The following is a 113,123-nucleotide window of genomic DNA, read 5'->3' on the forward strand; positions in this document are numbered from 1 at the left end:
CCGGCCGGCGGCTTCGCGGCCGCGGCGGCCATCGACAGGTGCGCCGCCTCGAGCAGCACGAGCGCGCGCTGGTCGGCGGTGCCGAGCAGGTCGATCCGCGGGACGAGCGCGCGGTAGATCGCGATCGCCTCGTCGCGCTTGCCGGTGCGGGCGAGCGACCGGGCGAGATCGTGCAGCGTGTGCGGGTCCTCGACGCTGCGCGGGTCGATGCTCCGCGCGCGGTCGAAGGCGCGCGCGGCGTCCGCCGGCGAGCCGAGGGCGAGGGCGGCGCGCGCGAGCAGGACCTGCGGCGCGGCGCGTCCCGGCAGGATCTGGTCGGCGAGGCGCGCCGCCTCGCGCGCCGCCTCGGCGTCGCCGCCGAGCTGCGCCTGGCCGCGCGCGAGGAGGTCGCAGTAGCGCGGGAGCTCCGGAGCGCGCGCGCTCTCCCAGATGGTGGGTCCACGTGCGATAGCCCGGCGGGTCCGCGCCGAGCACTCGGGCGGCCGCCCTGCCGCCGCGGCGGCGGCGACGAGATCGCCGCTGCCCTGTCCGCCGTGCGCGGCGAGCGGGAGGGCTAGCAGGGCCGGGAGCAGCAGCGAACCGAGGTGCACGGCGGGGAGTGTACCAGCGACCCGCTCCGGAGGCCCACGCCGGACCGGAGGCGGCGGGCTGGGATCCGGTTGATCGGGCGGGCGATGGTCCGTTATGGTGCCCGAGGTGACAGCGCCACGGGGGGCGTTCGCGGGTCGTGTTTCGCCGGACTCCGCAGCCTTGGTGCCTCGTGAGGCCAGAGGAGGATCGACATCATGGGCGAGGTGATTCGCAAGGATGCGCCAGCGGACGACATCATCGGTGACGTGCGCGCGGCGCTCCAGAGCGCTTCGGCGAAGGGCGGGTCCCTCCGGGAGCTCGCCGAGCAGCGGCTCGTGCCCGTGCTGACGCTCTTCGACGGGGTGGAGGCCCAGCGCAACGCCGCGCGGTCCGAGGCGGAGCCGCTGCTCGCCAAGGTGGAGGCCGAGTCCGCGCGCGCCGACGACGCGCTCGGCAAGGTCGCCGACGACGTGTGGAACGCCGTGGGGCGCCCCTCCGCAGATCCTGCGCTGTCGATCCTGTTCCCCGGCGGCGTGGCCTATTTCGCCGACCACGAGGACGGCGACATCACCGGGCAGCCGGATCGGCTGGAGGTGCTGGCGCAGCTGCTCGGCTCCGGGATTCACCCGAAGCTCAGCCTGGACAAGGCGCAGGCGGCGGCGGCCGAGGTGAAGTCGGCCGCCGCGGCGCTGCGCTCGACGGTCGAGGCGACCCGGCTCCCGCTGGAGCGGCTGAGCGTGCTCGATCGCATCCGCGCCGCGGTGGCGAAGAGCGCGCACATCGAGCTCGTGCACCTGAAGCGCCTCTACAAGGCCGCCGGCTTTAGCGAGCCGGAGATCCACGGCGTGATCCCGGATCGCGGCCGGGCGCGGCGCCGGCTGTAGCCCCTCGTCGCTCACGCTCGTCCCTGGATCCGGGAGAGGGCAGGCCCGAGGAGCCCGTTCTCTGTGGTGCGGCGCGGCGAGGGCGCGCCGGATCGACGGCTCGGCCGCGCCGCGGCTCGTCAGACAGCGCCCGGCGCGGGCGTGCGCGGCGTTCGCTCCCTGCTGGCCAGGCTCACGGGCGATGGCCGGAATAAGGGGGATACGGGCTGGGCGCGCCGGAGCCGAGCGACGTGCTGCGCCCGTAAGGCCCGTAGGGCGTGCGTGTGGACGAGTAAGGCGAGTTGCCGCCATAGTAAGGCGAGTTGCCGCCATAATAAGGCGAGTTGCCGCCATAGTAAGGCGAGTTGCCGCCATAGTAAGGCGAGTTGCCGCCGTAATAAGGCGAGTTGCCGCCGTAATACGGCGCGCGAGGCGAATTGCCGTGCTCCGAGACGTACGGGGTACCGAGGAGCGGGAGGAGCGACATCGCGAACGTGAGGTGCCGCGACGTGGCGCTCCGGATATCGGGGACGAGGTGAGAGATCCCCGGGTGCAGCTCGGGTCCGACGACGACGATCTGCTCCTTGAGATGGGCGAGGAACTCCTCGTGTCGACGGATCTGGAGGTTGACGTACGTCCAGTCGAACTGGCCCCCTGTGAGCCCTTCGAGGAACTGTTGATCCGCCGTGCCCTGCTCGATGACCGCCCGGCTGATCGAGTTGTCCTGCGGCACCACGCCGGTCTGTCCGAGCGCGGCCAGCAGCTGCTGGTTCGCGGCGGTGTGGTGCTCGATCAGCTCCTGGGCGAGCTCGATGACGTACGCGTCCGTCGCGTGGATCAGGGCGGTCTGCGCCTCCGCGATCTGGATCGCATCGAAGGCGGCGATCACCGCGGCGAGCTCCGGGACCGAGAGCGTGAAGGCCTGCGAGGCGGACTCGACCGCCTCTTCCGCGCGATCCTCGTCCGCCGCTGCGAGGTGACTGTCTTCCACCGCGACGGAGCAGGCGCTGGCTCCTCCGAGCGCGAGGCCTGCGATCCATGCAAAACGAAGAGAATCGATTCGAATGCTCATACTTCCCCCATGTCATTGACGGAAGCGGTGCCGGCGCTGGAGCGCTTGGCGGTGATGCCTGGCCCGCCCCGTCATGTATCTTGAGCTGCTCTGGGGATATGCAAGCGCGAACTCATCAAATCGATGATTCTCACCAGCGCACAGGATCGGTTGAACCCTCCGCACCGCGCGACGAACCGGCGCGCAGGTGCCACTTCTTGAGGTCGCTGAACGGACGCCGTCGCTGCGGGGCGGCGGCGACGGCGTCGTCACGGGAGGGCTGGCAGGGGCCGGGGAGCGGCGCTGTCGGGGGATCGGCGTGATGCCGTGCCCGATCTCGACGGAGGCGGCAGGATGGACATCAACGCTTTTCCTGGAGGAAGGGTCCGAGCTCGGGCTCCCGGCGATCCGGGCGCGAGCGGGACGTCAGTCCGCGGACCTGGCCGGTTTGCGCGCCACGACGCCGACGGCGCCGTAGTAGATGCCCCACGCCGCCGGGTCGGCCGCGAACCGGGCGTAGCCGGCGAGATCTTCCTCGCTGATCCGCCCGGTGGCGAGGTACTTGTCCTGGAGCTGGGCGGCCGAGAGGCTCATGATCTCGGACAGCGGGTGGCCGCCCGGGCACAGCGGCACCTCGTTCTCGACGGCCTCGATGGCGAGCCCTCGCGACGTCAGGATCGCGGGCAGGCGCAGGCCGAGCCCCGGGTCCTTGCCGTCCGCCTGGTACATCGCGAGGATCGCCTGATTGACCCGATCGAAGGCCTCGATATCCGGGCCCGACGCGCCCCTGGCCGCGGTGAAGTCGGGCTCCTCGAGCACGAGGCGGCCGCCGGGCTTCAGCGCCGCGAGCATGGCGTCGAGGAGATCCTGGAAATCGGCGTTGTGGATGAGCACGTAGCGGGCGTGCACAAGATCGAAGCGGGCTGCGTGGAAGTTGAGCTGGCGGATATCGCCCTCGATGATCCGGACGCCCGGCAGCCGAGAAGCATCCATGAACCCGACATCGAGGTCGACCGCGACCACCTCGCCCTCGTGGCCGACGCGCTCGGTCATCCAGGAGGCGATCGATCCGGCGCCGGCTCCCACCTCGAGGCAGCTCCAGCCGGGGCCCATCCCGGACGCCTTGAGCAGGCGCCAGCTGCCGGGGTCGAAGAACCCCTCGATCCGCCGCAGGCGCTCCAGCTCTCGCGCACGCTCCGAACCCGCAAACACGTAGCTGCTCTCGGCCATAGGAATGGACATAATAGTCGATTCCGTGAAGGAAGAAGCGAACTTCTCCCGGCGTGCCTCGTCCGGGTACCCCTTCCGGTCGGCGCGCCGTGCCCGTGCGCCCGCTGCACACGACGGCGTCGTCGCTGTCCGGTCGGCCGCGCTCGCCGGCGCCCGGGGCCGCGAGCGCCTGGTGACGAAGTCGCCCGTCGAGCACCCGTCCTGCGGGCATCGCGCTTGCGAGCCGCCTGCGTGATCGGCTGGCTCATGATCCCGGACCAACCCTCCGTTCCTGACACGATCGGCCCGCGCAATCCCTGCGATGCGGGTCGGCTGCCGGGCGGGGTAGCCCGGCGAGCGCTCGTGATCGGCGGAGGCGTCGCCGGGCTGTCGGCCGCGCTGGAGCTCGCCGAGCGTGGGTATCAGGTGACGCTGAAAGAGGCCGCGGCTGTCCTGGGCGGCCGGCTGCACACGCGCGATGAGCGGCTGCGCACGGGGACGTTCCGCGTGGAGCACGGACTCCACATGTGGTTCTGGCAGTATTACAATTCCTTCGACATCATCCGGCGCCTCGGTCGCGAGCGCTATTTCCGTCCGCTCGTGGAGGTCTACTACGAGTTCAAGACGTACAAGCCGGAGGTCGTCCGCAGCGTCGGGCCGTATCCCTTCAACGTCATCAATGTCGTGAGGGAATCGCCGAACCTGAGCGTCCTCGACGTGGCCGGCGCGCGGGGCGCGCTCGGCGAGCTGGTCGGGTACAACCACGACCTGAACTACCGCCGGTTCGATGACGAGACGTTTGACGCGTGGGGGAGGCGCACCCGGGTGAACCGCAGGTTCTGGGACATCGTCATGGGCCCTGTCGCGTCCGTGACGCTGAACGACCCGGCGAGGGTCAGCGCGGCCGAGATGCTGCTCTACATGCACCTCTTCTTCCTCGGCCATCCGAAGGCGTTCCGGCGTTCGGTCGCGACCGTCGACCACGGCACGGCGCTCATCGATCCGTGGGTCGCGCGGCTCCGCTCGCTGGGAGCGATCGTGGAGGTGAGCGCTCCCGTGGCCGGGCTACGCCTCGAAGCGGGCCGCGCTGTCGGCGAGGTCGGCTCGCCGGGGCGCTACGACGCGGTCGTGCTCGCGTCCGACGTCGGAGGCCTCCACCGGATCCTCGCCGGGTCCGTGCCCTTCGACGCTGCGAGCGCGGCGGCGCTCGCCGCCCTCCGCGCCCGCCTTGACCGGCTCGCCGTCGCGCCCGCGTACCACGTGCTCCGCGGCTGGTTCGACAGGCCCATTCGCCGGCGTCAGGTCGAGGCCGTGATCGAGACGCCGCAGCACCGCCCCATCAACCTGATCGCGATCTTCAGCATGCTGGAGGAGCAATCGGCCGCGTGGGCCCGCGAGCGAGGCGGCTCTGTCGTCGAGCTCCACCTCTACAACACGCCATGGCTCGGCGGCCTCGGCGCCGATGTCATTTACGAGTCCATCCGCGGCGAGGTGGAGGATGTCCTCCCCGAGCTCCGCGGGGCGCGCGCGCTCGACTTCTCGCTGGGCGCGTTCCAGAACTTCACCTCGCTCGAGGTGGGGCAGGGAAAGCAGCGTCCGACCAGCGATTTTGCGCTCCTCGCCGGCGTGCGAAACCTCGCGCTCGCCGGCGACTGGGTTCACACGAGGTACCCGTCCGCCCTCCTGGAGAGGGCTGTATCGACGGGGCGTGAAGCAGCGAATCACATCCTGTTCGCCGATCGCGTCCGGGAGGCGCCGCTCGCGACTGCCAGGAAGCACGGCCCTGGCCTCTTCCCGCGATTCGGATGAGCCAGGCCATTCGACGGTAGGCCGACGGTAGGCTCCCGGAGAGGGCGTTCGTCGGACAGCCCGGAGCCCCGCCCTCACGTCACGGGAGCACCCGGCGCAGCGCGAACACCGCCAGCCCGCCCATCGCGAGCGTGGCGGCGCCGCTCAGGATCTTCCGCGCCCTGGAAGGCGCCGGCAGGAACGCCGTGGCGCCGAGCGCCGCGAGCGGGGGCGACGTGCGCGCCGGCGACGACTCGGCGGCCAGCGGCGACGCCGCGGCGTGGATCGGCGCGGTCTCGGCGAACAGATCGAGCATCTCGCGCACGAACGCGGGCAGATCCTGCGGCCCGCGGCTCGACAGCCAGTTGCCGTCGCGCACCACCTCCTCGTCGCGCCAGACGCCGCCCGCGTGCACGATGTCGTCGCGGATGCCGGGCCAGGACGCGAGCTGCCGTCCGCTCACGAGCTCCGCCGACGCGAGCACCCAGGGGCCATGGCAGATCGTCGCGATCGGCTTCCGGAGGTTGTCGAACGCGCGCACGAACAGGCGCGCCTCCTCGCTCTGCCGGAGGAGATCCGGGTTGATGAACCCTCCCGGCAGGAGCAGGCCGTCGTACTCGGCCGGATCGGCCTCGGCGAGCGTCCGGTCCACGTGCACCCTCGCGCCGAGCTCGTGGAGGTTCATCCCGCGGATCTTGCCGTGACGGAGCGAGACGACGTCCACCGTCGCGCCCGCGGCGCGGAGCGCCTTCATCGGCACGGTCAGCTCGATCTGCTCGAACCCGTCCGCCACGAGCGCCGCGATTCGTTTGCCTGCAAGCTTCTTTCGTTCCTTCATGCTGCCCTCAACGATTGGTCGATTTGTGTCGTTGTGTCGCTGTGTCGTTCGGATTGCGCCAGGAGGTGCCTGTTCGTACTGCCCTGTTCGTTCCTCGGACATGTCTCCTCCGACGCACCCTAGAGCCGGCGCCCCGCTCCGCAACCGAGGCCGGCGCCGATTTCGTGGCCTGTGCGAGCCCGGCTGCGGGTGTCGCCCGCGGCCGACCCCGCGAGTGTGTCGTTTTGCGACAGGCGGCTCATGGCGCCAGGGGGCGGGAGCGCGCCGTCACCTCGACAGGATCAGCCTCGGGCGGAGCCACAAGAGGCCCAGCACGGCGGGCACGAGGGCCGCGAGGCCGACGACCGCGGCGCGCAGGAGCCGCTTCTTCCCGCGCGGCTTCCATCCGCCGCTCACGGTGGTCCCTTCCGGCAGCGGCGTGAACAGGTTGCCGTTCGTCGCGTAGGCCGCGCGGTCGTGCTTCAGGTGCAGCCGGTCGACGCTCCGCGCGAGCTGGCGCTCGGCGAGGCCCGGCGCCACGAGGGACAGCAAGGCCAGCTGCCGGGCCGTGCTGCCCACGAAGACCTCCCGCCGGGGTGTCCGTGCCGTACGCACGATGGCGCGCGCCACGCGCTCCGGTGGGTACACCGGGGGCATGGCTACCGGCGTGCGCCCCGTGTAGTTGCCCGCGTGCTGGAAGAACGGCGTGTCGATGGTCGCGGGCAGGACGGTGGAGACGTGGATATCGCGGGCACGGAGCACCTCGAGCTCCTGCCTCAGGCTCTGGGAGAGGCCGCGGATCGCGTGCTTCGAGGCGACGTAGGCGCTGACGTAAGGCTCGGAGAGCCTCGACACCATCGAGCCGACGTTGATGAGCACGCCGCTGCCCTGCCGCCGGAACTGGGCCAGGGCGGCGCGGGCGCCGTGGATGGTGCCGAACAGGTTGGTCTCGATGACGCGGCGGTAGGGCTCGGAGGGCGTCTGTTCGAACAGCCCGAAGAGCGTCACCGCCGCGTTGTTGACCCACACGTCGATCCGGCCGAACGCCTCGGTGGTGCGCCGCGCGATCTCCAGGACGGCGGCCTCGCTCGTCACGTCGGCGACCACGACGAGGGCCTTGCCCCCGGCCCGCTCGCACTCGGCGGCGAGCTCGCGCAGTGGCTGCTCCCGCCTGGCGGCCAGCGTCACCGCGGCTCCGCGCCTGGCGAACTCCAGCGCTGTTGCGCGGCCGATGCCGCTCGAGGCGCCCGTGATCACGACGACCGTATTCCGGAACTTTTCGCGCATGCCTCACCCCCTCCTCTGCGCCGCGTTGCGACGCTGCGCCGCGCGGCGAGCGGCCGCGCGCGGGCGCGGCGTGCTTTGCGGTCACAGGTGGTCCTGGCTTCATGCAAGCGCCGGGCAAGCCGCGTCCAGCCGTGAGGGTGGTTTGCGCCGCGCGGGGATCGACTCGCCCGCTCCGTTCGGTGCGCGGGCGCGCGCCTGCCGTCGAGCGCGCCCGCTCGCGCCGGGCGGCGTCAGGAGGCCAGTCTGCGTCTCGAGCCCGCGGCGGTGCTCGATCGGGCGTGGCCCGATGCGCCGTTCCGGCCGTGTCTCGATCCCGACGGCTGGATCCGGCTCCAGCATGTCGAGCGTGGGACGCTACGCGGCCGGGCCCTTGGTGGGCCCTCGCGCGCATGGACGCGTCCGCATCGACGGCGGCTCGGCACGGGCCGCAAACGCAGACGACCTGGGGGACACATCATGCGAAGCATGTTTCTGGTAGTCATGGCCGCGCTGCCGCTCATGGCCTGCGGAGGCAGCCAAGGCGGCGGACAATCGACCTCGCCTGGGGCCGGGCAGACGGGCGGAGAGACGCCCGGCGGCACCGAAGGAACGGGAGCACCCGAGAGCGAAGCTCCCGGCACGGGGACGACGCCTGGAGGAGAGATGGGAGCGCCGGAGGGAGGCGCCCGGGGCGGGTCAGGCACCCAGGGCGGCACGCAGGAGTGGGGCAGCGGAACCGGCACGCCGGGCGGGACGACCGGAGGCACGCCGGGCGGAACCGGCGCCACGCCGGGCGGGACGACCGGAGGCACGCCGGGCGGAGCCGGAGGCACGCCGGGCGGCTCGGGCACCCAGGGCGGCGGCTCTTTCACGCCACCGAGCGGCGGAACCGGCACGCCGGGCGGCTCGGGCACCCAGGGCGGCGGCTCCCGTACACCGGGCAGCGGCACCCAGGACGGCGGCACCCGCACACCCGGTAGCGGCACCCAGGGCGGTAGCCGCACGCCGGGCGGCGGATAACGTCGGTGAGCCGGCGCGCCCGTTCGCCTTAGCCCGCGATCCGCCGCGCCTGTCCCGGACCGAGATGCCGTAGCGCTCTGCTACGTGAACGCATTGCGCCATCGTCCGGGATCGAATCGGCCACGCCTCTGTGGCCCGTTCCCGGGATAGCAAACGTGGTGCGACCGCTCGTCGTCCATGAGCCCCCGACGGTGTTGTCTAATGTTCCGACGCCCGATCGCGATCTCTGGTGGGAGCTTGCGTGTACGGGTTCCGTGGACGACTACGAGACGTCAGACCGTTCACCGGGGACGTCTGCCAAAGCCGTAAACAGTCGTCGGGCGGGTGCTCCCTCCCCAGCGGCGGGGCGCCCTCCCCGGCGACGGCGCCCTCACCCGCCCGCTCCCCTCAGGCGAACGCGTTGCGCCGCACGATGGTCGCCTCGCGGTCCGCGCCGACCGACACCACGTCGACCGGCACCCCCGTCTCCCTCTCGACCAGCTCCACGTACTGCCGCGCCGCCGCCGGCAGCTCGGTCATCGACCGCGCGCCGTCGATCGACTCGCTCCACTCGGTCACCGGCTCGAGCACCGGCTTCGCCGTCGCGATGTCGTCGATCGGGAACTCCCGCGTCCGCCCCGACGGCGTGTCGTAAGCGACGCACACCTTGAGCTCCGGCATGCCCGTCAGCACATCCAGCTTCGTGAGCGCGATCCCGTCCAGGCCGTTCACGCGCGCCGCGTAGCGCAGCGCCGGCAGGTCGAGCCAGCCGGTCCGCCGCGGGCGGCCGGTCACCGAGCCGTACTCCCCGCCGACCGACCGCAGCCGCTCGCCCAGCGCGCCGCCGAGCTCCGTCGGGAACGGGCCCTCGCCCACGCGCGTGCAGTACGCCTTCGCCAGGCCGAGCACCCGGCGGATGCGCGTCGGGCCAACCCCGGCGCCCACGCACGCGCCCCCGGCGATCGCCGACGACGACGTGACGAACGGGAACGTGCCGTGATCGATGTCGAGCAGCGTCCCCTGCGCCCCCTCCAGCAGCACCCGCTCGCCGCGGCGGAGCGCCCCGTCGATGAGCTGCGACGTGTCGGCGAGCAGCGGCGTGATGCGCTTCGCCAGCGGCGTGAGCTCCTCGAGGATCGCGTCGAGCGACGGCGGCTCGCCGCCGAGCGCGCGCAAGGTCGGCGTCCACGCCTCGATCGAGCGCGAGACGAGCTGCGCGAGGCGCTTCATGTCGCGCAGGTCGCCGAGCCGCGCCCCGCGCCGGGACGCCTTGTCCTCGTAGCACGGGCCGATGCCGCGCTTCGTCGTCCCGAGCCGCGTCCCGTCCTCCGCGGCCGCCTCGCGGAGCGAGTCGACAAGCGGGTGGTACGGCAGGATCAGGTGCGCGCGATCCGAGACGAACAGCCGCCCCTGCGTCGAGCAGCCCCGCGCCTCGACCGCGTCGATCTCGGCGACCAGCACTCCCGGGTCGACCACCATGCCCTGCGCCATCACGCACCGGGCGTTCGCGCGCAGGATGCCGCTCGGGATGAGCCGAACGATCAGCTTCTCCCCGCCCACCACCAGCGTGTGTCCGGCGTTGGGCCCGCCGGCGTAGCGCACCACGAGGTCGGCGCTCTCCGTGTAAAGGTCGACGACTTTGCCCTTGCCCTCGTCGCCCCACTGCGCGCCGACGATCACGATCGCGGTCATTCCGAAGCTCCTCCCGGATCACCTGGCCCGGCCTCGGCCCGCTCGTACCTCCGAGCGGCTCCGTCCGGGTCCACGTCCGCCTTTACCCCAGGCTCGCTTGCCGAGCGAGCGTCTACTTGCCGCCCCGACGCGGCGCCCCCGTCTTCAGCACGATCGCCCGGGCCGCCGCGGCGTCGTCGAGGCCCGCCGGGACCACGCCCGCCTCGGACGCCCCGCCGCCGGGCGCCGCCTCGACAACGAGCGCCCCGTCCCGCTCGCGCACGAGGTGGGAGAACCGCCAGGACAGCGCATACCCCTCCGGATCCTGGTCCGCAGCGTGCGCCACGACCGGGACGGAGAGCCCCCGCAGCGCCGCCGCGAGCGGCTCGGCGCGCTCCGGCGGCACCGAAAGGAGCACCCGCAGCGCCGGCTCGTCCGCCGCGCCCGCGACGTCGCGCGCCCAGGCCACCGCGTCGAGGTTCAAGGCGAAGCCGACCGCCGGCATCGGCAGGCCGAACCGGGAGAGCAGCATGTCGTAGCGACCGCCCGCCGCGATCGGCTCCCCGGGGCCGTCGGCGAGCACGTGGAAAATTGCGCCCGTGTAGTAGGCGAGGCCGCGGAGCTCGCCGAGGTCGACCCGGAGCGACGGGCCGAGCTCGGGGCTCTTCCTCGCCGCGTCCCAGAGCGCGCGCAGCTCGGCGAGCGGCGCCTCGGCGGGCGTGCCGGCGAGCAGGCCCGCGGCCCGGTGGAAGACCACGGCGCCGTCCGGGTCGGCCTCGCCGCCGCCCGCGAGGTCCGGGAGCGCGGCGATCGCCGCGACGATGCGGCGCGGAACGTCGGTCGCCCGCTGGCTGGCGAGCACGGCGGCGAGGCGCGACGCGTCCTTCAGCTCGAGCACCTCCGAGAGCTCGGCGGCGAGCCCCACCGGGACCGCGTCGAGCAGCGCGCGCGCGATCATCGCGTGCCCGAGGTCCACAACGAAGTGATCGAGGCCGGCCTCCCGCACCGCGGAGGCGGCCAGGCGGAGGATCTCCAGGTCGCCGCCGAGCGTGCCCACCCCGTACAGCTCGACGCCGGCCTGCGGGATCTGCCGGTGGCGCCGCGCCCGGCCCTGGCGTCGCCGCAGGACGGTGCCCTCGTAACAGAGGCGGATCGGGCGGGGCGCGTCGGCGAGCCGCGTGGCCACGAGCCGGGCGATCTGCGGCGTCATGTCCGGGCGGAGCGCGGCGACCTCGCCCGACTCGGGCTCGATGAAGCGCAGCATGTCCGCGGCCTCGAGGGTGCCGAGCCCGCGCTCGAGCACCTCGGCGAACTCGAACGCCGGCAGCGAGACCGGCTCGTAGCCGTGCAGGACGAAGTGATCGAGCACGCGCCTGGCGAGCGCGCGGCGGCGCTGCGCCTCCTCCGGGAGCAGATCGCGCATGCCGGCGGGCAGCGGGTGCGCGAGCGCGCGCGGCGGCGCGGAGACGGACGGCGCTGGCCGGTCCACTTCGGGCGTCGGAGCGTGGCGGCCTTCCCCCTCGGGGGCTTCCCATCGCGGAGCGTCGCTGGACATCGTGGCCCCGCTTATACCGGCTGAGCACGCGGTGCGCACGCGGCGCGCACGTCCGTTGAGCTTGCCGTGGCAAGCCGTTTGCTGATCGGAGCGCACCACCGGGCCCGTGGGCCGGAAGCGCACGCGGCGCCCTCGACGGAGAGATGGCTCATGGCTCTGACCGCCGTTCCGACCGATGTTCCGAGCGCCAGCACGAGGCCCGAGACTCCTCTGGCGCCGTGCGGTCTCACCCCGTCCGGCGCGGTCGGGCCGCGCCCGGCGTCCCGGGCCGCGAGCGCGGGCCCGCTGGCCGAGGCGATCTGCCGGGCGAAGGAGGGAGACCGGGAGTCGCTCGACGAGCTCACGCGGCTCATCCGCCCGCACGTGGAGCGGCAGCTCGCGCGCTACCCCGTGTCCGACGAGGACCGGCTCGACCTCGTGCAGTCGACGCTGCTGCAGGTGGTGCGGACGATCCGCTCCTTCCGCGGCGACTCGAGCTTCACGACGTGGCTGTTCCGGGTGACGGCCAACGAGGCGCTCATGCTGATGCGGTCGCAGCGGCGGCAGCGCGCGCGCATCGTCGAGGGGCTCGACTTCGAGGAGCTCGGCCTGCTCCCGACGATGCGCAGCACGATCGGCGAGGACGACGCCGCGTCGGCGGCGGAGCGGGAGGCGTGCGTCCGCGAGGCGCTGTGCGAGCTGCCGGAGGACTACCGCGACGTGGTGCTCGCGCACTACCACGAGGATCTCGGCCTGCAGGAGATCGCGCAGAAGCTCGCGGTGAGCGAGAGCGCGGTGCGCTCGCGGCTCCACCGGGCGCGCGTGCGGCTGCGCGCGATCCTCAACGCGACCGCGTTCGGCCGGGAGATCGCCGAGGGCGTCGCGGCCTGAGGGCGGGCGCGGGCGCGGGCCGGCCGTGTGCGAAGGCTGACTGTGCGAAGCTGACTGTGCGAAGGCTGACTGTGCGAAGGTTGACCGCTTCGAGGCCTGACCGCTGCGAGGCCTGAGCGCGTGCGAAGGCGGACCGTGCGCCCGGGTGTGTGGGGGCTGACCGCGCGCCGCCCGCGCGCGCGACGCTAGCGGACGGCGGAGAGCCTCGCGGTCGCCTGGCGCCAGCGGCGGAGGACGTCCCAGAGCTCGTCCAGGGTGCGGAGGAGCACGTCCGGACCGGCGTTGAGGATCTCCTGCTCCGAGGCGAAGCCGCCGAGGACGGCGATCGACCGCGCGCCTGCGCGGCGCGCGCACTCGATGTCCTGGGGGCCGTCGCCGACCATCACCAACCTGCGCGGCTGGATGCCGAGGAGCTGTGCGAGGTAGAGCAGCGGCGCGGGCGACGGCTTCTTGTCGGCGACGTCGCCGCCGGCGACCACGGCGTGGAAGCGCGCGCCGACCCCGAGCGCGGCGAGCACCGCGTCGGTGGTCGAGCGCGGCTTGTTCGTGCAGACGCAGATCGACAGATCGCCCACGTCCGCGAGCCTCTCGATGATGTCCTGCGCGCCCGGCATCCAGCGGGTGAAGTCGAGCGGGTGCTGCTCGTAGTACGTGAGAAAGTGCCGGAGGAGCTCCTCCACGTCCTCGGACGACTCGGGGAGCTTGGCGGCGCGCGCGCACAGCGCGCGGGCGCCGTCGCCCACGTACCGGACGATCACCTGCGCCGGCAGCGGGGACCGCCCGGTCGCCTCCAGCGCATGGTTCACAGCCGCCACGATGTCGCCGCGGCTGTCGATCAGCGTGCCGTCGAGATCGAACACGACCGCCGTGGGAGCAACCATCGTCCCAGAGCCTACGCCGGCGCCCTCGCTGACGGAAGGTGTGGCGAGCACCGACGTCGCAGGTTGTAGGAATGAAATGTGGCGGGACGATTCGGGCGTCGCTGCCGCCGACGGCTGAGCCCGCGAGGCGATCGCGCGGCCAGGCCTGGGCCGGCTCCCACGTCAGGGCGTAGGATGCCGGGCACCATGGACGGTGCGGCACGCATGCTCGCGTGGTTTGACCAGGCCCTCGCGCGTCATAAGCCGGACGACGCGCTCTCGTTCACCGAAGCGCAGGCGAGCTTCACCTCGGTGCTGACGGGCCTCATCGCGGTCGAGCGCGGCGGCGGCATGCTGTTCGGCATGGTCCTCTCCGGCGAGCACGTCGACGCGCTCGTGCGCGCGGCGCTCCCGGCGCTCTCGGAGGCGGCCCAGGCCTGGCGCGCGCACTTCGAGCGGCGCTACGGCGCGCGCGGCCGCCAGGAGGTCGCCCGCATCGCCGCCGCGCTCCGCTACGCGCCGTTCCTCGACCGCGGCCCCCTCCGCGCCGACCCGGCCGTCGACGAGGCGCTCGCGCAGCTCATCGACGCTTGCCTCGACCCGCGCCGCGCCGCGCCGTCCGCGGACGACGGGCTCGGCGACACGCTCCGCAGCGCCCTGGCGCGGGGGAGCGCCGCCTCCTCCGCGCCGCGCGCCGGCTGGTCCGTCGCGGTGAAGACCCCCTCTGCGGATCGCCGGCGCGAGGTGGCCGAGGTCGAGGCGCTGCACGGGGCGCTTCACCCGCAGATCGAGGCGCTCTATGCCTCCCTCGACGGCCTCGCCCTGGTCGACCGGGCCTCTGCGCCTTCCCGCGTGCCGTGGCCCGCTGTGTTCCCGCCGGCGGCGATCGTCCTCGTGTCGCCGCTCGACGCGGTGATCGTCATCCGCAAATCGAGCTCGTCGAGCCCGATGGGAGAGATGCAGCTCCTCACGCTCGCCCGGTTGCCAGGGCACATCCTGTGCACGGAGTCCGACCGCGGCGTGAAGGTCGAGTGGACCGTGGCCATGTATCTCGCGGTTCGCGTGGGAACCGCGGAGATCTACCTGTCCGACGGTGACTACAGCTCTCCAACGCGCTTGCTCGCGCCCGATCTGGTGAGCCTCCTGCGCGCGCTCCGCGGCGCGGCGCCGCGGCTGGACGGCGTCCTCGCGGCCCTGGTGGAGGTGCTCGGCGGCGGGGTGTCGAACGCCGGCTGAGCCGCCGGCCGCGCCGACCTCGCCGCCCACCGCGCGGAGGACCGCCAGACGGGGCGCCGGCAGATCCGTTATGCTGCGGGGGCGCCATGACGATCGACGCCACCCCCGACGTGCCGATCCCGTCGGTGCTGTCGAAGCTCGACGAGATCCGGCAGCGCATGGCTGCCCACACCGACCGGGAGGACGAGCGGCGGATCCTGGAGATCCTCGCCGGCGCGACCGCCGTCGAGCTCGACCAGCTGCTCCTCCTGCTGGATCTGCGCGCGTTGCTCGGCGACGTCGACGATCGCCTCATCGGCCCCGACAACCGCACGGCGCTGCTCGATCTGCTGACCGCGGAGCGCCTCGGCGACCTCGGCATCCCGGCGCGCGCGGCGCTCGCCTCGGCGCTGCAGCGCGGCCGCACGGGCCGCCGCGACGAGCAGGCGCTGCGCCGCCTCTGGCTCGGAACGCGCGGCGCCGACGTCACGCGGCTCAAGAACGCGGTCGACGGCCGGGGCGGCTACCGCGACCTTCACCAGCTCTTCTATCACGATATCGACGACGACGCCCTGCGCGAGGAGCTCCTCGCGCATCTCGCGCGCGAGGCCGCCGCGGTCACGACGCGCGATATGAAGATCCTCTCCGATATCGACGATACCTTCTATGCGAACTGGAAGGACGCGCGGTATCCGAAGAAGACCGTCTATCCAGGCGTCCTACAGTTCTACGCGGAGCTCGACCGCGGGCCGGGCCCGGAGCCCGCGCGTCTTGGCGACCTGACCTTCGTCACGGCCCGCCCCGGCGATCGCCTCGGCCTCGTCGAGGACGCGACGCTCAGGGCGCTCGCCGAGCGCGGCCAGCTCGCCGCGACCGTCCTCGCGGGCTCGTTCACCCGCCTCATCGGCAACCGCACGATCGCGGAGAAGAAGCTCGAAAACTTCCTCGAGTACCGGCGGCTGTATCCGGAGTACGGCTTCGTCTTCGTCGGCGACAGCGGGCAGGGCGACGTCCACTTCGGCCAGCGCATGCTCGAGCTCGCGCCGGAGTCGGTCCACGCGATCTTCATTCACGACGTCGTCGCGACGCCCGAGCGCGCGCGGCAGGAGCTCGCTGTCAGCGGGGTGCACCTGTTCGACACGTACATCGGCGCGGCCACCACGGCGATCGAGCGCGGCCTCCTCGGCCTCGAGGGCGCGGCGCGCGTGGCCGAGGCCGCGCTCGCGGCGTTCGCCGCGATCCCGTTCCCGTCGCACGAGGGCCGCGCGCCGCGCCGCCTCGAGCTGCTGCGCGACGCCGCGCGGCTGAACGAGCTCCTGCCGCCGTCGCTGCGCCTCGACGGGGCCCTGTAACGCGCCTCGACATCGTCAGGCCGCGGCGAGCGCGGCGACGAAGCGGTCGATCTCGGCCTCGTCGTTGTAATAGTGGACCGAGGCGCGCACCAGATCGGGAATCCCGCGCGCCTCGAAGTCGAGCAGCGTCCCCGAGGCGGTCGACACGCTGACGTGGATCGCCTGGGCGCCGAGCCGGGCCTTGACGGCCGCGGCGTCCTCGCCGTCCCGGGTGAAGGTCACGATGCCGCAGCGCTGCTCCCCGAGGTCGCGCACGGCGACGCCGGGCAGCTCGGCCAGCCGCGCGCGCAGGCGCTCGGCCAGCAGAGAGACCCTGTCGCGGATCGCGGGCAGGCCCAGCCGGAGCGCGTACTCGGCGGCTGCGCCGAGCCCGAGCCGGCCGGCGACGTAGCTCTCCCAGTTCTCGAAGCGCCGGGCGTCGGGCCGCAGCTCGTAGCGGTCCGGCGCGGTCCAGCGGGCCGCGTGGAGGTCGAGGAACGGCGGCTCGAGCCGGTCCAGCAGCGCGCGCCGGACATAGAGAAAGCCGGTGCCGCGCGGCCCGCGCAGGTACTTGCGCCCCGTCGCCGACAGGAGATCGCAGCCGAGCGCCTCGACGTCGATCGGCAGCTGCCCCACCGACTGGCATGCATCGAGCAGGAACGGCACGCCCGCCGCCCTGGCGCGGCGGCCGATCGCCTCCGCCGGGTTGACCAGCCCGCCGTTCGTGGGGACGTGGGTGATCGCGATCAGCTTGACCCGCTCGTCGAGCAGGCGATCGAGCGCCGACAGCGAGACGGCGCCGCGCTCGTCGCTCGGGATCGGGACGATCTCCGCGCCCGTGCGCTGCGCGACCTGCAAGAACGCGATGTAGTTCGAGGCGTACTCGGCCCGCGCGGTCAGGATGCGATCGCCCGGGCGGAAGCGGAGGGAGTAGAACGCCATGTCCCAGGCGCGCGTGGCGTTCTCGACAAGCGCGATCTCGTCCGGCGCCGCGCCGATGAGCCGCGCGATCGCGCCGTAGACCGCCTCGATCCGCTCGCCCGCCTCCGCCTCCGCCTCGTAGCCGCCGATCGCCGCCTCGCGCCGCAGGTGCTCGACCACCGTGTCGACAACGACCGCCGGAGGCAGCGACGACCCCGCGTTGTTGAAGTGCAGCACGCCGGCGCAGCCCGGGGTGTCGCGGCGCAGCGCGGCGATATCCATCGTCATCACGTCATCTCCTCGGCAGGCCGACACGCTGCCGGCTGGCCGGCACCACGTCAATCGCGGCGATCGCCGGCGGCGGCAGCGGCTGCTGGCCGGCGCCGCGCGGGCGCCGGTTACTCCATCAGCCCGCTGCGCAGCTCGGTCGGGGAGTAGCCGAGCATGCGGCGGCAGGTCCGCGAGAAGTGCGCCAGATCGGCGAACCCTGCCGTGTGGGCGGCGCCCGTGGCGTCGAGGCGCGCGAACGCCGCCAGCGCGACGAGGAGCCGGCGCCAGAGCTGGAACGTGCGGATCGGCAGCCCCACGTCGCGCACGAACAGCGCCTGCAGGTGCGCCTCGGAGATCCCGGCGCGCGCGATCGCGAGCCGGCGGTCCGCCCCCGGAGCGCGTAGCGCCTCGAGGACGCGGGCGACGCGCCGGTCCGGGGCGCGCGGCGGCGATTCGCGCGCGAGCCAGGCCGCGACCTCCCGCGCGAGGCCGTCGAGGACCTCGGGGCGCGACAGCGACGCGCGGTGGGCCGCCACGGCCGCCTCGACGCGCGCGAGGAGGCGGCCCTCGAGCGGGCAGGCCCCGCCGCGCAGGCGCGCGTAGCTCGCCACGCGCGGCATCTCCTCGGGATCGACCAGGAGCCCGATCGTGGGACCGGGGCTCGAGGCGGCGTGCCACCGATCCGGGGGCACCACGACCACGCGCCCGCGCACGACCGCGCCGCCCGGCTCGGGCACGATCACCGTCACGTCGCTCTCCAGCCCGATCAGGACCGCCGCGCCGTGCTCGGCGTGGAGCGTCGACGCCATCGCCGTCGAGGCGCGCACCGCGAAGGCCTCCGCGATCACGGCGCCGATCCGGGTTTCGTTCAAGCGGCCCACGGCCCGGAATCCTACCCTGGCGCGCGAAGGAGGTCGTGAGCGATGAACCTGTTCTCGGACGAGATGCGCCGAAACCCTTACCCCCTGTACGACCAGCTCCGGAGCGGCTCTCCGGTGCTCCACTATCCACCTTCCGATGCGTGGATGATCTTCGACTACGACGGGGTGAAGCGGGCGCTCCACGATCATGAAGCGTTCAGCTCCGTCGTGTCGCCGCCGGGCAACAGGACCTCCGAGTGGCTCATCTTCTCGGACCCGCCGCGCCACACGAAGCTGCGCGCGATCCTCCAGCGGGCCTTCACCCCGAGGGCCGTGGCGGGGCTCGAGCCGCGTATCCGCCAGCTGTCGCGCGAGCTCCTGGACCGCTCGATCGAGCGTGGCGAGATGGACCTTGTCGAGGACTACACGGTCCCGCTCCCCCTGCTCGTCATCGCCGAGATGCTCGGCGCGCCGATCGAGGACCAGCCGCGGTTCAAGCGCTGGAGCGACGTGATCCTGGACCTCAGCACCACGGTCTCGGGCAGCGAGGAGGCGGCCCGGGCGATCGCCGAGTTCACCGCGGTGACCGCCGAGATGCAGGCCACCCTGAGGGGCCTCCTTGCGCAGCGGCGGGCGGCGCCGCAGGATGATCTCCTGACCCGGCTCGTCGACGCCGAGGTGGACGGAGAGCGGCTGAACGAGGACGAGATCCTGGGCTTCTTCCAGCTGCTCCTCGTGGCCGGCCACGAGACGACCACGAACCTGCTCAGCAATGCCATCCTGTGCTTCCTCGAGCACAGGACCGAGCTCGCCCGCCTCCGGGCCGAGCCCGATCTCCTGCCCTCCGCGATCGAGGAGGTCCTGCGCTACCGCTCGCCGGTCCAGGCGATGTTCCGCGTGACGAAGCGCGATGTCCCGATGCACGGCCAGGTGATCCCGGCCGGCAAGCCGGTGCTGGCGATGATCGGCTCGGCCAACCGAGATCCAGAGCATTTTCGCGATCCTGGCCGCTTCGAGCTCGCGCGCGATCCCAACCCGCACATCGCGTTCGGGCACGGGATCCACTTCTGCCTCGGGGCGCCGCTCTCGCGCCTCGAGGCCAGGATCGCGCTGTCGGATCTCGTCGCGCGGCTCACGGACCTCGAGCTCGCCGGCGACGCGCCGTGGGAGCCGCGCCGGGCGATCCACGTGCTCGGCCCGACCCGTCTGCCGATCCGCTTCGCGCCGGGGACGCGCCTCGCCCCATCCGAGGCGTGAGCGCGCGCGCGTCGCTCGACGCGCGGCTCGTCCGGCTCTCCTGATGCCCGCCGGTCTGATGCCACCCGGCCGCACCGCTCCGCTGCGCGATCCGGCCGGAGCGGCCGTGCCTCCATCGCCGTCGGGACCGCGGCGCCGCTCGACCGGGCCAGGCCGCGCGGCGCGGGCGCCGGCGAGGCCTGGCCCGTCGAGGGCGCGATCGCGCGGTCTTCGCCGCGTCTCCCACCGCTGGCACCGCCATTGCTGATGCAGAGCCCGTGCAATCGAGCGGCCGACAGGATGGGCAGGCGTGGAGAGCTCGATGAAAGAGCAGACCTTCATCGAGGTCGTTGTTCCGCGCGAGATGACGCCGGATGAAAAGCAGAGCCTCCTCGACGACCTTTACGGCCTCCGCCGCCGGATCTTCGAGGGCTCGCAGCGGAAGCGGAGCTTCGCCAGCCACGTCATCGAGGCCGGTACGGAGCACGGCGCGGTCGTGCTCCGCCGGAGCGCGGGCGGACAGATCGTCGGCTATTTCGCGATGGAGATCCTCGAGCGAGAGTCCTCCGGCGTGCGGATAGCGATCTTCCGCGGCGAGTCCGGCGCGCTCGGCGAGCGCCCCGGCGGCGATGTCGCCCTGCGCCTCGTCCTGGAGCGCCTGATCCGGTACATGCTCGCCCACGCGGGTCGACCCGTCTATTGCCTGTGCTCGCTGGCGCACCCGTCGAGCTACGCCCTGTTCTCGCGGTTCGTCGACATCACGCACACGAGCCCGGCCGAGAGCCGGGTGGCGGGCGCCGACGCGCTCATGTCCGGGCTCGCCGCCTCGTTCGATCTCGGGGCGAGCGAGCAGGGCAGCCCGTTCGACTTCGAGGCCGGGCAGCGGGCGAGCGAGCCGGCCGACGGCTGCGACTTTCTGCACCTCTACGAGAACCCGTCGGTCCGTTGCTTCGTGTCGGCGCACCCCGGCCCGGCGGAGGGGCGCGGGCTGATCGCGCTCGTGCCGCTGAGCCTCGGCGGCATGGTGCGCGCGGCGGCGCGCTATGCAGGGCCGGAGGCGAAGCGCTGGTAGAGCCGTGGGGCTCTCGACCGCGGTCGAGCCGGTGGCCAGGGTGATCCCGCGCCCGGGCGGTGCGCGCGCGGGGTCAGCTCGCCAGCACGTCCGACAGGCTGTCGAGGAAGCGCTGGTTCTCGCGCTCGGTGCCGATGGTGACGCGCAGGCTGGTCGGCAGGTTGCCGAACGGCCGCACGATGACGCCCTTCCGGAGCAGGGCGTCGTAGACGGCGCGCGCCGGCCGCCCGACGTCGACGAGCACGAAGTTCGCCTGGCTCGGCGCCACCGACAGCCCGAGCCGGGTGAGCTCGCGCGTGAGCCGTTCGCGCTCGCGGAGGTTGAGGGCGCGGCTCTTCTCGACGTGCTCGGTGTCGTCGAGCGCCGCGAGGGCGGCGGCCTGCGCGATCGCGCTGACGTTGAACGGCGCGCGCACCCGGTTCAGGTAGTCGATGAGCTGGGCCGGGCCGACGGCGTAGCCGACGCGGAGGCCTGCGAGGCCGTAGATCTTCGAGAAGGTGCGCGTGACGATGAGCCGCTCGCGGAGCCCGCGGAGGCGGATGGAGTCCGGGAAATCCGCGGCGTCGGCGTACTCGATGTACGCCTCGTCCATGACGATGATGACCTCGGGCGGCACCTCCCTGAGCAGGCGCTCGACCGCGCTGCGGCCCACGTGCGTGCCGGTCGGGTTGTTCGGGTTCGCGACGAACAGGAGCCGTGTCTGCGGCGTGACGGCCGCGGCCATGGCCTCGAGGTCGTGCCGCAGGTCCCGCAGCGGCACGGCCGTGAACGGGACGCCGTAGGCGAGCGCGGCGAGCTTGTAGACGATGAAGGCCGGGTCGGCGAAGACGATGTGCGACCCCGGCGTCGCGAAGGCGTGCACGATGAGGTCGAGCAGCTCGTTGGAGCCGTTGCCCTGGAGGATCTCGCCCATGGTGACGCCGTGGACCGCCGCGAGCCGCTCGCGGAGCCGGTAGGCCGCCCCGTCCGGGTAGAGGTGCATGTTCGCGAGCTCCCGGCGCACGGCCTCGACGGCGCGCGGGCTCGGGCCGAGCGCGTTCTCGTTCGAGGCGAGCTTCACGGCGTCGGTCACGCCGAGCTCACGCGCGAGCTCATCGAGCGGCTTTCCTCCTTCGTACGGTACGAGCGTCTCGACGGTAGGCAGAACAAGCGCTGACATGGGGCGCACCCTATCACACGTCCGCCACGCCATGCGAGCGTGCGGCGCCATGTTGAACGCCATGGCGCAAGGCGCAGAGGCGCAAGAAAAAGAGGGGAGATTCAACGCCAAGGCGCAAAGGCGCCAAGGCGCAAGAATAGAGAGGGGAGATTCAACGCCAAGGCGCGAGAAAGAGAGGGGAGATTTAACGCCAAGGCGCAAAGGCGCCAAGGCGCAAAAAAGAGAGAATGGGGGGGTTGCCAGAGGGCTCGCCGGCCCTAGCAGCGATGATCCCGCCGCATCCACGATGACCATGGCTATCCTGAGGGATCCCCTCAAATCTTTCGGAAAATTCACAGGGAGGCGGGGAGGCGGGGAGTAAAATCTCGGAAAGAAACTCCCCGCCTCCCCGCCTCCCTGTTCAATTTCTCGCTGTATACGGGCACAAAATGAGGGGATTCCCCAGGTGGCTATCTCGTCCTCGCCCATCCCATCCCCGTCTTTTTGCGTCTTTGCGCCTTTGCGCCTTTGCGTTGAATCTCTCCTTCACGACCCTCTCAGCGACCCGGCAGCACGCTCTGCGCGAGACCGAGAGACCCCCCAGCTCGCGCGACAGACCCCCTCGAGCCGCCCCCGCAACACATCGGGGTCGCTGCGCACCCCGAGCCGTGTGCACCGGTGGTCACATAGTGTCATTTCGCAGGGTCTCCTGTAAACGTTCGGACACACGTAGTGTCATTTCGCAGGGTCTCCTGTAAACGTTCGGACACACGTAGTGTCATTTCGCAGGGTCTCCTGTAAACGTTCGGACACACGTCGTGTCATTTCGGAGCCCTTCGTCGGAACCTCGGGACACACGGGGTGCCACCCCCCGCAGCCCGGCGGCTGTCCTCCCACCTCCCCACGGCTCCACCGCCCCCTGCTCCCCGCGGAGCCCGCGCGGCGAGGCCGCCGGCGCCCCCCGCCGCGCGACCGACCGCCGGGATCTGGCCTCTGCGTCCGCCCTCCGTGTGATACTCGCCGTCCCGATGAAACCCGGGGACATCGTCGCCGACCGCTTTCTGATCGAGCGCCTCGCCGGGTCGGGCGGGATGGGCTCCGTCTACCGTGCCCTCGACCGGCTCACCGGCGAGACCGCCGCGCTCAAGGTCATGTCGGGCCGCGGCCTCGAGCACGGCGAGCGCTTCGCCCGCGAGGCGCAGGTCCTGGCCGAGCTGCGGCACCCGGGCATCGTCCGGTACATCGCGCAGGGCGCCACCGAGAGCGGGGAGCCGTGGCTCGCGCTGGAGTGGCTCGAGGGCGAGAGCCTCGCCGACCGGCTGCGCCGGCGCGGGCTCACCGTCAGCGAGAGCGTCACGCTCGGCCTCCGGATCGCCGAGGCCCTCGCCGAGGCCCACCGCAACAACATCGTCCACCGCGACCTCAAGCCGAGCAACCTCTACCTCGTCGGCAAGGCCGTCGAGCAGGTCAAGCTCCTCGACTTCGGCATCGCTCGCCTCACGTCGCTCGCGCCCCTCACCATGACCGGCGTCGTCATGGGCACGCCGTTCTACATGGCGCCCGAGCAGGCGCGCGGCGAGCGCGCCGTCGGGACCCCGGCCGACGTGTTCGCCCTCGGCTGCGTCCTGTTCCACTGCCTCACCGGACGCCCGCCGTTCGTCGGAGACGACATCCACGCCGCCCTCCTCCGCGTCGTGCTCGACGAGGCGCCCCGCCTCCGCGACATGCGCGCCGACATCCCCGAGAGCGTCGACGCCGCCGTGGCCCACATGCTCACCAAGGATCCGCACCAGAGGCCCGCGAACGGCGCCGCCGTCGCCCTCGAGCTGCTCCGCGTGGGCGAGATCCAGAGCACCCCCCCGGCGCCCGTGAGCCGGCGCGCGAGCGCGCTCACCACCGGCGAGCGGCGGACGCTCTGCCTGATGCTCGCCCGCATGGGCCCGCCGGAAACTCCGTCGTGGCAAGGGCCCACCCTGCCGATGACCCTCCCGATGACCATGACCCTCGCGCGCGCCGTCCCGGAGGACGAGGTGAAGCGCGTGGCCGCGCGGTTCGGCGGGACCCTCCAGACGCTGGCGGATGGGCTCCTGCTCATCACGCTCGAGGGGCGCGGCCTCATCACCGACCAGGCGGCGCGCGCGGCGCGGTGCGCGATCGAGGTGCGAGACCTCCTGCCCGGCGTGCAGATGGCCCTCGTCGCAGGCCGCGGCTCCGCGGACGACCGGCTCCCGATGGGGCCCACCATCGACCGCGCCGTGCGGCTGCTCGATCGCGCCGACGGCGGTTCCATCCGCCTCGACGAGGTGATGGCCGGCCTGCTCGACGCGCGCTTCGATGTGGACGGCGACGCGACAGGCCTCGTGCTCCGCGCCGAGCGCGACCTCGTCGAGGCGGCGCGCACGCTGCTCGGGCGGACGACGCCGTTCGTGGGGCGCGACCACGAGCTCGCCATCCTCGACGCCGTGCTCGACGAGTGCGTCTCCGAGCCGACCGCGCGCGCCGTGGTGATCACCGCGCCCCCGGGCCTCGGCAAGAGCCGGCTGCGCTACGAGTTCCTCCGCCGCGTCGAGGAGCGCGAGGAGCGCGTGCAGGTCTGGCTCGGCCACGCCGATCCGATGAGCGCCGGATCGCCGTTCGGGATGCTGCGCCAGATGCTCCGCCGCGAGGCCGGGCTCTCCGGCGGCGAGCCGCAGGAGGTCCAGGAGCAGCGCCTGCGCGCCCGCGTCGGCCGCACCCTCAGCGGCGGCGACCTCGCCCGCGTGACCGAGTTCCTCGGCGAGGTGGCGCGGATCCGCTTCTCCGACGAGGGGCGGGTCGAGCTGCGCGCCGCGCGGAGCGACCCGATGCTCATGGGCGACCAGATCCGCCGCGCCTGGGAGGACTTCGTGCTCGCCGAGTGCCGCGCCGAGCCGGTGCTCCTCGTGCTCGAGGACCTGCAGTGGGGCGACGTGCCCACCGTGAAGCTCATCGACGCGGCGCTCGCGCTCCGGGACCAGCCGCTCATGGTGCTCGCGCTCGCGCGGCCGGAGGTCGAGACCGTCTTCCCGAAGGTGTGGGTCTCGCGCGGCGTGCAGGAGATCCGGCTGCGCGAGATCGGGCGCCGGGGGAGCGAGCGCCTCGTGCGCGAGGTGCTCGGCGACGCCGTGACGCCCGAGCTCTGCGCGCGGCTCTGCGAGCGCGCCGGGGGCAACGCGTTCTACCTGGAAGAGCTCATCCGCGCCGCGGCGTCGGGGCGCACCGAGGCGCTGCCCGAGACCGTGCTGTCCATGGTGCAGGCCCGCCTGGAGTCGCTCGACGTCGAGGCGCGGCGGGTCCTCCGGGCGGCGAGCGTCTTCGGCCAGAAGTTCTGGCGCGGGGGGCTGATGGCGCTGCTCGGCGGCGAGCGCCGGGCCCCGCAGGTGGACGGGTGGCTCGCCGTGCTCGTCGATCGCGAGCTCATCGCGCGGCGGGGCGAGGGGAAGTTCCGGGGCGAGGACGAGTACACGTTCCGGCACGCGCTCGTGCGCGAGGCGGCGTACGTGACGCTGACGGACGGCGACCGCGCGCTCGGCCACCTGCTCGCCGGCGAGTGGCTGGAGGCCGCGGACGAGCGCGACGCGGCGCTCCTGGCCGACCACTTCGAGCGCGGCGGCGACGCCGAGCGGGCGGTCATCTGGTTCCGGCGCGCGGCGGAGCAGGCGCTCGGGGCGAACGACTTCCGCGCCGCCATCCAGCGCGCCGAGCAGGGCGTCGCGAGCGCCGACGCGGACGGGGAGCTCTTCGCGGCGCTGCGCCTCGTCCAGGCCGAGGCGCACAAGTGGCTCGGCGAGGCCGCCGAGGCCGAGCGGTGCGCCGTCATGGCGATGAAGGACTTCCCCAGGAAGAGCGCGCTCTGGTACGCGGCGGCCGCGGAGGCGGCGTCGATGCGCGTGCGCCTCGGCATGGGCGAGCGGCTCGCGGATCTCGTCGAGGAGCTCCGGGGCGGCAGGCCGAGCGGCGGGGAGCGCGGCGGCGCGCCGGACCTGCTCGACGAGGCGACCGGCGCCTCGGTGAGCGCGCTGGCGCGCATCGCCGGGTCGCTCCTGCACGGGGGCCAGTACGCCGCGGCGGAGGAGATCGTGCAGGAGCTCGCGCGGGTGGCGATGCCGCTCGCCGAGCGCGACGCGGCGGTGGCCGCGCGCATCCACGCGCTCCGGGCGTCGCGGGCGCTCTGCTACGGCGATCCGGCGGCGTCGCTCGAGTGCACCGAGCAGAGCATCCCGGCGTACCTCCAGACCGGGGACATCAGGAACGCGTGCCTGAGCCGGGTGAACGCGGCGCACTGCCTCGTGCAGCTCGGGGCGTACAGCCGCGCCGAGGCGGAGCTGCGCGACGCGCTCGCCGAGGCGGAGCGGCTGGGGCTCTACAACGTGGCGGCGTTCGCGAAGCAGAACCTGGGGCTGCTCTGGATCCAGCAGGGCGACCTCGGCGCGGCGCGCGCGGTCACGGCCGAGGCGGTGGAGGCGTTCGCGGCCCAGGCGAACCGGCGGCAGGAGGCGCGGTCGCGCGCGTACCTCGCGGCGATCCTGACCCGGCTCGGCCACCTCGAGGCGGCGGACAACGAGGCGGGCGCGGCCGTGGCGATGCTGGCGCACGTGCCGACCCTCCAGGCGCTCGCGCTCTCGGTGCGCGCGCGGGTGCTGCTCGAGCAGGGCCGCGCCCACGAGGCGCTGGAGGCGGCGCGGCGCGGGCTCGGGCTGCTGGTGTCGGTCGGCGGGACCGAGGAGGGCGAGGCGCAGATCCGGCTCGTGTACGCCGAGTCGCTCCGGGCCTCCGGCCACGACGAGGCGGCGCGCGAGGCGATCGCGGTGGCGATGCAGCGGCTCGTCGCGCGGGCGCAGCGGATCCTCGACCCGGCGCGGCGGCAGAGCTTCTGCCAGGCCGTGCCGGAGAACGCCAAGACGTTCGCGCTGGCGGCGCTCTGGCAGCAAGAGGTGGAGCCTACGTTGCAATGAACTGAAGGCGACGGAAGGCGACTGAGGGCGAGTGAAGGCGACGGAAGGGGAGTGAAGGCGACCGAAGGCGAAGGCGCCGAGTCGCGGCCCGCGCGCGGCGCCGCGGCACGACGAGCTCGCTCGTGCGCCTCGCGCTGTGGCCGGACGGAGCGCCGCGCGCAGCGGTCGTGTCCGCTGGCCGCCTGCGCTGGAACCGCCGTGATGTGGAGTTCCTTCACGACATCTCCGTTGCCGTCCGCGGGCGCGCGCACGACTGCGACGGCAATCCCGGCCGCCGCAGCTTGACTGTTTGTCGTAGGTCCGAAAGAATCTTCAGTCGGGTTATGTATTCAATGCTCTTCCGGAATGTGCTCTTTCCTTTTTACGAGACGAAACTCCGAAGGAGGGCGACGCTGACGTATTTCGAGGAGCTGCAGCGGTCCCAGTGGCGGCCGGAGGGCGAGCTGCGGGAGCTCAACTGGCGGAAGATGCTGGCGACCCTCCGCTTCGCCGAGCAGAACGTGCCCTTTTACCGGCGGCGCTTCGCCGAGCACGGGGTACGGGTCAAGGACGTCCATGCGCCCGAGGATCTCGTGCGCTTTCCGGTCCTGACCAAGGCGGATCTCCGCGCGCACGGCAACGAGCTCATCGCCGAAGGGTGGAACGGCAAGCTCTTCCGGAGCGGTACGGGCGGATCTACCGGGGAGCCGGCACGGTTCTTTTACGATCACACGACCTACGAGTGTCGTCAGGCCGCCGCCCTGCGCGCCGACGCGTGGGCCGGCGGTCGGATCGGGGACAAGGAGCTGTACATCTGGGGCATTCCGACCCACGAGCCCCGCTGGAAGAAGGTGAAGCGCACGCTGCACGAGGCGTTCCTCCGGAAGAAGACGGTCAGCGCGTGGAACCTGGCGGAGGCGCAGCTCTCGGGCGTCGTGGACGAGATCCTCCGCTACCAGCCCAACCTCGTTGTCGGGTACACGAGCCCGCTCTATTACACGGCGCGCTACGCGCTCGAGACGGGGCGCAGGCTGCCCACGCCGAAGGGGATCATCGCGACGGCGGAGCGGCTCTTCCCTCACCAGCGCGAGGTCATCGAGAAGGCGTTCCAGGCGCCGGTCTACGATCGCTACGGCTGCAGGGAGATGATGCTGATCGGCGCGGAGTGCGAGCGCCGCGAGGGCAAGCACATCAACATCGAGAACATCTTCCTCGAGATTCAGTGCGGCGACCGGCTCGCGCGGCCCGGCGAGCCGGGCGAGGTGATCCTGACCGACCTCCTGTGCCGGTCGATGCCGCTCATCCGCTACAAGAACGAGGACGTGGTGATCGCGGCGGACAGGTCCTGCTCGTGCGGCCGCGGGCTGCCGCTGCTCGCCTCGGTCGAGGGGCGGGTGCTCGACATGATCGTCGGGCCGGACGGCCAGCTCCTGTCGGCCGTGTTCTTCCCCTACTTCTTCAAGGACAACCCGACGGTGGAGCGGTATCAGGTCCACCAGGACAAGTCGCGGGCGATCACGATCCGGATCGTCCCCGGCGAGAGCTACCGGGCGGAGACGTCGGAGGCGATCCAGCGCGATCTGCGCCAGTTCCTGGGCGAGCGGGCGGACATCCGGGTCCTGCTCGTCGACGAGATCCCGGTCACCTCGGGCGGGAAGTTCCGCTTCACCGTGTCCGAGGTGCCGATCGAGTTCGGCAGCGGGGCCGCGGCGTGAACGGTGTGCCCGAGGTCCGGCCGGCGCGGGGCGTGGGGCCGCGCGCCGCGCCGGGTCAGCCCGCGAAGGTCGCCCACGTCGTGCTGTCGCTCAACGTGGGCGGGCTCGAGCGGGTGGTGCTGCGGCTGCTCGAGCGGACGGCGCGCGACCGGTTCGCGCCGGTCGTGTGCGCGCTCCACGAGCCCGGCGCGCTGGCCGAGGAGCTCGCGCGGCTCGACGTGCCGCTCGTGGTGCTCGCGCGCAGGCCGGGCCTCGACCCGGGGCTGCCGGTGCGGCTGTCGGCGTGGCTGCGGCGCGAGGGGATCCGGCTCGTCCACACGCACAACCCGGGGCCGCACCTCTACGGCGCGCTGGCGGCGGGGCTCGCGCGGGCCGCGAGCTTGCCGGGCGGCGGCGGGCCGCGGGTCATCCACACGAAGCACGGGCGCAACTACCCGAAGCAGAGGCGGAAGGTGCTGGTGAACCGGCTGGCCGCGGCGCTGACGGACCGGGTGGTGGCGGTGAGCGACGACGCCCGCGCGGTCGCGCTCGAGGTGGAGCGGGTCGCTCCGGCCAAGGTGGTGACGATCCTGAACGGCGTGGACACGGACGTGTTCCGGCCGGGCGACGCGGGCGCGGCGCGGGCGCGGCTCGGGGTGCCGGCGTCGGGCTACCACGTGGGGTGCGTCGCGCGGCTGTCGCCCGAGAAGGACCACGCGACGCTGCTCGCGGCGTTCGCGCGGCTCCGCGAGATGCGGCCGGACGCGCACCTCTCGCTGATCGGCGACGGCCCGCTGCGGCCGGCGCTCGAGCAGCAGGCGGCGCGGCTCGGGCTCGGCGGTGCGGTCACGTTCACGGGGACGCGCGGCGACGTGGCGGAGCTGCTGCCGGCCTTCGACGTGTTCGCGCTCGCGTCGCTGACCGAGGGGATCTCGCTGACGCTGATCGAGGCGGCGGCGGCGGGGGTGCCGATCGTCGCGACGCGGGTGGGGGGCAACCCGGAGATCCTCGAGGAGGGCGAGACGGGGCTGCTCGTGGCGCCGGGCGCGCCGGAGACGCTGGCGGCGGCGCTCGAGGCGGTGGCGGTGCGGGAAGACCGCGCCGCGATGGGGATGCGCGGGCGGGCGCGGGTGGTCGAGCGGTTCGGGGTGGACCGGATGGTCCGCGCGTACGAGGACCTCTATGCCGAGGTGCTCGGGGGGTAGAGAGCCTGCTCGTCGGGAGAGGTCTTGCTGAGCTGCCCGGCCCGAGGAGACCCTGTTCGTCGCGCGGCGCGGGGGCCCCGCCGGACTCGCCTGAGCCATCTCTCCTCCGGCAGAGCCGGAGGAGAGATGGCAAGTGGGCTCAGACATCGGCCCTCCCCGCGCCGCGCGACGAACAGGGTCTCCTCGGGCCTACCGTCCACGGGACCAGGGACGAACCTGGAGACGAGATACCAGCGCTGCGCGCCGATGAGACTGCGTGTCAGCGCGCCGATGAGACTGCGTGTCAGCGCGCCGATGAGACTGCGTGTCAGCGCGCCGGTAAGACTGCGTGTCAGCGCGCCGGCGTCACCGGGGCTCTCCGGTGGGCGAATCGAGCTGCACGGAGGCGGTCCACGCGCCGCCCTTCCCCTCGTCTCGCACGGTCACCCGCCCCGTGGCGACGTCGAGATCGAACGCCGGATCGCCGCCGTTCTGGGTCGTGTTCCCGTCGTGGACGCGGACGATCTGGTCCCCCTCCACCGTGCACTCCGAGACCCCGGTCGTGCCCGCGCCGTAGAGCATGCGGCCGGCGCACGCGAGGCGCGTGAGGCACTTGCCGCCTCGCGGGAGCGGCGAGACCTGCAGCGCGCACCTCGCGCCCGCCTTCACCGGGCTCGGTCCCGTGGACTCGGCGACGAACGCGGATCGGCGCAGCGCCATCCGGGTGACGTCGAGGAGCGGCTCCCCCGCGACGGGCGGGCTCTGGTAAGCCAGCATGAGCTCGACGCGGTACGCGGGCGCCGAGTCGCGCCAGACGGCGCCGGCCTTGCGGGTGCTGTCGAGCGAGACCTCGGCCCGCTCCCCGGTGCGCGAGCCCTTGTCCTCGTACGAGAGGGCATAAACATGGGTGCCAGGCTCCGCGCCGGCGTCCTCCTCCACGCCGCTGCTGAACATCGACATGCCGTTGAGCGGATCGCGCGATCGATAGATCGGCTTCCCGCCGCACACGACCTCGAGCGAGGGCACGCGGATGTCGTCGCCCGAGCTCGTGAGCTCCGCCTTGACGGTGCACGGCGCGCCCGCCGAGAGGGGGAGCCCCGTGGCGCGCGTGACGGCCGCGTTCCAGGTCGCGATCGCGCGCCGCAACGGCTTCTCGGGGGCCGGCGCGGCGGGCTCCGGCGGCGCGGGCGCCGGAGGCACGGGGGCAGGCTCGGCCGGCACGGCGGGGACCGGCCGCGGAACGTCGACCATCGCGTCGGGCGCCGGCCGCATCAGCGCATAGCCGGCGACCATGGCGCAGAGCCCCAGGCCCGCGAGCAGCGCGAGGATCGGCACGGCCAGCGAGCGCCTCGGCCCGCCGCGCACCGCGTCGAGCTCGCGGCCGAGCTGGTCGAGCACGCGACGGGCCTCCGCCATCTGCCGCTCGATCTGCTCGACGCGCGCCGCCCGATCGTCGTCCCGGTGATCCTCGAGCTCCTTTTTGGCCGCCGCGAGCTGCTCCTCGAGGCTGTCCACGCGCCCGCGCAGCGCGTCCCGTTCGTCGCGGTACTGCATCGCACCACGATAGCACCGAGCAGCTCGCCCGATGCGCGGGCCGCCGGAGAGCCTCGCGCTCGCGCCGCGGGGAGTCAGCCGCCGGGGCGCAGGCGGCGCGTGGGCTCGCCATGTCCGCAGTCTGACGGTTCGCGCCGGATTCCGCGGCAGAACACCAGAGTTCTCGCCCGGGGGGCCGGTGCAGCGTGTACGCTGTGGGGGTCCACAGAAGTCTTGGGGAGGGCGACCAGGTCGTGGAGCAGGAGGCCGTCGGAAATGGGACAGGGTCGCCAGGGCAGTGGGGTACCGTTGCCGGAGCAGTGGGGCGAGCTGCCCGGCCCCGCGGGGCGGCAGGCCAGCGGAAAGGCCGGCGTCCCCGGCCCCGCGGCGCGCCAGGCCGAGAGCCCGCGCGGGGCGGCCAGCCCTCGCACCATCGGCGTCGTCGCCCCCTTCCTCTCGGGCGCGTTCTGGGGCCCTGTCATGATAGGCATTCATGCGTCGGCCCAGCAGCGCGGCCATCGCACGCTGGTGCTGCGCGGCACGCCGTCCGAGGTCCAGGCGCCCTCGCTCGCCAGGGAGCAGGTGGACGGGTGGATCGTCATCATCGAGTACGGGGGCCTCGAGGAGCTCGCGCGCGCGGGGGTCCCGTTCATCACCCTCGGCGCCCGCCCCGCCGACATCGCCTGTCCTGCCGTGCTCCCGGACAACCACGGCGGCGTCCGGAGCGCGGTGCTCCACCTGATCGAGCACGGGCACCGGCGCATCGCGTTCGTCGGCCACTTCGACGCGTACGACGTGCGCGAGCGCCGCGACGCCTACAAGGACACGCTCGCCGAGGCGGGGATCCCCCTGGATCCCGATCTGGTCATCCCGTGCGATAACAACATGTACAGCGGAGGCCGCGCCGCCGCGCCGGCGCTCCTCGCGCAGCTGCCCGCGTGCACGGCGGCGGTCTTCGGGACCGACAAGAACGCGCTCGGGATGATGTCCGAGCTCAAGGCAGCCGGCGTCCGCATCCCCGAGGATTTCGCGATCATCGGCTTCGACGACGTCGTGGAGGCGCAGAGCGCCGACCCGCCGCTGACCACCGTGCGCCAGCGGTTCGAGATGATGGGGAGCGCCGCGTGCGATCTCATCGCGTCGATGATCGGCGGCGAGGCCTTCCCGGCCGAGGGCGTGCGCACGGCGAACGCGCTGATCCTGCGGAGCTCGTGCGGATGCAATGTGATCCAGAACTTCCTCGACGTGGAGGACGCGGCGCCCGAGGAGGACGCCGGCAGGGTCGTGGCCCGCCAGATGGTCGAGCTGCTGATGCTGCCCCGGCCGCTCCCGCCCGAGCTGCCGCCGGCGGCGGTATGGCCGGCGGTCACGCGGGTGGTCGACATGTATTTCTCGGTGCTCCGCGGCGCCGCGCCGGCGCCGGCCGCCGAGCTCGAGCGGGCCTATCGGCAGGCCGTCGACATCACGCCCGATCTGGGGGCGCTGCTGGCGACGGCGCGACTGCTGGGCCAGCTCCCCGAGCGGCGCCGCGCGCCCCTGGACGCGGCGGCCAGGCGGCGGGTGGACGACTTCCTGGAGCTCACGCGCCTCGCGATCGCGCGGGCCCGGCTCGAGGCCGAGACCCGGTATCTCCACCAGCTCGGGGTGCTCGCGAGGACCAATTACGAGGTGAGCTTTGCCCTGCTCGGCGGCACCGAGCAGGAATACAGGTCGCTGTCGTGGCTCGAGACGACCACGGTGGTCTGGGGCTGCCTCGCCCTGTGGGAGGACCCGGCGGCGCGCACGGACCTCGTCGTCGCCGGCGCCTACAGCCGCGACGGCAGCCCGGTCCCGCCGGACGGGAGCCGCTGTCGGCTGGAGGCGTTTCCGCCGGCCGAGATGCTGCCGCCGTCGGCCAACGACGGCACGCACATGGTGATGCTGCTGCCGATACGCTCCGCCCGGCGCGACTGGGGGATCCTCGCGCTCGTCGGCTCGACCATCGTCGCGATGACCGGGGACGAGGGCACGGTGGCGATCTGGGGGACGCTGCTCGGCGCGGCGCTGGAGCGCGACGCGCTGCTTGAATCGCTGTCGGCGCAGCACGCGGATCTGCAGAAGGCGTACGGGATCGAGCGCGCGCTGTCGGAGACGGTGCGGGAGCTGGGCTGTCCGGTCATCCCGCTGCTGCCCGGCGTGCTGCTCGTGCCGCTGGTCGGGATGATCGACGGCGACCGCGCCCGGCAGGTGCTCGAGAAGGTGTCCGAGGGGGTGAGCCGACACGGGGCGTTCTGCGTGCTGCTCGACCTCACGGGCGTCCCGTTCGTGGATGCCCAGGTCGCCCACACCCTGGGGATGATCAGCCGGGCGGCCGCGCTGCTCGGGGCGCGGGTCTACGCGGTCGGTGTGCGCCCCGACATCGCGATGAGCCTCGTCGACGTCGACCTCGGCGCGCTGGCCACGTTCTCGTCGCTGTCGGCGGCGCTCCGCGAGCTGGCGCCGGCGGGCGGGCGCGCGCGCAAGGCGAGGTGGGGCGCGCGTTAAGAACCTCGTCGCGTTCCACACCGCGCTCCCGAGATCGGCTAGGGATCGATCTGGCCTCCGGACGAGGAGGCTCGGCTGGGCGTGGACAAGCCCGTCCGGGAGGGAGCACGAGGATGGGTCAGGGGGGCCGGGACAGCGGCGTCGTGGTGCCGGAGCAGTGGGGCGAGCGTCCCGGCGCCCAGGGACGAGGGGCCGGCTCCTCGCTGCCCCCGGCGCGGCGCACCGACGCCCCGGGGCCGGGGGAGGGCCCGGGACGAGGGGCCGGCTCCTCGCTGCCCCCGGCGCGGCGCACCGACGCCCCGGGGCCGGGGGAGGATCCGGGACGAGGGGCCGGCTCCTCGCTGCCTCCGGCGCGGCGCACCGACGCCCCGCCGCTCCACGGCACGGCGATCGGCGCGGCGCTCCGCCCTCGCACCGTCGGCGTCATCTCCCCCTTTCTCGACGGCACATTCTGGAGCCCTGTCCTTCAGGGCATCCATGCGTCGGCCCAGCAGCGCGGGTTCCGCACGCTGGTGCTGCGCGGCACGCCGTTCGAGGTCCATGCGCCGTCGCTCGCCGGGGAGCAGGTGGACGGGTGGATGGTCCTGATCGAGCTGCACGGCCTCGAGGCGCTCGCGCGCGCGCGGGTCCCGTTCATCACCGTCGGCACCCGCGCCGCCGAGGTCGCCTGTCCTGCCGTGCTCCCGGACAACCGCAGCGGCATGCGGAGCGCCGTGCGCCACCTGATCGAGCACGGGCACCGGCGCATCGCGTTCGTCGGCCACTTCGACGCGTACGACGTGCGCGAGCGCTTCGCGTCCTACAAGGACACGCTCGCCGAGGCGGGGATCCCGTTCGATCCCGAGCTGGTCGTCCGGAGCGACAACAACTGGTACAGCGGCGGCCAGGGCGCCGCGCCGGCGCTCCTCGCGCAGCTGCCCGCGTGCACGGCGGCGGTCTTCGGGACCGACAAGAACGCGCTCGGGATGATGCCCCTGCTGAAGGCGGCGGGCGTCCGCATCCCCGAGGATCTCGCCATCGTCGGCTTCGACGACGTCGTGGAGGCGGAGGGCGTCGATCCGCCGCTGACCACCGTGCGCCAGCGGTTCGAGATGATGGGGAGCGCCGCGTGCGATCTCATGGCGTCGATGATCGACGGCGAGGCCTTCCCGGCCGAGGGCGTGCACACGGCGAACGTGCTCGTCGTGCGGAGCTCGTGCGGGTGCAACACGGTCCAGGAGTTCCTCGACACGGAGGACGCGGCGCCCGAGGAGGACGCCGGCGTCCTCGCCCGGCGGATGGTCGAGCTCTTGCTCCTGCCCCGGTCGCTCCCGCCCGACACCCCGCCCACCGACGTATGGCCGGCGGTCACGTCGGTGATCGACGGCTATTTCGCGGCGCTCCGGGGCGCCGCGCTGCCCTCGGCGGCCGAGCTCGCGTGTGCCTGCCGGCAGGCGGTCGGCATCACGCCCGATGTGGGCACCTTGCTGGCGGCGGTCCGCCTGCTGGGCCAGCTCCACGAGCGGCGCGGCGCGCCCCTGGACGCCGCGGCCAGGCGGCGGGTGGAGGCGTTCCTGGAGCTCGCGCGCCTCGCGATCGCGCGGGCCCGGGTCGAGGCCGAGACGCAGTACGTCCAGCAGCTCGGGGTGCTCGCGAGGACCAACCACGACGTGAGCTTTGCCCTGCTCGGCGGCACCCAGCAGGCGTCGCGGTCGCTGTCGTGGCTCGAGACGACCACGGCGGTCTGGAGCTGCCTCGCCCTGTGGGAGGACCCGGCGGCGCGCACGGACCTCGTCGTCGCCGGCGCCTACAGCCGCGACGGCAGCCCGACCCCGCCGATCGGCAGCCGCTGTCGGCTGGAGGCGTTTCCGCCGGCGGAGATGCTGCCGCCGTCGGCCAACGACGGCACGCACATGGTGCTGCTGCTGCCGATACGCTCCGCCCGGCGCGCCTGGGGGATCCTTGTGCTCATCGGCCCGACCCCCGTCGACATGGCCGGGGACGAGGGCACGGTGGCGATCTGGGGGACGCTGCTCGGCGCGGCGCTGGAGCGCGACGCGCTGCTTGAATCGCTGTCGGCGCAGCACGCCGATCTGCAGAAGGCGTACGGGATCGAGCGCGCGCTGTCGGAGACGGTGCGGGAGCTGGGCTGTCCGCTCATCCCGCTGCTGCCCGGCGTGCTGCTCGTGCCGCTGATCGGGATGATCGACGGCGACCGCGCGCGGCAGGTGCTCGAGAAGGTGTCCGAGGGGGTGAGCCGACACAGGGCGTTCTGCGTGCTGCTCGACCTCACGGGCGTCCCGTTCGTGGATGCCCAGGTCGCGGATACGCTGGGCATGACCAGCCGGGCGGCCGCGCTGCTCGGGGCGCGGGTCTATCTGGTCGGCGTGCGGCCCGAGATCGCGATGAGCCTCGTCGGCGTCGACCTCGGCGTTCTGGCCACGTTCTCGTCGCTGTCGGCGGCGCTCCGCGAGCTGGCGCCGGCGGGGAGGCGCGCGCGCAAGGCGAAGCGGGGCGCGCGGTAGGGGGTGCTGTCATCTGCCCAGAGCGGTATCCCATGAAGTCGGGAAGCTATTAAAATCATTGGGGTTTCCTTCCCGCCTTACCGCCTTCATGTGAATCACTCCGGGGCGAATCAGGCACCACCGCGCGGCGAGGCGCCTTGACGTGCCGCGACGCGGCTGGCGTAGAATCGGCCGATGCTCGCCGTGCACTGCCCGCGCTGCGGGCGACCTGCGCCGGTATCGCTCGCCAGCCCGGATCTCATGGCGTGCGCCGCGTGCCCCTACCGCGGCCCGCCGCCCGGGGAGGCGGCGCAGGGCCTGCGCGCCGCGGCGCACGTCGTCTTCCAGACCGATGTTCGCCGGCGCCAGCTCTCGGACGCGCTGCGCCGGATGCTTGTCACGGCGTCGCAGCGGCACGCGCGGCTCCTCGTGGTGTTCGCGCTCGCGTCGGTGCCGATCACGGCGTTTGCGGCGCTCCTCCTGCTGGGGCTCTGGGTCAGCCCCGACACCGAGGGGAACCTCGTGACCGGCGGCATGGTGGTGGCGTCGTGGCTCGGCACGGTCGGGGCGGGCGCGGCCGTGCTCGTGCTCATGCGCCGCAGGCAGCGGCGGATCGAGGAGGCGTGCGCGGCGCGTCCGCCGGCGGTCCCGGGCGAGCCGGCGGCGTGCCACGTGTGCGGCGCGCCGCTCGGCGGGGGCGACGGCGCGATCGCGCGCTGCGGCTTCTGCGCCGCCGACAACCTCGTCGCGCCGGCCGTCCTCGAGCGCGTGCGCGCGCGGCAGGTCGTGATCTTGCAATCGTTCGAGCAGGCCGTGAGCGCCGAGCTCGCCTCGTTCGGCCGGGCGACGTCCGGCGCCGCCGCGGCGGTCGTGGCGACCGCGCTCGTCGTCCCGGTCGCCGCGTTCGTCCTCGCCGTCGCCGCCGTCCTGGTGGGCGAATCGCGGCGGCTGCCGATCGACGCGACCGTGCGCTACGTCGTCGTCAGCACGCCGGTGGGACAGTGTGTCGGGAAAATTGTATCAAAAACGGAGGGTGGGTCGGCGGTGCGGTTCGGGGGGTTCCGGCGCGCGGAGCTGCCCGAGGAGCAGGCGATCGCGCCGGGAGCGCCGGTCGAGGCCGTGTCGCCGAGGTCTCTCGTTGGCCGCTTCGTGACGGCGAAGAACGGGGCGGGGGTCGTCGAGGAGGTGTTCTCGTCGCCGCTCACGGGCAACACCGCCGAGGTCCAGCGCGAGGACGGGACCTCGTTCACGAGCAGCGTCGCCGGGCTTTGCCTGAGCGGCGTGCTGCCGAGGTAATGTCGCCGGGCTTTGCCTGGGCGGCGTGCTGCCGAGGTAATCCGCTTCCGTTTCGTGCGCTTCCGTTTCGTGCGGTCCTGATTCGTGCAGTGCCGTTTCGTGCAGTGCCGTTTCGTGGCCGTGTCCCGCAATGGACCTCGAACGGTCGATTGCCGTTCATCGAGAAGCGCCATGCGCCATCTGTCGTGACGGCGCTCGTCGCAATGCCGGCGAAGCTTTCGGCGGCCGATCCTGCGCGGCGGTGCGGGTGCGCACGGGGCGCTCGCCGCGTTGCGGTTGCCAGAAGTTAGTTGTTCCGTGCCGGCGCTCTCCACGTATAGTGGCGGTGGTTGGGTTGGGCGTAGTTGGAATTCACACCCGGTGGAGACAAGATGAGCCAAGGTGGCTGGGGCGGATCAGGGGGCGGTCAGGGCGGCGGTGGTTACGGCCAGCCGCCGGGTGGCGGCGGTTACGGTCCGCCGCCGGGGCAGCCGCCGGGCGGCGGGGGTTACGGCCAGCCGCCGGGGCAGCCGCCGGGCGGCGGGGGTTACGGCCAGCCGCCGGGGCAGCCGGGTGGCGGAGGTTACGGCCAGCCGCCGGGGCAGCCGGGCGGGGGTTACGGCCAGCCGCCGGGGCAGCCGGGCGGGGGTTACGGCCCGCCGCCGGGGCAGCCGCCGGGCGGCGGAGGTTACGGTCCGCCGCCGGGGCAGCCGCCGGGCGGCGGAGGTTACGGTCCGCCGCCGGGGCAGCCGCCGGGCGGTGGTTATGGCCAGCCGCCGGGGCAGCCGGGCGGCAGCTACGGTCAGCCTCCGGGGCAGCCGCCGGGCGGCGGTGGTTACGGCCAGCCTCCGGGGCAGCCGCCGGGCGGCGGTGGTTACGGTCAGCCTCCGGGGCAGCCGCCGGGCGGCGGTGGTTACGGCCAGCCTCCGGGGCAGCCGCCGGGTGGCGGTGGTTACGGCCCGCCGCCGGGGCAGCCTCCGGGCGGCGGCGGCTGGGGTCAGCCTCCCGGCGGCGGCGGCTGGGGCCAGCCTCCGGGGGGCGGAGCGTTCGGCGCGCCTCCTGGCGGCGGAGGGGGCTACGGTCCGCCACCGGGCGGCGGCCCTTACGGTGCGCCCCCTGGCATGGGCAACACGACGTCGTGGGGAGCGGGAGATGCGGCGTCGTTCGGCTGGGAGCGCGTGAAGCGCGACCCGGCGGTCATCATCGGCGCCGTGGCCGTCGTCGGGTTCGCGGCGAACCTCCCCAACTTCATTGGCGGCGGCATCCAGGCGGCGCTCGCGAGCGACGCGCCCGCCGTGGGGTCGGGCATCCAGGGCATGATGCAGCTTCTCGGCCTCGTGGTGGGCAGCTACTTCGCCGGAGGCCTGTCCAGTCTCCTCCTGAAGGTGGCGCGTGGACAGCCGTACTCGTTCAACGACATCCTCGGCGGCGGGCAGTGGTTCATGTCAATCCTGGGCGCCCAGCTCCTGACCTTCCTGGCCGTCGCTGTCGGCATGGTCTTCCTGATCGTCCCCGGCGTCATCCTCGCGCTCGGCCTGAGCATGACGAACATGTGCATCGTCGATAAGAACCTGGGCGCCATCGACGCGATGAAGGAGAGCTGGCGAATCACGACCGGCCACAAGGGCGGCATCTTCGTCTATGGCTTGCTCGTCTTCGCGCTCGTGCTGGCGGGCGTGCTCGCCTGCTGCCTCGGCACGCTCGTGGCCGGCCCGATCGCCGCCATCGGCTACGCATACATCTACCTGCGCCTGACCGGCCAGCCCACCGCAAGCTGAGCCCCCGGCGGCTCGCGTCCGCGCCTCCCCGGGCCCGGTCCACGCTCCTCCAGCGTAGCCACTGTCGATGATCGGAACGCCGGACCGGCGCCGTCCGGACTGAACGATCCATCTCCGCATCACCCGAGATCACCCAAGCTCGTCGCTGGTTGGTTCTGCGAAGGCAGGCAGGCCTGAGGAGCCCCTGTCCGTCGCGGCGCTGGAGGGCGCAAGCTGCCTCTGGTCCGGGAGATTTACTCGATCTCTACGCAGATGGAATCACCGAGCTCGCGAGAGTCGGTCGCGCGGAAGCCGCAACCGTAGCCTGGACCGTCAATGGAGCCCCCTCCAGCGATCCTCGCAATCCCCCAGTACCCGACGTGAGTGCATATCTCAGCCGAGTAGGCGGAGACGGTCGCGAAATCCACGTGCTCGAAGCCTTCCAGGCACTGACCTCCGCCTCTCACTGCCGCAAAGGTGGTCTCGCCGATGTCAAAGAGCTCGTAGTTGGGTTTGCAGAGTATGTAGTCGAGTTCGCGGGTATCGTCAGCATGCTGCTGGCAGTTGTTCCACGGGCCATCTATCGAATTCCCGTCTGCGATACGAAAGACTCCTGAATAGGGGAGTTCATTGCAGCCGGTGAAAAGAAACGTCCAGAAGGCGTCGGCTGGGGTCAACGGTGCGTATCCTGAGGGGCAAGTTTCTCCCTCGTATACTCCGAACTCCACCGCCTGAGCTTCAGCGGGGGCGCTCAGCGAGACGCCTCCGACGACAAGGCTGCAGATCAGGGCGCGCATGGGCTTCATGTGAGATATGTATTTCATTTGTTCGCCAACGTGTTGTTATGGTGAGTTATGGTTCCAAGCCAAGCGCGTGGTCGGGCGCAAGGATTCATTTGTGCATCCTGATCACGCCGCAAGGTGCGTTGTGGGCTCCGCAGTGGAGAGCCCGTCCCGCGCTTCATCGGCCAGCGCGGAGGCATCATTCTCAAAAGCGGAAATGCTGTCAACGTCTAAACGAGCGTGTCGTTTTGATGGATATCTCTGGTTGAGATAGAATTGGCAGTCTGATCCCAGTCACCCGGTCAGTAGAACAAGCCTTGCCTTCGGTCGGACTCTGGACTTCGCTCGTGGGTCCCAGAGCTCGGCGAGGCGCGTGCCGCTCGCGACGTCGTCTCCCTTCACCCGCAGCCCGAGGTCGGGAGACAGGCGCATCCGACCCGCCCTGGAACCGCGCCAGGATCATGTCCAGAGTATGCGGCGACACGGTGGGCGACGCCAGACAGCGGGCTGGAACGGCGGCGTTCGAGAAATGAAACAGTGCTATCGCTGCTGCGGGGAGTCGCGCCGGGAAGCGAACCGGCATGACGAAGAGATCGCCAAGAAACCAGGGGATCGGGAGGGGGAATGCAGGGACAGCCCTTGGGTCGCGGGGCCATATCGGCTTCAAGCGGCGCCTCCATTGCTTCTGCTGGACCGGGTGCGGTGCAACTTTGCGCTGTGGGCGAAGTCTCCGGCGGCGTACGGCGTGCGGCGTGCGGCGTGCTGGTGCAGCCTGGATGCCGATCAAATTGCCTGCTCCCTGTAATTATGAAAACTCATGCTCCTGTGCGTCCTGGCGCCGCCCACGCTCAGCAGCGCTACGCGAGCGTGCTGCGGCGTGTTTCGGTCGGACCTTGTCGCTGCCTCATCGCGTCCCGTTGCGCTCGCGACGCACGAAGAACCGCTCGATGGCGTCGAGCACCTGCAAGGCGCCGCGCGCCTCGGCGACGAGCTCGCGGTCGTCTTGCGTCTTCGCGTAGAGCTGGGCATCGAGCACGGCGCTCCACAGGCGCTCGCGGTTCCACGGCCGGACGGGGAACGGGAGGAGCGCCAGAGCCGCCTCGGCGATGGCGCTGAGGTCGGCCTCGGTCAGCACGACGTCCGTCAGGATCGGGGTGGGCGGCCTCGGCAGCTTCCTGCGGGCGCGTCTCCGCTTGGCTCGGTCGTCCATCGGCGCCTCCGGAGCTGGAGGGCCAGCGCCTCACGGGCGAGGCGGAGTCGGCTCGCCGCGGTCCCCGGGCGCATGCCGCTGGCCTTTGCGAACGCGACGAGCGAGCGGGGGTCGTCGACCGCGAGCAGGATGTCGCGCTGCCAAGCCTTCAGGCTCACCCCTTTCAAGGTGACTTCTCTCGGTTCTCCTGAAAAGGACATGCCAAAGGTTCTGCGCCGCTCGAGCTTCGCCGGATCGAGCTGCATCTGGACAAGCCGACGGAGGACGGAGATACCGTACTGCGGCTGTTGACGAACCTGCCGGAGAAGACGTTACAGCCCGAGCGAGCCGCCCATCGTCGAGCAGCACCCAGGGGAATGAAGCCGAGTACGCCTCGGTCCCGGCGATGGGTAGACTCGGCGCGTCCGCAAGTCGCTCATTGGCCCTCCTTCATTCGCGGCTCGAGCGGCGGATCGAGCGCATCGCCGTGGAACTCACGCAACATGATCGCGGCGTGCCGGGCTCCGGTCTCGACCGCATCGAGAGGATCCTCCCCGCATGTGGTAAATGGGCGTCCATCTACGTCCACCGTGACAGCCCAAGGCCACTTTTTCTCCGGAGGGTTTCGGGTCGGCTCATGGATGCGAACCACGATGTCGCGCGGCTCGCCGTCTTCCGGGGTCAACTTAAACGTCAGCTCGATCATCACTTGCATCTCCTGTCACAATCTTTGAGACATCTCGAATATTCTTGCATGCACCCGTCTTTACAGATCCTGTCACCCTTTGGGCAGTTGTCGGAGCACCGTTCCCAGAGTTGATCGCACTTTTCCTTGCATGCCTCTTTGCAGTCGGACGAGCTTGAACCTGGCGCCCACCGGCACGAGTCGCACGACTGCGCACCGGAGCCATTGCGAACTCCAGAGGCTTCTTCACATCGATCCTTGGCTTCGTCCAAGCTCGCGTGCTCGCCCTGGTACCGCGTTGTGCAGCTACCCGCCGCGCCCTGGTTACTGCAAACAGCCGACCCCGCCTTCCACGTGACCGTGCATTCCACGGTTTGCGAGCACGGATCCGCATCGAAGCCCGTGTGATCTTGCGGCTCCAGCGGCACATGCCACCCGAAGCCTCCAACCCCTCCTGTCGGCGTGATGATGCTGCCGCCGGCGCCTTCGTTTCCCTCACCCCGGACATAGCACTCACCTACATCGTAATTGCACGCCGTGAGACCGAAGCACAGAACAACAAATATCCTGTTCATCTCGACTTTGCCTCAAATCTCCAAATGGGTCCAGTGGTCACCATCACGACCAGACTTCCAGGAAGAACGCGACTACTGCCGCCAGCCCAGTCCACATGGGCGCTGGTGGATACGCCCAAGGGCCCGGCGAAGTACCAGTCGGACTGGGCGCGGCCGCCTGGAGCAACCCCCACCACGTGGTCGCAGATCACGGCACCACAAACCGGCATCGAGTAGATCGCCAGGGACGGCCCGAGGCTGACGGTGGTTGTCTTCGTGGCGTACCCAAGAGTGACGGCCGTTCGATCGTAGACCCCAACGCCTGCCCCTGGAACGATGCTGAGCATGTTGTGGACTTCGAGCCTAAAGTCCCCCTCGCTGCGCCAGAGCCACCCAGCGAAGGGACTCACCGCAAGCCTGGGCTCGATCCCGACCTGGATCCCGCCCACGCTCACGCCGCCGCTGAACTCGAGTGCTTGTGCCAGCGCCGGAACACTGCTGACGAGCGCACAGGCACAGCCGCACAGTACGAGCGCGCTCGCTCTCCCCCTCAGCCCCTGCCCCATGCCTTCCCCTGATTCCGGATGCTCCTCCCACCGGAGGGCCGCGTCAACGGTAACCTGGGCCACATTGCGTCCTTGCTGTCCCTGCGTCGGCGTGCCGAGCGCGGCGGGTCGCATGGGCGGGCCGGGCGCCCGCCAGCGAGCGCAGCGCCGTCGCCGTCCACCGCCTCACCGAGCACGACCTGCCCGGGCCTGGCGAGCCCTCCTACCCCGCGCTTACGAGCGTCGACCCGGAATCGTCACACCGTGTGACCTCCGTGTGCCCCGACGTCAGGGCACGGGGCTCCACGAGAGGGCACTCGGGTATACGAGAGAAACTGAGCCCTCGATGGTCTCTGACACCGTTCCGAGCCCTCCGAGGCGGCGTCTGCCGTATCTCCCGCGCATGCGCACCGCAGATTCAGCTCCGGGTTCGATTCCCGGCGCCTCCACTAATAAAGACACGATGAGAACCGTGTCTTTATTCCTTTGTGTGACCTGCATGTGATCTAATATATTTCAGCAAGAGTGGATCACGGTCGGGCTCGGCGTGAACGAGACCACCGGAAGCGGGCGCAGCGGGTGACGCGAGGGTACGGGGCTCCACGGAGAACTCCATGGCGGGCACCCTGCCGGCGGGGCGGATGGGTACGAGCGGCGATCTGCGCGGTGGCAAAGTCGCCCGCACAATGAGCAGCGGCGATCGTCTGTGTCAGGGTGGCGACGAGCGCCTGGCGCGGGCTCGCCTCTGGCATGGTCGTGCCCCATGGCGCGTCCGTCACGGCCGCCGAGGGGACCGCTGGAAGCGTCACGGAATCGTCCGGCCGACCAGCGATCGCGGGGTTAGCGCCCGCGATCGGCGGGGGGCCGCTGCCCTCGACCCACTCGAAACCCGCGCAAATCCGCCCGATCGCGCCGCTCCGCTCCCCCGCGCCGCGCGACGAACAGGCTCTCCTCGCTCCGGGCAACTCGGCTCCACCTCCCGTCCCGCCCCGCGGAATCCCACATTCCGCCCCACTCCGACCCCCCCGCTCCCCGCCCCCTCCTGTCCACGGCCGCCCCTCGCCGCGATCCCCCCTTTGCCACCCATGAATCCACGCCAGCGTCCGGCGCCTCCGTACCCTCTCTAAGGCCGGCGCCAGGTCAGATACCTACCGTGAGACAAAGCTCCTTGGATCGGATTGCGAGCCTCAAGACCGCATGTTAATCGGTGCCCCTCGGAGACTCCAGCGCAGCGAGGCGCGGAGCCGGGGGGAACATCGCGCGGCGCGCGGACGCTCTGTCCGCCGCGCCGCCCTGCGCCGCCCGCTCGCGAGGTGCTCTCTCGCGCCGCCCGCTGCTCGTCCAGACCGGAACGGAGCATGATATGCCTGACCATGTCCTGATCACGGGGGGCGCCGGATTCATCGGCTCCCACCTCGCCGACGAGCTCCTGCGCGCAGGGCACCGCGTCCGCGCCCTCGATAACCTCGTACCCCAGGTCCACGGCCCCGACCGGCGCCGCCCGGCCCACCTCGACCCGGCCGTCGAGCTCCTGGTCGGCGATGTCCGCGACCGCGACGCCGTGAGGCGCGCCCTCCGGGGCGTCGACGCGGTCGTCCACCTCGCCGCCGCGGTGGGCGTCGGACAGAGCATGTACCGCGTCGAGCGGTACACGTCCGTCAACGCCGTCGGCACCGCCGTGCTCACCGAGGCCCTCGCCGAGCAGCCCGTGCGAAGGCTCGTGATCGCCTCCAGCATGAGCGTCTACGGAGAGGGCCTCTACCGCCGGCAGAGCGGCGAGCTCGTCGCCCCGCGGAGCCGGCCCGTCGAGCAGCTGAAGCGCGGCGCCTTCGAGATCTGCGCCGCGGACGGCGAGGCGCTCGTCCCCGTGCCGACGCCCGAGGACAAGATACCCGCCCTCGACTCCGTCTACGCGCTGTCCAAGTACGATCAAGAGCGGCTCTGCTTCATCGCCGGTCGCGCTTACGGCATCCCCGCCGTCGCGCTCCGCCTCTTCAACGTGTACGGCCCGCGCCAGGCGCTCTCCAACCCCTACACGGGCGCGCTCGCCATCTTCGCCGCGCGCCTGCTCAACAACCGTCCTCCGCTCGTCTTCGAGGACGGGCTCCAGCAGCGCGACTTCGTGAGCGTGCACGACGTCGCCGAGGCCTGCGTCAAGGCGCTCGCCGAGGACACCGTCGCCGCCGGCAAGGTGCTCAACATCGGCACCGGCCGCCCGCGCTCGATCCGCGACGTCGCCGAGGCGCTCTGCAAGGCGCTCGGCAAGCACGAGATCGCGCCCGAGATCACCGGCCGGTGCCGCGTGGGGGACGTCCGGCACTGCTTCGCCGACACCCGCGAGGCGCGGCGCGTCCTCGGGTTCACGCCGTCCGTCCCGTTCGAGCGCGGGCTCCTCGAGCTCGCCGGCTGGATCGACGGGCAGAGCGCGCGCGACGGCGCCGCCCAGGCGCGCGCCGAGCTCGAGGCGAGGGGGCTCTCGCTGTGACGCCGCCCGTCCTGATCACCGGCGGGGCCGGCTTCATCGGATCGAGCCTCGCCGATCGGCTCCTCCGCGAGGGGGAGCCGGTCCTCGTCCTCGACAACCTCTCGCGCGCGTTCGTCGAGCGGAACGTCGAGCTCCTCCGGCAGCGCCACGGCGCCGGCGTGGAGATCCTCCTGTGCGACATCCGCGACGCGCAGGCCGTGAGCGACGCCGTGCGGCGCGCCTCGTTCGTCTTCCACCTCGCCGCGCAGGGCGCCGTCACGCGCAGCGTCTCGGATCCGGCGCTCGACTTCGAGGTGAACGCGCGCGGCACGCTCAACGTGCTCGAGGCGCTCCGGCGGCTCGACCGCCCGCCGCCGCTCCTCTTCGCCTCGACGAGCAAGGTCTACGGCGCGCTGCCCCACCTCGCGCTCGAGCGGTGCGAGGACCGGGTTCGACCCCTCTGCGAGCGCGCGCGCGAACACGGCATCTCCGAGGCGCAGCCGCTCGATTTCCAGAGCCCCCACGGGTGCTCCAAGGGCGCCGCCGACCAGTACGTCCTCGATTACGCCCGCACCTTCGGCCTCGACGCCGCGGTGCTCCGGATGAGCTGCATCTACGGCCCCCGGCAGTTCGGCAGCGAGGACCAGGGGTGGATCGCCCACTTCGTCGGGCGCGCCATTCGCCGCGATCCGATCACCCTCCACGGCGACGGGCTGCAGGTCCGCGACGCGCTGTTCATCGAGGATCTCGTCGACGCCTTGCTGCTCGCGCGGCGCGAGCTCAAGCCCGCGTCGGGCTGCGCCTTCAACCTCGGGGGCGGCCCGGAGCGGGCGGTGAGCCTTGTCGAGCTGCTCGATCTCATCGCCGAGCTCGACGTCGACGGGCGCCGCCCCGCCGTCTCGCTCGCCGCGCGGCGGCCGGGCGATCCGCGGTACTACGTCTCCGATTGCCGCGCCTTCCAGGCGCTCACCGGCTGGGCGCCGCGCGTCGCACTCCGCGACGGGCTGCGCGCGCTCTACCAATGGCGCCTCGGGGTCGAGGAGCGCCTCGGGGCCGTCTACGCGGACGCGCCCGTGTCCGCCCGGCTGGGCCGCCTGGACCGGCGGCTGGGGGTCGCCTCGTGAAGGTCGCGCTGGTCAACCCGCCCTGGAGCTTCGACGGCAGCGTCTACTTCGGCTGCCGCGAGCCGCACCTGCCGCTCGAGCTCGGCTACGCGAAGGCGCTGCTCGAGCGCGCCGGCCACGAGGCCGCCCTCGTCGACGCCCAGGCGCGCGGGATCGACCTCGGCGCCGTGCGCTCCGAGGTCGCCGCGTTTCGCCCGGACATCACGGCGATCACCACGGCGCCGAGCTACCTCCTCTGGCGCTGCCCGCCGCCCGAGCTGCGCGTCCCCATGGCGGCGGCCGCCGCGCTGCGGGGCCACGGCGGCCTCCTCGTCGCGGTCGGGCCCCACGGCTCCACAACGCCCCGCGCGGCGCTCCGCAAGCTCGGCGTGGACGTCGTGGTCCTCGGCGAGTGCGAGGAGATCCTCGTCATGCTCGCGGGCACGACCGGATCGCGCTTCTGGCAGATCCCGTCGATCGCCTACCGCAGGAACGGCATCGATCATGTGCAGGGCGGCCCCTACGCCGCCCGCGTGAGGGCGCTGCCGGCGCTGCGGTGGGACGCCGCGACGATCGCGCGGCACGTCCACCACCATCACCGCTTCGACGCCGTGCCCGAGGGGCCGAGCGCCGAGATGGAGACCTCGCGCGGCTGCCCCCACCGCGGCGCCTCCTGCGCGAAGGAGAGCGCGCGCGACGCGCTCCGGAAGCGCCCGCTCGAGACGGTGCTCGACGAGCTCGACGCGCTCCTCGCCCAGGGCGTCCGCCACGTCTACTTCATCGACGAGCTCTTCCTGCCCGACCGGGCGCTCCTCGAGGCGCTCTGCGCGCGGGACGTCGTGTTCGGCGTCCAGCTCAGGATCGACGGCTGGTCGCGCGAGATGCTCGATCTCCTCGGCCGCGCGGGCTGCGTCTCGATCGAGGCCGGCGTCGAGAGCGCCTCGAACGAGGGGAGGGGCGCGCTCGCCAGGCGGTGCAGCGCGTCGCCCGAGGAGATCACCGCGCTGCTCGTCCACGCCCGGCGGAGCGTGCCCTTCGTGCAGGCGAACCTGAGCCACGCGGGCGATGGCGATCCGGCCGAGGCCGCGGCGTGGCGGCAGCGCCTCCTCGGGCTCGGCGTGTGGGCCAACGAGCCCGTCCCGAGCTTCCCGTATCCCGGCTCTCCGGCGTACGCCCGTCGGTGGGGCGCGCCCGACGACGGCGCCTGGGAGCGTGCGCACGCCCATTACGTCGCCGAGCACCGGGCGTTCAACGAGCTGCAGGACAGCCGGCCGCTGCCGCTCACGGAGCTCGAGCATGGCGCGCGGTGACGGCGGCCTCTCCGGCGCGGCGGCGCCTCGGCCGCGGCCTGACCGCGTGCTGATGACGGCGGACACCCAGGGCGGCGTGTGGACCCACGCGCTCGAGCTCGCCGCGGCGCTCTCGCGCTCCGGCGTGGCCACGGCGCTCGCGGTCATGGGCGGGCCGCTGTCGCCCGGGGCGCGCGCGGCCGCGGCCGCGATCCCGGGGCTCGAGCTCGTCGAGAGCGCCTACCGGCTCGAGTGGATGGATGATCCGTGGGACGACGTCGCGGCCGCGGGCGACTGGCTGCTCGACCTGGAGGAGCGGACGCGGCCCGACCTCGTCCACCTGAACGGGTACTGCCACGCGGCCCTGCCGTTCCGTGCGCCCCGCGTCGTCGTGGGGCACGCCTGCCTGCTGTCGTGGTGGCGCGCCGTCCACCGCCGGCCGGCGCCGGTCCGCTACGATCGCTACCGCGCGCGGGTCGCGGAGGGGCTCCGCGCCGCCGAGGCCGTCGTCGCGCCGAGCGCGTCCATGCTGAGCGCCCTCGCGGGCGAGTACGGGGCGCTCGGCCTCGGGCGCGGCCACGTCATCCCGCACGCGCGCGACAGGCGGCGATTCCTGCCGGGGGCGAAGGAGCGTTTCATCTTCGCGGCCGGCCGGCTCTGGGACGAGGCCAAGAACCTCGCGGCGCTCGAGAAGGTCGCGCCCCACCTCCCGTGGCCCGTGCTCGTGGCCGGGAGCGACGTCGCGCCGGGCGGCGTCGGCCGCCGCGCCGGGGAGAGCCTCTGCTCGCTCGGCTGGATGAGCGAAGGCGAGCTCGCGTGGTGGATGGGGCGCGCCGCGATCTACGCCTTCCCCGCGCGGTATGCGCCGTTCGGCATGTCGGTCCTCGAGGCCGGCCTCTCCGGCTGCGCGCTCGTGCTCGGCGACCTGCCCAGCCTGCGCGAGGTCTGGGGCAACGCCGCCGTCTACGTCCCCGCGGGCGATCCGGGCGCGCTCCTCGGCGCGCTCGCCCACCTCGTCCGGGACGTCGCGCGCCGCGAGGCGCTCGGCGCGCTCGCCCGCCGGCGCGCGGTGCGCTTCAGCCCGCACGCCATGGCCCGCCGCTACCTCGAGGTCTACGCCGTCGCGCTCGCGGCCCGGCGGCCGGCCGCCTCGCAGGTCTGCCCTCCCTCGACGCCCACGCCCTGCGGGACACCATGCGAATAGCGCTCTTCTGCCACTCCCTGCTCTCCGACTGGGACCACGGGCACGCGCACTTCCTCCGCGGGATCGCGACGGAGCTCGACGCGCGCGGCCACGACGTCCTCGCCTTCGAGCCGGCGGACGCCTTCAGCGCCGAGCGCCTCGTGGCCGCCCGCGGCCCGGCCGCGCTGGGCGAGGCCGCCGCCGTGTACCCCCGCCTCTGCCCGCGCCGCTATGCGCTCTCCACGCTGGACCTCGACGCCGCGCTCGCGGGCGTCGACGTCGTGCTCGTCCACGAGCGGAGCGACCCCGAGCTCGTGCGGCGCCTCGGCGAGCACCGCGCGCGCGCGGATCGGTATCGGCTGTTCTTCCACGACACGCACCACCGCCTGCTCACCGATCCGGCCGCGATCGTGCGGCGCGATCTCTCGGGGTACGACTGCGTGCTCGGCTTTGGAAAGAGCCTTTGCGATCACTACCTGCGCCGCGGCATCGCCCGGCGCGCCGTGGTGTGGCACGAGGCCGCCGACGCGCGCGTCTTCCGGCCGCTGCCGGGGGTCGAGAAGGAGCGCGATCTCGTGTGGATCGGCAACTGGGGGGACGGCGAGCGGGCGGCGGAGCTCCGCGAGTTCCTGATCGAGCCCGTGAAGGCGCTCGGGCTGCGCGCGCGCGTGCACGGGGTGGGCTATCCCGAGCACGCGCTCGCGGCGCTCGCGGACGCCGGCATCGAGCACGCCGGCTGGCTCCCCAACCACGAGGTCCCCGACGCCTTCGCGCGCGCGCGCGTCACGGTGCACATCCCGCGGCGGCCGTACGCCGCGCTCCTCCCGGGCATCCCCACGATCCGGCCGTTCGAGGCGCTCGCGTGCGGGATCCCGCTCGTGAGCGCGCCGTGGACCGACGCCGAGCGCCTCTTCTCGCCCGGCCGCGACTACCTTGTCGCGCGCACCGGAGCGGAGATGGCGGAGCACCTCCGCGCGCTCCTCGCGGATCCCGATTTCGCGCGCGGCGTCGCCGAGCACGGGCGCCGGACGGTGCTGTCGCGCCACACGTGCGCGCACCGCGCGGACACCCTGCTCGACCTCGTCGACGAGCTCCTCTTGCGGCCGTTCCACCGGCCCGCCGGCGACGAGGAGGAGGAGGAGGACGAGCTGGAGAGGAGCGGGGCGGCGTCCGGGGTTCGCCGCTGCGACCCGGCGCATCACCGGAGCCCGCTCGCGTGAGGCGCGGGGCGGGCGGGTGGGGGTCTCGGCGCTCCGCGAGGGGCGGGGTTGCGACAACGGAGGTGTTCCGATGGTGGACGCGAACGGGAGATCGGTGGGGAGGAGCATGCGCATCCTTGTGACGGGGGGCGCCGGCTTCGTCGGCTCGCACCTGTGCGAGCGGCTCCTCGCGGACGGCCATGAGGTCATCGCGCTCGACGACTTCTCGACGGGCTCGCCGGCCAACGTGGCCCACCTGATGCGCAGCAGGCGTTTCTGGCTTGTCGAGCGCGACGTGGCGCAGCCCTTCGATTACGAGATCGACAGGGTCTACAACCTGGCGTCGCCGGCGAGCCCTGCGCGCTATCAATGCGATCCGGTGCGCACCACGATCACGAACGTGGTGGGCACGCTGAACGCGCTCTCGTGCGCCGAGCGGCACGGCGCGCGGCTCTTGCAGGCGTCGACGAGCGAGGTGTACGGCGACCCGGAGGTGCACCCGCAGCCGGAGGGCTACCTCGGGCGGGTGAACCCGATCGGGGTGCGCGCCTGTTACGACGAGGGCAAGCGTTGCGCGGAGTCGCTGGTGATGGACTTCCACCGTCAGGGGCGGGCGTCGGGGCGGATCGCGCGGATCTTCAACACGTACGGTCCCCGGATGGCGCTCGACGACGGGCGCGCGGTGAGCAATTTCATCGTCCAGGCGCTCCGGGGAGAGGAGCTGACGGTCTACGGGAGCGGGTCGCAGACGCGGAGCTTCTGTTATATCGACGACCTGGTGGAGGGGTGTGTGCGGCTGATGGAGCACCCGCTGGAGGTGGGGCCTGTCAACCTGGGCAATCCGGTGGAGGTGACGGTGCTCGAGCTGGCGCAGGAGATCGTGCGGCTCACGGGGAGCGCGAGCCGGATCGTGTACCGCCCGCTGCCGGAGGACGATCCGAGGCAGCGGCGTCCGGCGATCGAGCTGGCCCGGCGAAGCTTGGGGTTCGAGCCGCGGGTGGCGCTCCGGCAGGGGCTCTACGCGACGATCCAGAGCTTCCGGGCGGCGCTCCTGGGAGCGGGGGAGTGCTCGCGGCGGGGGGAGCCGGCGCTGGCGAGCTGAGGAGTCGACCGCCGACCACGGCCCGTCTTTGTCGTCTTTGTGCCGGGGCACTTCGCTTCAGGTGTCGTGGCCCAGGAAGGCGTGCATGCGTTCGAGCTCGGCCGCCAGCTCGCGGCGGAACGCCGCATCGCGCGGCGCGCGGCCGGACACATAGCCGAGCTCGGCCCGCTCGACGCCGTCGCGTGCGCTCAGGTTGGCCCAGCCGATCACCTTTTCGCCCCACAGCAGCGGCAGCGCGTAGTAGCCCAGCTTGCGCTTGGGTGCCGGCACATAGGCCTCGAAGCGATAGGCCCAGCCCCACAGCAGCTCGAAGCGGCGGCGGTCCCACACCACCGGATCGAAGGGCGCCAGGAGGCGCACCGCCTCATCCGGCGCATGGCGGCGCGATGCCGGGTTCTCGTCGGCCGGCCACAGCCAGGTGGTGCCGTCGATCACGACGCTGGCCAGCTGCGCGCGCGCCAGCCGCATCGCCGCGCGCGTTTCGCTGCGCAGCTGCGGCGCGCCGTGGCCCAGCAGGCTGACCAGGTAGCCGAAGCTGGCCGCCGGCAGCGGCGCGTACTTGCGCATCACAAGCTCCACCAGCGCGGCGGCGCGGCGCGCGCGGCCGGCCGGGCTGTCGTCGGCCGGCGGATGCGACACCGCCTCGTAGACGCGCGTGCCCGTGTCGCGCCGCACCACCCGGAGCATGCCGCGGTAGTGCATGCCTTCCAGCAGCTGGGTGCTGGCATTGAGCGTGTTGCCCCAGTAGCCCTGCACGCGGCCGTGATGCGAGAACTCGGCCGCCACCTCCTTCGGATGGGTTGGGCCGCGCTCGCGGATGAAGGCCAGCACCTCGGTCGCGCGGCGCCGCGTGGCGGCGTCCCATGCGCGCCTGGCGATGCGCGGATGCAGCAGCGCCAGGTGTTCGCGCGGCAGGAAGCCGTAGTTGACCAGGCGGTCCTCCTCGAGCGCCAGCCGCGGATAGCGGCGCTCCAGGTCGCCGGCGCAATAGTCCCTGACGCGATGGCGCAGCGTCAGGTCCTGGGCGCGCGCTGGCGCGCGGATCGGGTCGGCCTGCACGAAACCCAGGCGCGAGATCGCGCGCCCCAGCGTGGTGGGCGCGAACAGCGTGCGCGCCACCGCATAGCGGCGCAGGTCGTCCAGATCGATGCTTTTTTTCTTGGCGGGCATGGTGGCTCAGGAAGGTCGGTGCGCGGCGGGCGCCGCGAGCAGCGCCAGCTGCCGGTCGTGCCAGCCGGCCAGCAGCCGCTGCGCGGCCATCGCGCCCAGCCAGGCCATGAACATGTCCTTCTGGGTGTCGAACGGATCGCCCTGCGCTCCATGGAAGGAAATCCAGATTGTTGGTATCCTTACGCGCGCAAATGTAACTGAGCGCGAACGCCTCCGCTACAGGACTGGGCTCCGACGGGCAGGATCGCGGCGAACCACAGGCTCTCGCGCGGCGGCTAGAGCACGTCCCGGAGGCCGCGACGAGGCCTCTATCGCCCCTGCCAATATGTGCCGAATTGAGTCAACCGGAGGGGTTCGGGTCTGGCTGAGGTCCGTGCCCCTGCTACACGCTGGCGCATCTCGTGGGCAGCGCCAGATCGAGCGCGGCGAGGTGATCGCGATCCCATGGGGCAGGTGAGCACGCGGTTTGCAATGACCGCGCTCGAGGACGGAGCCGCACTCACGGACGGCTCTCCCCACCCATTGGAAAGATGATGATCATGAAAGCACATCGACTCGCCTGGGTCGCGCTCCTGCTGGTCGCCGCACAGGTTCCGTTCGTTACCGCCTGCTCGGGCGCAGTCGAAGGTTCGGGCGACCCCGAGCCGGATACCGGGACCGAGCCCTCCGGCGAAGGCGGCGGCGACGCGAGCGCGCCCGAGACAGCGCCCGACCTGTTCGCATGCGGCCTTGAGCCGAGCTGTGACAAGATCTCGCGGCACCTCGCCGCGGAACCACGAGATGCGCTCGAGTGTGCGGCCAGGCTCCTGCTTTCGGGCAGCGCGGGCGTCCTCAAGGCGCTCGATACCCCTGGACCGTACATCGACGAGACAGAGACGCTCATCGTGGTGCTGGGCGACGGCACCGCGCTCGTGCAGACCCGCGAGAGGCACTGCGGAGCCCCCGACGATCCGCCCTGCCAGGCCGACACGTGGGAGGCGCCGTCGCTGCATCAGATCTGCGATATCGAGAGTTCTGCGTCCCTGGAAGAAGCGTGCGAGGAAGACTCCGAGGAGGGGTGTGTCTGGGTGCCGTGGTCAGGGCTGAGCAACTGCCAGGCCGTGGACGACGCCACCTGCAACGACATCGCTGACCGGCTCGCACCGATGTGATCGCCCGCCTCGTCGAATAGAACACGCTGATCCCAAACGGGCTCGGCACGGCCGCGAAGGGCCGATGCGCATTGGACGCATTGCATCACCCGGCCGTCGGCGACGACGTCGACATCGACGTCAATGCGGCCGCCATCGCAGGATCCGCGGCGAGCGCCTGCAGGTCGATCGCTTGCGCGATCAGGCGGTTGCCCACGACGTTCGGGTGGGCGTGATCCCCGGAGTCCGCGTCGAGCCGCAGCCGGGAAGGCAGCTTCGGATCGCGGATGGCGAGATCGAGATCGACCACAGCATCGAACGCGCCGCCGGATCGGATCCAGCGATTAACGGCCATGCGGGCCTCGTCCTTGTCCGCTCCCGGTGTTGTCGGTGATCGAATCGCCGATCGTCACCACCGTTCCATGGCTCTGGGTGTCGACGAGAAGCTGGCTCAGAAACAGGCGCCCCGTCGTCGTGTTCTCGACGTTCAGCTGCGTCGCGGTGGTCTGATTGCCAGGACCGATGACGCTCACGTCGCCAGCGTGCCAATGCAGGGTCGATATCGGAGTATCGCGCGGCAAGAAGAGCGACACGGCGAGCCGCGCCAGCGGCGCGATTTGCAGGTCGACGGCGTCGCTGATCGCATTCGCCCCCGGAGCGATGCGGATGTCTGCCTTGCCACCGAAGGTCAGTTTGCGTAGGTCGGTGACAGCGGCGTCCGCAGAAGCTCCAGCGAGCCCGATCGTGGCCGCGCCCACGTCGACGGCGTCCGCGCCGAACGCGTTGCTGAGGACGATACGCACCCGTCTCCCACCCAGGCTGACCCGCACCACCTGTCGGAGGGTCTCCGCCGAGAGTCGTGCTGGGAACGTCCCATCGGACGGCTGCAGGATCTCGGAGAGGGGATGGGGACCCGCGGCCCACACCGGCGCCTAGCGCACGGCCATCGCGGCCGTCGGCGCCACGGCGGCCGCTTCGCTCGCGCCAGACCAACGCGCGAGCGCGGCTCGTGCAGCGTCGAGGTTCGGCGTGCCTTCGGCGAGCCACGCGACGACGCCGTCGGGGCGGATGAGCAGCGCGCGCAGCCCCAGCGTGCTCTTCGCACCGGTGCACGCGTAGTCGACGCGCGAGGCCCAGCCGCGCGCGAGCTCGGCGAGCCGGGCATCGTTCGCGAAGGCGATCAGCAGCCCGCGCCCGCGCTGCAGGCGCGCCCCGAGTCGCGTGATGACGTCGTACGGTGGATTCATGTCGAACAACATAGTTTCTACGTTCGAGACGACCAAGACATTGATCGCAACGGATTCAGACCCTATGGATCTGAATGATGGAGCTGCGTCACCTTCGCTATTTCGTCGCCGTCGCTCAGGCGGAGCACTTCGGAAAGGCCGCTGCACAGCTGCACGTGTCGCAGTCGCCGCTGAGCCGGCAGATCGCGCAGCTCGAGGAGGAGGTGGGCGTCGAGCTCTTCACGCCCGTCGGACGCGGGGTCAAACTGACGCCCGCCGGGCGCTCGTTTCTCGAGGGCGCGCGGGCGACGCTGGCGCGCGCGGCGCTCGCGGTCGAAGACGCCCGCGCGACGGCCCAGGGCCGCGTGGGCACCGTCGTCGTCGGCTTCGAAGGCGGCCTCGCGTACACAGGCATGCTGCCGAAGGTCGTGTCGCGTTTTCGCGCCCGGCATCCGCGCGTCCAGGTGCGTCTCCTCCCGCTGGAGAGCGACGATCCAGAGCTTCCGGGCGGCGCTCCTGGGAGCGGGGGAGTGCCCGCGGCGGGGGGAGCCGGCGCTGGCGAGCTGAGGAGTCGACCCGGCTCGTCGAGCGCGCCTCGTGGCGACCGGCCGCCGCGCGTGCTCCTCTCGGCAGAGATCAAGGTCCCGCTCCACGTGCTCTGACGGCGCACCTACCGGGCGTCAGGCAGCCACCCGGCTCACGCAGGCCCGGGCAGGCAAGTTCATCGCGGCGGGGCGCTTCGCACGAGGAGAGCTCTCACGCCGCGAGCCAACCAACGACTGCGCGCTGCACTTGATTCGCCTTGAGGTAGCGGCTTTTGTTCGGCGCTCTTAATCGCCTCGGCCGGATGCCACCGAAATTTCATTGTGTTGTCATCGGAGCGTCAAGGCGAGGAGGTCGGTCCGCGACGAAAACGGCACACGACCTGCCGGGCAGCGTCATGTCGTTGCCAATTCGCCAGCCCGACAGGAGGCGTCTCTCGAAAAAGAGAGGGCCGCACACGATTGGCTGAAGGACGGCCCGCCACGGCAGCATTCAGCAGGCGAGGGAGACCGGGATGCGAACGGTCCCATCCATTAAAAAATCTCAGGAGAATAAAAAGATGAGTTTGTTCAGCAAGAGGGTCCTCCCGTTGACGCTCCTCGGTGCCGCAGCCGTGCTCGGCGGCTGCGTTGGCGAGGCTTCCCTCGAAGGCGATGACGGGCAGGAGACCCAGCCCGAGGCGGCGGAGGCGGCTGATCCCGAGTCAGCGGACTCGATCGACCCCGACGCCGCGGAGGCGGTTGGAACCGCGCAGCAAGCGCTTGAGACCAAATGGGACTGCATACGGATGTGGGAGGTTGATATTGGCGGTAGAGTCGACCAAGTCACCATCTGGTGGGGCCATAATCGTTGGGACGCCGAATGGGCCTGCAATAACTGGAGCAAGTGGTGCGATGGAAAGTGCACGGCTCAGAGGGCGTATTAGCCGAGGTAGGTGTCGCCTTCGGCTCCACTCAATCCGCGAGCGCCTCCTTGCCTGAAAGCTCGCTGAGGTCGCCAGGTTTGCGCGGCCCGAGGCTGACAGCACCAACCGGCGTCCAGTCGCGCGTCGCGCCCGACGAGCGCTCGGGATCGCGCCGCCGGGCCCGCTCGTAGACGTGCTCGCGGGCCGCGCACGTCTGGCCCGATTCGCGGATCTCGCCGCTACGCTTCGGCCCGAAGCAATGCAGCCCGCGAGCGTTGGCGCGCTCCGGGCTGCGTGGCCGAAACCTCACGCAGCGAGGTCCCGACAGTGCAACTGTCCTTGATCCCACCCGAGGGTCGGCAAGGCGGACGTGCGCCCGCGCGCCGCCCGTACCAACGAAGCCGATACGATGCGCTCACGGGCCTGGTCAGCCGGAGCTGGCTCAGCAGGTCGCGCGTCTCGACGGGCCCATGGCCGGGGGCGTCTGGTGCTAACGGTGAGATCCCGTCCGGAACCCGCGGATCGTGATGGCCGTCTACATCGGTTGGTGCTGTCCGTCTCGGGCCGCGCAAACCTGGCGACCTCAGCGAGATTCCAGGCAGGGAGGCGCTCGCGGCTTGAGTGGAGCCGACTGCGACAACTACCTTGGCGGAATTTTCAGGCTATCATCGTCGTTCTGCCCAGCACGCCCCACCGCACGCCGAGCGCCAAGCGTTGCAGGCCCATGTGGCATCCCACGACTGATGGCCCCAGTCGATCGTGACATAGCCGGCGATGTAGATACTATTCCATGAATTCCAGTCGTTGTCACGAACGTAGCACACCCAGTTGGTGCTAAGCGCTTGCTGCGCGGTTCCAACCGCCTCCGCGGCGTCGGGGTCGATCGAGTCCGCTGACTCCAGATCCACCGCCTCCGCCACGTCGGGCTGGGTCTCCTGCCCGTCATCGCCTTCGAGGGAAGCCTCCCCAACGCAGCCACCGAGCACGGCTGCGGCACCGAAAAGCGCCAACGGGAGGACCCTCTTGCTGAACAGACTCATCTTTTTACTCTCCTGAGAATTGTTACTGAAGCGGACCGTTCTCATCCCGGTCTCTCGCCGCTATGAATGCTGCGGTGGCGGGCCGTCCTTCACCCAATCGTGTGCGGCCATCTATTTTTGTCTCTTTTTCGAAGGAACGAAGATTTCATGACGAAGGCGAGTCGCTGGATGCGCAGGTCCGTGTCGCGTGCGAAGCTCTGCCGCGCCTTCCCCCCGCTCAGGTCGCTCTCGTCGAAGTGAAACTTGACCCGATAGCGACCATGGCTATCCATTTGCGCATAGTCACTGACCGCCGCGCCGTCGATGACCGCGGTCTCGGTGCCGTAGATGCGCGGCCACTCGGTGACCTGCGGCGCGCGGAACTGCACCGTCGCGGCGATGGCCTTGGCCTCGATACGATAGCTCTCGTCCCACGGCGCAAGCTCGCGAAGCTCGGGCACGTCCGGGGCCTGGTTGGCCCAGTGCTCGACCTCGGTGGTCAGATACCGCGTGTTGAAGGCGTCCTTGAGGCGGACCGAGCTGGGCATGGCGCCATGCCGGCAGGTAAAGGCGCGGAAGGAGTCCCTCGCCGTGTTGGCACCGCCGCTTTGCGGGTAATAGCGAACGGGCTTGTCGCCATGGGGCTGATGGGTCGACCGATCGTCGACCAGCACCAGCGTCTCGCCGCCCTCCCCATGCTCGAAGTAATAATAGATGCCTTCGCGCTCCATCCACCGGGCGATGAAAACATAGTCGCTCTCGCGGTACTGGCAGACATGCTCTTAAATCATCGCCGACGTCGCCTGTCATCATCAAGTAGAGCTCGAAGCGATAGAGCTTGGAGACACCCTCGGTGCCATGAAAAGCTATGAGCTGGGTGGAAGCTGGGTGGAGGGGGGCAGGGCGCTTGAGTGAACGACGAACATGTCGGGCATGGGGAGCCTCACGGGTGGGGAGCGGCGACAGGCGCAGGCGAGAGGTAGCGCCTGGCGGGCTTCGTGTCAGGTGTGTGTTATGGCCTCTATTGGTTGCCAGGCGCGCCGAGCCGGCGTGCAGCGCGCTCTCGGCGCTACCTCAGGATCGGATCGCAGTTCGTGAACGTGAGCGACGTTGATATCGAGAACGACGACCCGTACATGCGGCGCTCGGCGTGGAAGAAGTCGAGCGGGTACTCCTTGCCGACCTCGATACCGAGCTCCTCGGCGCTCTCGTCGAGATCGACGAACGCCGGGGTCGCGACGCGCAGCCCGCCGAGATCGATCGCGAGGCGCCGGTTGATGAACACCCAGAGATCGTCGTCGCCGACGAACCAGAAGACGTCGCCGGGCCGGTACTCGAACGTCATGTGGAGCTCGTAGGTGAAGCTGAAGTTGTGCTCCTGCCCCTCGTTGCCCCACCCCTGATTGTCGATGGGGAAGAACTCCTTTCCCTGAAAGTTCCCGAAGCCGCGCTCGCTCACCTTGAGCGGGACGACGTACGGAATCGACACGTTGACCGCGGGGTCGTCGTGGTACCACTGATAGAACGCCTCGGGCCCGCTCGTGTGATCCGTGGCGCCCTCATGGGCATAGACCGGCTTGTGGTCGGCGCCGAGCTCGGGCTCGACGATGCCCGGCATGCCGTCGCCCGCGAAGAATTCGAAGTCGGAGTGCCCGCCCTCGGAGTAAAAGGCCTTGAAGTCGCGCACCACCCCCACGAGCTTCGGCTCGCAACCATCGTCCCCACCGGCGCCGGCGGAGCCTTGGGGGGAGCCACCGCTGGCGCCGGGATCGAGGATGCCGGGGTCATCGCCGCCGGCGGTGGAAGTGGAGGAGGACGAGGACGAGGCGGGCGACGACGATGTCGTGGCGCCGATGTCGCGACCGATGATGGCGATCTCGGGGGTGCACCCCGCGAGCACCATGCCCGTCGAGAGAAGGACGGCCAGGAATCGCGGGGCGCCCGCGCGGGAGGCCGCCGTGGGCTGGGCCAGTTTCATCGAGAGGGTCTCCTGTCGCATGGATGCCGCCGAGCTCGCCGGTCCTTCAGGCAAGCTCACGCGAGCGCATCGTATCAAGGGGCCCCGCCTGAAGGGGCGCTGCCGACGAGGCGGCGCACCCGCTCGGCATAGGGGCTCAACGCATATTTCATGAGAAACACCTCCGCGCGCGCGCGCGCCTCCTCCGTGCGGCCGAGCCGCATCAGCGCGTCGATGGTGATGAACTCCCGCTCTGCCGTGAGCTGGCCTTTCGGAAACTCGCGCCTGTGCTCGTCCAGCGCCGCGAGGGAGGCCTCCGGCGACTGCGCGAGCCGCGCCCTGGCCTGCTCCAGGCGCGTCGCCTCCCGGAGCAGCGCGTCGCCGTCGGACGCCGCGCTCCCGGCCGGCTCAGGAGCGGGCGCGGGACCGTTCTGCCGGACGTTCCGCCCGACGTTGCGCGGCGGCTCCCGGCGAGGGGCGAACGCGGTCGGACGGGGCGCCTCGGCGGCCGGGGACGGTGGATCCAGCGCAGGGGCAGCCGGCGCCGTCTCCACGGAGCGCATGGCGCCCTGCGCGAACGAGAGGAGGCGCTCCGCCAGCAGGTGCTCCAGCCGAGGCGACGGCGGGGCCAGCACGGCGGCGCGCAGGCCTCCCTGAACGACGCCGTGGAGGGCGAGGCCGCCGGCGCCGAGCCCCGCCACGACGAGCAGGCCCTTCGCCCACATGGGCAGCGCGGCTCCGCCGCTCGGGGCCGCCGCGAGCGGCGCTACGCGGGCCGCCGTGCGCGCCGCCTCGACGGGCGTCATCGGCCGTGGGCGCACGGCCGAGCGCAGCAGCTCGCGCGCCCCGGCCGGGGTGCCATCCCCCTCCTCGATCCACCGCTTCGGGTCGTTCATCCTATGCCCCCTCGTCGCGAGCGCTCAGCCTCGGTCCTCGTCAACAGCACCGCAAATTCTTTCCGCGCCGCGTGAAGGCGCGAGTAGACCGTCCCCACGGGGATGCCGATCAGATTGGCGATCTCGCTGCACGGCATCTCCTCGATCTCGAACATCACGAAGACGGCGCGCCGATCGAGGTCCATTGCCTGGAGGATGCGATCGAGCTGCTGTCTCGCCTGGTTCCCGGAGGTGATCTCCTCGGGGCCCGCCGCGGGATCCGCGACGCCGTAGACCTCCTCGCTGACGTGCTCGTGCCGCGGGTGCGCGCGCCGGCGGTGCGAGGCGGCGACGCGCCGGCAGATGGCGAAGAGCCACGTCGTGACCGGACAGGCCCAGTCGAAGGCGGGGAGACGCCGCTGGACCACGATGAAGACGTCCTGGAACGCGTCCTCGCGGTCCGGCGGATGGATACCGAACCGCTGCAGGGTGGCCCACACAAAGCCGGCGTGCTCGGCGTGCACGGCGGCGAAGCTACGGGGCGGCCTGCGTCCGGCGAGGACCTCTGCGTCCAGACATTGCTCCACGCTCTCCTGAATGCCGGCGTTTGGCGGGTCCTTCATCAAAACATCAAAACGCGACCCCGGCCCCACCGAAGAGCGCGCCGGCAACCACGGGCTGCTCGAAGACCGGCTGCTGGTTCCCCTGGAGCTGGAAACGGTAACGCGTCAGCGGAAAGTAGAGGTCAATCCCGGTCTCGAGACGGAGCGGACCGACCACTCGCACGGCGAGGCGCGTGCCCACGCTGGGGCTGACCCAGAGCCGGGCTCCCGGGTCGACGGGGAGCACGGACGGATGTTCGTGGATGACAGCGTGGACGGCGCCCCCGAGCAGGTGGACGCACGCGCCGAGCGAGAGCCGCCCGGTCCGGAGCGCCTCCGCACACACGCCGAGCCAGCCCGCGGTGAGGCCGAACGCGAGGGCCGGCTCGGCTGCGCGCTGCTCCGGGAGCCACAGCACGCCCGACGCAAGGGTCCAGCGCGGCGCGACGGACCATTCGGCCGACCATGCGACGCCGCGCCCGACCACCGGGAGGATGCCCGTGGTGGCGGCGAGCCCGCGCAGCGTGACCGAGATCCCAGGGCGCGGCGCGCGCTCCGCGTCGGGGGGCGGCGGGGGCGCGGCGCGCGGGGGTTCCACCGGCGTCGCGGGCTCTGCCGGGGCGCGTCGCGGCGGCTCCGGCCGCGGGGCTTCTGGCGGCGGGGCTTCCGGTGGCTCCGGCGGGGGCGAGGCTTCGGCCAGGGGAGGCGCGGCCGGTGCGGCGAGGGCGGCCATGGGATCGATGGCGAGGGCGATCACCAGCGTTGCTGCGCTGGTGATCGCCTCGCAGGTCGCCGCGCTGCTCTCGAGCTTGCGCACCGTGGGCGGCGTCCCGTCGCACCCGACCGTCCGGATCTGGGCCGACCATGCCCCGGGGCTCCCCTTCACCGCGGCCTCGATCGAGAGGCCGCCGCCCATCGTGGCGAGCTCCCGCCCGAGCCGCCGCGCGATCTCGGCGCGGAGCTGGGGCGCCGAGGGGCACTGCTCCTCGGCGCCCTCCAGGCGGACCCACGACACGTCCGCGGCCCCGCGCGCGCACTCGGCCTGCGCCGCGGCAGGCGCGAGCGCGGCGCATGCGCAGAGGAGCGACACAGCCCTGCGCATGCTCGCCCCAGGATCGGCTCGCTCGCGACGTTCGCCCGACAGAGCCTAGACCTCGAGGATGTTGCCGGGGTTCATGAGGTTCAGGGAATCGAGCGCCCGCTGGATGGATCTTCTGATGATCGCGAGCTCCTCGGCCGAGCGAGGATAGGGGGATAGCCTCTCTTGAGCAGGCCAATTCCGTGTTCGGCGGAGATGCTCCCGCGGTAGCTCTTGACGAGCGAAAAGATCGCGTGGCCCGCCTCGTGGGTGCGCCGCAGGAGCTCATTCCCATCGAGGTGATCGGGCTGCATGACGTTGATGTGGAGTTGATGTGACGGTTGCCGTCGCCGATGTGGCCGCGAGACCTCGGCCGTTGAGCGCGGGAAGGCGACTGCAGACAGCCTCGGCTCGACGACCTTGGTCCAGCCGCGGCCGAACGTGGCGAGGTCGGACGGGTCGATGGAGAGAAAATCTTCTGAAAAATCGCGCAGGAAGGCCGCCGAGAACGCGGCTGGGCGGGCGCTCATGCTTGGCTGGGTACTGCGATGCCGCCGTGGGGGCAAGCAGCCTTCGTGTTCTTTCCAGGATCGGGCCCACGCGTCGGAGCCGTAGCCAAACGATCACAAGAACTTCATGAACATCGCGAGGAAGGTGCTCAAGGCGGGCGCTCGGTCGACGCCCTCGGCGCGCAGGCCCATGACCCGAGAGGCCCTGTGTGATCCCCCTCGGCGGCAGGCAGCTCGGGCGCGAGCCACGCGGTGACGCTCTCGATGCACGCGCCTCCGCCGGACATGCGGACGTCGTAGAAAGGCCCGCGCACGGACGCTCTCTGGCCATCGAGGATCACGCCGGCGCCGCCCTGAGCGCCGCCCACCGCGAAGGAGAACCGGCCGCCCCGCGGGCGCGCATCGCGCGCCGGCAGGCGGGTCAGCTCGCCGATCGCCATCTTCCCGCTCGCGAGCGGGCCGGCGCCGTGGTCGCTCAGACACGAATCTCCGCTGCGGTCGCCGTTCAAGCGAGGGGTGATCGCGGCCCAGCGCCCGCGCCGCTGGAGCACGCACGCGGAGCACCACTCGAACGCGGCACCCGCCTCCGCCGCGCACGGCGCGAGCGCCATCGCGCCGCGGCTCGGCGAGGAGCGGAGCTCTCTTGCGGCGTCGCGACGACCTCTCCATCACAGGGCGACCGGCGGCTCGCCTGCGACGCGCTCATCGTCGAGCGGATGCCGGTGCACGGCGAACTGCTCCTGGGCCTCCGTCTCCAAGGACGCGCGCCACGAGAGAGACAGGATCCGGGAACCCGGCTTCGCGCCGAGCGCGCAGGCGACCCACGCGTCGCGCCCTGTCCGGCCGACCTCGCAGGGCAGCATGGACAGGCGCTTTTCGCCGTGGAGGTCGTGCGGCCTGCCGGAGGCGAGGTCCACGCGGGCGACGAGGCCGTGGCTCGCCGCGATCGCGGCGCCCGCCTCCGCGGCGATGCCGCCCGCAATCGCGGCCTCGTGCGGGTGGCGCTGGGTCGCGCGGATCCAGCGCACGAGCGGCGCGTCGGCGCCCGGATCGGTCGCGCTGCCGGGCAACCCGCGCTGTGCCCACGCGAGGTCGAGGAGCCTGTTCCAGCCGCACGACCGCGCTCATACAACCACCGGTCGGGGGCTGCCGGAAGCCTCCCGGGAGAGATGAAACTCAAACCGGAGACTGCCGGAAGGGTGGTGGCCTGCTTTGAAGAAGGTCGCCAGCGCTCGTCGCCTCCGCCACCTCCGCGCGCGTCGTCTCCGCGCTTGCCTCGTGCGCTCCCGCCGTGGCGATCGAGGAGCTCCGCGAGCTCCGGCTTGAGGCGATCGAGATCGCCAGCGCAAAAGAAGGCTTCTTTCGAAAAAGAGAGGGCCGCGCACGATTGGGTGAAGGACGGGCCGCCACCGCAGCATCCAGTAGGCAAGAGCGGGATGCGAACGGTCCCCTGCAGTGAAAAATTCTCAGGAGAATAAAGCGATGAACTTGTTCAGCCAGCGGGTCCTCCCGTTGACGCTCCTCGGTGCCGCAGCCGTGCTCGGTGGCTGCGTTGGCGCGGATCCTCTCGAAGGCGATGACGAGCTGGAGACCCAGCCCGAGTCAGCGGACTCGATCGACCCCGACGCGGCGGAGGCGGTTGGAACCGCGCAGCAAGCGATTACTCAAAGCATATGGCAGTGCCTCGTTCCTGGTCCTGACACTTGGCGTACCAATAAGATGGTTGAAGTCGGCCGTGTTTTGATCGGGTGGGGCCATCATCAAGGGGATGCCGAATGGGCCTGCAACGCCTGGGTCCAGGCCTGCAAAAATAACGGCGGGGGCTGCTGGGCTAGTAAGAACCCGATCTCGAGTTGGTGACGAGCGTGGGGATCCTCCTGATCGATCCCCGCTAGGCGCACGAGGCGGTCGGCGAGGACGTCGCCGCGCTGGAGGCGCTCCTGCCGGTCGCCTACGCGGACACGGCGCCGCCCCTCTGGCCGCTCGCGCGGCTAAGAGCGCACCTTCCCCCGACGCGAACGATGCACGGCCTGCCGGGCAACGTCATGTCGTCGCCAATCTTCACCCTCCAAGGTGCCGCGCGCGGGGGCACACCCTGCCCCGCGCGCGTCGCCGCCGAGCCTGCCTCGCGCGCTCCCGCCGTGGAGCTCGAAAATCTCCGCCAGCTCCGGCTCGAGGAGATCGAGTTCGCCAGCGCGACAGGAGGCTTCTTTCGAAAAAGAAGTGGCCGCACACGATTGGGTGAAGGACGGCCCGTCACCGCAGCATCCAGGAGGCAAGAGCGGGATGCGAACGGTCCCGTCCAGTAAAGAATTCTCAGGAGAGTAAGAAGATGAGCTTGTTCAGCAAGAGGGTCCTCCCGTTGACGCTCCTCGGTGCCGCAGCCGTGCTCGGTGGCTGCATTGGGGAGGCTTCCCTCGAAGGCGACGACGAGCAGGAGACCCAGCCAGATGCGGCTGATCCCGAGTCAGCGGAGTCGATCGACCCCAACGCGGCGGAGGCGATTGACCCCGACGCGGCGGAGGCGGTCGGAACCGCGCAGCAAGAGCTTGAAGTCGCAAAGAAATGGTATTGCATGTGGGGTGTCTTTCACCACGCAACGGTCACTTTCTCCGAGTACAAGTCTGAATACGATGCCCTTACGGCCTGCAATAACATATCCTCGTTGTGCCGTGCGACTGGCTGCTGGGTTGCTGCAAGTAACCCTACTTATCTCTGAGGAGTAAGCCACGCGGATGCCCTCGGGGCCGCGCCGCTGGCGCGGGCCGAGGGCTCACCTCGCGGCGGCGTCGTGCCGGGCTGAGGGCTCACCTCGCGGCGGCGGCGTACGTGGCGCGGCGGGGCTTCTCGGCCGGCTCGCCCATGGCGGAAGCCTGCCCGGGGGCGGCCGGCGGTGCAAGGCAGCGACGCGGCTGCGGTCTGTCGCGCCTCGCGCCCGTACGATCGTCACCGCGACGACCGGCCTCACCACCTCGGGCTATCCGATCAACGTCGGCACGAGCTTCGTGATGGCCGTCGAGCACACGAGCGGCGGCCCCCGCGCCGAGGCGCTGCTCACCTGTTCGCAATCGACCGACCCGACGTCGCCCCATTTCGCGGACCAGACCGAGCTGTTCTCGCAGAAGGAGTGGCGGCCCGTGCTGTTCGCGCAGGAGGAGATCGCCCCGCGCGCCGCCCGTACCACCGAAGCCGCTCCCTCGCCCTGACCAAACCCGAGGCCCGACGCCTCCGCGCCGCTCAAGGCCCGCCTCGGCACCTGGCACGCCGTCGCGGGCTCTCGCTGCCCTGCGCGCGTCGTCTCCGAGCCTGCCTGGCGTGCTTCCGCCGTGGAGATCGAGGAGCTCAGGCTGGAGGAGGAGCAGATCGAGCTCGCCAGCGCGACAGGAGGCTTTTTTCGAAAAGGAGATTACGATTTGGCGAAGGACGGCCCGCCACCGCAGCATCCACCAGGCGAGCGAGATCGGGATGCGAACGATCCGCTCCCAGTAAAACATTCCCAGGAGAGTAAGAAATGAGCTTGTTCAGCAAGGGGATCCTCCCGTTGACGCTCCTCGGTGCCGCAGCCGTGCTCGGTGGCTGCGCTAGCGAGGCTTCCCTCGAAGGCGATGACGAGCAGGAGACCCAGCCCGAGGCGGCGGAGGCGGCTGATCCCGAGTCAGCGGACTCGATCGACCCCGACGCGGCGGAGGCGGTTGGAACCGCGCAGCAAGCGCAAGACGCGTCAGAAGCGCCAGTGTATTATACCCTATGGAGTTGCTGGCGTTATTATCACGAGTACCAAAATGGGAAGTGGCAGTGGATAGGCCGTACCGTCGGCTGGGTCGAACTCTGGTGGGGCCATCGCTATTCTGATGCCGAATGGGCCTGCAACAGCTGGGTCGGGGAGTGTGGAAGCGACGAATTTTCGTGCCGGGCAGTGTTTCGGGATGACTACATACGATGAAGGTAGCCTGGAATTTCGTCAAGGTAGTCGTCGTATTCGGCTCCACTCAAGCAGCGAGCGCCTCCTTGCCTGAATCTCGCTGAGGTCGCCAGGTTTGCGCGGCCCGAGGCGGACAGCGCCAACCGGTGTAGACGGCCATCACGATCCGCGGGTCCCGGACGCGATTTCGCCATTGGCCGACGGAATCGTGCCCGGGCTCGCGGTCGTCACCGGCGCGGCCTTTCCTCTCCAACAAAAGTCGCCTGGCAGCCGCAGCCCGCGCGCGATGCGGCGACGGGCACGTGACACGCGCGCGGCCGTCGTCTGGACATCGAGCGCGCTCTCGGCCGGAGCGACAGTGGACGCAAAGGCCAATTTCTCGGCAGGGTGATCCGTCACGCACTTTTGTCACGCCGCCCCCGCGAGGTTTACCGGCGGCCCACCTCCTGGAGCCAGTTCGCGTCCAATTTCCGCGGATCTACGTGGCCAGTTACACGCCTGGGCCAGCAGCAGCTGGATCTCGTTCTGCGGTAGTACAGGGGCTGCTGGGCGAGCCGGCTGAGATAAGCCACGCGGATGCCCTCGGGACCGCGCCCCGGCCGCGGGGGTTGAGGAGATCGAGCCTGCCAGCGCGACAGGAGGCTTCTTTCGAAAAAGAGAAAAAGAGATGGCCGCAGACGATTTGGTGAAGGACGGCCCGCCACCGGCGCATCCAGCAGGCGAGAGAGACCGCGATGCGAACGGTCCCCTCCAGTAAAAAATTCTCAGGAGAATCAAACGATGAGCTTGTTCAGCAAGAGGGTCCTCCCGTTGACGCTCCTCGGTGCCGCAGCCGTGCTCGGTGGCTGCGCTAGCGAGGCTTCCCTCGAAGGCGATGACGAGCAGGAGACCCAGCCCGAGGTGGCGGAGGCGGCTGATCTCGAGTCAGCGGACTCGATCGACCCCGACGCGGCGGAGGCGGTTGGAACCGCGCAGCAAGCGGTTCATAGCACATGGTGGTGCTACCTTCGTTTTGACAGAAATCGTTATCAATGGACCGGCGAGGTCACGATCTGGTGGGGCTTTCAGGAGTGGGATGCCGAATGGGCCTGCAACAACTGGCTCCCGCAGTGCCGTAATAATCCCTTGGGCTGCTTGGCTATCTAAGCCACGCGGATGCCCTCGGGACCGCGCCCCTGCCGCCGGCTGAGGGCTCACCGCAACCACCCGGCCATCGCCAAGGGCACGGCCCCTTGCGGCTCTCGCCGGGGTCGACGATGCTGGGCGCGGGGCGGCGTCGGTCCACGAAGACGATCGGGTGAAGGACGGTCCGCCACCGCAGCATCCATTGGGGCGTATGCATACGGGTTAGCGAATGAACCCACTGGAGGTCGCTCTCATGTCGCGTCACCTCTTTCGCCTCGTACTACCACAGTTCATAGAGCACAAGAATCCTGCAAACCGCCGCGTTCATATCTGGAGCAACACCCTCCTCTGGGCAGGCTTGACGACGCTGCTCTCGCAGATCCGGGTCCCCTGGGGGGGTGCCCGTCTTGGGCGCGAACCTGGGGGCGGCGTTCGTCCTGGGCTCGGTGTTGTACTGGCTGGCCCTGGATGCCCTCGTCCCCGTCCTCGTGCTCACCTTCAGCCTGACGTGGGCGGCCCTGCTCCCTGGCCTCTGGGGGCCCGGCCACGGCGTGCTCGTCGGCGTCCTCCTGCCCTTGCTTATGGTGCTCGTGGGCGGGTTCACGGCGCTCTTCTCCCACGCGTATTACCACGAGCACGCGCCCTACCTCGCCACGGGCTGGCGGCTCTACGACGGGCTTCACACCACACATGCCGTGATCTGGGGGCCATTTCATTTCTGGCTGATCGGCCTGCTCGCGGGGCGCTACCGGCCGGGCCTGCGCGCCGAGCTCGAGGACGCCGAGCGCCGCCGCATCCTGCGCCAAGAGCGCGTCCCCTGGCGCAACTGGGCTGGGAGCCAGGCGTGCCTGCCCCAGGTCGTCTGTGTCCCCCTCATGGTGGACGATCTCTGCGGCGTGGTACGCGACGCGGCGCGCGAAGGGCAGCGCGTCCGGGTTGTGGCCTCGGGCTTCACGTGGGCCGGCTTCGTGCCCACGGACGACGTCCTCGTGTACTGCGAGCGGCTCGACCGGGTGGAGGTGGATCTCTCTGATCCTCAGCAGCCGGCGGTGTGGGTGGACTGCGGGGTGACGAACCGCCAGCTCAACGCGGTGCTCAAGGCGGCGGGCCTGCAAACGCCGTGGAACGTCGTGCTCGAGACGGTGCGCGTGGCCGGGATCGTGTCCATGGGCACCCATGGTTCGGGAAAGGACACCTGCACGATGGGGGATCTCGTGCTCGCCTTCGAGGTGGTGGACGCCACCGGAGCACGACGCGTCCTCTCCGACGAGTCCGTCGGCGCCGAGACCATGGCAGCCGCGCGGCTCGGCCTCGGCATGTTCGGGATCATCGTCCGGGTTCGCCTCCGCGTCGAGCCCGCTCATCGAGTCCTCCAGGTCGATGCGCGCATGCCGATCGAGGAGGCGCTGGAACGCATGCCGGAGCTCGTCCGGGCCTCTGACTCCGTGGAGCTCTTCTGGTTTCCTTTCACCGACTCGATGTGGGTGAAGACCTTCGAGCGCACGGAGCGAGCGCGCTCCCGGCGCGCATCTGGATTCTGGCTCCTGGCGACGCACTTCCTCGAGATGGCGGTGCTGTGCTCACTCCTCGCGTGAGTGTCCAAACATCGCTCCGCTTACATTCCCTGGATGATGCGCCGCGCGTACGCGACGCTCTCCATCGGGGAGCGTGTTCTCTCGCACACCGATGCCACCCATTACCGGCGATGGATCGAGCTCCGGAAGTGCTCCTGCGTGGAGGTCGGGTTCAAGGTGGACCCGAGCTGGGAGAACGTACGGGAGACGTTCCTGGCGACGAAGCGCCATGCCGCTTCCGGCGCTTCCGGCTGATCGGCAACACCGATGCGGCGACGCGCACCTCCGCGCCGCCGCTCACCGCGAAGCCGCCGAGGCTCGCGGGCAACAGCTGGCGCGCAGCGCGCTCTCGGCGCTACCTCAGGATCGGGTCGCAGTTCGTGAACGTGAACGACGTCGATATCGAGAACATCGACCCGCCGCCGCGGCGCTCCGCGTAGAAGAAGTCGAGCGGATACTCCTTGCCGACCTCGATGCCGAGCTCCTAGGCGCTCGCGTCGAGATCGACGTACGCCGGGGTCGCGAAGTGGAGCCCGCCCATGTCGATGGCGAGGCGCCTGTTGATGAACACCCAGAGATCGTCGTCACCGATGAACCAGAAGACGCCGCCGGGCCGGTACTCGAACGTCATGTGGAGCTCGTACGTGAAGCCGAAGTTGTGCTCCCGCCTCTCGTTGCCCCACCCCTGATCGTCGATGGGGAAGAACTGCTTTCCCCAGAAGTGTCCGAGGCCGCGCTCGCTCACCTTGAGAGGGACGATGTGCGGAAGCCGTATGTTGACCGTGGGGTCGTCGTGATACCACTGATAGAACGCCTCGGGCCCGGTCGTTTGATTTGTGCCGCCCTCATGGGCATAAACCGGCTTGTCGTCGGGGCCGAGCTCGGGCTCGACCAGGCCTATCATGTACGCGCCCGCGAAGAACTCGAAGTCGGGGTGCCCGCCCTCGGAGTCGAAGGCCTTGAAGTCGCGCACCACCCCCGCGAGCTGCGGCTCGCAACGATCGTCCCCCCCCGGCGCCGGCGGTGCCTTGGGAGAAGCCGCCGTCGTTTCAAGGGGCGCTGCCTGAAGGGGCGCGGCCGGCGAGGCGGCGCACCCGCTCGGCGTAGGGGCTCGACGCGTACCTCGCGAGAAACGCCTCCGCGTGCGCGCGCGCTTCCTCCGTGCGGCCGAGCCGCATCAGCGCGTCGATGGCGATGAACTCGCGCTCTGCCGTGAGCTGGCCTCTCGGAAACTCGCGCCTGTGCTCGTCCAGCGCCGCGAGGGAGGCCTCCGGCGACTGCGCGAGCCGCGCCCTGGCCTGCTCCAGGCGCGTCGCCTCCCGGAGCAGCGCGTCGCTCTCGGACGCCGCGCTCCCGGCTGGCGCCGGAGGCGGCGCGGGCTTGTTCTGCCGGACGTTCCGCGGCGGCGGCTCCCGGCGAGGGGCGGACGCGGCCGGACGGGGCGCCTCGGCGGCCGGGGACAGTGGATCCAGCGCAGGGGCAGCCGGCGCCGCCTCCACGGAGCGCATGGCGCCCCGCGCGATCGAGAGGAGGCGCTCCGGCGGCAGGTGCTCCAGCCGAGGCGGCGGCGGGGCCAGCACGGCGGCGCGCAGGCCTCCCTGAACGACGCCGTGGAGGGCGAGGCCGCCGGCCCCGAGCCCCGCCACGACGAGCAGGCCCTTCGCCCACATGGGCAGCGGGGCGCCGCCGCTCGGGGCCGCCGCGAGCGGCGCCACGCGGGCCGCCGTGCGCGCCGCTTCGACGGGCGTCATCGGCCGTGGGCGCACGGCCGAGCGCAGCAGCTCGCGCGCCCCGGCCGGGGCGCCTCTCTCCTCCTCGATCCACCGCTTCGGGTCGTTCATATGCCACCTCGTCGCGAGCGCTCAGCCTCGGTCCTCTTCAACAGCACTGCAAACTCTTTCCGCGCCGCGTGAAGGCGCGAGTAGACCGTCCCCACGGGGATGCCGATCAGATTGGCGATCTCGCTGCACGGCATCTCCTCGATCTCGAACATCACGAAGACGGCGCGCCGATCGAGGTCCATTGCCTGGAGGATGCGATCGAGCTGCTGTCTTGCCTGGTTCCCGGAGGTGATCTCCTCGGGGCCCACCGCGGGATCCGCGACGCCGTAGACCTCCTCGCTGACGCGCTCGTGCCGCGTGTGCGCGCGCCGGCGGTACGAGGCGGCGACGCGCCGGCAGATGGCGAAGAGCCACGTCGTGACCGGATAGGCCCAGTCGAAGGCGGGGAGACGCCGCTGGACCACGATGAAGACGTCCTGGACCGCGTCCTCGCGGTCCGGCAGATGGATACCGAACCGCTGCAGGGTGGCCCACACGAAGCCGGCGTGCTCGGCGGCGAAGCTACGGGGCGGCCTGCGTCCGGCGAGGACCTCTGCGTCGACACATTGCTCCACGCTTCCTTGAATGCCGGCGTCCGGCGGGTCCTTCATCAGAATGTGACCCGACCCCAACCGGAGGCTGTCGGAAGCCTCCCGGCAGAGCTGAGACTCAAACCGGAGGCTGTCGGAAGCCTCCCGGCAGAGCTGAGACTCAAACCGGAGGCTGTCGGAAGCCTCCCGGCAGAGCTGAGACGGTGATGTCCGGAACCACATCGTCGCCATCGGCATTCCGGACACCTGCCCGGCGCAACCCGGACACCAGCATCCACTGAAGCGATTCTGAGGCGGGCACCCGGCGCGCCGTCGCCAGGGCTCTCCCTCCCCCGCGCGCGTCGTCTCCGAGCCTGCCTCGCGCGCTCCCGCCGTGGAGCTCGAGGAGCTCCGGCTTGAGGAGAGCGAGATCGCCAGCGCGACAGGAGGCTTCCTTGGAAAAAGAGAGGGCCGCACACGATTGGGTGAAGGACGGCCCGCCACCGCGGCATCCAGCAGGCGAGAGAGAGCGGGATGCGAACGGTCCCCTCCAGCAAAAAATTCTCAGGAGAGTAAAAGGATGAGCTTGCTCAGCAAGAGGGTCCTCCCGTTGACGCTCCTCGGTGCCGCAGCCGTGCTCGGTGGCTGCGTTGGCGCGGCTCCCCTCGAAGGCGATGACGAGCAGGAGACCCAGCCCGGGGCGGCGGACGCGATCGACCCCGACGCGGAGGAGGCGGTTGGAGCCGCGCAGCAAGCGGCTATTTATTCCAAATATTCCAAATCTTGGTGCTACAAGCATTCGTCGCCTCACCACCCCGCCGGCTCTGTCACGATCTCGTGGGGCCATAAGTGGTGGGATGGCGAACGGGCCTGCAACAACTGGCTCTCCGCGTGCGATAATGGCGGGGGCTGCTTCGCTTTGCAGACCTACTGGTCAAATAAAGACGACGGGACATGGTCAGGGTGACGAGCGTGGGGCTCCTCCTGATCGATCCCCGCTAGGCGCATGAGGCCGCCGGCGAGGACGTCGCCGCGCTGCTCGCGCATGAGCCGGTGCGCGATGTAGCGGCGGACGCGGACTCACGTCGCTCCGCTCGCCCCTATCGCCACGGCCTGATGTCCCCGAGACTTCATGGTGCTGCCGTCGGAGCTTCAAGGCGAGGAGGTTGCCCCCGACGAGAAAGGATCTCCGAGAGCTCCGGCGTGAGGAGAGCGAGATCGCCAGCGCGACCGGAGGCTTCTTTGGAAAAAGAGAAAGCCGCACACGATTGGGTGAAGGACGGCCCGACACCGGAGCATCCAGTAAGCAAGAGCGGGATGCGAACGGTCCGCTTCAGTAAAAAATTCTCAGGAGAGTAAGAAGATGAGCTTGTTCAGCAAGAGGGTCCTCCCGTTGACGCTCCTCGGTGCCGCAGTCGTGCTCGGTGGCTGCGTTGTGGAGGCTTCCCTCGAAGGCGATGACGGGCAGGAGACCCAGCCCGAGTCAGCGGACGCGATCGACCCCGACGCGGAGGAGGCGGTTGGGACCGCGCAGCAAGCGGTTAAAACCAGCTCATGGCCGTGCTTCCGGACTTTCCCCGTGCTGTGGTGGTTTGAGGACCGCCAGGTCAGTTCCGTCACCATCGATTGGGAACCTCATAATAACCAGTCGGCCACTTGGGCCTGTAACGAATGGAGATTGGCATGCAACCGGCAGTGCTTTACAAAGTGGGGTTCTATTCATGCAGAGTAGTAGCCAGGCAACGGTCATGCGAAACAGGTCGATGGCGACGTACAGGCAGTAGAAGACCCCGGGCAGCGGCCCGCACAGCTTGGTGCTATCCCAGGTCCAGATCTGGTTGGGGGCCGTGGCGGTGAGCGTCGGCTGGGCATGCTCCATCGGCCCACGCTGCGCGCGTCGCTCGCCGCTCTCACCGGACGCCGTGAGCAGCCGGTACATCGTGCGGATGGAGGCGAGGTCTACGCGACAGCAGAGTCGCGTAGACCTCCGGCGAGGCCTGGTCGACGAGCTCGTCGCTGTGCAGCACGTCGAGCACGGCTTGCCGCTCGGGGTCACTGAGCCGGCGTGGGCTCGGAGCGGGCCTGGGCAGCGCGGGCGGCTTCGCGGGCCGGGTCTGCCGGTAGAGGGTGGCGCGGCTGATGCCGAGTGCCGCACACGCCTGCGCGATGGGGATGTGCGGGTCATCGAGCGCTTCGATGACGTCCATCAGCGCTCTTCGTCGGTCGAGCTCCGGCGTGGGGAGATCGAGCTCGCCAGCGCGACAGGAGGCTTCTTTGGAAAAAGAGCGGGCCGCACACGATGGGGTGAGGGACGGCCCGCCACCGCAGCATCCAGCAGGCAAGAGCGGGATGCGAACGGTCCCCTCCAGTAAAAAGTTCTCAGGAGAATAGAAAGATGAGCTTGTTCCGCAAGAGGGTCCTCCCGTTGACGCTCCTCGGTGCCGCAGCCGTGCTCGGTGGCTGCGTTGGGGAGGCTTCCCTCGAAGGCGATGACGGGCAGGAGATCCAGCCCGATGCGGCGGAGGCGGCTGATCCCGAGTCAGCGGAGTCGATCGACGCCGAGGCGGCGGAGGCGGTTGAAACCGCGCAGCAAGCGGTTCGTGTAAAGACAACCACATGGGGATGCGAGCACAGGGTTTTTAGTGGTGATAGGGTTGTGAGGATTGATCTTCTCGCCCCGGTCACCATCTGGTGGGGCCATACCGAAGTCGATGCCCGATGGGCCTGCAACCAGTGGATCTGGGATTGCCGTGGGGGGCACTGCAATAGTGTGAGCTATCACGGGGAGGGTTCGGTAGAGTGGTGACGAGCGTGGGGATCCTCCTGATCGACCCCCGCTAGGCGCACGAGGCGGCCGGCGAGGGACCGCAGCATCCAGTAGACAACAGCGGGATGCGAACGGTCCCCTCCAGTAAAAAGTTCTCAGGAGAATAGAAAGATGAGCTTGTTCAGCAAGAGGGTCCTCCCGTTGACGCTCCTCGGTGCCGCAGCCGTGCTCGGTGGCTGCGTTGGCGAGGCTCCCCTCGAAGGCGATGACGGGCAGGAGACCCAGCCCGACGTGGCGGAGGCGGCTGATCCCGAGTCAGCGGACGCGATCGACCCCGATGCGGCGGAGGCGGTTGGGACCGCGCAGCAAGCGCTTAAGGTACGTCTAACCGAATGGCAGTGCCAGCATTGGTGGAATGATGGTGCTTATCATACATATTCTTTTCATGTACCGGGCTTAGTCGAAATCTGGTGGGGCCATACAGAAAACGATGCCGTATGGGCCTGCAACCAATGGCTCAGCGGTTGCCGTGAGAAAGGCTGCGGTAAAGCGAGGCATCTCTCGACATTTTGGACAGAGTGGTGACGAGGGTGGGGATCCTCCTGATCGATCCCCGCTAGGCGCAGGAGGCGGCCGGCGAGGGCGGCGCCGCGCTGGAGGCGCTGCTGCGGGTCGCGTACGCGGACACGGCGCCGCGCCTCTGGCCGCTCGCGCGGCTGAGCCTCGCGGCGCCCCTTCCCCCGACGAGAACGATGCACGGGCTGCCGGGCAACGTCATGTCGTTGCCAATCGTCACCCTCCACGGTGCCACGCGCGGGGGCTCTCCCTCCCCCGCGCGCGTCGTCTCCGAGCCTGCTTCGCGCGCTCCCGCCGTGGAGCTCGAGGATCTCCGCGAGCTCCGGCTTGAGGAGAGCGAGAGCGCCAGCGCGACAGGAGGCTTCTTTGGAAAAAGAGAGGGCCACACGATGGGGTGAAGGACGGCCCGCCACCGGAGCATCCAGTAGACAAGAGCGGGATGCGAACGGTCCCCTTCAGCAAAAAATTCTCAGGAGAGCAAAGAGATGAGCTTGTTCAGCAAGAGGGTCCTCCCGTTGACGCTCCTCGGTGCCGCAGCCGTGCTCGGTGGCTGCGTTGGCGAGGCTTCCCTCGAAGGCGATGACGAGCAGGAGACCCAGCCCGAGGCGGCAGAGGCGGCTGATTCCGGGTCCGCGGACGCGATCGACCCCGACGCGGCAGAGGCGGTTGGAACCGCGCAGCAAGCGGTTCGTGTAAAGCTAACCAGATGGAAATGCTGGGCTTTTAATTGGAATCTTCCGGCGGGCGAGGTCACCATCTGGTGGGGCCATCAGTGGCGGGATGCCATATGGGCCTGCAACGAGTGGGTCGGGGCTTGCCGAAATGAAGGTGGGTCCTGCATCGACGCGGACAAGGTCGGGGAGTCTTGGGCAGAGTGGTGACGAGGGTGGGGATCCTCCTGATCGATCCCCGCTAGGCGCAGGAGGCGGCCGGCGAGGGCGGCGCCGCGCTGGAGGTGCTGCTGCGGGTCGCCTACGCGGACACGGCGCCGCGCCTCTGGCCGCTCGCGCGGCTGAGCCTCGCGGCGCCCCTTTCCCCCGACGAGAACGATGCACGGGCTGCCGGGCAACGTCATGTCGTTGCCAATCAGCATCCAGCAGGCAAGAGCGGGATGCGAACGGTCCCCTCCAGCAAAAAATTCTCAGGAGAGCAAAGAGATGAGCTTGTTCAGCAAGAGGGTTTTCCCGTTGACGCTCCTCGGTGCCGCAGCCGTGCTCGGTGGCTGCGTTGGCGAGGCTTCCCTCGAAGGCGATGACGAGCAGGAGACCCAGCCCGAGGCGGCAGAGGCGGCTGATTCCGAGTCAGCGGAGTCGATCGACCCCCAGGCGGCGGAGGCGGTTGAAACCGCGCAGCAAGCGCTTAAGGTACGTCTAACCATATGGAAGTGCGGGCGGCGCAATCCTACTTGGTGGTACGACTATGCTGAGCTCGGCGAGGTCACCATCTGGTGGGGCCATACCAGCACGGATGCCATGTGGGCCTGCAACAACTGGGTCGGGGATTGCCGTCGGGATTGCAACGAGGTGAAAAGGGTCAAGGAGGATTGGGTAACGCAGCAGTGACGAGCGTGGGGATCCTCCTGATCGATCCCCGCTAGGCGCAGGAGGCGGCCGGCGAGGGCGGCGCCGCGCTGGAGGCGCTGCTGCGGGTCGCGTACGCGGACACGGCGCCGCCCCTCTGGCCGCTCGCGCGGCTGAGCCTCACGGCGCACCTTCCCCCGACGAGAACGATGCACGGCCTGCCGGGCAACGTCATGTCGTTGCAAATCGTCACCCTCCACGGTGCCACGCGCAGGGGCTCTCCATCCCCCGCGCGCGTCGTCTCCGACCCTGCCTCGCGCGCTCCCGCCGTGGAGTCTCGAGGATCTCCGCGAGCTTCGGTTTGAGGAGAGCGAGCTCGCCAGCTCGGGCCCAGCTCGTATCCAGCCCCCGCGGCCCCATGGCGACCTTCGTGCTGATACGACACGGCGACCGCCTCGGGCCGTGCAAACCTGCCGACCTCAGCGAGATTCCAGGCAAGGAGGCGCTCGCTGCTTGAGTAAAGCCGAATGCGACAACTACCTTGGCGGAATTTGCAGGCTATTCCTTGTATTTCGTGCCTGACAGGGATACATAGCAACTGTCGTAACACGTCCTGACCCACTTGTTGCAGGCCCATGTGGCATCATAATCATGATGGCCCCACCAGATCGTGACTGCGCCCTCGGCAGTGCTAACCGGCCACACGGCGTGATGCCAATAGTACCAGCAAGTCCATGTGGTGGTGTCGATAACATGCGCTTGCTGGGCGGTTCCAACCGCCTCCGCCGCCTCGGGGTCGATCGACTCCGCTGACTCGGGATCAGCCGCCTCCGCCGCCTCGGGCTGGATCTCCTGCTCGTCATCGCCTTCGAGGGAAGCCTCCCCAACGCAGCCACCGAGCACGGCTGCGGCACCGAGGAGCGTCAACGGGAGGACCGTCTTGCTGAACAAGCTCATCTTTTTACTCTCCTGAGAACTGAGAATTTTTCGATGGAGCGGACCGTTCGCATCCCGGTCGCTCGCACCTACTGGATGCTCCGGTGGCGGGCCGTCCTTCACCCAATCGTCTGCGGCCATCTCTTCTTCGAGAGAAGTCTCCTGTCACGCCGGCGATCTTGTCGACGCTCATCGAAAACCGCGCAATTCTGGACGAGCCCGCGATGCGCCCCAAGGCCGCCCGGAGGGCCCAGAGCCTCGCCATGCCTCGCATCACGCGACGCCTTCACGCCGGGAGCGGGCCAGCTCGGGCCCAGCTCATATCCAGCCCCCGCGGCCCCATGGCGACCTTCGTGTTGATACGACACGGCGACCGGCTCTCCTCATAACCCCGCGTTTCGTGCCCGCCAGGTGACCTGTCGGGTGCAGAGGGCAAGGCGGCTGGCGGAGCCGCCGCAAGCCGAGCCGCCGTCAGGTCCGCGGAGGAACCCGTGCAGGGTTCCCCGCCTCGAGCGCCCCGAGCACCGCCAGCACCACGTCCTCCCTCCAGAGCCGCGCCGCGACCTGGACCCCGATGGGCAGCCCGGCGCTCCCCTGCTCGGCGGCGCGCGCCGCCTGGTCGGCGCGGTCGCGGCTCGGAGGGCGACCGCTCTCCTCGCCCGGGCGCACGCGCGTCCACGCGACCACCCCGGCGGGCATGCCGACGAGATTGAAGAGCAGCGTGTGCCCGTGCACGGGGCCGAGCCGAACCGTCGCGCCGTGCGGCACGGCGGGCAGCGGGTACGGCGGGCAGAGCAGCGCGTCGAGCCGCTGCGCGTCGAGCGCGGCGAGGAGGGCCTCGCGGTGGCGATTGGGCGCACGGTGCCTCGCCCGGTAGGCAGAGGCAGCACACCTCGGCGATATGGGTCTTGACATCCCGCCAGGATTAGAGCGCCGAACAAAACCGGACCGAGCCAGGCAGCCGAGGGTGGGTGCAGCGCTAGGCGCGACGAGGAGCCCTACTGAAGTAGGGCGACGAGGAGCAACGACGCGATGCGCCCGCCCTCGGCTGCCTGGCGACGGGAGGTTTTGAGAGGCGCTCTTAGTATCTTCCGACCCTTGTCAAGGCTTTTGTCGGCGCTGGGCGCGCGCTCGACTGTCTGAAATCACTCGCTCATTCTGGGCACGGGCTGGCTCGGTAGGCTTCCACCCAAAAGACATCTTGCCAGGACGCTCACGAAAAAGTCTCATCGACGCCCTGAAATTGATGAACTCGCTCTCCATTTGATGGGGACATAGAATGCGAGTGTCCTACCGAGATCCGCTCGTGCAGCGGTTGTTCACGATGATCTCCGACCTGCTCGCGGACGGCGCCGGAGAACCCTCGGCCATCCATGAGCAGCTCCTCGATCTGACCTCCGCGAACTCTCCTGAAGTCAGGGATTACTGGCGCAGGACGACGCGCGGGCTCGGCGTGCCCGATGTCGCGTTCAAGGGCTCCTCTCCGTACCTGTTCCCCGACGAGCCGGCGGCGCGAACCTTTCGCACGAGCGGGACCACGCGGAGCGACCGCGGCAGCGCGCACTACAGCGCTCGGGGGCTCGAGCTCATGGACCTGTCGATCCTGACGAGCGCGCGCCGTCATGTCGTCGCGGGCCTCGAGTCGCCTGTCATCCTCCGCCTCGTCCCGCCGGAGCACCTCGCGCCGGAGATGGTGATGGCGCATGGAATGGAGCTCATCGCCAGGACCTTCGGCCATCGCGAGCTCAGCACGTCCGTCCTCAGCCCGAGCGGTGTGGACCTCGCGCTGCTCGGCTCGCGTCTCGATGCCGCCGTCGCGGAGCGCCTACCCGTCGTGCTCATCGGCGGCTCGTTCGCCTTCGTCAACGTCTGCGACGCTCTCGAAGCGCAGGGCCGCGCCTGGTCGCTGGCCCCTGGTTCTCGCATGATCGACGCCGGCGGGTTCAAGGGGCGTTCGCGCGCCGTCGGGGTCGACGAGCTCCGGGCCGTCGCTCGCCGCGTCTTCGGGATCGCCGCGGAAGGTTGCGTGAACCTGTTCGGAATGACCGAGCTCGCGAGTCAGCTCTACGACGCCGCGGACGTCGCGATCGGACCGCTGGGCGAACGACCGAAGGGCTCGACGCCGTTTGTGGCCCCGAGGGTGCGCGACGCGCGCTCTCTCTCGGTGCGGACCGAAGGCCCGGGTCTGCTCGAGGTCGTCGACCTCTGTGTGATCGATCGACCTCACGTCGTCTTGACCGGGGACCTCGGAGTCGCGCGCGGCGGAGGGGTGGCGATCACGGGCCGGATCGAGCGCGGTCAGAGCCGAGGCTGCTCGCTGGCGCTCGACGCGATGACCGGAGGTGCGTCGTGACAGCGCAGGCCGCCGTCGACGCCCGCTGGATCTCCTGGATGCCTCGCTGGGTCAGGAGCGCGGATCTCGCCCGCTTCGAGGTCGCCTCGCGCTCGTCGGCGGGAGAGGCGCGGCGCTGCGCGCGGCCGGTGGCCGAGGGCTGGCGGGCGCTCGGCCAGGGCCTGCGCCGCGCGCAGCTCAGCCTGCGCGACATGCCGATCGCCGACATCATCGCGGCGATCGACGCCGTCGCGGAGCGGTGGATGGACCGCAGCTTCGAGCCGCGCCGGCGCGCGCGCGCGGAGGTCGTCATCGCGACCGGCTTCTCGCCCGAGGCGGTGGATCGGAGCTTCGATGTCGAGCTCCGCAACTACCGCGCCGACTCCCTTGTCCGCGCGCTCCGGCGTGAGCTCAATCGACCTGACGTGCTCGATCGGTTTCAACCCGACGCCGACCTTCACGGCAGCACGCTCGCCACGGGTCCGCGCGTCACGCTGGCCATCCTGACGGGTAACGTGCCGGGGCTCCCTGCGCTCTCGATCGTGCGTTCATTGCTCGTCAAGTCCGCCGTGATCGCCAAGGTGGCGAGCGGCGAGCCGACGTTCGCGGCGCGCTTCGTCCAGACCCTCGCAGAGGTCGAGCCGAGGTTCGGAGATGCCATTGCCGTCACCTACTGGGAGCGCGACGACGAGGCATCCCTCAGGAGCGCGCTCGCGGAGGCGGACGCGGTGATCGCGTACGGAAGCGACGACGCATGCGCCGCGATCCGAGCGCACGTCGCGCCGCATCAACGGTACGTCGAGCACGGCCACAAGGTGTCGGTCGCCGTGATTGCCAGGGACTACCTCCTCGACCTCGGCCCGGGCGAGGTCGCGCGGCGCGTCGCGGTCGACGTGTCGACGTTCAATCAGCACGCCTGCATCGCTCCCCAGGCCGTGCTGGTCGAGGGCGACGCGATCAGCGTGCGCGCGTTCGCCGCCGAGCTCGCGACAGCCATGGATGACGATGCTCGCGCGTGCCCGCTCGGTGCGCTCGAAGAGGCGGAGGCCGCATCGCTCCAGCTGCGCCGCCTGGCGTATACGTGGCGCGCCGCATCGAGGCCCGGGTGTGACCTGTGGTGCCCGGCCGGCCTCGACTGGGCCGTCGTCCTGAGCACCGATCTCACCGGCCTGACGGGGTCGGGCAACCGTGTCGTCCACGTCGTCCCGGTGCTGGACATGGATAGCGTCATGGACGCCTTGCGACCCGTCGCGCGACACCTCCAGAACGTCGGGCTCGGCGCGAATGGGCCCCAGTTCTGGGCGGCGGCGGAGACCCTGGCGCGGCTCGGCGCGTGTCGCGTGAGCGAGCCTGGTCGCATGGCGGAGCCGAGCATGATGTGGAGACACGATGGCATGCAATGCATCGCACAGCTGATACGTTGGTGTGATGTGGAGATGCATCGAGAGAGCGAACGAGCGGGGGGCAGGCGCGGAGGTGCGTGATGGTCCATTCGAGCGGCGCGGCGGACATGCGGTTGCCCACAACGGTCGAGATCATCGACTGCACGTTGCGAGACGGTGAGCAGACCGCGGGCGTGTGGTTTACGCTCGAGGAGAAGATCGAGCTGGCCGAACACCTGTCCGCGGCTGGCGTCGACGTGCTCGACGCCGGGTTCCCCGCCGCGTCCGGATCCGAGCGAGAGTCGCTCCAGGAGATGAGCCGGCGGAAGCTCCGCTCGCGTATCGGGGCGACCGCGCGCCCGCTCCCGGGCGACGTCGCTGCCGCCGCGCAGTCGCGCGCTCAGGAGGTCTTCCTGTTCATGCCCACGAGCGATCTCCGGTTGACAGAGACGCTGGGCATCACGCGTGACCGAGCGAGCCTGGTCTTCCGCGCTGGGGCGGAGGACGTCGTCGGGCGCGGCATGACGCTCAACCTCGTGCTGGAGGACGCGACACGCACCGCGCCAGGGCATCTCATTCACCTCGTCGATGACCTGCGACGGCACGTGCCGATCGCGCGGCTCGTGATCTGCGATACGGTGGGATGCGCGACCCCGCACGCGATGGAGCGGCTGATCCGCACGCTCGACGATGGCCTCGATCGCCAGATCCCCCTCTCCATGCACGCTCACAACGACTTCGGCCTCGCCTCCGCGAACACACTCGCGGGGGTCCTGGGCGGCGCGCGCGCGATCACCGCCACGGTGAACGGGATCGGTGAGCGCGCTGGCAACGCCGATCTCGCCGAGTGCGTGGCGGCGCTCACGCACCTCTACGGTGTCCAGCACGGGATCGACGGGCGCGCGCTCCCAGGCCTCTCGCGCATGGTGGAGCGAATGAGCGGTATCCAGTTGAGCCCGACGAAGCCGGTGACGGGGTTCAACGTCTTCCGGCACGAGTCCGGCGTGCACGTGGACGCCATGCTCAAGGACGTGCGCAGCTACGAGTCCTTACCGGCCGCGTGGGTCGGGCGCAAGCGGGAGTACGTGCTTGGAAAGCACAGCGGCACGTCGCTCATCCGCCACTTGATGGATGAGGCCGGGATCCCGTGTGATGCGGAGATGGCGCAGCAGCTCCTCGACGAGGTGAAGCTCGGCGCTGAGCGCCGCGACAAGACGGAGCACGTCCGGGAGCTCGCGCGGTCGGAGGCGTTCAGCCGGGCCCGGCTCGCGGGCCTCGATCTCTCGATGATGATCGCGCGCCGCAGGCTGCGCGTGGCGGGGTGAGCGATGAGCGGACGGACCATCAGCGACAAAGTCATCGATGCTCACGCCGTCGACGATGATCCCGAGGCAGTCTACCGGCGGGTCAGGATCGACGCTCTCCTCGGCCACGACGCGACCACAGCGCTGTTGATCCAGGAGTTCGAAGGGCGCGGCCTCACCGTCTGGGACCGAGATCGCGTGATGCTCACGAACGATCACTTCTCCCCTCCGGCGACGATAGAGCGCGCCGACATCTCGAACAAGTTCCTTCGATTCGCGCGGCGCAGCGGGGTCAAGCACCTCATGCTCGACCGGGGTATCTGTCATCAGCTCCTCGTCGAGAGCTCGCTCTGTCGGCCCGGGAGTCTGATCGTCGGCGCCGACAGCCATACGATCATGGGCGGAGGCGTCGGGGCGTGCGCCACCGGGATGGGGTCGACCGACATCCTCTTCGCGCTCGCCACGGGCATGACGTGGCTCCGGCGGCCTGCCACGATACGCGTTCGTCTCCGTGGCAAGCTCTCTTCACAATGCAGCGGCCGCGACATCGTTCTCCGGCTCCTCTTCGAGCTCGGCGAGTCCGGTGCGCAGTACCGTACGCTCGAGTTTCACGACGCTTCGGAGCCGCGCCTCGGGCAGGACGATCGGTTCGCCGTGGCGAACATGGCCGTCGAGCTAGGCGCGAAATTCGGCGTCTTCGTCCCGGACGAGGTCACGGTCGCTTACTGTACGAGGCGTGACGGCGCGGCGCCGACCCGCCTCGTCTTGCCGGACGGCGACGCCGTCTATGAGCGGACGCTCGACCTCGACCTCTCGGAGCTCCGCCCCCTGATCGCGAAGCCGTGGTCCCCGGCCAACGTGTGCACGATCGATGAGGTCGAGGAGGTGCCCATCTCGGTGGCCTTCCTTGGCTCTTGCTCGAGCGGGCGTCTCTCGGACATCCGCGATGCGGCGCAAGAGGTGGAGGGGAAGGCCGTGCACCCGAGCGTCCGGTTCATCGTGATTCCGGCGTCCGTCGACGTCTTCAAGCAGGCATTGCGCGAGGGCTACGTCGCCACGCTGACCGAGGCAGGCGCGATCTTCAATCACTCGAGCTGCGGACCGTGCGGGGGGATCGACAAGGGCGTGCTCGGCGCGGAGGACGTCTGCATCTCGACCTCGAACCGCAATTTCCGCGGTCGAATGGGCCACTGGGAGAGCCGCACGTACCTCGCCGGCGCGCGGACCGTCGCGCGGGCCGCGCTGCTCGGACGAATCAGCCCCCGTCTCTACGAGGGAGCGAGGCCATCATGACGCCGACCCGGGGACGTGTGTGGACGTTTGGTGATGACGTGAACACCGACGTCATTCACCCTCCGCAGTTCTTCAGCCTCGACCCCGACAAGGTGAAGCGCGGGCTCTTCCACGGCCTCGATCCGACCCTCCAGCCTGCGCTCCGGCCGGGTGACGTCCTCGTCGCCGGACGAAACTTCGGGTGTGGCTCGAGCCGCGAGACGACCATACGCTCCCTCAAGCTGAACCAGATCGGCGTGATCGTGGCGCTCGATTTCGCGCGCATCTTCTTCCGCAACGCGACGAACAACGGGCTACCCTGCCTCACGTTCTCTGACGCGGCGGATCGGTCGAAGCTCGTGAAGGGCCAAGTCGTCGAGATCCACCCAGCGGAAGGACGCCTGGTGACAGACACCGGCGAGGAGATCGCGCTGGATCGTCCGGGGAAATTCATCCAGCAGATCTGGGCGGCGGGAGGGTTGCTAGAGATGCTGCCAGCGGTGGCTCGACGAGGCGACGTGTGACGATGACCCAGGGCCGCATCACGATCCTGTCGTGGCAGGGCGGCTGGGGTCGCGCCCTGCGCCAGGCTGTCTCCGAGCCGTTCGAACGCGAGCTCGGCGTGCGGGTCGAGCACGTGCCTCACGTGGGGCTCAAGCTGCCCGCCGCGCTGACGTCGGCGCTGGAGCGGAACGAGCGCCCGTCGGTCGACCTGATGTGGTCGAACTCCGTGCCTGCTCTTCGCGCGGCGATGCGCGGCGACTGCGTCCCGCTCGATCCCGCCGAGATGCCCGTGCTCGCCGAGCTCACGGGTCGCGCGCGGCCCGCGCCCGCTTTCGGCGGCGTGAGCTCGCTCTCGGTGGTCCATCCGTACGTCGTCTATTATGTGCTCGTGTACCACGAGGAGGCGTTCCCCGACGGCGCGCCGACGTCGTGGCGGGTGCTCGAAGAGCCTCGGCATCGCGGGAAGATCATGCTCTACCCGGGCGGCAACGGGTTCTATCCCATCGCGCAGGTTCTCGGTGGAGGCCGCCTCGAGAATATCCCGGGCGACATGGATGCTTGCTGGAGCTTCATCCGCCGGCTCCGGCCGCAGGTCCAGGAGCTCGATTTCAGCGTCGGCGTGGAGGAGCGCCTCCGCCGGCGCGAGATCGAGCTCTGCTTCCGCGCGCTCACGAACGCGCTCGCGTTTCGCGCCGCAGGCGCCCCGGTCGGCTGGTGCGTCCCGGAGGAAGGGACGACGGACACGGTCGACGCGCTCTGGATCCCCAGGGGTGTCCCGGACGAGCAGATCGAGCTCGCGAAGCGCTACATCTCGTTCGCGTTGCGAGCGGACATCCAGGAAGACTGGTGTGAGCGACTGGGAGCGATGCCGGTTCACCCTGGCGCGGCGATCCCGACGGCCCTTCGAGGACGCACCGATCTTCCTTGCTCCTCCGAGGACCACCGGGGCCTGCTCCACATCGGCGAGCACCTGAAGGTCGCGTGTGAGCACGAATGGGAGGCGCGATTCGCCGGCATCTTCGCGGAGGCGTAGCCATCGGCGGCGCGGGCGAGTGAGCTCATCTTGCGCCGGCGCGACGAGCTTCTCGCCTCCAGGGCCCGAAGCGGGGAGATCACCCCGGCGCGGTGGTCCGGAAGCCGAGGTGCATCGTGGACATTGAACGGTCCTGCGGATGGCGGGCCGTGGCGCGGTACCTCGCGCAGAAGCTGGGCGCGCAGAGGAACGAGCCGCCCTTGATGACGCCCTGGACCTCGGCCGTCGCGGCCCTCGCGGGGGGTAGGGCCGCGCAACTCGAGGACTGAACGTCGTGGTATTCGTCGGACGTCCACTCCCAGACATTGCCGATGAGGTCGTACAGCCCGTATGCGTTCGCCGGGAAGCAGCCCACTGGGGCGCGGCCGTGGAACCCGTCGTCCGCCCGGTCCTCCAGCGGAAAGTCGCCCTGCCAGAAGTTCGCCGTGGGACGGCCCCCGGGGTCGACCGGGGCGCGTTGGAGGGCGGCGTCGTCGAGACCCGCGCGCGCCGCGAACTCCCATTCCGCCTCGGTGGGCAAGCGCCGTCCGATCCACCTCGCATACGCCAATGCGTCCTCGTACGTGACTTGGACCACGGGAGCGTTCGGGGCCGCCGAGCTCCCGGGGCCCTCCGGATGTCGCCACGTCGCGCCCGACACGTAGCGCCATAAGGCGTCGGGCCGCGCGCCGAGCTCTTCGCGCTCGGGGACGCGCAACACCGCGCCGCCGCCGCTCCGCTCCGCGGTGGTCACGTAGCCGGTCGCCGCGACGAAGGCGCCGAACTGCGCGTTCGTCACCTCCGTGCGATCGAGCCAGAACGGCTCGACGGTCACCTCGCCTCGGGGCCTCTCCTCGGCATAGCCCCGCAGGGTGCCCGGCGTATATGTGCCGCCGTCGAAGTGCACCATGCCGGCGTGATCGTGCGTGCCCCACCCCGGCGGGAAGCCGGAATAAGATCGGCACTGCTCGTCTGCGCCGAGCGGAGGCTCCGGGGGCGCGGGACGTACGTCCGTGAAGACAGCAAGCATTCGAGCCGCGGCGCCTCCGGGCTCGCGCGCCCGCGCCGAGCCGATCAGCACGACCGCGGTCGCCAGGAGCCCTGCCGCGAGCGCGCCGTGCACCTGTCTGTCTACCCGGGACCTCACGGCGCCGGATTGGCGAGCACCACGCCGGTGCCCACGACGTATTTCTCCCATTCTTCCTCGAGCTCGGCGCGGATGGCCGGTTCGGCCGCGGAGACGTCGACCTGCTCCGCGCGGTCCTTCGACAGGTCGTAGAGGGCCCAATCCGCCGTGCCGAACGGCGGCTCCAGCCACACGAGCTTGTGGTCGCCCCGGAGCACGTAGCGGTCTCCGAACAGCTCCTCGGCGAGGACTCTGGCCCAGGGGCGCACCTCTTGCGCCAAGCCCTCCAGCACCGGGAGCAGCGAATACCCCGTGATCGGGTGCACCTCTCGCCCGGCGTAGGTGGAGCCGGGGTCCGCGATGCCCGCGATGGCCAGGAAGGTGGGCGCGACGTCGGAGACGTGTGACAGGCCGCGGAACGCCTGCTGCTTGGCGGTCTGCGCCGGCAGGCGCACGATGGCCGGTACGGTGACGCCGCCCTCGGTCGTGTGCGCCTTCCAGAGGCGGAACGGCGTCGCACCGACCTCGCCCCACCGCGCTCCGTACGTCACGTTGGAGAGCGGTTTCCCGAGGTTCTCGAGGCTGTTGTCGGTGTTGGGGCCGTCCGGGAAGTTGAACGTCCCGCCCTCGGCGCCGTTGTCCGACTGGAAGAACACGAGCGTGTTGTCGTACTCGCCGATCTCCTTGAGGCGCTCGATCAGCCGCCCGATGTTGTAGTCGAGGTGCTCCACCATCGCGGCGTAGATCTCCATGCGCCGCGCCTCGACCTGCTTCTGCTCCGGATCGAGGTCATCCCAGTCGGGGTTGTCAGGCGTCGAGGGCAGTCGTGGGGCCGGCTCGAACGCCTCCGGGATGATGCCGAGCTTCTTCTGGCGCGCGATGCGCGCGCTGCGGACCGCTTCGTAGCCCTCGTCGTAGCGGCCGCGATATCGGTCGATGTACTCCGGCGGCGCCATGAGAGGCCAGTGGGGCGCCGTGTACGCCGCGTAGGCGAAGAACGGTTTGCCATCGCCGGCATGCTGGTCGATGTAGGAGATCAGCTTGTCCGTATAGAACGTCGTCGAGAAGAAGTCCGCGGGCACGGTGGTGAGGACGCCGTCATCCCTGTATTGCACGTTGTCCGAGGGGATGGGTTGGCCCGGCACGGGCGCGAAGTGCGAGCCGGCGCCTCCGAGCAGCGCGAACGACGACTCGAACCCGCGCGCCTTGGGGCCGTGGATCTCCTCCACGCCGAGGTGCCACTTGCCCGCCATGTACGTGCGGTAGCCGCCGTCCCGGAGGAGCTCAGCGATCGAGAGCGATTGCTCGTTCAGGTACCCTTCGTAACCTGGCTTGCCCTGCTGCTCGGGCCTCATGACTTCCGCCATGTTACCGAGGCCGACGAGGTGGTGATCGGTGCCCGAGAACAGGCTCGCGCGAGTGGGGGAGCAGGTCGGCGTGGACTTGTGATCGGCGAGGATGCGCCCCTCCGCGGCCAGCGTGTCGAGGTTGGGTGTCGCGATCTCGCCGCCGAAGGCGCCGATGTCCGAATAGCCAAGGTCATCGGCGAGGATGAACAGGATGTTTGCCCGGGCCGCGGCGCTCCCGCCCGTCCCTGCGGTGCCTCCGCTCGTTTCCGCGGTGCCGCCGGTCTGCGAGGCCGTCCCCCCGCCGCTGGTGGACGTCGCCGTCCCCTCGTCCGAAAGGCATGCCGGCCGTGTCAGCGTGCCCAGCGCCACAGTTCCAACAATGCACGCGCGTCCCAAATAGAGGCTCATTCATCCATTGTGATGGATGGATTCACGCGTGGCAACCGGGATCGCGAGCGGACGTTGAATTTTGGATCGATAAACAAATTCTCGTGACGCCCTGTTGATCATCGGAATACATTCCGCTGTGACTGACGTCCGTCGCCTCATGAGATCGAGAGTCGCTCCGCGCCCGAGCCGCGCCGCCGGGGGCGGGGAGGGGCTCAGCCTCCGCAGAGCGTCGCCGCGATCCAGCCGTGGATCGGGAGCCAGCTCACGAGGTTGTGGACATGCAGGTTGAAGTCATGTCCCATGCCGGGCAGGACCTGCACGGTGACGCTGGACGCGCTGGTCCACGCGTCGTCTTCCAGGTCGGCGGTGCTGCCGGGCGCGATGGGGTCGAGCTCTCCGAGCTGCACGAGCACGGGCGACGTCACCTGATCGACGAGCGTGACGGCGGGATCGTACTGGGAGGCCAGCGCGCTCACGGCGAGGGCGCGCGGGAGCTCGTCGATGAGCTCCGCGTTGTCGAGGGCGATCACGTCGGGATCGGCGAGCAGCGGGTTGTAGAAGTGCTCCGCGCGAAGCTCGGCCGGCAGCGTGAAATAGGGCTGCTGCAGCAGCGCCGCGAAGTCCGCGGGATCGAAGGGGCTCGGCACCGGCACATGCCCCATGCCGGTCGTGACGAGGGCGTCGGCGTCGCCGTACGCCCCTTGCACGTGCGTGGCGGTCATGCTCCCGAGCGAATGTCCCACGAGGACGATCTCGTCAAACGCGTGTCCGAGCGGGTTGTGCGCTCCGCGCAGGCTGGCGAGCACCTGGTGAACCCCGCTCCCCGCCTCCTCCAGCGTCACGAGGTCGCCGGGGGGGCGGCTGCTCTCCCCGGAGCCGAGCTGATCGATCGCGAGCACCGCGTAGTTCAGGCGCGCCATGAAGCGGGCGTACGAGTACGGGTGCCCGTTGACCGCAGGCGCGTCCCAGTACCTGTGGTTGTACGAGCCGCCGTGGATGGCGACCTGAAGCGTCTTGTTCCGGTAGCTGTGCTGGTAGTAGAGGTGCCCGGCGATGGAATAGGTGTTGCCATCCGAGAGCGTGACGGGAAACGTGACCTCCTTGACGCGGATCTGCGACGTCGCCGCGGCCGGGCGCGGGGCCACGAGCGCGAGCGCGGCGAGCGCGATGAGCACGGTGAAAAAACAGCGTATAGCGCGATGCACGGTCTTCATCAGGCCTCCTGGAGCTCGGCAATGTCGCGCACCTGAGCATCAGCGAGCGTACGGCCACGCGACGGCACGGCGAAGGAAAGGCCACGCATCGCTTCACGCCAACGCAACCAGGGCGTCTCCGCACATCCAGCACCTGGGCGACTCCACGCCGGCGACCACGCCGCGTCCACCCGCGGGGGCTCTCCCTGCCCCGCGCGCGTCGTCTCCGAGCCTGCATCGCGCGCTCCCGCCGTGGAGCTCGAGGAGCTCCGCGTCGGGCTTGAGGAGAAGGAGATCGAGATCGCCAGCGCTACAGGAGGCTTCTTTCGAGAAAGAGACGGCCGCAGACGATTGGGTGAAGGACGGCCCGCCACCGCAGCATCCAGCAGGTGAGAGAGACCGGGATGCGAACGGTTCCCCCAGGTAAAAATCCTCAGGAGAGTAAAAAGATGAGCTTGTTCGGCAAGAGGGTCCTCCCGTTGACGCTCCTCGGTGCCGCAGCCGTGGTCGGTGGCTGCGTTGGCGAGGCTTCCCTCGACGGCGATGACGATCAGGAGACCCGGCCCGAGGCGGCGGAGGCGGTCGATCCCGAGGCGGCGGAGGCGGCTGATCACGAGTCAGCGGACTCGATCGATTCAGACGCGGCGGAGGCGATTGACCCCGAGGCGGCGGAGGCGGTTGGAACCGTGCAGCAAGCGGCCATTGTCGAGGAGAGCACATGGGCCTGCTCGTGGGGTCTGATTTCCGCCGGCGAGGTCACCATCTGGTGGGGCAACACGACAATTAATGCCATCTGGGCCTGCAACAACTGGAGGTGGTGTGGCAGTATGCTCGGGGGCTGCTCGGTTCGACGGCTGCGGTAACCCACGCGGATGCCCTCGGGACCGCGCCCCTGCCGCGGGCCGAGGGCTCACCTCGCGGCGGCGTCGCGCCGCGCGTGCCGGGCTGAGGGCTCACTGCGCGTGCAACCCGTGCCGGTCTCGCCGGCGGCTCAGGTCGTCGGGACAGGCTCGACCATGTCCGATAGCACGGTGAGCAGCAGCAGGTGCTGCTGGGGGCCCGGCAGCTGCTCCTTCAGCTGGCCGTAGGTGTACTGGCCGCCCTTCAGCCGCTCGGCGAGATCGAGGCCCTTGTGCTCGGCGTCGATGAACTTCACCTTGATGTTGCTCTCGCCGTCGGTGAAGTGGAAGCGGTGGCAGCCGCGCGGGCCGGGGAACAGCTGCAGCACGTCCTTGGCGTGCTTCTGCGGATCGTCCCAGTAGGGCCCGTGCAAGAACGGGATGACCTTGCCGTCGGGCGTCATCGCCGGTCCCTCCAGGGTCATGCTCGGCTTGACGTCGACGTTGCGCTTCAGCCGGACCCTGGCGCTGCTCGGCGGCTCTCTCTGCGCGATCTCGTCATGCGTTCTGCGCAGGGCGCCTTCCTTGCCGAGCGAGTTGACGCTGTTGGTCCCCTTGGTGATGACCTGGATCAGGTCACCGTGGATCTGGCCGTTGACCAGCGCCTGAAACGTATCGGCGCGGGTCACGAACGTCGGCTCGCCGCCGCGGTGCTTCCAGTACACGCTGCTCGGGTTGTCGCGCGCGATCTCGGTGTACCACTGGTCGATTCCGAGCGCGAAGCCGCGCGCGACCGCGTCGAGCGTCTCCTGGTAGTCCTCCCACAGCTCCCGCTTCATGGCCTCGGACATCCCGTCGTCGAACGCGGCCTTGATCATGACGACGGCCATGCCGGCGTGCTGCAGCGCGAAGTGCACGCCCGACGAGAACAGCGGATCGACGAAGTAGGCGGCGTCGCCGATGCGGATCTCGCGCTTGTCCCAGTCGCACATGCGGCCGCTGATCCGGGAGTAGTTCGGGGCGGTCATGAACTTGTCGGACACCAGCTGCGCGTCCTTCAGCAGCTCGCCGAGCAGCGGGACGCGCCGCGCCGTGTCCATGAAGATCCGGGGATCGGTGAACCGCTTCTTCGGATCGCTCAGCACCGAGGGATCGGTCACCACGCCGAGCGAGTAGGTCACGACCCGCTTGCCCTGGACGATCTTGGGCACCGGGATGTACCAGAACCAGCCGTCCTCGAATGCGAGGCTGCCGACCGGGGACAGGTCTTTTTCGCGGAAGATGTTCCATTCGCCGGGCAGCGTCTGCGCGGGCCGGCCGCCCACGACGTGATTCCAGATCGCGATATTCCGGTGCCTGGAAAGGAACTGACGCTCTCCGGTAATCGTCGTGCTGCTGGCCCGCCCGGAGCCGTTGACGAAGATCTTGCACCTGGCTTCGCCGTGGATTCCGAGGTCGAGGGTGGTGAGCCCGTCGTGCCGCGACACCCCGTTCACCGGCGTGCCTTCGTAGATCTCGGCCCCCGAGTCCCGCGCGTGGTCGAGAAGGATGTGATCGAACTCGGAGCGGTTGCAGTGGATCGCCCAGCGGAGGTAGCCATCGCGCTCGTGCAGGGCGTGCTCGAAGTAGGTCGCCCACGGCTGCTTCGGATCCCACGAGTAGAACCCGCCGCCCTTCTTGACGTAGCACTCGCTGGCCAGCACCTTGCCCAGCGCGTCGCTCTCCTGCAGCGACGGGACGATCGTATGTACGAACGTCTCGCCGATGTGGTCGCGCGGAAAGAACTCCTGCTCGAAGATCGCCACCGACAGCTTGGTTTCGCGGCACAGACGCGCTGCGAGCGTGGCGCCGGCGGGGCCGCCTCCCATGATGGCGACGTCGTATACCTTATCTCGATAGTCCGACATGCAATACTCCCCTCATCGGGTCCAGTCCGACCGATCCCATAGGTGAGCTCCCGACATTTGGAGTTTCGAAGATGAGGCGATTTCATGACCGCGCCGAGCGCACCGTGCCGAGCCGCGCCTCTCGAGGCCAGGAGCGGATCCGCTGCGCCGACGCCGGCACGGACTACCTCTACTGCGGGAAGTCGGCCGGGGAAGCGAACCGCCAAGCCGCCAAGGGCGCGAAGAAAACCGGGGAATAGGGGGGATGCCCGGACGGCCCCCTTCCCCCTCTCCCCTTGGCGTCCTTGGCGGCTTGGCGGTTCTTCTGCCGATCCGGGGCAACTTCCCGCAGTAGTGCTACGCCGCGCGCACCGTTCGCGCCCACCGCGCTCCCAACGAGGCGCGCGCCGCGCGTGGTCGGGTCGGCAGCTCGGTGAGGACCGCCGCAGACCAGCGCGCCCTGCGCCTCGTCAACGAAGTAGAGGTGATCCGGCGTGTGGAGCACGCGGAGCGCCATCGGCTCCGGCCCGCCGAGCCGCACGACGTCCCCATCCGAGAGGTGGCGCGCGAGGTCAACCCTCAGCCCGGCACGCGTGGCGCGACGCCGCCGCGAGGTGAGCCCTCAGCCCGCGGCAGGGGCGCGGTCCCGAGGGCATCCTCGTGGCCTAGAGCGGGGAGCAGGTCCGAGGGACACAGTACCCGCAGTGGTTGAACCAGCCGCGAGCGTCCGCCGGAGTGATCGCGCCGATCGCATGTCCCATCGACTTGTAGACGGCTGAGGGCGATCGCGGTGCATCCGCTCGGATCGACTCTTTGATCTTGGAACCACAATTCTCGACCGGAGAAAAGTCCGGGGAGTAGGGCGGCAGGTACATCAGCTTCGCGCCAGCGCCTTCGATCGCTTCGCGAACACCCCGCGCGCGGTGTGCCCCGAGGTTGTCCGCGATGACGACTTGGCCTGGCCTCAGCGCCGGTACGAGCTGTCCCTCGACGTACGCGCGGAAGGCTACGCCATCCATGGTGCCCTCGAACGCGAAGGGAGCGACGACACCGTCGAGGGCCAGCCCGATCGTGAGCGTGATCATAGGGTCGGTGTTGATCGGCACCGCGCCGTGGGCACGGATTCCCCGTGGCGCCCATGCGTGCCTCCGCGTCATGCCCAGATTGGTCCCAAATTCGTCAATAAAAACTAGCTCTTGTGGATCGAGCCGAGCGAGCTTCTTTGCGAAGGCCTGGCGAGCCGCTGTCACATCTTCCGTGTCGCGCTCGGCTGCGTGAAGCGCTTTTTTTTCCGGGTGATGTTCAGCCGCCGTAACGCCCGGCCGACGGTATGGCGGCTGGCTACGATGTGATAACGGCGCGCGAGCAGGTCAGCCAAATCGTCCAGGGTCGCGTCGGAGGACGTCGCCACGAGCGACCTCAGGTCATCCAGGGCTTGCCCGTTGATCTTCGGCCGCGGCCCGTTCGCACGAGGGCGCGGCGCAACGCTGCCGGTCGTCCGGTAGAGCGTGAGATAGGACTGCACGGTTTTCGGTGCGACTTCGAACTGCTCAGCCAGGTCGCGTACCGATCCTTCCCCATTCTCGTACGCCTTGACGATGCGCTCTCGAAGGTCGAGTCCGCAGGGTCGCATCCTTGCTGCCCTCCCGCCACGGGGATGCAAGCAGCGTGCACCTCGGACCAGCTCCCCGCTCTAGAACCGAATTTTCTATCAACGGTAAACTTTGGGTGCAACCCAGCAGCCCCCGGGACTACCTGAGCTCACGCACCACGAGATCCATTCGTTGCAGGCCCATTCAGCAGCTGCGTCCCATTCCCGGGTATTGTTGCCCCACCAGATCGTGACATCGCCGACCCAAAAGGGACCCCACCAGCATTCATAAGTGAGGCTTAGCGCCTGCTGCGCGGTTCCAACCGCCTCCGCTGCGTCGGGGTCAACCGCCTCCGCCGCGTCGGGGTCGATCGCGTCCGCTGACTCGGGATCAGCCGCCTCCGTCGCCTCGGGCTGGGTCTCCTGCGCGTCATCGCCTTCGAGGGAAGCCTCCCCAACGCAGCCACCGAGCACGGCTGCGGCACCGAGGAGCGTCAACGGGAGGACCCTCTTGCTGAACAAGCTCATCATTTTATTCTCCTGAGAATTTTTCAATGGCGAAGACCGTTCGCCTCCCGATCTCGCTCGCCTACTGGATGCTGCGGTGGCGGACCGTCCTTCACCCGATCGTGTGCGGCCATCTCTTTTTCCGAAAGAAGCCTCCTGTCGCGCTGGCGATCTCGATCTCCTCAAGCCGTAGCTCGCGGAGGTCCTCGAGCTACCCATGCGCCGGTGCGCGATGGCCAGTTCCCAGCCTCCTGGGGTTCGATGCCCCGCCGGCTGGGGAGTGAACGCGGCCCCTTCGATGCACGGACGGTTGTTGATACAGCGTCACCTCTCCAGGAGGAAGGCGGATCGCGGAAGGAATCCTCTGTAATTTACGGGGCCGGGAGGGCGAGGTCTACCGCAAGCGGCGCCGCCGCTTGCGCACGTGCGCGAGGTGCTTGCGGTCCACTCCCGCCTCGGGCCGCGCAAACCTGGCGACCTCAGCGAGATTCAGGCAAGGAGGCGCTCGCTGCTTGAGTGGAGCCGAATGCGACAGCTACCTTGTGCGAAGCAGTTCTACGCCGCACCCCCCATCGTAGCATGCCGGGACCCACTGCTTGCAGGCCCATTGGGCGTCCCAGTAATCACCGTTGCCCCACCCGACGTCGACTTGGCCGACCTTATTGTGCACGCACCACCCGCCGCCGCAAGACCAACCCTTGTAGCACCCCCATGTGTATATCAGCGCCTGCTGCGCGGTTCCAACCGCCTCCGCCGCGTCGGGGTCGATCGCGTCCGTTGACTCGAGATCAGCCGCCTCCGCCGCCTCGGGCAGGGTCTCCTGCCCGTCATCGCCTTCGAGGGAAGCGTCGCCAACGCAGCCACCGAGCACGGCTGCGGCACCGAGGAGCGTCAACGGGAGGACCATCTTGCTGAGGAAACTCATTTTTTATTCTCCTGAGAATTTTCAATGGACCGGACCGTTCGTATCCAGATCTCGATCGTCTACTGGATGCCGCGATGGCGCGCCGTCCTTCACCCAATCGCCTGCGTCCATCTCTTTTTCGAGAGAAGCCTCTGGTTGCGCTGGCGACCTCGATCTCCTCAAGCCGGAGCTCGCAGAGCTCCTCGACCTACGCATGCGCCGGTGCGCGACGTAGCGGCGGAGCAGCGCCTCGGGGCGCATCGATAGGCTCGCCGCGCACTAGCAGCGCGACCCGGGCGCCGAGCGCCGCGAGCTGCGCGCGCGGATCGCGGCCCTCCGTCAGTACCGCAGGGCGATCGCGAGCGCGACGGACTTGCCGGCCGGAACGACGAACTTCGACTCGTCCCACGTGGGCGCGGACAGGGCCCGCGTCTTGTTGTTCGACACCCCGTAGCCCTCGATCGGCATGCCGAGGACGTTGGTGTCCATCTTGCCGTTCTTGTTCTCGTCATGCAGGACGGCGACGGCGTACGTGCCAGGAGCGACGTCGACGAAGGTACAGGTCGCGCTCTTCCCGGCGACGGCGACGCGCCGCCGCGCCGCGATGCGCGCGTCCGTGTCGAGGAACGTGTCCTCGTCCGAGTACAGCGCGCACGCGAGGTAGCCATTCGCGTTGCGGAAGTTGCCCACGGTCACGGCGATCGTGGAGGGCTCCGCGGCGGTCGCCGGCCGCCCCGCGGCGGCGATCACGGCGAGCCAGACGACGTGCGAGAATCGCTTCATGGCGGGGTGCTCCTGTCGGCGGGCCGTCGCGCCTGTCCGGATGTGCGTGGTCGACGCGGCGCTCCCGGTTCCTCAGCAAAGATACTTCGTCCGGGGCGCAAAAAAGCAAAGCGATTCGGGGGTGTCAACGGATAATCGGCGCGACCCGCTCCGAGAGTGAGGTTCGATGGCGCCTATCGCCGCGCGAGCGGCAGCACGACGAAGCACGGAACCTCGGCGTCCGACGCGGCGACGCGCCCGTTGTAGATGAGGTAGAGCAGGGAGCGCGTGGCATCCAGCGCGACCCCGTAGTTCTGCCCGATGATGTAGCCGTGCTCCTTGGCCAGCTGCGGTCCCAGCAAGGTCAGCACCTCGCGCTGGCCGCTGACCAGGTCGAAGCGCATGACAGGTGCCTCCTTGAGCTCGGGTTCGCCGGGGGGGCCGGGCAAGTAGGGGGCGTAGTAGAGCCATCGCTCATCCGGTGAGAAGGCGAGCGACGGCGCATAGTACCCTTGTTTCCAGGTGGTGCCGAGCGAGCGGGTGTGGCCGGACGGGTCCAAGGTGAACATCATGCCGCCGTGGGTGGTCGCGTAGACCGTGCCGCTCGGCGCCGGCGATGTGCCGACCCGGAGCATGTTCTTGCGCGAGAAGGACGTCTGGAACGGCACGCTCGGCGGCGCGACGTCGGTGGTCTTGATCCTGTTCTCGGCGGGATCGTAGGCATGCAGGCGCAGATCGCTACCGCTGAAATACACCATCCCATCTCCGCCCAGCATGAGCCCGCGCCGTTCCCCCATCTCCGCCCCGCCGCCGGTGAACACCACCTTCTTTTTCGCGATGTCGAAGACCGCGAGACCCGCCTCGTTCTTGTCCCGGCGGTACGAAATGGCGCGGAAATAGATCAGCCCGCGCGCCGGATCGCAAACGGCCGTGACGACGCCATGCTCGCGGACGATGGTGCCGAGGTTCTCCAGACTCTTGAGCTCCGGGTGATAGCGGAGCAGGATCGACCCCTGATAGCTCGCGTCGTAGTCGGGCTCCTCGTGATCGGGATCGCGTCCGCCCCACCAGGTGGCGAAGTAGAGCCAGCCCTCGGCGTCCTCCACGATGTCGGCGTGTATCTTGCCGTGGCCCTTCTGTCCATGGCGCTGTTCGATGACGCTCGCGACATCGAACACCTTCGTCTCCGTCTTCTTGTCGGGATCGTATTCGATGACCATGGTGTTGCCATCGACGATCTGATGATTGCCGATGGCAAAGTAGTACTTGCCGTTCCGAGCGACATGTCCGTTGCCCCAGACCGTCCAGCGGGTCTCGCCGTTCATCCGCTGAAGCTCGCTGAAGATGTGGACCGTCGGGCTGGGCTGCCCCAGGCGCCTGGCGAGCTGGTGGCGGTAGAGCGAGTCAATGGCAGGCTCGCCGGCGCCAATCTTCTCGATGTGAGCGGCGGGGCCGTTGAGCTTTACCGGTACGTTCGCCGAAACGCCGACGACGCGCGTGAGCCCCGCCTCGGGCAACGGCCCCAGATCCAGGGGAGCCGGAGGGGGCGTGGACATTTTCAGCTGAAGGTTCCAGTAGGTGTTGTACCCTCCGGCCGGTCCCCAGTACGGCTGACCGGTCTGACTGAACAGGAAAGCCCTGTCGCGGTCCTCGACATCGACGATGTCGTCGAAGAGATTGGCGTGACTGGGCCCCCTGTGCAGCTCGATAGTGCCCCGCCGGACGCGGCCATGGGTATATACGTTGCCGTGCGCCCGCGAGTCGAAGCTGATCGAATGGATCTCCTCGGCGTCGATGTCGAAGTCCTTGACGAGCACGTTGTAGGCGTTGAGCAGGATGACGCCGTAATGTCCGGGTCGACCGCTCACGGTGATGTCCTGGACGGTGACATTGGCGCTGTCCGTCACCAGGAAGGCGGAATCCGCATCGTCGACGCGAACGTCGCGCACCCAGGAGTGAGCCACATCGGTCAGGTAAATCGCGTTGAAGCCGCGCTCCTCCTCGTGAGGCGCCTGCGGGGCGGGCTCGAAGCTCACCCGGAGATGCTCGATACCGACGTTCTCGAGGAAGCTGGTATGGCTCACCGTCGAGCCCCATTCCGGATGAACGTCGAACAGGAGCGGTTGCTTGAGAACGACGATGTTTCCTTTCACCTCGACCACGGTCGCTTCCTGCGTCGCTATCGGCGTGTTCGAGGGGGAGGCCATCTTCTCGCCGAAGCTGCGGTCCCGGACGCCGAACATGTGGCGCAGGATGGGGGAATCGTCGCCGCTCCGGTTGTACCACCGGATGCTCAGGATCTCGCCGGCCGTCACCGCGCCGGCGCCGTCCGTTCGCAGCTCGTGCTGACCCCGCCTTCCCTCCAGGGCCTTGCCGAACGGCGGCGCATTCGACTTGTCGGGGTTTCTTGTCCAGATGACCCCGCCGTTCCAGGCGAACGCCGAATAAAGGCCTCCGTGTCCGGTACGCCAGTTCCGCCTGGCGATGTCCTTCTCGATCTTGCTGAGCACGTCGGGCCTCGGCATCTCGGCCAGGGGCTTGGGGACGTAGATCGTCGTGCCGTTCGCTCCGCTCCCTGAGCCCTGTAAAACGATGTCGCCGCGCTCGATGAACAGGATGTCGCTCAGGATAAAGCGGCCGGGGGGGAGGCGGACCACCACGGGGCCCTTGTGACGCTCGGCTTCGTCCAGGGCTGCGCGCAGGGCCGTCGTGTCGTCCCGATCGTCGTTGGGCAGGGCGTCAAAACGAGCGACGTCGATGAGGGTGGCCGGATTGTCCTCCGTCCGTGGCAGGGGAACCTCACCGAAGCGATATCCGGCATAGGAGAGGTCGGGCACGTACTGGCCCGAGGCGAACAGCTCGGGCGACCATGTCCCGGGAAGCGTGGGCTCAGCGGTGGCTGAAGCGTCCCGGAAGGACGTCGCCATCTGCTTCTGCGAGCGCAGCACCATCACGACGTCGCCCTGGCCGACGTGCGCGCCGGGAGCCGCCAGGACCTCGACCACCTCGGCGTCGGCCTTGGCGGTCACCTCACCCTCACGGTCAGGCCCGACCCGGAAGAGCATGTCCGTGGCGGACACCGGGGCTCCCGGGGCGAGCTTCGGGGCATAGAGCGTCCCGGCTATCGGTGCGCGGATCACCTCCCGCTCGCCGACGTCCTCGACCGTGGCGAGGTTCGCCGGGACGCTCACGGCCGACGTAGCCTGGGTCGTGTACGTCATCCACATCTTCGCCTGGACGGCGCCGAGCAACAGCAAGGGGGTGACGACAGCGGCGATCTTGCCAGGTGTCATAGATTTCCCACCTCCAACGACGGCGAGTCACCCTCGTCAGAGATCAGGCCGTCTTCGGTTCCCTCGGCCAGCTCCGCCCCGAAGGGTGAGAAGACGACGTTTCCCAGCCCGTCGGGCGGCGCCCATCGGGCGGTGGCCGGGGTTCGCATGATTTTCGGCCAGGGATGGTTCGGCCGAGGGGCGAGACGGGCGACGTGCACGCGATTGCGCCGGCTCCATCCTCCGTGAAAGTTCACGTCGCAGTCGGCGTCAAGGTCGTCGAACGTGTTGTCGTGGCTCGACCACTGGATGGTCAGGTGACGCAGGCCGCGCAGGGTGAGCTCGTCGAAGGTGCCGAAGCTGGTTCGGGCGATGCGTACATAACCATTGCCTCCCGGTCCCTTGTTCCAGGCCCCCTCGAGCAGGGCATCGCTGACGCGCGGGGCGTAGGCGGTGTCGATGCTCAGCGGATGCCGACCGGCGGAGAAGATCTCGACGTTCTCCAGGTTCACGTCGGCCGTTCCCAGCAGCATGATCCCGTCCACGGCCTTGTTCGGCCGCGTATTCTCGTAAAGATCGGGCGCGGGCTCGCCGTTCAGCTCATAGCGCATCGTGAGATCCCGGATCGTCACCTCGCGCCGCAAGTGCACCGGGATGACCTCGGTCCCTGCCGGGAAGGTGTCTCCGACCGGCCGTTCGAGCGTGATGGTGGAGCCCTCGGCCCGCGTCACGCGCCCCAGCGTCTGGCGCAAGATGGGGTATCGCTGGTTCCACCGGCGGGCTCCCAGCGCGTCGAGGAACGCTTGATCATTGGCGGTCCGCAGCGCGACGAAATCCCCGGCCTGGACCTTGATCGGGTGCGTGAGATTCACCGTCGTCCGGGTGGGATCGAGGGGGGATTCGAGCTGCCCCTTCCTGTCGCCCTGCACCTCCGAGGGCAGCTCGCCCCGCACCACGACCATCGCCGGGGTCGGCAGTCCACTGCTGGAGAAGCTCGCCACCAGCGTCGTTTTTCCTCTCCCGGCACCTTCGAGGACGACATCGTCGCGGCGGATGATGAGCGGCTTCGTCAGCCGGATCTCGCGCGCCGCGACGCGCACCACGGACCCGGGCTTGGCCTCCGCCAACATGCGCTCGATCTGGCCTTGCGTCGTCGCTTCCTCGGCGCGCGGGTCGTGCAGCGCGACGGCGGCCGTGAGGACGACGAACATGGCATAGGACAGCGCCGTGAGGCCGGAGGAGACAACCCACTCGCGGAGGTCTCTCGCCACCTGGGTTTGTCCCGTCCCCTGGCGGGTCCAGCGCTGCTTGTGCAGGTTGAAGGTCATGTGGATCTTCACCACGGCGCCGACCACCTGATTGTAGTAGAGAAGGAATGGATAGAACGGGGAGACGCGCCCCCGAGGTGCGCCGAGGAGGACGCTCTGAGCTGACTTTATCCCGAGCGTCCACAGGAGGTATGCGGCGAGCATGCCGGGAATCTTGCCGGTGAGCATCAGCAGGCCGAAGGTCGGTCCCACCAGCGAGGTCCAGGTGGAAATGCGCTGCTCGAGCAAGGACCACCAGGCGAAGGGACCGACGCGGCGCGGACCCAGCGCGAGGGCGCGGCCATTGGTGCGCAGCATGTTCCCATACCAGCGACACATCAGCTGCACCGACGGCATGACGAAGCCCTTCGAGGGCATGGATTCGAATGTATAGGCGCAGACATCCGGTACATAGAGCATCGACCAGCCAGCCCGCAGCACCCAGTACCAGGTCGACTTGTCGTCGCCGGTGAGGAACTGGATGCGTCCCAGCCGCCAGTGGTCGATGTGATCCTCGCGGACGATGCGCAGGAAATCGGGATGGGTCGCGATCTCGGCGCGGAAGGCGCAAAAACGGCCGGTCAGCGTCAGCACCTTGTCGGACAGGCCGACCGAGGACATGTAGAGGTGCCGTTGGGCGAAGCGCAGGTCGAACCACTCGCGCGCCAGGCTCGTCCCCGACACGATGGCCCGCTCGTCGGTGGTCAGGGCGCCTACCTCCGGGCGCAGGCGGAAGAAGGAGAAGCTGCGTTCGAAGGTGCCCGGCTTGAGGAGCGTGTCGCCGTCCAGGAAGGCTACGACCGCTCCGTCGGGCAGGGGGCGGCGCTGGATGGCGGCGAGGACATCCGCCATGGCCTCGCGCTTGCCGGCTCCGCTCTGCAGGAACAGCTCCAGGCGGACGGACGATGGCGCCCCGCGCCCTTCGAAGAGCGTCCTCACGAGGTCTTGTTCCTCGGCGTTGCCCATCGAGGCCATGACGGTCACGGGCACGCCATACGCGGCCGCCTCGTCGAACAGCGCCTGGAACACCGGTACCGTGACCTCGGGCTTGATCCGATAGGAGGTGATGAGAACGATCACCTCCGACGCGCGCCCCGTCGGCCCCAGCGCGTCGGCAGCGCGTCGAAACTTCGGGAAACGCCAGTTCACGTTGAGCGCAGCGCGGGTGACATTGACAAGAAACCACGACAAGCGCCAGCCCCCCAGAAGACCGATGGCGAAGAGCGCAGCGCGCCCGGGGACGTTGAGGTTCGCGAGCACCGCCCGTATCAGGACAGCGGCGACCGCAACATACAAGGCCGAGCACGCGAGCCATGCGCCTGTGGAGGCCAGGCGGGGAACAAGGGGGAGGAGCTGCTGGACTTGCGTCGGGCGAACCATGCCGTCGCCGATCGGGATTGCTTTGGACGTCGAGCTCATTGAGGTCGTCCTGATCGTCTATGCTGTGGCGTCGCATTCGAACAGCGGGCGCTCGTCCGTCGACGTTGCATCGGCGCCGAGTATCCGGCTCATTGAGTTATCCACGAGGCGCCGCTCCTCCGCCGAGGTGAAGCCTGCCTGGCGAAGGAACCTTTCGATGTCCCGATGGGTGTAGGAGTCGTCGCCGGTGCCCAGATCAGCGCCGTGAGTGCAAGCACCAGGGCGATCCTTGCCTTGCGGCGCTCCTCATCGGCAAGGAACTCCGCCACCGCGAACGTCCCATGGGACCGGCGGCGCTGCGTGCGCGCCGCGCACCGGGATCGATTGAAGCGGGTGAGATGGTGAACACACTACGAGTCCGCGGAGAAGATGATCGTGAGCCTAATTTATAATTGCTAAAATCCTGTGACGAGGTAGCTAAGGTTCGCGCTCGACGGCGGTCAGGCATACCACGGCAGCCGCGATACAGACCGCTTACGAGGCCGCTCCGTCCGCGGGGCGCCCGGCCCGCGGGCGCACGTTCGCCTCGCCCACCATCGGGTGGGATCAAGGACAGCTGCGCTGTCGGGACCTCGTTGCGTGAGGTTTCGGCCCCGCAGCCTGGAGCACGCCAACCCTCGCGGGCTGCACTACTTCGGTCCGAAGCGTGGCGGCGAGGTCTACGAATCGGGCCAAACTTGGCCGGTCTCAATCAATCTCGGCCACTACCGTGAAGCCGAGCAGCCGCCGCTGGTGCCGCATGCGTAGATCCAGTGGTTGCAGGCCCATTCGGCATCCACTCGCCTATGGCCCCACCAGATCGTGACCTTGCTGATTGGGTCCCTACGCATCAAGCAACGCCATGTTGAAAGCCCCCGCTGCGCGGTTCCAGCCGCCTTCGCCGCGTCGGGATCGATCGACTCCGCCGGCTCGGGCTGGGTGTCCTGCTGGTCATCACCTTCGAGGGAAGCGTCGCCAACGCAGCCAACGAGCACGCCTGCGGCACAGAGGGACGGGAGGATCCCCTTTCTGAACAAGCTCATCCTTTTTCTCTCCTGAGAGTTCTTCACTGGAGGAGACCGTTCGCATCCCGGCCTCTCGCGACTGCTGGATGCGGCGTGGGCGGGCTGTCCTTCGCCCAATCGTGTGTGGGCATCTCTTTTTTCGAATGAATGACGATTCCATGACGAAGACGAGTAGGTGGACGCGCAGGTCCGTGTCGCGTGCGAAGCTCTGCCGCGGTCTCCGCGAGAAACACCGCGCCGTGGCGGGATGACGCTGTGAAGCTGCCCGGGACTTCCTCCGCGTAAAAATGGACGCGACGGAGCCCATGGTTTGCGCGGCGCTCCTCGCGCTGCTCTTCGCCATACGCATCGCGATGCGGCGGAAAAATGAGGAGCAAGCGCGTCGACGCACCTCCAGCGTGCGCGCTCATGCTAAAAACCGCGCCGGTCGTCCGAACGCAGACGAGCTGGCCATGGACGACCGAAAGCGACCATCCTCATGGCCGCCTCGACTCGCGGGCCGGCGACGCATGGAGCTTCGAATGAGGTACATACTGTTCGCTGGATTGCTTGCCTTGCCCCTCCTGGGCTGCGGATCGGATCCTGCTGACAACGCGGGCGCCACGACGACGAGCACGGGCTCCGGGGGGACGGGAGGTGCGGGCGGGGAATCGCCGGGCTGCGCTCCGCCCGCGGCGCCGGACGTCGCCGATGTCTCCGGCACGTGGGCGTACCGCGCCATCGGGTCGCAGCTCACCCAGGCGCTGGGTCTCGATCCATTCCAGACGCGCATCATCAGCGTGATGCTCATCACGCAGCAGCAGAGTGGAGACGCCATTTCCTTGCAGGGCACGTATTGCGACCATTACACCGAGGACCCGGACGCGATCGTGCACGCCGTCATCCCGGACAGCTTCCGCGAGGCGCTCGCGCCGGTGACGCGCGAGGGCACGTTTGCGGCGAGCGAAGGGGGGCTCCGCTACAAGCTCGGGCCCCTCTACGAGGTCGTCGGCGCGGCGCTCGAGGACCCGGCGCAGGACGAGCTGCCCACGGATCCGGCGGACGCTCGCGTCGTCGATCCGGACGAGGATGGACACCCGGGGATGACGCTTCAGCTCCAGGGGCTCATCGACGGGTCGGTGTACGTGGCCGAGCGGAAGCGGACCGAGCTCGACGGTGTGGCGGTCGCGACCTATCGCATCGAGGGTCGACTCGGGTTCGCGTCGGAGCAGAGCGTGCTCGACACGGATCCTCCGAGCCTCAAGGCGAGCACGGCTGCCTCGAGGACGTATCCCGATCCGGAGGAGTGCAGCAGCACGTTCGTGATGGTCCGTACCCCTGACGACGCGGACTGCGCCTGGATCAGGGAAAGGGCCGACACGCTCTTCGAGTAGAGGCCCTCCCGGCGGTCGCGGCGCCCCGCGTGCCCCGGTCGCCTCCGGGCCTCCGGTCGAGAGGACGCCGGCTTCGCTGCGTTGCTCACCGAGGCAGCCGCAGGACGAAGCCGGCGCCGGCCAGCCACCCTCCGCTGGAGAAGCCGGGATAGCCTGGGTTGTTCGTCTGCAGCCCCTCGACGCCTTCGAGCGGCTCGGCGCTCACGATGTCGACCAGGTTGTCGGGGACCTCGTCGACCACGGGGTTCCTGGCGGACGGGCTCTTCGACACCTCCCGCGTGAGGAGCAGCTGGCCGTGCAGGAACGCTCCCACGCCGAAGTCGGCGCCGAAGAGCGACACCGGCGTCTCGAACGAGGCGCTGACCGCGAGGCGCGAGTTGTCAACGTAGTTGGTCCTGCCTGTCTGGTCCGGCACGGGAGACGGCGTGAAGGCGACGTCCGCGGAGAACGTGCGGTTCCTCAGCACGACCGCGCCGCCGAGCCCCACGGACAACGTGCTCGACCACGGGTCGGGCGGGCTTTCGGCGTGCCGATCGCGGTACTCTGACCACCGCGTCAGGAGCGCGCGCGCGCCGATCTCCCAGGCGGGCGGCGCCGGGCTCTTCGAGCGCGCGGCGCGCTCACCCCCTCGGTCCTCGCTCGGCGGGCCCATGACCGAGGCCCCGACGCCGACGCGCGTCGGCTCGTGGCCGAGCGTCAAGCGATAGGCCTGGGGGACCGAGCTCTCGCCCTCCGGATAGGGGTAGTTCCAGAAGCGGATCCTGTTCTCGCCGTCGGTGTCCGACGCCGAGGCAAGGTGGAGCGTGGCCGAGAGGCGCAGCCAGGGTGTCGGGCTGGTCGCGAAGGCGAAGTAAGGAGCGAAGACGCTCTCGACCTCCACGTCGGGGTTGATGAGGGCGGTCCGCTGGTCGCTCGCGTCGGGCACGTGGACGGCGGTCCGCGCGCTGGTGCCGATCGTGACGTCGACGCCCGCCCCGATGGATAGCCAGCGGGTGATCCGGCCAGCCATCGACACAGCCAGGCTGGTGACCGACAATCGATCTCCCAGCATCTCGAACTCCAGCCGATTCGAGAAGTACTGCGCGCGCTCGTCGGGGAAGGAGGGTCGCTGCTCCTGGAAGCTCCTGAGCGGCAGCAGGGCGTAGAAGCCCAAGACGAGGCGGTCCTCGTAGAGCGGCCTCACCACCCCGAGGGTCGCGTACGTGATGGTCTCACGGTCGCGCGTGTCATCCCGGGGGCTCGGGAGCTTCGACGCGGGCATGGGCCGGTAAGTGAGCCGAGAGGTCGAGCCGTCCGGATTCCGGATCTGGCCATCGTACACCGACTCGGGCACGTCGACGCCAGGAGGGCGCGGGGCGAGGGTGATGTTGCCGTGGGTGACGAGCACGAAGAAGCCCGCTTGCGTCGTCGCCGCCGCGTACGGCAGGAGCGCCGGGTTGAAGAACGCGGCCTCCGGTCCCCGCGCGAGCGCCCGCGCGTTCAGCCCGTTGGCGCTCGTAGGAGCGCCGGTGAGCTCGAGCGCGCCGGACGCGCGGACGGCTCCGGCCTGGAGGAGCAAGGCGGACGCCAGCGCGAACGGTGTGGCGACGCAGAATTTGTGCGGCATAGGTGCGCGAGGCGCGGGAGTGTGCTGGAGGGTCGGCCGCGAGGTCAAGCCCTGAGCAGCGCAATTTTCCGCATCTTCACGGGCTCACCACGCCGACGTACTGCTGAGGCAAGGTCCCCGACGTCGATCCGGAGAAGCGGCATCGCCGAGCTCTCACGCAAGCAGAAGGCGACGCAGGGGGAGCGCCCGACGATCGCGCGACGGCAGCGGGACCTGCTCGAACCGGAGGTCCCGCGCCTCACGCTGGTGCTCCCGCCGGAGGCGTCGGCAGAGGCGCTTGTCCAGTGCGACGGCGTGCCGGTCGACAAGGGCTCCTGGGCGCTCCGATGCCGGGCGATCCGGGCGAGCAAGTGGTCACGGTGTGGGTGGCTGGAGAGACCTTGTCGCAATTTCGCGTGAAGCTCGGGAGGGGCGAGAAGCTGCTGCTCCGGCCTCACGCACGAGGACAAGGCGGTCGCGTCATCGAAGCCTGTCGTGCCCCTCATCGTGATGTCCCCGAGCAGCAAGCCCGCAGGCTGTGGAGTGAACGTGGCCCCTAGCCCTCGTCGTGAGGCTCCACCGCCTGACCCACCAGATCGATGCCCATGGCAAACAGCGCGTCCATCTCTACGAGAGAGGGACGACGGCAGAGAATCTGAACCTTCACCTGATGCATAAGCCAGCCTCTTGCCGGCTGCTCCCGGCTCATCGATGGAACGAGCGCCCCCCCACGGGGCGGCGCCGCGCCGCGCCGCGCCATGATTCCAGCTCGGCCGACCGCGCGCCCCTCGGCGCGCGCGATCATAAGGAAGAAAGCGTCCGTCGTGGCGCGAGCCCAGTGGAGAACAGCCCTCCCAAGGCATCTCGATGTGCAAGAGCTGCCGGTCGTTCACGCCCACGACAGGAAGTCGACGTGACGCGCCACGCCTATCTACCGACCCGACACGACGAAATCAACGGATTCACTCACGTGTAATGCCATCCGCACTTCCGTGACAAATCAGCGCCGTCCTATCCGAATCGTGGGATCCGCCGCGCTCCTCCCGGCGCAGGATCCCGCCCGGGGCCGCCGTACTCCTCGGCCGCTTCCATCGCGCGGGATCTTCCGTCCGATCTTGTTAAGTTGAACTCACCATGATAGACAGCTTCGACCACCGAGCGTCCGTTCGGCTCAGCCACGTGCGGATCGTTCGGAGATCGTTGCGAGAGCGTCACAGGACGATGTCTCGGTGACGGGCCCGCGCTGCGGGTCACGGAGCTTTGGCGTCACCATGTCACATGGGAGGTCAACATGAGTTTGCGATATCCATTCAGCCCATATCCCAATGGTTGGTTCGTCATCGCCTCATCCGACAAGGTCGGCCGGGGGCAAGTGGTGCCGACGAAGCGATTCGGCCGGGATCTCGTCGTCTTCCGCACCGAATCCGGCGCGGCTCGGGTCGCCGATGCGTACTGCCCGCACATGGGGACGCACCTCGGATACGGGGGCAAGATCGATGGGGAGACTATCATCTGCCCAGCGCACCATAGGCGTTACGACTGCGAGGGACGCTGCGTCGAGGTGCCTCCGAAGGGGGCACTGTCCATGCAACCCGGGATCCAGATCTGGCCCACGACGGAGCGCAACGGATTCATCTTCACTTACCATGATACGGAGCGGCGTGAGCCTGCCTGGCAGCTGCCGGAGTTCCCCACGTGGAACGCGGACGAATGGACCTCCTTCGAGCACCACGAACGCCCGCCGAGCCGTACCAGCGCCTGGGAGATGGCGGCTGACACGGTGGACATGAGCCACTTCCTGCTGATGCACAACTATAAGAACCCCGTCGTGGACGAGATTGACACGGATGGGCCGATCTTCCGCGCCAAGGTCCGCCTGACGGTCGCAGGGGACACGTACGGCTTCCCTGGCTCCGGTGACGTGGAGTCAACCCTCAGGGGGACGCTCTACGGGCTCGGCGTGCAGTTCTTCCAGACCTATACGGATCTGGGTGGGCAGATCCTGCAGTCCCTCACCCTGGCCATGGTGACACCGATCGACGAGGAGTACTCTGACGCCCGTTATTCCACCGCGGTAAAGAAGCTCGACGCCGAGCACGTGACGCGGTTCGTGATGGACCAGTTCGTGAGCTGCGCCAAGCGTGCTTACGACGAAGATCTCCCCGTCCAGGCGAACCGCGTCTACGTGAGCCGACCCCATCTGAGCCCGCACGACGGCCCGATCATGCGGTTCCGCAGCTGGAGCGAACAGTTTTACTCCGATCGCTCGGGGTTCAGTAAGGACAGCATCCTCTTCAATCCTCCGAGCCGCCCGGTCGAGCGCGACTCGTCGAGGGCGTGACCCTCGATCGACACCACGACGCAGCTCGCCACCTTCTTCGAGGCGGCGGTGCCCGCCTGGTCGACGACGACGTCCATGATGCGACCGCTGTCCTCGAGAGCACGAGGAAGGTGACGGTGACCTTGCCCTCCGCGTCGGGGTTCTTGGCGAGCTCCGCGTCGTAGCACGCCCGGATCTGGTCCTCCTTCGTCGCGAGCAGCGCGGCCGTGTCGTCTCGGCACATCTCCGGGTTCCGCGCGGCGAAGCCGCGGCCCTCGACGCCCGGCGCGCGCGGCGCGACGCCGCCGCGAAGCGAGCCCTCAGCCCGGCACGCGTGGCGCGACGCCGCCGCGAGGTGATTGCTCTCCTGAGAATTTTTCTACTGGAGGGGACCGTTCGCGTCCCTGTCTCTCTCGCCTGCTGGATGCTGCGGTGGCGGGCCGTCCTTCACCCAATCGTATGCGGCCATCTCTTTTTCGAAAGAAGCCTCCTGTCGCGCTGGCGATCTCGATCTCCTCAAGCCGGAGCTCGCGATCACCCCATCCCCGAGCAGGGGGAGTGGCTGCGAAGCGTAGTGCAAGGACATTTCTTGTATTACGCCGTTCCGTCCAACGGTCAGTCGTTGCGGCGGTTCCGCGCCCAGGTGACCCGTCACTGGCATCGCGCGCTCCGCCGCCGAAGTCAGCGTGACCGCACCACCTGGGCGCGAATGCAGCGACTCGCGCGGTCCAGCTCTCCGCGGCGCCGAGACGCCGCTCTCTTGCCGAGCTACTGGGCTGGTTTGACCTGCGGATCCGCGCCGCGCACCAGGCGGAAAGCGTCGTCGGTCGCCTGCGTGTTCTGCGTTGTCACGATCTGGAGCTTGTCCCCCTCGCGCCGCGCGACGTGCACCAGGATGCCTTGCATGTCGGGCGCCGGTTGGCCGTCGGGCCGGAGGGCGCCAGTCAGCACCCATGCCCAGCGGACCACCGCGACGTCCGGCGCGACGAAGCGCGTCTCGACACGCACGCTCTCGAGGCGGCTCTGCCGGAAGACGGTCTTGTGAATGCCAACATGGCTGTCCCGGATGGCCGCGCGCCCGTGCCACCACATCCCGAAGATGTTCACGAAGTCCGCGTCCTCGGCGTTCATGGCAGCGAACGCATCCATGTCGTGCCGGTTCCAGGCGTCGTTGAACGCAGCGACGAGCTGCTCCCCCAGCGCCTGCTGCGCGCGCGCATCGGGCGCCGCCGCGGCGGCCGGCGGCGCGGGAGTCACCGGCGCGGGAGTCACCGGCGCGGCAGGCGGCGGCGAGGCCGGGGCGCACGCGAGCAAGAGGAGCGGCAGCGCAGCGGTGGCGAGGAAGCGATGCATCGGGTGCCATTACCTCCAGGCGGCGCGGGACTCAATCAGCGCTGCGTCTCGCTGACCGGGTGCTCGGGGCCGGGCCGCCCTTCCGCCAGCGTGTCCCCGAGGCGCTCCTGCGTCAGCCCCGGGCTGCTCGACAGCCGGGTCTCCGCGTGCGGGTCGTCCGATCGGGCGACCGACTCGGTGTGCGCCGTCGCGGGGCGCGCCTCGCTCAGGGGGTGATGGCTGCCGGGCCTCCCCGTGGCGAGCGTCGAGCCCTGACCGACGTCGGGCGGCGGCGCTGCGTGCAGCGGCCGCGGCGGGGGCGCTCCGGCCGCGCGTGGCGTGAAGAGGTCCGCCCAGTCCGGCAGGTGCCGCTGGAGCCGCAGGCGCTCGGCCTCGGGCAGCGCCTCGCCGATCACCTGGCACACGGCCTGGGCGTGCTCCATGCCGAAGCCGCGCGGGGCGCCCTCGCGACGGGCAACGCGGTCGTAGAGCTCATCGCGATCGAAGTCGCCCTGGTACGCCGCGCCGCGCACCGCGTCGGCGACCGGCCCCGGCAGCCGGCCGGCGACCGCGGTCGCCTCGTGCTCCAGCAGCCTCTCGCCCAGCGTCCGCGCGGTCGCCGCGATCGCGCGCTCGGCCTCGTCACGGCCCTCGAAGCCGGCGCGGCGCTGCACCTCCTCGACGAAACGCTCGTACTCCATGATGCACCTCCTTGCTGGGCGCGATCTTGCGACGCCTGGGCCACGGCGGGACCCCCGCGAGCCGTCGAACACGCGACGCGATCCGCCGTCGTGACGAGCCCCTGGGCGTTCCGCCGGCCTGCAGGTCGCGCCCGCCTGGTCCGGACCACCCCACCGGCCGACCTGCATGTCGCGCTTGCCGGGTCCGAACCACCCGCGCGCGAGCCTCTATGCGGCGCGCCGCACGAGGGCGCGGCGGCCGCGGTCGGTCAGGGCGAAGTGGCCGTCGACGAGGCCCTCGGCGACGAGCTCGCGCGCCCAGCGCCAGGGCGGCTCGGTGCCCGGGCGCTCGAACCAGGCGCGCAGGGCGTCGAGCGCCTCGGCGGGCAGCTCGAAGCGCTCGCGGAAGGGCGGGAGCGTGCCGACCCGGAGCACCGTGCCCTCCGGATCGGCCGCGAGATCGAGGCCGAGGCGCCGATCGTAGACGGCGCCGTCGACCTCGATGTGCATGTCGCCGGCCTTCTCGCGCGCGACGGCCTCGGATCCGACCTCGGATCGGCCGCGGAAGACCAGCGGTGACACCGGCGGCGGCTCGCTCGGCGCCGGGCCGCGCCAGTGCAGGTGATCGCGCCAGGCTTGCCGGAGCGCCTCGTCGGCGATCGCCTCGGCGAGCTCGCGCTCGAAGCGGCCCTCGATCTCGAGCATGCGCGCCTCGAGCTTGCGCCGGATGGACTCGGCGGTCGCCCGCTGGTGCTCGTTGTGAACGTGGTTGTGCTCGTGGACGATCGCCAGCAGGTCGTCGCGGCTGGGCGGTGGCTTGATCATGGGTGCCTCCGCTCCCTCCCTGGGGCCGGCGATCGCCCTCCGCGAGGGATGGATGCGTGAGGGCAGGGATGAAGGTTTCAGCCTCCATCGAAGGGAGCGACCCGACCGAGGTTGGAGTAGCTGCCCGTACCCGCCGACGCTCGAGCGGTTCGACGGCGCCTGAGCACCGTTCGCCGTGCGCTCACTCCGTGCAGCGCGTCACGTCGTTCGTGTCGGCCTGGAAGCACGTGACTTGCTCTCCGCTCCCTTCCTCGCCGCAGTCCTTATAGTGGTCCGCCACGTAGCCGTAGCGGTCGTCGAAGCGAATGCGGGTGAGCTCGCAGTCCTCGCTCTCACCCGCTGCCCGGTCGAACAGGGCTTCCACGGGATCCGCTTGCTCGGGCGCTTCAGCGAACGTCCAGTCGCTGCCGCTCGGAGCGTCGCTCGGGCTGTGCGCTGTGGCGACGACGGTATCGCCGGAGACCGCGACGAGCGTACAGCCGCGCGCGAAGCCGGTGCCGCAGATCGAGATGACATACTCCTCTGGCCGGTCGGCACGCCACCTCGCGCGGTTTCCGTCGAAATCGGGACCGCTGCAGCCAGCGAGCAACCAACAACCCATCGCCACGACGCCAGGTGTTTTCATGCCGACGGAGCTTGGCAACTCACATGCCAGCGCAATAAACGCAAGCGGTTGGCTTGCGAGAAGGCGGACCACCCATGACGCTCCGATCATGGTCGCTGGCCGAAGGGAATGGCCTTGTTGCGCCGGAGGTCGCCGCCATCCCAGCAAGGCCATTCCCTTCAACATGTCGTCTCCTCCGGCTGCGCTGACGGACGCGCCTCGTTCGCATCCGGCGCCGGCATCCTTTCACCAGGTATCAACGGTCGCAACGGCGCGACGAAGACGCTCGGGCGGAGCCAGGCCACCTCGAACCCCAGGTCCGCCTGTCGCCAGGTCGGGTCGCGGCTCGCCGCCGGGGCCCGCGAGCGCGCTCGTCATGAAGCGGCTTCGCGCTTGACGATCGAACGCGGCTTCGGTGAGATTGTGCAATCTTCGCCACAGGAGCCCTCATGCGCCACCGTTGCTCAATCGTCGCCGCTTTGACCGTTGCTTCGCTCTCGCTCGGTGCGAGCGCCCGCGCCGACGACGGACAGGACGAAGTCACGCTCAAGAGCGGCGGCACGATCCGGGGCACCGTCGTCTCGTCCGAACCTGGGACGAGCGTGAAGATCATCGAGCTGGGCGACAAGGAGGTACGCGTCATCCCGTGGGCCCAGGTGTCCGACGTGGAGCGCGGGAAGTTCGCGCCCAAGAGCGCCGCGCAGCCGGGACCCGCGGGCCCGGGCTACGGCGCCGCACCGCCGCCGCAGCCGGTCCCGGTCCCGGCCCCGACGCTCGGCGCGCCCGGCGTGGTGAGGTTGCATGTCGAGAGCCCGAAGCCCGTGCGGGTGATCGAGGAAGCCTCCACGACGGTCGGCGCCTACGGCGGCTACGGCTTTGCCATCCATCAGTTCCGGCCCGTCTGCGTCTCGCCGTGCGACAAGGTGATCGACGGCAGCGACGGGCGCCGGTACTCGCTCTCGCCGGAGGATATGCCGCCGCCGGACCCGTTCACGGTCTCGCAGATGACGGGCGACGTCACGCTCCACGTCGCGCCCGGCAGCTACGGTCGCCGCCAGGGCGGGTTCTGGCTGACCGTCCTGGGCACCACCGCTGTGGTCACCGGAGGCAGCTTCCTGCTTGTGGATGCCCTTGTCACATCGAGCTCGGATGGCCCCAAGGACACTGGGCTCTCGACCGTGAGCCTCGTCGCGCTCATCGGCGGCGGCGCGGTGCTCGTCGGCGGCATCGTGCTGCTCGCGACGTCGGGCACGTCGGTCACGCTCGAGCAGCGCGGTGGGAAGCCGCCTGGCAAGGCGGCGCAGGTCAAGCCGCGCTACTGGCTGGGCGAGTTCTGATGCATCCGCGCCGGCTCCGCGGGCTCCTCGCGCTCTCGCTCGGCGCGGGCTGCGGCCCCGGCGCGGCGCCCGCCGGCCCTCCGCGCAGCCCCGAACAGCCCGCTGCGCCGGCGCCACAGGAGAGGTTCACGCTCGGCGATCGCGCCATCGAGGAGGTCGTGCGCGCGGTGAGCACCGCGCGGCAGCTGTCGCCGAGGAGACCGGTCGTCGTCGAGCGGCTCGACCACGAGCGCTTCGTGGAGCGCCTGCTCGCCGGCCGCGACGCGGAGCCTTCGCCCGAGGGGGCGCTCAGCGCCGATGCCGCGTTTCTGCTCGGCTTCAACTTCCTCCCGCAGCCCGGAGAGCGCGGCGGGCTCTCCACCGTCGACGAGGTGCTGAAAGAGCAGGTCGTCGGCTTCTACAGTCGCGCGACAGACAAGGTATTCATCCCCGACGTGGCCCTCGCGTCCGAGGACGAGCTGCTCGAGCAACAGGCGGTGCTCGCGCACGAGGTGCAGCACGCGCTCCAGGCGCAGGTCTTTCCGCGCCCGCCCGAGGCGAGGAGCGCGGACGAGGCCATCGCGCAGCTCGCGCTCATCGAGGGCGACGCCATGGTGGCCATGGGGGCGTGGCTCGGCGCCGAGGCCGGCGCGCCGGTGGGGCGCACGCTGCGGCGGATCGTGGAGGTGACGAAGCGCGTCCCGCTCGCGAGCGTCACGCGCGGCGAGGCGGACACCAAGCTCGACAAGGCGCTCGACCTGACGAGGAAGCGCCTCGAGTTCCCCTACCGCAGCGGGATGCTCCTGGTCACCGACGTGTATCGCGCCGGCGGCTTCCCGCTCGTCGACAGGATGTACACGCGCTTCCCGCGCAGCACCGAGCAGGTGCTGCA

General features: G+C 70.0%; 99 protein-coding genes and 1 pseudogene (2 of these 100 running past the window's edge). 49 read left to right on the forward strand and 51 right to left on the reverse strand.

The window, feature by feature from the left end; genetic code table 11:
* Positions 1-590: the start of a hypothetical protein gene (locus WMF36_RS45455; protein WP_437577109.1), read on the reverse strand. Its footprint begins 652 nt before the window's first position; only the first 590 of its 1,242 coding nucleotides appear in the window; its start codon is at positions 588-590; its stop codon lies off the left edge, out of view.
* Positions 591-785: 195 nt separating this feature from the next.
* On the opposite strand from WMF36_RS45455, the gene WMF36_RS45460 reads away from it, so the two are divergent.
* A complete protein-coding gene (locus WMF36_RS45460; protein WP_437577110.1) occupies positions 786-1,454 on the forward strand; it encodes a hypothetical protein in 669 nt (222 codons plus the stop codon).
* Between the two features lie 172 nt (positions 1,455-1,626).
* Here the strand turns inward: WMF36_RS45460 and WMF36_RS45465 are convergent, their stop codons facing one another.
* Positions 1,627-2,424, reverse strand: a complete 798-nt coding sequence (locus tag WMF36_RS45465) for a DUF4142 domain-containing protein (protein WP_437577111.1) — start codon at positions 2,422-2,424, stop codon at positions 1,627-1,629.
* Between the two features lie 486 nt (positions 2,425-2,910).
* Complete coding sequence (locus WMF36_RS45470; protein ID WP_437577112.1) at positions 2,911-3,726, reverse strand: class I SAM-dependent methyltransferase; 816 nt, start codon at positions 3,724-3,726, stop codon at positions 2,911-2,913.
* A gap of 330 nt (positions 3,727-4,056) precedes the next feature.
* Here WMF36_RS45470 and WMF36_RS45475 point away from each other — a divergent pair, with 330 nt between their 5' ends.
* Positions 4,057-5,502 carry an FAD-dependent oxidoreductase gene (locus tag WMF36_RS45475; protein ID WP_437577113.1) on the forward strand — a complete coding sequence of 482 codons (1,446 nt, stop codon included), beginning with the start codon at positions 4,057-4,059 and terminating at the stop codon, positions 5,500-5,502.
* A 79-nt stretch (positions 5,503-5,581) separates the two neighbouring features.
* On the opposite strand, the gene WMF36_RS45480 is transcribed toward WMF36_RS45475, so the two are convergent.
* Both WMF36_RS45480 and WMF36_RS45485 read right to left on the reverse strand, forming a co-directional pair.
* Positions 5,582-6,319 carry a type 1 glutamine amidotransferase domain-containing protein gene (locus WMF36_RS45480; RefSeq protein ID WP_437577114.1) on the reverse strand — a complete coding sequence of 246 codons (738 nt, stop codon included), beginning with the start codon at positions 6,317-6,319 and terminating at the stop codon, positions 5,582-5,584.
* Between the two features lie 267 nt (positions 6,320-6,586).
* A complete protein-coding gene (locus WMF36_RS45485) occupies positions 6,587-7,585 on the reverse strand; it encodes an SDR family oxidoreductase (RefSeq protein WP_437577115.1) in 999 nt (332 codons plus the stop codon).
* Between the two features lie 456 nt (positions 7,586-8,041).
* On the opposite strand from WMF36_RS45485, the gene WMF36_RS45490 reads away from it, so the two are divergent.
* Positions 8,042-8,584, forward strand: coding sequence for a hypothetical protein (locus WMF36_RS45490; RefSeq protein WP_437577116.1), 543 nt, complete (start codon positions 8,042-8,044; stop codon positions 8,582-8,584).
* A 387-nt stretch (positions 8,585-8,971) separates the two neighbouring features.
* On the opposite strand, the gene WMF36_RS45495 is transcribed toward WMF36_RS45490, so the two are convergent.
* A complete protein-coding gene (locus WMF36_RS45495; protein WP_437577117.1) occupies positions 8,972-10,255 on the reverse strand; it encodes an adenylosuccinate synthase in 1,284 nt (427 codons plus the stop codon).
* 112 nt (positions 10,256-10,367) lie between these two features.
* Positions 10,368-11,789, reverse strand: coding sequence for an ATP phosphoribosyltransferase regulatory subunit (gene hisZ, locus WMF36_RS45500; RefSeq protein WP_437577118.1), 1,422 nt, complete (start codon positions 11,787-11,789; stop codon positions 10,368-10,370).
* A 150-nt stretch (positions 11,790-11,939) separates the two neighbouring features.
* Here hisZ and WMF36_RS45505 point away from each other — a divergent pair, with 150 nt between their 5' ends.
* Positions 11,940-12,659: an RNA polymerase sigma factor gene (locus tag WMF36_RS45505; RefSeq protein ID WP_437577119.1), complete on the forward strand. Its 720-nt coding sequence runs from the start codon at positions 11,940-11,942 to the stop codon at positions 12,657-12,659.
* A gap of 185 nt (positions 12,660-12,844) precedes the next feature.
* Here the strand turns inward: WMF36_RS45505 and WMF36_RS45510 are convergent, their stop codons facing one another.
* On the reverse strand, positions 12,845-13,540 hold the full coding sequence (locus tag WMF36_RS45510) for an HAD family hydrolase (RefSeq protein ID WP_437577120.1): 696 nt from the start codon (positions 13,538-13,540) through the stop codon (positions 12,845-12,847).
* A 186-nt stretch (positions 13,541-13,726) separates the two neighbouring features.
* On the opposite strand from WMF36_RS45510, the gene WMF36_RS45515 reads away from it, so the two are divergent.
* Positions 13,727-14,755 (forward strand): hypothetical protein, encoded by a 1,029-nt coding sequence (locus WMF36_RS45515; RefSeq protein WP_437577121.1) that lies wholly within the window; start codon positions 13,727-13,729, stop codon positions 14,753-14,755.
* Between the two features lie 86 nt (positions 14,756-14,841).
* Positions 14,842-16,086, forward strand: coding sequence for a phosphatase domain-containing protein (locus WMF36_RS45520; protein WP_437577122.1), 1,245 nt, complete (start codon positions 14,842-14,844; stop codon positions 16,084-16,086).
* 15 nt (positions 16,087-16,101) lie between these two features.
* Here WMF36_RS45520 and WMF36_RS45525 read toward each other — a convergent pair whose 3' ends face one another.
* Positions 16,102-17,274: an aminotransferase class V-fold PLP-dependent enzyme gene (locus WMF36_RS45525; protein WP_437577123.1), complete on the reverse strand. Its 1,173-nt coding sequence runs from the start codon at positions 17,272-17,274 to the stop codon at positions 16,102-16,104.
* 110 nt (positions 17,275-17,384) lie between these two features.
* A complete protein-coding gene (locus WMF36_RS45530; RefSeq protein WP_437577124.1) occupies positions 17,385-18,137 on the reverse strand; it encodes a helix-turn-helix domain-containing protein in 753 nt (250 codons plus the stop codon).
* A gap of 42 nt (positions 18,138-18,179) precedes the next feature.
* Between WMF36_RS45530 and WMF36_RS45535 the strand changes: the two genes are divergently transcribed.
* Both WMF36_RS45535 and WMF36_RS45540 read left to right on the forward strand, forming a co-directional pair.
* On the forward strand, positions 18,180-19,373 hold the full coding sequence (locus WMF36_RS45535) for a cytochrome P450 (protein WP_437577125.1): 1,194 nt from the start codon (positions 18,180-18,182) through the stop codon (positions 19,371-19,373).
* A 301-nt stretch (positions 19,374-19,674) separates the two neighbouring features.
* Positions 19,675-20,424: a hypothetical protein gene (locus WMF36_RS45540; RefSeq protein WP_437577126.1), complete on the forward strand. Its 750-nt coding sequence runs from the start codon at positions 19,675-19,677 to the stop codon at positions 20,422-20,424.
* A gap of 73 nt (positions 20,425-20,497) precedes the next feature.
* Here the strand turns inward: WMF36_RS45540 and hisC are convergent, their stop codons facing one another.
* Positions 20,498-21,583 (reverse strand): histidinol-phosphate transaminase, encoded by a 1,086-nt coding sequence (hisC, locus tag WMF36_RS45545; protein ID WP_437577127.1) that lies wholly within the window; start codon positions 21,581-21,583, stop codon positions 20,498-20,500.
* Between the two features lie 1,007 nt (positions 21,584-22,590).
* Between hisC and WMF36_RS45550 the strand changes: the two genes are divergently transcribed.
* The 3 genes from WMF36_RS45550 to WMF36_RS45560 all read left to right on the forward strand — a co-directional run bounded on the left by WMF36_RS45550 (position 22,591) and on the right by WMF36_RS45560 (position 29,413).
* On the forward strand, positions 22,591-26,535 hold the full coding sequence (locus WMF36_RS45550) for a protein kinase domain-containing protein (RefSeq protein WP_437577128.1): 3,945 nt from the start codon (positions 22,591-22,593) through the stop codon (positions 26,533-26,535).
* Between the two features lie 332 nt (positions 26,536-26,867).
* The gene (locus WMF36_RS45555; RefSeq protein ID WP_437577129.1) at positions 26,868-28,229 is read left to right on the forward strand and encodes a phenylacetate--CoA ligase family protein; all 1,362 of its coding nucleotides are present in this window, start codon (positions 26,868-26,870) and stop codon (positions 28,227-28,229) included.
* Positions 28,226-29,413, forward strand: coding sequence for a glycosyltransferase family 4 protein (locus WMF36_RS45560; protein WP_437577130.1), 1,188 nt, complete (start codon positions 28,226-28,228; stop codon positions 29,411-29,413). Before WMF36_RS45555 ends, WMF36_RS45560 begins: the two co-directional genes overlap by 4 nt.
* Before the next feature lie 345 nt (positions 29,414-29,758).
* Here WMF36_RS45560 and WMF36_RS45565 read toward each other — a convergent pair whose 3' ends face one another.
* Complete coding sequence (locus WMF36_RS45565; protein WP_437577131.1) at positions 29,759-30,946, reverse strand: hypothetical protein; 1,188 nt, start codon at positions 30,944-30,946, stop codon at positions 29,759-29,761.
* 255 nt (positions 30,947-31,201) lie between these two features.
* On the opposite strand from WMF36_RS45565, the gene WMF36_RS45570 reads away from it, so the two are divergent.
* From WMF36_RS45570 to WMF36_RS45585, 4 genes are all read left to right on the forward strand, one after another.
* Positions 31,202-33,448, forward strand: coding sequence for a substrate-binding domain-containing protein (locus tag WMF36_RS45570; protein ID WP_437577132.1), 2,247 nt, complete (start codon positions 31,202-31,204; stop codon positions 33,446-33,448).
* Positions 33,449-33,561: 113 nt separating this feature from the next.
* Positions 33,562-35,952 carry a substrate-binding domain-containing protein gene (locus WMF36_RS45575; RefSeq protein ID WP_437577133.1) on the forward strand — a complete coding sequence of 797 codons (2,391 nt, stop codon included), beginning with the start codon at positions 33,562-33,564 and terminating at the stop codon, positions 35,950-35,952.
* Between the two features lie 174 nt (positions 35,953-36,126).
* Positions 36,127-37,227, forward strand: a complete 1,101-nt coding sequence (locus tag WMF36_RS45580; protein ID WP_437577134.1) for a hypothetical protein — start codon at positions 36,127-36,129, stop codon at positions 37,225-37,227.
* A 371-nt stretch (positions 37,228-37,598) separates the two neighbouring features.
* Positions 37,599-38,984: a hypothetical protein gene (locus tag WMF36_RS45585; protein ID WP_437577135.1), complete on the forward strand. Its 1,386-nt coding sequence runs from the start codon at positions 37,599-37,601 to the stop codon at positions 38,982-38,984.
* Between the two features lie 233 nt (positions 38,985-39,217).
* On the opposite strand, the gene WMF36_RS45590 is transcribed toward WMF36_RS45585, so the two are convergent.
* From WMF36_RS45590 to WMF36_RS45605, 4 genes are all read right to left on the reverse strand, one after another.
* On the reverse strand, positions 39,218-39,760 hold the full coding sequence (locus WMF36_RS45590) for a hypothetical protein (RefSeq protein ID WP_437577136.1): 543 nt from the start codon (positions 39,758-39,760) through the stop codon (positions 39,218-39,220).
* 889 nt (positions 39,761-40,649) lie between these two features.
* Positions 40,650-40,955, reverse strand: a complete 306-nt coding sequence (locus WMF36_RS45595; protein WP_437577137.1) for a hypothetical protein — start codon at positions 40,953-40,955, stop codon at positions 40,650-40,652.
* 415 nt (positions 40,956-41,370) lie between these two features.
* On the reverse strand, positions 41,371-41,649 hold the full coding sequence (locus WMF36_RS45600) for a hypothetical protein (RefSeq protein ID WP_437577138.1): 279 nt from the start codon (positions 41,647-41,649) through the stop codon (positions 41,371-41,373).
* A 541-nt stretch (positions 41,650-42,190) separates the two neighbouring features.
* Positions 42,191-42,802 carry a hypothetical protein gene (locus tag WMF36_RS45605; protein ID WP_437577139.1) on the reverse strand — a complete coding sequence of 204 codons (612 nt, stop codon included), beginning with the start codon at positions 42,800-42,802 and terminating at the stop codon, positions 42,191-42,193.
* 1,279 nt (positions 42,803-44,081) lie between these two features.
* On the opposite strand from WMF36_RS45605, the gene WMF36_RS45610 reads away from it, so the two are divergent.
* The 6 genes from WMF36_RS45610 to WMF36_RS45635 all read left to right on the forward strand — a co-directional run bounded on the left by WMF36_RS45610 (position 44,082) and on the right by WMF36_RS45635 (position 51,058).
* The gene (locus WMF36_RS45610; RefSeq protein ID WP_437577140.1) at positions 44,082-45,203 is read left to right on the forward strand and encodes an NAD-dependent epimerase/dehydratase family protein; all 1,122 of its coding nucleotides are present in this window, start codon (positions 44,082-44,084) and stop codon (positions 45,201-45,203) included.
* Positions 45,200-46,306 carry an SDR family NAD(P)-dependent oxidoreductase gene (locus WMF36_RS45615; protein WP_437577141.1) on the forward strand — a complete coding sequence of 369 codons (1,107 nt, stop codon included), beginning with the start codon at positions 45,200-45,202 and terminating at the stop codon, positions 46,304-46,306. Before WMF36_RS45610 ends, WMF36_RS45615 begins: the two co-directional genes overlap by 4 nt.
* On the forward strand, positions 46,303-47,595 hold the full coding sequence (locus WMF36_RS45620; protein WP_437577142.1) for a TIGR04295 family B12-binding domain-containing radical SAM protein: 1,293 nt from the start codon (positions 46,303-46,305) through the stop codon (positions 47,593-47,595). The genes WMF36_RS45615 and WMF36_RS45620 overlap by 4 nt, the downstream gene beginning before the upstream one ends.
* Positions 47,582-48,778, forward strand: a complete 1,197-nt coding sequence (locus tag WMF36_RS45625) for a glycosyltransferase family 4 protein (RefSeq protein ID WP_437577143.1) — start codon at positions 47,582-47,584, stop codon at positions 48,776-48,778. The genes WMF36_RS45620 and WMF36_RS45625 overlap by 14 nt, the downstream gene beginning before the upstream one ends.
* Complete coding sequence (locus WMF36_RS45630) at positions 48,769-49,977, forward strand: CgeB family protein (protein ID WP_437577144.1); 1,209 nt, start codon at positions 48,769-48,771, stop codon at positions 49,975-49,977. Before WMF36_RS45625 ends, WMF36_RS45630 begins: the two co-directional genes overlap by 10 nt.
* 70 nt (positions 49,978-50,047) lie before the next feature.
* Entirely contained in the window at positions 50,048-51,058 is a 1,011-nt protein-coding gene (locus tag WMF36_RS45635) for a UDP-glucuronic acid decarboxylase family protein (RefSeq protein WP_437577145.1), read from the forward strand.
* Positions 51,059-51,115: 57 nt separating this feature from the next.
* On the opposite strand, the gene WMF36_RS45640 is transcribed toward WMF36_RS45635, so the two are convergent.
* On the reverse strand, positions 51,116-52,228 hold the full coding sequence (locus tag WMF36_RS45640) for a DNA glycosylase AlkZ-like family protein (protein WP_437577146.1): 1,113 nt from the start codon (positions 52,226-52,228) through the stop codon (positions 51,116-51,118).
* Between the two features lie 539 nt (positions 52,229-52,767).
* Between WMF36_RS45640 and WMF36_RS45645 the strand changes: the two genes are divergently transcribed.
* On the forward strand, positions 52,768-53,379 hold the full coding sequence (locus WMF36_RS45645) for a hypothetical protein (protein ID WP_437577147.1): 612 nt from the start codon (positions 52,768-52,770) through the stop codon (positions 53,377-53,379).
* Between the two features lie 85 nt (positions 53,380-53,464).
* On the opposite strand, the gene WMF36_RS45650 is transcribed toward WMF36_RS45645, so the two are convergent.
* From WMF36_RS45650 to WMF36_RS45660, 3 genes are all read right to left on the reverse strand, one after another.
* The gene (locus WMF36_RS45650; RefSeq protein ID WP_437577148.1) at positions 53,465-53,713 is read right to left on the reverse strand and encodes a hypothetical protein; all 249 of its coding nucleotides are present in this window, start codon (positions 53,711-53,713) and stop codon (positions 53,465-53,467) included.
* Positions 53,703-54,161, reverse strand: a complete 459-nt coding sequence (locus tag WMF36_RS45655; RefSeq protein ID WP_437577149.1) for a hypothetical protein — start codon at positions 54,159-54,161, stop codon at positions 53,703-53,705. Before WMF36_RS45655 ends, WMF36_RS45650 begins: the two co-directional genes overlap by 11 nt.
* A gap of 129 nt (positions 54,162-54,290) precedes the next feature.
* Positions 54,291-54,641: a hypothetical protein gene (locus tag WMF36_RS45660; RefSeq protein ID WP_437577150.1), complete on the reverse strand. Its 351-nt coding sequence runs from the start codon at positions 54,639-54,641 to the stop codon at positions 54,291-54,293.
* A gap of 38 nt (positions 54,642-54,679) precedes the next feature.
* On the opposite strand from WMF36_RS45660, the gene WMF36_RS45665 reads away from it, so the two are divergent.
* Together WMF36_RS45665 and WMF36_RS45670 are read left to right on the forward strand one after the other, a co-directional pair.
* The gene (locus WMF36_RS45665) at positions 54,680-55,246 is read left to right on the forward strand and encodes a LysR family transcriptional regulator (RefSeq protein ID WP_437577151.1); all 567 of its coding nucleotides are present in this window, start codon (positions 54,680-54,682) and stop codon (positions 55,244-55,246) included.
* A gap of 440 nt (positions 55,247-55,686) precedes the next feature.
* A complete protein-coding gene (locus WMF36_RS45670) occupies positions 55,687-56,052 on the forward strand; it encodes a hypothetical protein (protein WP_437577152.1) in 366 nt (121 codons plus the stop codon).
* Between the two features lie 644 nt (positions 56,053-56,696).
* Here WMF36_RS45670 and WMF36_RS45675 read toward each other — a convergent pair.
* From WMF36_RS45675 to WMF36_RS45715, 9 genes and pseudogenes are all read right to left on the reverse strand, one after another.
* A complete protein-coding gene (locus WMF36_RS45675; RefSeq protein ID WP_437577153.1) occupies positions 56,697-57,071 on the reverse strand; it encodes a hypothetical protein in 375 nt (124 codons plus the stop codon).
* A gap of 89 nt (positions 57,072-57,160) precedes the next feature.
* Positions 57,161-57,820: pseudogene (locus WMF36_RS45680) on the reverse strand (contractile injection system protein, VgrG/Pvc8 family); the annotation flags it as partial.
* 299 nt (positions 57,821-58,119) lie between these two features.
* Entirely contained in the window at positions 58,120-59,028 is a 909-nt protein-coding gene (locus WMF36_RS45685) for a fibro-slime domain-containing protein (protein WP_437577154.1), read from the reverse strand.
* Between the two features lie 74 nt (positions 59,029-59,102).
* The gene (locus WMF36_RS45690) at positions 59,103-59,903 is read right to left on the reverse strand and encodes a hypothetical protein (RefSeq protein WP_437577155.1); all 801 of its coding nucleotides are present in this window, start codon (positions 59,901-59,903) and stop codon (positions 59,103-59,105) included.
* Positions 59,900-60,505, reverse strand: coding sequence for an RNA polymerase sigma factor (locus WMF36_RS45695; protein WP_437577156.1), 606 nt, complete (start codon positions 60,503-60,505; stop codon positions 59,900-59,902). The genes WMF36_RS45690 and WMF36_RS45695 overlap by 4 nt, the downstream gene beginning before the upstream one ends.
* 7 nt (positions 60,506-60,512) lie before the next feature.
* The gene (locus WMF36_RS45700) at positions 60,513-61,586 is read right to left on the reverse strand and encodes a hypothetical protein (RefSeq protein WP_437577157.1); all 1,074 of its coding nucleotides are present in this window, start codon (positions 61,584-61,586) and stop codon (positions 60,513-60,515) included.
* 80 nt (positions 61,587-61,666) lie between these two features.
* Entirely contained in the window at positions 61,667-62,092 is a 426-nt protein-coding gene (locus WMF36_RS45705; RefSeq protein ID WP_437577158.1) for an FAD-linked oxidase C-terminal domain-containing protein, read from the reverse strand.
* Positions 62,093-62,220: 128 nt separating this feature from the next.
* Positions 62,221-62,682 (reverse strand): hypothetical protein, encoded by a 462-nt coding sequence (locus tag WMF36_RS45710; protein ID WP_437577160.1) that lies wholly within the window; start codon positions 62,680-62,682, stop codon positions 62,221-62,223.
* Positions 62,683-62,739: 57 nt separating this feature from the next.
* Positions 62,740-63,141, reverse strand: a complete 402-nt coding sequence (locus WMF36_RS45715) for a hypothetical protein (protein ID WP_437577161.1) — start codon at positions 63,139-63,141, stop codon at positions 62,740-62,742.
* A 412-nt stretch (positions 63,142-63,553) separates the two neighbouring features.
* Between WMF36_RS45715 and WMF36_RS45720 the strand changes: the two genes are divergently transcribed.
* The 8 genes from WMF36_RS45720 to WMF36_RS45755 all read left to right on the forward strand — a co-directional run bounded on the left by WMF36_RS45720 (position 63,554) and on the right by WMF36_RS45755 (position 68,947).
* A complete protein-coding gene (locus tag WMF36_RS45720) occupies positions 63,554-63,931 on the forward strand; it encodes a hypothetical protein (protein ID WP_437577162.1) in 378 nt (125 codons plus the stop codon).
* A gap of 472 nt (positions 63,932-64,403) precedes the next feature.
* Positions 64,404-64,790 (forward strand): hypothetical protein, encoded by a 387-nt coding sequence (locus WMF36_RS45725; RefSeq protein WP_437577163.1) that lies wholly within the window; start codon positions 64,404-64,406, stop codon positions 64,788-64,790.
* A 16-nt stretch (positions 64,791-64,806) separates the two neighbouring features.
* The gene (locus WMF36_RS45730) at positions 64,807-65,277 is read left to right on the forward strand and encodes a penicillin acylase family protein (protein WP_437577164.1); all 471 of its coding nucleotides are present in this window, start codon (positions 64,807-64,809) and stop codon (positions 65,275-65,277) included.
* Between the two features lie 120 nt (positions 65,278-65,397).
* The gene (locus WMF36_RS45735) at positions 65,398-65,586 is read left to right on the forward strand and encodes a hypothetical protein (RefSeq protein ID WP_437577165.1); all 189 of its coding nucleotides are present in this window, start codon (positions 65,398-65,400) and stop codon (positions 65,584-65,586) included.
* Complete coding sequence (locus tag WMF36_RS45740; protein ID WP_437577166.1) at positions 65,583-66,014, forward strand: hypothetical protein; 432 nt, start codon at positions 65,583-65,585, stop codon at positions 66,012-66,014. Before WMF36_RS45735 ends, WMF36_RS45740 begins: the two co-directional genes overlap by 4 nt.
* A 759-nt stretch (positions 66,015-66,773) precedes the next feature.
* Positions 66,774-67,139 carry a hypothetical protein gene (locus tag WMF36_RS45745; protein WP_437577167.1) on the forward strand — a complete coding sequence of 122 codons (366 nt, stop codon included), beginning with the start codon at positions 66,774-66,776 and terminating at the stop codon, positions 67,137-67,139.
* A 386-nt stretch (positions 67,140-67,525) separates the two neighbouring features.
* Positions 67,526-68,713 (forward strand): FAD-binding protein, encoded by a 1,188-nt coding sequence (locus tag WMF36_RS45750; protein ID WP_437577168.1) that lies wholly within the window; start codon positions 67,526-67,528, stop codon positions 68,711-68,713.
* Between the two features lie 33 nt (positions 68,714-68,746).
* Positions 68,747-68,947, forward strand: a complete 201-nt coding sequence (locus WMF36_RS45755) for a hypothetical protein (protein ID WP_437577169.1) — start codon at positions 68,747-68,749, stop codon at positions 68,945-68,947.
* A gap of 229 nt (positions 68,948-69,176) precedes the next feature.
* Here WMF36_RS45755 and WMF36_RS45760 read toward each other — a convergent pair whose 3' ends face one another.
* From WMF36_RS45760 to WMF36_RS45770, 3 genes are all read right to left on the reverse strand, one after another.
* A complete protein-coding gene (locus WMF36_RS45760; protein ID WP_437577170.1) occupies positions 69,177-69,668 on the reverse strand; it encodes a fibro-slime domain-containing protein in 492 nt (163 codons plus the stop codon).
* Positions 69,669-69,741: 73 nt separating this feature from the next.
* Positions 69,742-70,533: a tetratricopeptide repeat protein gene (locus WMF36_RS45765; RefSeq protein ID WP_437577171.1), complete on the reverse strand. Its 792-nt coding sequence runs from the start codon at positions 70,531-70,533 to the stop codon at positions 69,742-69,744.
* Positions 70,530-71,300: an RNA polymerase sigma factor gene (locus tag WMF36_RS45770; RefSeq protein WP_437577172.1), complete on the reverse strand. Its 771-nt coding sequence runs from the start codon at positions 71,298-71,300 to the stop codon at positions 70,530-70,532. The genes WMF36_RS45765 and WMF36_RS45770 overlap by 4 nt, the downstream gene beginning before the upstream one ends.
* 322 nt (positions 71,301-71,622) lie before the next feature.
* Between WMF36_RS45770 and WMF36_RS45775 the strand changes: the two genes are divergently transcribed.
* Complete coding sequence (locus tag WMF36_RS45775; RefSeq protein ID WP_437577173.1) at positions 71,623-72,009, forward strand: hypothetical protein; 387 nt, start codon at positions 71,623-71,625, stop codon at positions 72,007-72,009.
* A gap of 943 nt (positions 72,010-72,952) precedes the next feature.
* Here the strand turns inward: WMF36_RS45775 and WMF36_RS45780 are convergent.
* Positions 72,953-73,249, reverse strand: coding sequence for a hypothetical protein (locus WMF36_RS45780; RefSeq protein ID WP_437577175.1), 297 nt, complete (start codon positions 73,247-73,249; stop codon positions 72,953-72,955).
* 188 nt (positions 73,250-73,437) lie between these two features.
* Here WMF36_RS45780 and WMF36_RS45785 point away from each other — a divergent pair, with 188 nt between their 5' ends.
* The 4 genes from WMF36_RS45785 (at position 73,438) to WMF36_RS45800 (ending at position 75,947) form a co-directional block, all read left to right on the forward strand.
* Positions 73,438-73,848, forward strand: a complete 411-nt coding sequence (locus WMF36_RS45785) for a hypothetical protein (protein WP_437577177.1) — start codon at positions 73,438-73,440, stop codon at positions 73,846-73,848.
* A 132-nt stretch (positions 73,849-73,980) separates the two neighbouring features.
* Complete coding sequence (locus tag WMF36_RS45790; protein ID WP_437577178.1) at positions 73,981-74,394, forward strand: hypothetical protein; 414 nt, start codon at positions 73,981-73,983, stop codon at positions 74,392-74,394.
* A 476-nt stretch (positions 74,395-74,870) separates the two neighbouring features.
* Positions 74,871-75,266, forward strand: a complete 396-nt coding sequence (locus WMF36_RS45795) for a hypothetical protein (RefSeq protein WP_437577180.1) — start codon at positions 74,871-74,873, stop codon at positions 75,264-75,266.
* A 168-nt stretch (positions 75,267-75,434) separates the two neighbouring features.
* Positions 75,435-75,947 carry a hypothetical protein gene (locus tag WMF36_RS45800; RefSeq protein WP_437577181.1) on the forward strand — a complete coding sequence of 171 codons (513 nt, stop codon included), beginning with the start codon at positions 75,435-75,437 and terminating at the stop codon, positions 75,945-75,947.
* 516 nt (positions 75,948-76,463) lie between these two features.
* Here the strand turns inward: WMF36_RS45800 and WMF36_RS45805 are convergent.
* Together WMF36_RS45805 and WMF36_RS45810 are read right to left on the reverse strand one after the other, a co-directional pair.
* Positions 76,464-76,982 carry a hypothetical protein gene (locus WMF36_RS45805; protein WP_437577182.1) on the reverse strand — a complete coding sequence of 173 codons (519 nt, stop codon included), beginning with the start codon at positions 76,980-76,982 and terminating at the stop codon, positions 76,464-76,466.
* A 330-nt stretch (positions 76,983-77,312) separates the two neighbouring features.
* Positions 77,313-77,756 (reverse strand): amidase family protein, encoded by a 444-nt coding sequence (locus tag WMF36_RS45810; RefSeq protein WP_437577183.1) that lies wholly within the window; start codon positions 77,754-77,756, stop codon positions 77,313-77,315.
* 364 nt (positions 77,757-78,120) lie between these two features.
* Here WMF36_RS45810 and WMF36_RS45815 point away from each other — a divergent pair, with 364 nt between their 5' ends.
* From WMF36_RS45815 to WMF36_RS45840, 6 genes are read left to right on the forward strand one after another with little or no spacing between them, the layout of a single operon-like run.
* The gene (locus WMF36_RS45815) at positions 78,121-79,194 is read left to right on the forward strand and encodes an acyl-CoA reductase (RefSeq protein ID WP_437577184.1); all 1,074 of its coding nucleotides are present in this window, start codon (positions 78,121-78,123) and stop codon (positions 79,192-79,194) included.
* The gene (locus tag WMF36_RS45820; protein WP_437577185.1) at positions 79,191-80,657 is read left to right on the forward strand and encodes an acyl-CoA reductase; all 1,467 of its coding nucleotides are present in this window, start codon (positions 79,191-79,193) and stop codon (positions 80,655-80,657) included. The genes WMF36_RS45815 and WMF36_RS45820 overlap by 4 nt, the downstream gene beginning before the upstream one ends.
* Complete coding sequence (locus WMF36_RS45825; RefSeq protein WP_437577186.1) at positions 80,657-81,880, forward strand: LeuA family protein; 1,224 nt, start codon at positions 80,657-80,659, stop codon at positions 81,878-81,880. The genes WMF36_RS45820 and WMF36_RS45825 overlap by 1 nt, the downstream gene beginning before the upstream one ends.
* Positions 81,881-81,883: 3 nt before the next feature.
* Positions 81,884-83,152 (forward strand): 3-isopropylmalate dehydratase large subunit, encoded by a 1,269-nt coding sequence (locus tag WMF36_RS45830; RefSeq protein WP_437577187.1) that lies wholly within the window; start codon positions 81,884-81,886, stop codon positions 83,150-83,152.
* Positions 83,149-83,655, forward strand: a complete 507-nt coding sequence (locus WMF36_RS45835; RefSeq protein WP_437577188.1) for an aconitate hydratase — start codon at positions 83,149-83,151, stop codon at positions 83,653-83,655. Before WMF36_RS45830 ends, WMF36_RS45835 begins: the two co-directional genes overlap by 4 nt.
* A 2-nt stretch (positions 83,656-83,657) precedes the next feature.
* Positions 83,658-84,668, forward strand: coding sequence for an extracellular solute-binding protein (locus WMF36_RS45840; RefSeq protein ID WP_437582047.1), 1,011 nt, complete (start codon positions 83,658-83,660; stop codon positions 84,666-84,668).
* A gap of 79 nt (positions 84,669-84,747) precedes the next feature.
* Here WMF36_RS45840 and WMF36_RS45845 read toward each other — a convergent pair whose 3' ends face one another.
* From WMF36_RS45845 to WMF36_RS45855, 3 genes are all read right to left on the reverse strand, one after another.
* The gene (locus WMF36_RS45845; protein WP_437577189.1) at positions 84,748-85,794 is read right to left on the reverse strand and encodes a formylglycine-generating enzyme family protein; all 1,047 of its coding nucleotides are present in this window, start codon (positions 85,792-85,794) and stop codon (positions 84,748-84,750) included.
* Entirely contained in the window at positions 85,791-87,530 is a 1,740-nt protein-coding gene (locus tag WMF36_RS45850) for an arylsulfatase (protein WP_437577190.1), read from the reverse strand. Before WMF36_RS45850 ends, WMF36_RS45845 begins: the two co-directional genes overlap by 4 nt.
* Positions 87,531-87,724: 194 nt before the next feature.
* Positions 87,725-88,717 (reverse strand): alpha/beta hydrolase, encoded by a 993-nt coding sequence (locus WMF36_RS45855; RefSeq protein WP_437577191.1) that lies wholly within the window; start codon positions 88,715-88,717, stop codon positions 87,725-87,727.
* A 437-nt stretch (positions 88,718-89,154) separates the two neighbouring features.
* Between WMF36_RS45855 and WMF36_RS45860 the strand changes: the two genes are divergently transcribed.
* On the forward strand, positions 89,155-89,568 hold the full coding sequence (locus tag WMF36_RS45860; protein WP_437577192.1) for a hypothetical protein: 414 nt from the start codon (positions 89,155-89,157) through the stop codon (positions 89,566-89,568).
* A 128-nt stretch (positions 89,569-89,696) separates the two neighbouring features.
* Here the strand turns inward: WMF36_RS45860 and WMF36_RS45865 are convergent, their stop codons facing one another.
* Positions 89,697-91,451, reverse strand: a complete 1,755-nt coding sequence (locus tag WMF36_RS45865; RefSeq protein ID WP_437577193.1) for an NAD(P)/FAD-dependent oxidoreductase — start codon at positions 91,449-91,451, stop codon at positions 89,697-89,699.
* 71 nt (positions 91,452-91,522) lie between these two features.
* Here WMF36_RS45865 and WMF36_RS45870 point away from each other — a divergent pair, with 71 nt between their 5' ends.
* Positions 91,523-91,690, forward strand: coding sequence for a hypothetical protein (locus WMF36_RS45870; protein ID WP_437577194.1), 168 nt, complete (start codon positions 91,523-91,525; stop codon positions 91,688-91,690).
* Positions 91,691-92,095: 405 nt separating this feature from the next.
* Here the strand turns inward: WMF36_RS45870 and WMF36_RS45875 are convergent, their stop codons facing one another.
* The 7 genes from WMF36_RS45875 to WMF36_RS45905 form a co-directional block, all read right to left on the reverse strand.
* Complete coding sequence (locus WMF36_RS45875) at positions 92,096-92,680, reverse strand: transposase (protein ID WP_437577195.1); 585 nt, start codon at positions 92,678-92,680, stop codon at positions 92,096-92,098.
* Entirely contained in the window at positions 92,677-93,063 is a 387-nt protein-coding gene (locus tag WMF36_RS45880) for a helix-turn-helix domain-containing protein (RefSeq protein ID WP_437577196.1), read from the reverse strand. The genes WMF36_RS45875 and WMF36_RS45880 overlap by 4 nt, the downstream gene beginning before the upstream one ends.
* Before the next feature lie 78 nt (positions 93,064-93,141).
* Entirely contained in the window at positions 93,142-93,552 is a 411-nt protein-coding gene (locus tag WMF36_RS45885) for a hypothetical protein (RefSeq protein WP_437577197.1), read from the reverse strand.
* Positions 93,553-94,063: 511 nt separating this feature from the next.
* Entirely contained in the window at positions 94,064-94,453 is a 390-nt protein-coding gene (locus WMF36_RS45890; RefSeq protein ID WP_437577198.1) for a hypothetical protein, read from the reverse strand.
* A 318-nt stretch (positions 94,454-94,771) separates the two neighbouring features.
* The gene (locus WMF36_RS45895) at positions 94,772-95,215 is read right to left on the reverse strand and encodes a DUF2141 domain-containing protein (RefSeq protein WP_437577199.1); all 444 of its coding nucleotides are present in this window, start codon (positions 95,213-95,215) and stop codon (positions 94,772-94,774) included.
* A gap of 173 nt (positions 95,216-95,388) precedes the next feature.
* Entirely contained in the window at positions 95,389-98,487 is a 3,099-nt protein-coding gene (locus tag WMF36_RS45900) for a hypothetical protein (RefSeq protein ID WP_437577200.1), read from the reverse strand.
* Positions 98,484-101,192 (reverse strand): glycosyltransferase, encoded by a 2,709-nt coding sequence (locus tag WMF36_RS45905; RefSeq protein WP_437577201.1) that lies wholly within the window; start codon positions 101,190-101,192, stop codon positions 98,484-98,486. Before WMF36_RS45905 ends, WMF36_RS45900 begins: the two co-directional genes overlap by 4 nt.
* Positions 101,193-102,717: 1,525 nt before the next feature.
* On the opposite strand from WMF36_RS45905, the gene WMF36_RS45910 reads away from it, so the two are divergent.
* Positions 102,718-103,569 (forward strand): hypothetical protein, encoded by an 852-nt coding sequence (locus WMF36_RS45910; RefSeq protein ID WP_437577202.1) that lies wholly within the window; start codon positions 102,718-102,720, stop codon positions 103,567-103,569.
* An 85-nt stretch (positions 103,570-103,654) separates the two neighbouring features.
* Here WMF36_RS45910 and WMF36_RS45915 read toward each other — a convergent pair whose 3' ends face one another.
* Positions 103,655-105,175: a hypothetical protein gene (locus WMF36_RS45915; protein WP_437577203.1), complete on the reverse strand. Its 1,521-nt coding sequence runs from the start codon at positions 105,173-105,175 to the stop codon at positions 103,655-103,657.
* A 1,270-nt stretch (positions 105,176-106,445) separates the two neighbouring features.
* Here WMF36_RS45915 and WMF36_RS45920 point away from each other — a divergent pair.
* Positions 106,446-107,495 carry a Rieske 2Fe-2S domain-containing protein gene (locus WMF36_RS45920; protein ID WP_437577204.1) on the forward strand — a complete coding sequence of 350 codons (1,050 nt, stop codon included), beginning with the start codon at positions 106,446-106,448 and terminating at the stop codon, positions 107,493-107,495.
* Between the two features lie 747 nt (positions 107,496-108,242).
* Here WMF36_RS45920 and WMF36_RS45925 read toward each other — a convergent pair.
* The 4 genes from WMF36_RS45925 to WMF36_RS45940 all read right to left on the reverse strand — a co-directional run bounded on the left by WMF36_RS45925 (position 108,243) and on the right by WMF36_RS45940 (position 111,101).
* The gene (locus WMF36_RS45925) at positions 108,243-108,827 is read right to left on the reverse strand and encodes a YybH family protein (protein ID WP_437577205.1); all 585 of its coding nucleotides are present in this window, start codon (positions 108,825-108,827) and stop codon (positions 108,243-108,245) included.
* Between the two features lie 35 nt (positions 108,828-108,862).
* Positions 108,863-109,507 carry a DUF2267 domain-containing protein gene (locus WMF36_RS45930; RefSeq protein ID WP_437577206.1) on the reverse strand — a complete coding sequence of 215 codons (645 nt, stop codon included), beginning with the start codon at positions 109,505-109,507 and terminating at the stop codon, positions 108,863-108,865.
* Positions 109,508-109,714: 207 nt separating this feature from the next.
* Positions 109,715-110,311, reverse strand: a complete 597-nt coding sequence (locus WMF36_RS45935) for a hypothetical protein (RefSeq protein WP_437577207.1) — start codon at positions 110,309-110,311, stop codon at positions 109,715-109,717.
* 181 nt (positions 110,312-110,492) lie between these two features.
* A complete protein-coding gene (locus WMF36_RS45940; RefSeq protein ID WP_437577208.1) occupies positions 110,493-111,101 on the reverse strand; it encodes a hypothetical protein in 609 nt (202 codons plus the stop codon).
* Positions 111,102-111,394: 293 nt separating this feature from the next.
* Here WMF36_RS45940 and WMF36_RS45945 point away from each other — a divergent pair, with 293 nt between their 5' ends.
* On the forward strand, positions 111,395-112,252 hold the full coding sequence (locus tag WMF36_RS45945) for a hypothetical protein (protein ID WP_437577209.1): 858 nt from the start codon (positions 111,395-111,397) through the stop codon (positions 112,250-112,252).
* Positions 112,252-113,123: the 5' portion of a hypothetical protein gene (locus WMF36_RS45950; protein WP_437577210.1), read on the forward strand. 1,006 nt of this gene lie beyond the right edge of the window; only the first 872 of its 1,878 coding nucleotides appear in the window; the start codon lies at positions 112,252-112,254; its stop codon lies off the right edge, out of view. The genes WMF36_RS45945 and WMF36_RS45950 overlap by 1 nt, the downstream gene beginning before the upstream one ends.

Source organism: Sorangium sp. So ce887 (assembly GCF_051521455.1).
Classification (GTDB): domain Bacteria; phylum Myxococcota_A; class Polyangia; order Polyangiales; family Polyangiaceae; genus Sorangium.

Bases quoted from the DNA above. Each gene is read 5' to 3' on its own strand.
- WMF36_RS45520 (WP_437577122.1), top strand. From the start codon at position 14,842: ATGACGATCGACGCCACCCCCGACGTGCCGATCCCGTCGGTGCTGTCG.
- WMF36_RS45795 (WP_437577180.1), top strand. From the start codon at position 74,871: ATGAGCTTGTTCAGCAAGAGGGTCCTCCCGTTGACGCTCCTCGGTGCC.
- WMF36_RS45865 (WP_437577193.1), bottom strand. From the start codon at position 91,451: ATGTCGGACTATCGAGATAAGGTATACGACGTCGCCATCATGGGAGGC.
- hisC (WP_437577127.1), bottom strand. From the start codon at position 21,583: ATGTCAGCGCTTGTTCTGCCTACCGTCGAGACGCTCGTACCGTACGAA.
- WMF36_RS45495 (WP_437577117.1), bottom strand. From the start codon at position 10,255: ATGACCGCGATCGTGATCGTCGGCGCGCAGTGGGGCGACGAGGGCAAG.
- WMF36_RS45905 (WP_437577201.1), bottom strand. From the start codon at position 101,192: ATGAGCTCGACGTCCAAAGCAATCCCGATCGGCGACGGCATGGTTCGC.
- WMF36_RS45835 (WP_437577188.1), top strand. From the start codon at position 83,149: ATGACGCCGACCCGGGGACGTGTGTGGACGTTTGGTGATGACGTGAAC.
- WMF36_RS45790 (WP_437577178.1), top strand. From the start codon at position 73,981: ATGAGCTTGTTCAGCAAGAGGGTCCTCCCGTTGACGCTCCTCGGTGCC.
- WMF36_RS45540 (WP_437577126.1), top strand. From the start codon at position 19,675: ATGAAAGAGCAGACCTTCATCGAGGTCGTTGTTCCGCGCGAGATGACG.
- WMF36_RS45630 (WP_437577144.1), top strand. From the start codon at position 48,769: ATGCGAATAGCGCTCTTCTGCCACTCCCTGCTCTCCGACTGGGACCAC.
- WMF36_RS45885 (WP_437577197.1), bottom strand. From the start codon at position 93,552: ATGATGAGCTTGTTCAGCAAGAGGGTCCTCCCGTTGACGCTCCTCGGT.
- WMF36_RS45765 (WP_437577171.1), bottom strand. From the start codon at position 70,533: ATGAACGACCCGAAGCGGTGGATCGAGGAGGAGAGAGGCGCCCCGGCC.
- WMF36_RS45555 (WP_437577129.1), top strand. From the start codon at position 26,868: ATGCTCTTCCGGAATGTGCTCTTTCCTTTTTACGAGACGAAACTCCGA.
- WMF36_RS45690 (WP_437577155.1), bottom strand. From the start codon at position 59,903: ATGAACGACCCGAAGCGGTGGATCGAGGAGGGGGATGGCACCCCGGCC.
- WMF36_RS45665 (WP_437577151.1), top strand. From the start codon at position 54,680: ATGATGGAGCTGCGTCACCTTCGCTATTTCGTCGCCGTCGCTCAGGCG.
- WMF36_RS45775 (WP_437577173.1), top strand. From the start codon at position 71,623: ATGAGCTTGCTCAGCAAGAGGGTCCTCCCGTTGACGCTCCTCGGTGCC.
- WMF36_RS45480 (WP_437577114.1), bottom strand. From the start codon at position 6,319: ATGAAGGAACGAAAGAAGCTTGCAGGCAAACGAATCGCGGCGCTCGTG.
- WMF36_RS45810 (WP_437577183.1), bottom strand. From the start codon at position 77,756: ATGTCAAGACCCATATCGCCGAGGTGTGCTGCCTCTGCCTACCGGGCG.
- WMF36_RS45685 (WP_437577154.1), bottom strand. From the start codon at position 59,028: ATGAAACTGGCCCAGCCCACGGCGGCCTCCCGCGCGGGCGCCCCGCGA.
- WMF36_RS45730 (WP_437577164.1), top strand. From the start codon at position 64,807: ATGCCCTCGGGGCCGCGCCGCTGGCGCGGGCCGAGGGCTCACCTCGCG.
- WMF36_RS45930 (WP_437577206.1), bottom strand. From the start codon at position 109,507: ATGGAGTACGAGCGTTTCGTCGAGGAGGTGCAGCGCCGCGCCGGCTTC.
- WMF36_RS45910 (WP_437577202.1), top strand. From the start codon at position 102,718: ATGAGGTACATACTGTTCGCTGGATTGCTTGCCTTGCCCCTCCTGGGC.
- WMF36_RS45745 (WP_437577167.1), top strand. From the start codon at position 66,774: ATGAGCTTGTTCAGCAAGAGGGTCCTCCCGTTGACGCTCCTCGGTGCC.
- WMF36_RS45590 (WP_437577136.1), bottom strand. From the start codon at position 39,760: ATGCGCGCCCTGATCTGCAGCCTTGTCGTCGGAGGCGTCTCGCTGAGC.
- WMF36_RS45880 (WP_437577196.1), bottom strand. From the start codon at position 93,063: ATGCGACCCTGCGGACTCGACCTTCGAGAGCGCATCGTCAAGGCGTAC.
- WMF36_RS45470 (WP_437577112.1), bottom strand. From the start codon at position 3,726: ATGTCCATTCCTATGGCCGAGAGCAGCTACGTGTTTGCGGGTTCGGAG.
- WMF36_RS45650 (WP_437577148.1), bottom strand. From the start codon at position 53,713: ATGGCCGTTAATCGCTGGATCCGATCCGGCGGCGCGTTCGATGCTGTG.
- WMF36_RS45550 (WP_437577128.1), top strand. From the start codon at position 22,591: ATGAAACCCGGGGACATCGTCGCCGACCGCTTTCTGATCGAGCGCCTC.
- WMF36_RS45565 (WP_437577131.1), bottom strand. From the start codon at position 30,946: ATGCAGTACCGCGACGAACGGGACGCGCTGCGCGGGCGCGTGGACAGC.
- WMF36_RS45815 (WP_437577184.1), top strand. From the start codon at position 78,121: ATGCGAGTGTCCTACCGAGATCCGCTCGTGCAGCGGTTGTTCACGATG.
- WMF36_RS45645 (WP_437577147.1), top strand. From the start codon at position 52,768: ATGAAAGCACATCGACTCGCCTGGGTCGCGCTCCTGCTGGTCGCCGCA.
- WMF36_RS45485 (WP_437577115.1), bottom strand. From the start codon at position 7,585: ATGCGCGAAAAGTTCCGGAATACGGTCGTCGTGATCACGGGCGCCTCG.
- WMF36_RS45580 (WP_437577134.1), top strand. From the start codon at position 36,127: ATGCTCGCCGTGCACTGCCCGCGCTGCGGGCGACCTGCGCCGGTATCG.
- WMF36_RS45740 (WP_437577166.1), top strand. From the start codon at position 65,583: ATGAGCTTGTTCAGCAAGGGGATCCTCCCGTTGACGCTCCTCGGTGCC.
- WMF36_RS45575 (WP_437577133.1), top strand. From the start codon at position 33,562: ATGGGTCAGGGGGGCCGGGACAGCGGCGTCGTGGTGCCGGAGCAGTGG.
- WMF36_RS45725 (WP_437577163.1), top strand. From the start codon at position 64,404: ATGAGCTTGTTCAGCAAGAGGGTCCTCCCGTTGACGCTCCTCGGTGCC.
- WMF36_RS45800 (WP_437577181.1), top strand. From the start codon at position 75,435: ATGCACGGGCTGCCGGGCAACGTCATGTCGTTGCCAATCAGCATCCAG.
- WMF36_RS45890 (WP_437577198.1), bottom strand. From the start codon at position 94,453: ATGAGTTTCCTCAGCAAGATGGTCCTCCCGTTGACGCTCCTCGGTGCC.
- WMF36_RS45805 (WP_437577182.1), bottom strand. From the start codon at position 76,982: ATGGCCGCAGACGATTGGGTGAAGGACGGCCCGCCACCGGAGCATCCA.
- WMF36_RS45585 (WP_437577135.1), top strand. From the start codon at position 37,599: ATGAGCCAAGGTGGCTGGGGCGGATCAGGGGGCGGTCAGGGCGGCGGT.
- WMF36_RS45700 (WP_437577157.1), bottom strand. From the start codon at position 61,586: ATGCGCAGGGCTGTGTCGCTCCTCTGCGCATGCGCCGCGCTCGCGCCT.
- WMF36_RS45610 (WP_437577140.1), top strand. From the start codon at position 44,082: ATGCCTGACCATGTCCTGATCACGGGGGGCGCCGGATTCATCGGCTCC.
- WMF36_RS45860 (WP_437577192.1), top strand. From the start codon at position 89,155: ATGAGCTTGTTCGGCAAGAGGGTCCTCCCGTTGACGCTCCTCGGTGCC.
- WMF36_RS45915 (WP_437577203.1), bottom strand. From the start codon at position 105,175: ATGCCGCACAAATTCTGCGTCGCCACACCGTTCGCGCTGGCGTCCGCC.
- WMF36_RS45535 (WP_437577125.1), top strand. From the start codon at position 18,180: ATGAACCTGTTCTCGGACGAGATGCGCCGAAACCCTTACCCCCTGTAC.
- hisZ (WP_437577118.1), bottom strand. From the start codon at position 11,789: ATGTCCAGCGACGCTCCGCGATGGGAAGCCCCCGAGGGGGAAGGCCGC.
- WMF36_RS45505 (WP_437577119.1), top strand. From the start codon at position 11,940: ATGGCTCTGACCGCCGTTCCGACCGATGTTCCGAGCGCCAGCACGAGG.
- WMF36_RS45920 (WP_437577204.1), top strand. From the start codon at position 106,446: ATGAGTTTGCGATATCCATTCAGCCCATATCCCAATGGTTGGTTCGTC.
- WMF36_RS45825 (WP_437577186.1), top strand. From the start codon at position 80,657: ATGGTCCATTCGAGCGGCGCGGCGGACATGCGGTTGCCCACAACGGTC.
- WMF36_RS45515 (WP_437577121.1), top strand. From the start codon at position 13,727: ATGGACGGTGCGGCACGCATGCTCGCGTGGTTTGACCAGGCCCTCGCG.
- WMF36_RS45710 (WP_437577160.1), bottom strand. From the start codon at position 62,682: ATGGCGCTCGCGCCGTGCGCGGCGGAGGCGGGTGCCGCGTTCGAGTGG.
- WMF36_RS45895 (WP_437577199.1), bottom strand. From the start codon at position 95,215: ATGAAGCGATTCTCGCACGTCGTCTGGCTCGCCGTGATCGCCGCCGCG.
- WMF36_RS45940 (WP_437577208.1), bottom strand. From the start codon at position 111,101: ATGTTGAAGGGAATGGCCTTGCTGGGATGGCGGCGACCTCCGGCGCAA.
- WMF36_RS45490 (WP_437577116.1), top strand. From the start codon at position 8,042: ATGCGAAGCATGTTTCTGGTAGTCATGGCCGCGCTGCCGCTCATGGCC.
- WMF36_RS45900 (WP_437577200.1), bottom strand. From the start codon at position 98,487: ATGACACCTGGCAAGATCGCCGCTGTCGTCACCCCCTTGCTGTTGCTC.
- WMF36_RS45830 (WP_437577187.1), top strand. From the start codon at position 81,884: ATGAGCGGACGGACCATCAGCGACAAAGTCATCGATGCTCACGCCGTC.
- WMF36_RS45635 (WP_437577145.1), top strand. From the start codon at position 50,048: ATGGTGGACGCGAACGGGAGATCGGTGGGGAGGAGCATGCGCATCCTT.
- WMF36_RS45780 (WP_437577175.1), bottom strand. From the start codon at position 73,249: ATGGACGTCATCGAAGCGCTCGATGACCCGCACATCCCCATCGCGCAG.
- WMF36_RS45770 (WP_437577172.1), bottom strand. From the start codon at position 71,300: ATGCCGATGGCGACGATGTGGTTCCGGACATCACCGTCTCAGCTCTGC.
- WMF36_RS45640 (WP_437577146.1), bottom strand. From the start codon at position 52,228: ATGCCCGCCAAGAAAAAAAGCATCGATCTGGACGACCTGCGCCGCTAT.
- WMF36_RS45570 (WP_437577132.1), top strand. From the start codon at position 31,202: ATGGGACAGGGTCGCCAGGGCAGTGGGGTACCGTTGCCGGAGCAGTGG.
- WMF36_RS45595 (WP_437577137.1), bottom strand. From the start codon at position 40,955: ATGGACGACCGAGCCAAGCGGAGACGCGCCCGCAGGAAGCTGCCGAGG.
- WMF36_RS45935 (WP_437577207.1), bottom strand. From the start codon at position 110,311: ATGATCAAGCCACCGCCCAGCCGCGACGACCTGCTGGCGATCGTCCAC.
- WMF36_RS45525 (WP_437577123.1), bottom strand. From the start codon at position 17,274: ATGACGATGGATATCGCCGCGCTGCGCCGCGACACCCCGGGCTGCGCC.
- WMF36_RS45870 (WP_437577194.1), top strand. From the start codon at position 91,523: ATGAGGCGATTTCATGACCGCGCCGAGCGCACCGTGCCGAGCCGCGCC.
- WMF36_RS45460 (WP_437577110.1), top strand. From the start codon at position 786: ATGGGCGAGGTGATTCGCAAGGATGCGCCAGCGGACGACATCATCGGT.
- WMF36_RS45755 (WP_437577169.1), top strand. From the start codon at position 68,747: ATGATGCGCCGCGCGTACGCGACGCTCTCCATCGGGGAGCGTGTTCTC.
- WMF36_RS45705 (WP_437577158.1), bottom strand. From the start codon at position 62,092: ATGAGCGCCCGCCCAGCCGCGTTCTCGGCGGCCTTCCTGCGCGATTTT.
- WMF36_RS45695 (WP_437577156.1), bottom strand. From the start codon at position 60,505: ATGAAGGACCCGCCAAACGCCGGCATTCAGGAGAGCGTGGAGCAATGT.
- WMF36_RS45850 (WP_437577190.1), bottom strand. From the start codon at position 87,530: ATGAGCCTCTATTTGGGACGCGCGTGCATTGTTGGAACTGTGGCGCTG.
- WMF36_RS45670 (WP_437577152.1), top strand. From the start codon at position 55,687: ATGAGTTTGTTCAGCAAGAGGGTCCTCCCGTTGACGCTCCTCGGTGCC.
- WMF36_RS45785 (WP_437577177.1), top strand. From the start codon at position 73,438: ATGAGCTTGTTCCGCAAGAGGGTCCTCCCGTTGACGCTCCTCGGTGCC.
- WMF36_RS45625 (WP_437577143.1), top strand. From the start codon at position 47,582: ATGGCGCGCGGTGACGGCGGCCTCTCCGGCGCGGCGGCGCCTCGGCCG.
- WMF36_RS45925 (WP_437577205.1), bottom strand. From the start codon at position 108,827: ATGCATCGCTTCCTCGCCACCGCTGCGCTGCCGCTCCTCTTGCTCGCG.
- WMF36_RS45675 (WP_437577153.1), bottom strand. From the start codon at position 57,071: ATGAGTCTGTTCAGCAAGAGGGTCCTCCCGTTGGCGCTTTTCGGTGCC.
- WMF36_RS45720 (WP_437577162.1), top strand. From the start codon at position 63,554: ATGAACTTGTTCAGCCAGCGGGTCCTCCCGTTGACGCTCCTCGGTGCC.
- WMF36_RS45840 (WP_437582047.1), top strand. From the start codon at position 83,658: ATGACCCAGGGCCGCATCACGATCCTGTCGTGGCAGGGCGGCTGGGGT.
- WMF36_RS45600 (WP_437577138.1), bottom strand. From the start codon at position 41,649: ATGCAAGTGATGATCGAGCTGACGTTTAAGTTGACCCCGGAAGACGGC.
- WMF36_RS45510 (WP_437577120.1), bottom strand. From the start codon at position 13,540: ATGGTTGCTCCCACGGCGGTCGTGTTCGATCTCGACGGCACGCTGATC.